The organism is Micromonospora sp. DT68 (genome assembly GCF_049847245.1).
Classification (GTDB): domain Bacteria; phylum Actinomycetota; class Actinomycetes; order Mycobacteriales; family Micromonosporaceae; genus Micromonospora; species Micromonospora profundi.
In genome coordinates, this window is record NZ_JBNCNZ010000002.1 from 188015 (window position 1) to 301714 (window position 113700).

113 protein-coding genes and 1 riboswitch (1 of these 114 running past the window's edge) are annotated in these 113700 nt (G+C 70.5%); of the genes, 86 read left to right on the forward strand and 27 right to left on the reverse strand.

Annotated elements, in window-relative coordinates; genetic code table 11:
- The first annotated feature begins 253 nt into the window (after positions 1–253).
- From rplK to truA, 47 genes are all read left to right on the forward strand, one after another.
- Positions 254–685, forward strand: a complete 432-nt coding sequence (gene rplK, locus ACPXB1_RS04080; RefSeq protein WP_053653970.1) for a 50S ribosomal protein L11 — start codon at positions 254–256, stop codon at positions 683–685.
- A gap of 78 nt (positions 686–763) precedes the next feature.
- On the forward strand, positions 764–1480 hold the full coding sequence (gene rplA / locus ACPXB1_RS04085) for a 50S ribosomal protein L1 (RefSeq protein WP_053653968.1): 717 nt from the start codon (positions 764–766) through the stop codon (positions 1478–1480).
- A gap of 79 nt (positions 1481–1559) precedes the next feature.
- Entirely contained in the window at positions 1560–2411 is an 852-nt protein-coding gene (locus ACPXB1_RS04090) for an ABC transporter ATP-binding protein (protein ID WP_425734826.1), read from the forward strand.
- A complete protein-coding gene (locus tag ACPXB1_RS04095; protein ID WP_355590449.1) occupies positions 2408–3097 on the forward strand; it encodes a hypothetical protein in 690 nt (229 codons plus the stop codon). Before ACPXB1_RS04090 ends, ACPXB1_RS04095 begins: the two co-directional genes overlap by 4 nt.
- A 339-nt stretch (positions 3098–3436) precedes the next feature.
- Entirely contained in the window at positions 3437–3985 is a 549-nt protein-coding gene (rplJ, locus tag ACPXB1_RS04100) for a 50S ribosomal protein L10 (protein WP_053653962.1), read from the forward strand.
- A gap of 52 nt (positions 3986–4037) precedes the next feature.
- Positions 4038–4421, forward strand: a complete 384-nt coding sequence (gene rplL / locus ACPXB1_RS04105; RefSeq protein ID WP_007465324.1) for a 50S ribosomal protein L7/L12 — start codon at positions 4038–4040, stop codon at positions 4419–4421.
- Positions 4422–4993: 572 nt separating this feature from the next.
- Positions 4994–8425, forward strand: coding sequence for a DNA-directed RNA polymerase subunit beta (locus ACPXB1_RS04110; protein WP_053653960.1), 3432 nt, complete (start codon positions 4994–4996; stop codon positions 8423–8425).
- 121 nt (positions 8426–8546) lie between these two features.
- A complete protein-coding gene (locus tag ACPXB1_RS04115) occupies positions 8547–12437 on the forward strand; it encodes a DNA-directed RNA polymerase subunit beta' (protein ID WP_425734827.1) in 3891 nt (1296 codons plus the stop codon).
- A gap of 92 nt (positions 12438–12529) precedes the next feature.
- Positions 12530–12898, forward strand: a complete 369-nt coding sequence (locus tag ACPXB1_RS04120; protein WP_355590456.1) for a hypothetical protein — start codon at positions 12530–12532, stop codon at positions 12896–12898.
- An 872-nt stretch (positions 12899–13770) separates the two neighbouring features.
- Positions 13771–14151, forward strand: coding sequence for a phage holin family protein (locus ACPXB1_RS04125; RefSeq protein WP_355591360.1), 381 nt, complete (start codon positions 13771–13773; stop codon positions 14149–14151).
- A gap of 531 nt (positions 14152–14682) precedes the next feature.
- Positions 14683–15057: a 30S ribosomal protein S12 gene (gene rpsL / locus ACPXB1_RS04130; protein WP_014440718.1), complete on the forward strand. Its 375-nt coding sequence runs from the start codon at positions 14683–14685 to the stop codon at positions 15055–15057.
- Position 15058: 1 nt separating this feature from the next.
- Positions 15059–15529 (forward strand): 30S ribosomal protein S7, encoded by a 471-nt coding sequence (gene rpsG, locus ACPXB1_RS04135; RefSeq protein ID WP_007465317.1) that lies wholly within the window; start codon positions 15059–15061, stop codon positions 15527–15529.
- Positions 15530–15604: 75 nt separating this feature from the next.
- Positions 15605–17701, forward strand: a complete 2097-nt coding sequence (gene fusA, locus ACPXB1_RS04140; protein WP_355590460.1) for an elongation factor G — start codon at positions 15605–15607, stop codon at positions 17699–17701.
- Between the two features lie 213 nt (positions 17702–17914).
- Positions 17915–19108 carry an elongation factor Tu gene (tuf, locus tag ACPXB1_RS04145; protein WP_203174878.1) on the forward strand — a complete coding sequence of 398 codons (1194 nt, stop codon included), beginning with the start codon at positions 17915–17917 and terminating at the stop codon, positions 19106–19108.
- Positions 19109–19458: 350 nt separating this feature from the next.
- Entirely contained in the window at positions 19459–19767 is a 309-nt protein-coding gene (rpsJ, locus tag ACPXB1_RS04150) for a 30S ribosomal protein S10 (RefSeq protein ID WP_007073037.1), read from the forward strand.
- Positions 19768–19778: 11 nt separating this feature from the next.
- Positions 19779–20444 carry a 50S ribosomal protein L3 gene (gene rplC, locus ACPXB1_RS04155; RefSeq protein ID WP_053653948.1) on the forward strand — a complete coding sequence of 222 codons (666 nt, stop codon included), beginning with the start codon at positions 19779–19781 and terminating at the stop codon, positions 20442–20444.
- Positions 20441–21091 (forward strand): 50S ribosomal protein L4, encoded by a 651-nt coding sequence (rplD, locus tag ACPXB1_RS04160; RefSeq protein WP_053653946.1) that lies wholly within the window; start codon positions 20441–20443, stop codon positions 21089–21091. Before rplC ends, rplD begins: the two co-directional genes overlap by 4 nt.
- Positions 21088–21390: a 50S ribosomal protein L23 gene (rplW, locus tag ACPXB1_RS04165; protein WP_007465304.1), complete on the forward strand. Its 303-nt coding sequence runs from the start codon at positions 21088–21090 to the stop codon at positions 21388–21390. Before rplD ends, rplW begins: the two co-directional genes overlap by 4 nt.
- Positions 21391–21402: 12 nt before the next feature.
- Positions 21403–22242 carry a 50S ribosomal protein L2 gene (gene rplB / locus ACPXB1_RS04170; RefSeq protein ID WP_355590466.1) on the forward strand — a complete coding sequence of 280 codons (840 nt, stop codon included), beginning with the start codon at positions 21403–21405 and terminating at the stop codon, positions 22240–22242.
- A gap of 12 nt (positions 22243–22254) precedes the next feature.
- A complete protein-coding gene (gene rpsS / locus ACPXB1_RS04175) occupies positions 22255–22536 on the forward strand; it encodes a 30S ribosomal protein S19 (protein ID WP_007465299.1) in 282 nt (93 codons plus the stop codon).
- A gap of 41 nt (positions 22537–22577) precedes the next feature.
- Positions 22578–23036, forward strand: coding sequence for a 50S ribosomal protein L22 (gene rplV, locus ACPXB1_RS04180; RefSeq protein WP_053653942.1), 459 nt, complete (start codon positions 22578–22580; stop codon positions 23034–23036).
- Positions 23036–23905: a 30S ribosomal protein S3 gene (rpsC, locus tag ACPXB1_RS04185; protein ID WP_007465294.1), complete on the forward strand. Its 870-nt coding sequence runs from the start codon at positions 23036–23038 to the stop codon at positions 23903–23905. Before rplV ends, rpsC begins: the two co-directional genes overlap by 1 nt.
- Positions 23906–23908: 3 nt before the next feature.
- Positions 23909–24334 carry a 50S ribosomal protein L16 gene (gene rplP, locus ACPXB1_RS04190; RefSeq protein WP_007465292.1) on the forward strand — a complete coding sequence of 142 codons (426 nt, stop codon included), beginning with the start codon at positions 23909–23911 and terminating at the stop codon, positions 24332–24334.
- Positions 24334–24570 (forward strand): 50S ribosomal protein L29, encoded by a 237-nt coding sequence (gene rpmC, locus ACPXB1_RS04195; RefSeq protein WP_007465283.1) that lies wholly within the window; start codon positions 24334–24336, stop codon positions 24568–24570. The genes rplP and rpmC overlap by 1 nt, the downstream gene beginning before the upstream one ends.
- The gene (rpsQ, locus tag ACPXB1_RS04200) at positions 24567–24845 is read left to right on the forward strand and encodes a 30S ribosomal protein S17 (RefSeq protein ID WP_053653938.1); all 279 of its coding nucleotides are present in this window, start codon (positions 24567–24569) and stop codon (positions 24843–24845) included. The genes rpmC and rpsQ overlap by 4 nt, the downstream gene beginning before the upstream one ends.
- Positions 24846–24942: 97 nt before the next feature.
- Positions 24943–25311: a 50S ribosomal protein L14 gene (rplN, locus tag ACPXB1_RS04205; RefSeq protein ID WP_015619002.1), complete on the forward strand. Its 369-nt coding sequence runs from the start codon at positions 24943–24945 to the stop codon at positions 25309–25311.
- On the forward strand, positions 25308–25628 hold the full coding sequence (gene rplX / locus ACPXB1_RS04210) for a 50S ribosomal protein L24 (protein WP_007465276.1): 321 nt from the start codon (positions 25308–25310) through the stop codon (positions 25626–25628). Before rplN ends, rplX begins: the two co-directional genes overlap by 4 nt.
- Complete coding sequence (gene rplE, locus ACPXB1_RS04215; protein WP_088987580.1) at positions 25628–26194, forward strand: 50S ribosomal protein L5; 567 nt, start codon at positions 25628–25630, stop codon at positions 26192–26194. The genes rplX and rplE overlap by 1 nt, the downstream gene beginning before the upstream one ends.
- 1 nt (position 26195) lies before the next feature.
- Positions 26196–26381 (forward strand): type Z 30S ribosomal protein S14, encoded by a 186-nt coding sequence (locus ACPXB1_RS04220; protein ID WP_007465272.1) that lies wholly within the window; start codon positions 26196–26198, stop codon positions 26379–26381.
- 116 nt (positions 26382–26497) lie between these two features.
- A complete protein-coding gene (gene rpsH / locus ACPXB1_RS04225) occupies positions 26498–26905 on the forward strand; it encodes a 30S ribosomal protein S8 (RefSeq protein ID WP_007465270.1) in 408 nt (135 codons plus the stop codon).
- Positions 26906–26921: 16 nt separating this feature from the next.
- Positions 26922–27464, forward strand: coding sequence for a 50S ribosomal protein L6 (gene rplF / locus ACPXB1_RS04230; protein ID WP_425734828.1), 543 nt, complete (start codon positions 26922–26924; stop codon positions 27462–27464).
- On the forward strand, positions 27461–27850 hold the full coding sequence (gene rplR / locus ACPXB1_RS04235; RefSeq protein ID WP_030329901.1) for a 50S ribosomal protein L18: 390 nt from the start codon (positions 27461–27463) through the stop codon (positions 27848–27850). The genes rplF and rplR overlap by 4 nt, the downstream gene beginning before the upstream one ends.
- Positions 27851–27883: 33 nt before the next feature.
- Positions 27884–28498 carry a 30S ribosomal protein S5 gene (rpsE, locus tag ACPXB1_RS04240; protein ID WP_053653932.1) on the forward strand — a complete coding sequence of 205 codons (615 nt, stop codon included), beginning with the start codon at positions 27884–27886 and terminating at the stop codon, positions 28496–28498.
- On the forward strand, positions 28498–28680 hold the full coding sequence (rpmD, locus tag ACPXB1_RS04245) for a 50S ribosomal protein L30 (protein WP_030329904.1): 183 nt from the start codon (positions 28498–28500) through the stop codon (positions 28678–28680). Before rpsE ends, rpmD begins: the two co-directional genes overlap by 1 nt.
- On the forward strand, positions 28680–29123 hold the full coding sequence (gene rplO / locus ACPXB1_RS04250; protein ID WP_053653930.1) for a 50S ribosomal protein L15: 444 nt from the start codon (positions 28680–28682) through the stop codon (positions 29121–29123). Before rpmD ends, rplO begins: the two co-directional genes overlap by 1 nt.
- 236 nt (positions 29124–29359) lie before the next feature.
- Positions 29360–30688, forward strand: a complete 1329-nt coding sequence (secY, locus tag ACPXB1_RS04255) for a preprotein translocase subunit SecY (RefSeq protein WP_053653928.1) — start codon at positions 29360–29362, stop codon at positions 30686–30688.
- Complete coding sequence (locus ACPXB1_RS04260) at positions 30689–31342, forward strand: adenylate kinase (protein ID WP_053653926.1); 654 nt, start codon at positions 30689–30691, stop codon at positions 31340–31342.
- A gap of 87 nt (positions 31343–31429) precedes the next feature.
- Positions 31430–32281 carry a type I methionyl aminopeptidase gene (gene map, locus ACPXB1_RS04265; RefSeq protein ID WP_355590476.1) on the forward strand — a complete coding sequence of 284 codons (852 nt, stop codon included), beginning with the start codon at positions 31430–31432 and terminating at the stop codon, positions 32279–32281.
- 83 nt (positions 32282–32364) lie between these two features.
- Positions 32365–32946, forward strand: coding sequence for a DUF1707 SHOCT-like domain-containing protein (locus ACPXB1_RS04270; RefSeq protein WP_425734893.1), 582 nt, complete (start codon positions 32365–32367; stop codon positions 32944–32946).
- A 264-nt stretch (positions 32947–33210) separates the two neighbouring features.
- Complete coding sequence (gene infA, locus ACPXB1_RS04275; RefSeq protein WP_007073013.1) at positions 33211–33432, forward strand: translation initiation factor IF-1; 222 nt, start codon at positions 33211–33213, stop codon at positions 33430–33432.
- Positions 33433–33523: 91 nt separating this feature from the next.
- Positions 33524–33637, forward strand: coding sequence for a 50S ribosomal protein L36 (gene rpmJ / locus ACPXB1_RS04280; protein ID WP_012184307.1), 114 nt, complete (start codon positions 33524–33526; stop codon positions 33635–33637).
- Positions 33638–33903: 266 nt separating this feature from the next.
- Positions 33904–34284: a 30S ribosomal protein S13 gene (gene rpsM, locus ACPXB1_RS04285; RefSeq protein WP_007465236.1), complete on the forward strand. Its 381-nt coding sequence runs from the start codon at positions 33904–33906 to the stop codon at positions 34282–34284.
- A gap of 119 nt (positions 34285–34403) precedes the next feature.
- The gene (gene rpsK / locus ACPXB1_RS04290) at positions 34404–34811 is read left to right on the forward strand and encodes a 30S ribosomal protein S11 (RefSeq protein WP_030329919.1); all 408 of its coding nucleotides are present in this window, start codon (positions 34404–34406) and stop codon (positions 34809–34811) included.
- A gap of 13 nt (positions 34812–34824) precedes the next feature.
- A complete protein-coding gene (gene rpsD, locus ACPXB1_RS04295; protein ID WP_007465229.1) occupies positions 34825–35451 on the forward strand; it encodes a 30S ribosomal protein S4 in 627 nt (208 codons plus the stop codon).
- A 98-nt stretch (positions 35452–35549) separates the two neighbouring features.
- Entirely contained in the window at positions 35550–36572 is a 1023-nt protein-coding gene (locus ACPXB1_RS04300; RefSeq protein WP_007465227.1) for a DNA-directed RNA polymerase subunit alpha, read from the forward strand.
- A gap of 34 nt (positions 36573–36606) precedes the next feature.
- On the forward strand, positions 36607–37164 hold the full coding sequence (rplQ, locus tag ACPXB1_RS04305) for a 50S ribosomal protein L17 (RefSeq protein ID WP_053653920.1): 558 nt from the start codon (positions 36607–36609) through the stop codon (positions 37162–37164).
- A 67-nt stretch (positions 37165–37231) separates the two neighbouring features.
- Entirely contained in the window at positions 37232–38080 is an 849-nt protein-coding gene (gene truA, locus ACPXB1_RS04310) for a tRNA pseudouridine(38-40) synthase TruA (protein ID WP_425734829.1), read from the forward strand.
- Positions 38081–38095: 15 nt separating this feature from the next.
- Here truA and ACPXB1_RS04315 read toward each other — a convergent pair whose 3' ends face one another.
- The gene (locus ACPXB1_RS04315; protein ID WP_355590482.1) at positions 38096–39154 is read right to left on the reverse strand and encodes a hypothetical protein; all 1059 of its coding nucleotides are present in this window, start codon (positions 39152–39154) and stop codon (positions 38096–38098) included.
- 101 nt (positions 39155–39255) lie between these two features.
- Here ACPXB1_RS04315 and ACPXB1_RS04320 point away from each other — a divergent pair, with 101 nt between their 5' ends.
- The 3 genes from ACPXB1_RS04320 (at position 39256) to ACPXB1_RS04330 (ending at position 42611) form a co-directional block, all read left to right on the forward strand.
- On the forward strand, positions 39256–39861 hold the full coding sequence (locus tag ACPXB1_RS04320) for a class I SAM-dependent methyltransferase (RefSeq protein ID WP_355590485.1): 606 nt from the start codon (positions 39256–39258) through the stop codon (positions 39859–39861).
- Positions 39862–39901: 40 nt separating this feature from the next.
- Entirely contained in the window at positions 39902–41581 is a 1680-nt protein-coding gene (locus tag ACPXB1_RS04325) for an ABC-F family ATP-binding cassette domain-containing protein (protein ID WP_355631824.1), read from the forward strand.
- Positions 41582–41648: 67 nt separating this feature from the next.
- A complete protein-coding gene (locus ACPXB1_RS04330; protein ID WP_355631821.1) occupies positions 41649–42611 on the forward strand; it encodes an aldo/keto reductase in 963 nt (320 codons plus the stop codon).
- An 83-nt stretch (positions 42612–42694) separates the two neighbouring features.
- Here the strand turns inward: ACPXB1_RS04330 and ACPXB1_RS04335 are convergent, their stop codons facing one another.
- Complete coding sequence (locus ACPXB1_RS04335; RefSeq protein WP_355590494.1) at positions 42695–43240, reverse strand: hypothetical protein; 546 nt, start codon at positions 43238–43240, stop codon at positions 42695–42697.
- A 69-nt stretch (positions 43241–43309) separates the two neighbouring features.
- On the reverse strand, positions 43310–49153 hold the full coding sequence (locus ACPXB1_RS04340; RefSeq protein ID WP_355631818.1) for a ThuA domain-containing protein: 5844 nt from the start codon (positions 49151–49153) through the stop codon (positions 43310–43312).
- Between the two features lie 293 nt (positions 49154–49446).
- Positions 49447–49555: riboswitch (TPP riboswitch) on the forward strand.
- Here ACPXB1_RS04340 and thiE point away from each other — a divergent pair.
- The 7 genes from thiE (at position 49550) to thiC (ending at position 55489) form a co-directional block, all read left to right on the forward strand.
- Positions 49550–50176 (forward strand): thiamine phosphate synthase, encoded by a 627-nt coding sequence (gene thiE, locus ACPXB1_RS04345; RefSeq protein WP_355590500.1) that lies wholly within the window; start codon positions 49550–49552, stop codon positions 50174–50176. It overlaps the preceding riboswitch by 6 nt.
- Positions 50170–51384 (forward strand): glycine oxidase ThiO, encoded by a 1215-nt coding sequence (gene thiO / locus ACPXB1_RS04350; protein ID WP_425734830.1) that lies wholly within the window; start codon positions 50170–50172, stop codon positions 51382–51384. The genes thiE and thiO overlap by 7 nt, the downstream gene beginning before the upstream one ends.
- Positions 51375–51575 (forward strand): sulfur carrier protein ThiS, encoded by a 201-nt coding sequence (gene thiS / locus ACPXB1_RS04355; RefSeq protein WP_355590505.1) that lies wholly within the window; start codon positions 51375–51377, stop codon positions 51573–51575. Before thiO ends, thiS begins: the two co-directional genes overlap by 10 nt.
- Positions 51572–52351: a thiazole synthase gene (locus ACPXB1_RS04360; protein ID WP_355590508.1), complete on the forward strand. Its 780-nt coding sequence runs from the start codon at positions 51572–51574 to the stop codon at positions 52349–52351. Before thiS ends, ACPXB1_RS04360 begins: the two co-directional genes overlap by 4 nt.
- A gap of 92 nt (positions 52352–52443) precedes the next feature.
- Positions 52444–53097: a thiamine phosphate synthase gene (locus ACPXB1_RS04365; protein ID WP_425734894.1), complete on the forward strand. Its 654-nt coding sequence runs from the start codon at positions 52444–52446 to the stop codon at positions 53095–53097.
- Positions 53094–53879, forward strand: coding sequence for a bifunctional hydroxymethylpyrimidine kinase/phosphomethylpyrimidine kinase (thiD, locus tag ACPXB1_RS04370; protein WP_355590511.1), 786 nt, complete (start codon positions 53094–53096; stop codon positions 53877–53879). The genes ACPXB1_RS04365 and thiD overlap by 4 nt, the downstream gene beginning before the upstream one ends.
- Positions 53880–53896: 17 nt before the next feature.
- The gene (gene thiC / locus ACPXB1_RS04375) at positions 53897–55489 is read left to right on the forward strand and encodes a phosphomethylpyrimidine synthase ThiC (RefSeq protein ID WP_355631810.1); all 1593 of its coding nucleotides are present in this window, start codon (positions 53897–53899) and stop codon (positions 55487–55489) included.
- A gap of 5 nt (positions 55490–55494) precedes the next feature.
- On the opposite strand, the gene ACPXB1_RS04380 is transcribed toward thiC, so the two are convergent.
- From ACPXB1_RS04380 to ACPXB1_RS04395, 4 genes are all read right to left on the reverse strand, one after another.
- Entirely contained in the window at positions 55495–58251 is a 2757-nt protein-coding gene (locus tag ACPXB1_RS04380) for a hypothetical protein (protein ID WP_355631809.1), read from the reverse strand.
- Between the two features lie 78 nt (positions 58252–58329).
- Positions 58330–58638, reverse strand: coding sequence for a cupin (locus tag ACPXB1_RS04385; protein WP_355590520.1), 309 nt, complete (start codon positions 58636–58638; stop codon positions 58330–58332).
- Complete coding sequence (locus ACPXB1_RS04390) at positions 58635–59585, reverse strand: LLM class F420-dependent oxidoreductase (protein WP_355591369.1); 951 nt, start codon at positions 59583–59585, stop codon at positions 58635–58637. Before ACPXB1_RS04390 ends, ACPXB1_RS04385 begins: the two co-directional genes overlap by 4 nt.
- Before the next feature lie 2 nt (positions 59586–59587).
- The gene (locus tag ACPXB1_RS04395) at positions 59588–60373 is read right to left on the reverse strand and encodes an ABC transporter ATP-binding protein (RefSeq protein WP_355590523.1); all 786 of its coding nucleotides are present in this window, start codon (positions 60371–60373) and stop codon (positions 59588–59590) included.
- 269 nt (positions 60374–60642) lie between these two features.
- Between ACPXB1_RS04395 and ACPXB1_RS04400 the strand changes: the two genes are divergently transcribed.
- Together ACPXB1_RS04400 and ACPXB1_RS04405 are read left to right on the forward strand one after the other, a co-directional pair.
- The gene (locus tag ACPXB1_RS04400) at positions 60643–61674 is read left to right on the forward strand and encodes an ABC transporter substrate-binding protein (RefSeq protein WP_355590526.1); all 1032 of its coding nucleotides are present in this window, start codon (positions 60643–60645) and stop codon (positions 61672–61674) included.
- A 163-nt stretch (positions 61675–61837) separates the two neighbouring features.
- Positions 61838–62635, forward strand: coding sequence for an ABC transporter permease (locus tag ACPXB1_RS04405; RefSeq protein ID WP_425734895.1), 798 nt, complete (start codon positions 61838–61840; stop codon positions 62633–62635).
- A gap of 141 nt (positions 62636–62776) precedes the next feature.
- Here the strand turns inward: ACPXB1_RS04405 and ACPXB1_RS04410 are convergent, their stop codons facing one another.
- Entirely contained in the window at positions 62777–63958 is a 1182-nt protein-coding gene (locus ACPXB1_RS04410) for an ABC transporter substrate-binding protein (RefSeq protein ID WP_355590532.1), read from the reverse strand.
- Positions 63959–64404: 446 nt separating this feature from the next.
- Between ACPXB1_RS04410 and ACPXB1_RS04415 the strand changes: the two genes are divergently transcribed.
- The 4 genes from ACPXB1_RS04415 to ACPXB1_RS04430 all read left to right on the forward strand — a co-directional run bounded on the left by ACPXB1_RS04415 (position 64405) and on the right by ACPXB1_RS04430 (position 69041).
- Positions 64405–67581 (forward strand): sensor histidine kinase, encoded by a 3177-nt coding sequence (locus tag ACPXB1_RS04415; protein ID WP_355590535.1) that lies wholly within the window; start codon positions 64405–64407, stop codon positions 67579–67581.
- Positions 67578–67985 carry a roadblock/LC7 domain-containing protein gene (locus tag ACPXB1_RS04420; RefSeq protein ID WP_007465177.1) on the forward strand — a complete coding sequence of 136 codons (408 nt, stop codon included), beginning with the start codon at positions 67578–67580 and terminating at the stop codon, positions 67983–67985. Before ACPXB1_RS04415 ends, ACPXB1_RS04420 begins: the two co-directional genes overlap by 4 nt.
- Positions 67986–68071: 86 nt before the next feature.
- A complete protein-coding gene (locus tag ACPXB1_RS04425; protein ID WP_007465174.1) occupies positions 68072–68437 on the forward strand; it encodes a DUF742 domain-containing protein in 366 nt (121 codons plus the stop codon).
- Positions 68418–69041, forward strand: a complete 624-nt coding sequence (locus tag ACPXB1_RS04430; protein ID WP_053653883.1) for a GTP-binding protein — start codon at positions 68418–68420, stop codon at positions 69039–69041. The genes ACPXB1_RS04425 and ACPXB1_RS04430 overlap by 20 nt, the downstream gene beginning before the upstream one ends.
- A 40-nt stretch (positions 69042–69081) precedes the next feature.
- Here the strand turns inward: ACPXB1_RS04430 and ACPXB1_RS04435 are convergent, their stop codons facing one another.
- Genes ACPXB1_RS04435 through ACPXB1_RS04455 form a run of 5 tightly spaced genes read right to left on the reverse strand, consistent with a single transcriptional unit; the run spans position 69082 to position 76658 of the window.
- Positions 69082–70170 carry a uroporphyrinogen-III synthase gene (locus ACPXB1_RS04435; protein WP_355590538.1) on the reverse strand — a complete coding sequence of 363 codons (1089 nt, stop codon included), beginning with the start codon at positions 70168–70170 and terminating at the stop codon, positions 69082–69084.
- Entirely contained in the window at positions 70170–70517 is a 348-nt protein-coding gene (gene nirD, locus ACPXB1_RS04440; protein WP_355590541.1) for a nitrite reductase small subunit NirD, read from the reverse strand. Before nirD ends, ACPXB1_RS04435 begins: the two co-directional genes overlap by 1 nt.
- Positions 70514–73018 (reverse strand): nitrite reductase large subunit NirB, encoded by a 2505-nt coding sequence (nirB, locus tag ACPXB1_RS04445; protein WP_355590544.1) that lies wholly within the window; start codon positions 73016–73018, stop codon positions 70514–70516. Before nirB ends, nirD begins: the two co-directional genes overlap by 4 nt.
- Positions 73015–74457 (reverse strand): FAD-dependent oxidoreductase, encoded by a 1443-nt coding sequence (locus ACPXB1_RS04450; RefSeq protein WP_355631481.1) that lies wholly within the window; start codon positions 74455–74457, stop codon positions 73015–73017. Before ACPXB1_RS04450 ends, nirB begins: the two co-directional genes overlap by 4 nt.
- Positions 74454–76658, reverse strand: a complete 2205-nt coding sequence (locus ACPXB1_RS04455) for a molybdopterin oxidoreductase family protein (protein WP_425734831.1) — start codon at positions 76656–76658, stop codon at positions 74454–74456. Before ACPXB1_RS04455 ends, ACPXB1_RS04450 begins: the two co-directional genes overlap by 4 nt.
- A gap of 237 nt (positions 76659–76895) precedes the next feature.
- On the opposite strand from ACPXB1_RS04455, the gene ACPXB1_RS04460 reads away from it, so the two are divergent.
- The 7 genes from ACPXB1_RS04460 (at position 76896) to glmM (ending at position 82342) form a co-directional block, all read left to right on the forward strand.
- A complete protein-coding gene (locus ACPXB1_RS04460) occupies positions 76896–77603 on the forward strand; it encodes a class I SAM-dependent methyltransferase (RefSeq protein WP_425734832.1) in 708 nt (235 codons plus the stop codon).
- Positions 77604–77683: 80 nt separating this feature from the next.
- Positions 77684–77941: a DUF6364 family protein gene (locus ACPXB1_RS04465; protein WP_355590556.1), complete on the forward strand. Its 258-nt coding sequence runs from the start codon at positions 77684–77686 to the stop codon at positions 77939–77941.
- A complete protein-coding gene (locus tag ACPXB1_RS04470; protein ID WP_053653868.1) occupies positions 77931–78224 on the forward strand; it encodes a hypothetical protein in 294 nt (97 codons plus the stop codon). Before ACPXB1_RS04465 ends, ACPXB1_RS04470 begins: the two co-directional genes overlap by 11 nt.
- A 126-nt stretch (positions 78225–78350) precedes the next feature.
- Positions 78351–79730 carry an MFS transporter gene (locus ACPXB1_RS04475; RefSeq protein WP_355631493.1) on the forward strand — a complete coding sequence of 460 codons (1380 nt, stop codon included), beginning with the start codon at positions 78351–78353 and terminating at the stop codon, positions 79728–79730.
- Positions 79731–79939: 209 nt separating this feature from the next.
- Complete coding sequence (rplM, locus tag ACPXB1_RS04480) at positions 79940–80383, forward strand: 50S ribosomal protein L13 (protein WP_053653864.1); 444 nt, start codon at positions 79940–79942, stop codon at positions 80381–80383.
- A 20-nt stretch (positions 80384–80403) separates the two neighbouring features.
- Positions 80404–80868, forward strand: a complete 465-nt coding sequence (rpsI, locus tag ACPXB1_RS04485; protein WP_139582597.1) for a 30S ribosomal protein S9 — start codon at positions 80404–80406, stop codon at positions 80866–80868.
- A 118-nt stretch (positions 80869–80986) separates the two neighbouring features.
- Positions 80987–82342, forward strand: a complete 1356-nt coding sequence (glmM, locus tag ACPXB1_RS04490) for a phosphoglucosamine mutase (protein WP_355590563.1) — start codon at positions 80987–80989, stop codon at positions 82340–82342.
- A gap of 162 nt (positions 82343–82504) precedes the next feature.
- Here the strand turns inward: glmM and ACPXB1_RS04495 are convergent, their stop codons facing one another.
- A complete protein-coding gene (locus ACPXB1_RS04495) occupies positions 82505–83698 on the reverse strand; it encodes a pyridoxal phosphate-dependent aminotransferase (protein ID WP_355590566.1) in 1194 nt (397 codons plus the stop codon).
- 953 nt (positions 83699–84651) lie between these two features.
- Here ACPXB1_RS04495 and glmS point away from each other — a divergent pair.
- Entirely contained in the window at positions 84652–86565 is a 1914-nt protein-coding gene (glmS, locus tag ACPXB1_RS04500; protein WP_355590569.1) for a glutamine--fructose-6-phosphate transaminase (isomerizing), read from the forward strand.
- A 3-nt stretch (positions 86566–86568) separates the two neighbouring features.
- Here the strand turns inward: glmS and ACPXB1_RS04505 are convergent, their stop codons facing one another.
- Positions 86569–88161, reverse strand: a complete 1593-nt coding sequence (locus tag ACPXB1_RS04505) for an alpha/beta hydrolase (protein WP_355631496.1) — start codon at positions 88159–88161, stop codon at positions 86569–86571.
- On the reverse strand, positions 88158–88454 hold the full coding sequence (locus ACPXB1_RS04510; protein ID WP_355590575.1) for a hypothetical protein: 297 nt from the start codon (positions 88452–88454) through the stop codon (positions 88158–88160). Before ACPXB1_RS04510 ends, ACPXB1_RS04505 begins: the two co-directional genes overlap by 4 nt.
- Positions 88455–88693: 239 nt before the next feature.
- On the opposite strand from ACPXB1_RS04510, the gene ACPXB1_RS04515 reads away from it, so the two are divergent.
- From ACPXB1_RS04515 to ung, 5 genes are all read left to right on the forward strand, one after another.
- Positions 88694–90166, forward strand: coding sequence for an NAD(P)H-hydrate dehydratase (locus ACPXB1_RS04515; RefSeq protein WP_425734833.1), 1473 nt, complete (start codon positions 88694–88696; stop codon positions 90164–90166).
- An 85-nt stretch (positions 90167–90251) separates the two neighbouring features.
- Entirely contained in the window at positions 90252–91373 is a 1122-nt protein-coding gene (gene alr, locus ACPXB1_RS04520) for an alanine racemase (protein ID WP_425734834.1), read from the forward strand.
- Between the two features lie 55 nt (positions 91374–91428).
- Positions 91429–92529 (forward strand): alpha/beta fold hydrolase, encoded by a 1101-nt coding sequence (locus ACPXB1_RS04525; RefSeq protein ID WP_355590584.1) that lies wholly within the window; start codon positions 91429–91431, stop codon positions 92527–92529.
- The gene (tsaE, locus tag ACPXB1_RS04530) at positions 92526–93008 is read left to right on the forward strand and encodes a tRNA (adenosine(37)-N6)-threonylcarbamoyltransferase complex ATPase subunit type 1 TsaE (RefSeq protein ID WP_355590587.1); all 483 of its coding nucleotides are present in this window, start codon (positions 92526–92528) and stop codon (positions 93006–93008) included. Before ACPXB1_RS04525 ends, tsaE begins: the two co-directional genes overlap by 4 nt.
- A gap of 69 nt (positions 93009–93077) precedes the next feature.
- Complete coding sequence (gene ung / locus ACPXB1_RS04535; protein WP_355590590.1) at positions 93078–93779, forward strand: uracil-DNA glycosylase; 702 nt, start codon at positions 93078–93080, stop codon at positions 93777–93779.
- A gap of 87 nt (positions 93780–93866) precedes the next feature.
- On the opposite strand, the gene ACPXB1_RS04540 is transcribed toward ung, so the two are convergent.
- A complete protein-coding gene (locus tag ACPXB1_RS04540; protein WP_355590593.1) occupies positions 93867–94571 on the reverse strand; it encodes a helix-turn-helix domain-containing protein in 705 nt (234 codons plus the stop codon).
- Positions 94572–95090: 519 nt separating this feature from the next.
- Between ACPXB1_RS04540 and tsaB the strand changes: the two genes are divergently transcribed.
- From tsaB to ACPXB1_RS04560, 4 genes are read left to right on the forward strand one after another with little or no spacing between them, the layout of a single operon-like run.
- Positions 95091–95768, forward strand: coding sequence for a tRNA (adenosine(37)-N6)-threonylcarbamoyltransferase complex dimerization subunit type 1 TsaB (gene tsaB / locus ACPXB1_RS04545; protein WP_355590596.1), 678 nt, complete (start codon positions 95091–95093; stop codon positions 95766–95768).
- Complete coding sequence (rimI, locus tag ACPXB1_RS04550) at positions 95765–96250, forward strand: ribosomal protein S18-alanine N-acetyltransferase (RefSeq protein WP_355590599.1); 486 nt, start codon at positions 95765–95767, stop codon at positions 96248–96250. Before tsaB ends, rimI begins: the two co-directional genes overlap by 4 nt.
- On the forward strand, positions 96243–97289 hold the full coding sequence (tsaD, locus tag ACPXB1_RS04555; protein ID WP_355631505.1) for a tRNA (adenosine(37)-N6)-threonylcarbamoyltransferase complex transferase subunit TsaD: 1047 nt from the start codon (positions 96243–96245) through the stop codon (positions 97287–97289). The genes rimI and tsaD overlap by 8 nt, the downstream gene beginning before the upstream one ends.
- A gap of 14 nt (positions 97290–97303) precedes the next feature.
- Positions 97304–97558 carry a hypothetical protein gene (locus tag ACPXB1_RS04560; protein ID WP_053660576.1) on the forward strand — a complete coding sequence of 85 codons (255 nt, stop codon included), beginning with the start codon at positions 97304–97306 and terminating at the stop codon, positions 97556–97558.
- Between the two features lie 30 nt (positions 97559–97588).
- Here ACPXB1_RS04560 and ACPXB1_RS04565 read toward each other — a convergent pair whose 3' ends face one another.
- The 8 genes from ACPXB1_RS04565 to ACPXB1_RS04600 form a co-directional block, all read right to left on the reverse strand.
- Positions 97589–98329 (reverse strand): DUF4142 domain-containing protein, encoded by a 741-nt coding sequence (locus ACPXB1_RS04565; protein ID WP_355590605.1) that lies wholly within the window; start codon positions 98327–98329, stop codon positions 97589–97591.
- Positions 98330–98453: 124 nt separating this feature from the next.
- Positions 98454–98762 carry a DUF1707 SHOCT-like domain-containing protein gene (locus ACPXB1_RS04570; protein ID WP_355590607.1) on the reverse strand — a complete coding sequence of 103 codons (309 nt, stop codon included), beginning with the start codon at positions 98760–98762 and terminating at the stop codon, positions 98454–98456.
- Between the two features lie 19 nt (positions 98763–98781).
- The gene (locus ACPXB1_RS04575) at positions 98782–99963 is read right to left on the reverse strand and encodes an ROK family protein (RefSeq protein ID WP_355590609.1); all 1182 of its coding nucleotides are present in this window, start codon (positions 99961–99963) and stop codon (positions 98782–98784) included.
- A 24-nt stretch (positions 99964–99987) separates the two neighbouring features.
- Complete coding sequence (locus tag ACPXB1_RS04580) at positions 99988–101250, reverse strand: sugar ABC transporter permease (RefSeq protein WP_355590611.1); 1263 nt, start codon at positions 101248–101250, stop codon at positions 99988–99990.
- Complete coding sequence (locus tag ACPXB1_RS04585) at positions 101247–102071, reverse strand: ATP-binding cassette domain-containing protein (RefSeq protein ID WP_355590613.1); 825 nt, start codon at positions 102069–102071, stop codon at positions 101247–101249. The genes ACPXB1_RS04580 and ACPXB1_RS04585 overlap by 4 nt, the downstream gene beginning before the upstream one ends.
- Before the next feature lie 109 nt (positions 102072–102180).
- A complete protein-coding gene (locus ACPXB1_RS04590; protein WP_355590615.1) occupies positions 102181–103275 on the reverse strand; it encodes a sugar ABC transporter substrate-binding protein in 1095 nt (364 codons plus the stop codon).
- A 178-nt stretch (positions 103276–103453) separates the two neighbouring features.
- Positions 103454–103933 (reverse strand): Cys-tRNA(Pro) deacylase, encoded by a 480-nt coding sequence (ybaK, locus tag ACPXB1_RS04595; protein ID WP_355629024.1) that lies wholly within the window; start codon positions 103931–103933, stop codon positions 103454–103456.
- A 10-nt stretch (positions 103934–103943) separates the two neighbouring features.
- Entirely contained in the window at positions 103944–105140 is a 1197-nt protein-coding gene (locus tag ACPXB1_RS04600) for a THUMP-like domain-containing protein (protein WP_355629021.1), read from the reverse strand.
- Between the two features lie 301 nt (positions 105141–105441).
- Here ACPXB1_RS04600 and groES point away from each other — a divergent pair, with 301 nt between their 5' ends.
- The 3 genes from groES (at position 105442) to ACPXB1_RS04615 (ending at position 109274) form a co-directional block, all read left to right on the forward strand.
- A complete protein-coding gene (groES, locus tag ACPXB1_RS04605) occupies positions 105442–105756 on the forward strand; it encodes a co-chaperone GroES (RefSeq protein WP_030330046.1) in 315 nt (104 codons plus the stop codon).
- A gap of 70 nt (positions 105757–105826) precedes the next feature.
- Complete coding sequence (groL, locus tag ACPXB1_RS04610; protein ID WP_355590620.1) at positions 105827–107467, forward strand: chaperonin GroEL; 1641 nt, start codon at positions 105827–105829, stop codon at positions 107465–107467.
- A gap of 124 nt (positions 107468–107591) precedes the next feature.
- On the forward strand, positions 107592–109274 hold the full coding sequence (locus ACPXB1_RS04615) for a molybdopterin-dependent oxidoreductase (protein WP_355629018.1): 1683 nt from the start codon (positions 107592–107594) through the stop codon (positions 109272–109274).
- Between the two features lie 136 nt (positions 109275–109410).
- Here the strand turns inward: ACPXB1_RS04615 and ACPXB1_RS04620 are convergent, their stop codons facing one another.
- Entirely contained in the window at positions 109411–109794 is a 384-nt protein-coding gene (locus ACPXB1_RS04620) for a WhiB family transcriptional regulator (RefSeq protein ID WP_355590626.1), read from the reverse strand.
- A 255-nt stretch (positions 109795–110049) separates the two neighbouring features.
- Here ACPXB1_RS04620 and ACPXB1_RS04625 point away from each other — a divergent pair, with 255 nt between their 5' ends.
- A complete protein-coding gene (locus ACPXB1_RS04625; protein WP_355590629.1) occupies positions 110050–110868 on the forward strand; it encodes a helix-turn-helix transcriptional regulator in 819 nt (272 codons plus the stop codon).
- A 170-nt stretch (positions 110869–111038) separates the two neighbouring features.
- On the opposite strand, the gene ACPXB1_RS04630 is transcribed toward ACPXB1_RS04625, so the two are convergent.
- Entirely contained in the window at positions 111039–111455 is a 417-nt protein-coding gene (locus tag ACPXB1_RS04630) for a DUF5319 domain-containing protein (RefSeq protein ID WP_355590632.1), read from the reverse strand.
- Positions 111456–111641: 186 nt separating this feature from the next.
- Between ACPXB1_RS04630 and guaB the strand changes: the two genes are divergently transcribed.
- On the forward strand, positions 111642–113204 hold the full coding sequence (gene guaB, locus ACPXB1_RS04635) for an IMP dehydrogenase (RefSeq protein ID WP_355590635.1): 1563 nt from the start codon (positions 111642–111644) through the stop codon (positions 113202–113204).
- A 30-nt stretch (positions 113205–113234) separates the two neighbouring features.
- On the forward strand, positions 113235–113700 hold the 5' end (the start) of the coding sequence (locus ACPXB1_RS04640) for a GuaB3 family IMP dehydrogenase-related protein (protein ID WP_355590638.1). 653 nt of this gene lie beyond the right edge of the window; the window shows 466 of its 1119 coding nt (coding positions 1–466); the start codon lies at positions 113235–113237; its stop codon lies beyond the right edge, outside the window.

Sequence of the window (113700 nt, forward strand, 5' to 3'; positions counted from 1 at the left end):
GGTGTCGAGCTTCGGTCGGGAACCCCGGGTGGCGCTAAACTTACACCCGGCCCCCAATCTCTGATCGGGTCGTCGGGGGCGGGTCGCCCCGCCGCCGACGTCGGCGTACGCCCTCCCGCTCGACCTCGGCGGACGAGCGGGCAGCGGCCTGCGCTACCCTTGAACGTCGCCGCTGTCGCGTCGCGCTGACCGTGCGCGCCCGCTCGCTGTGGCGTCAGCCGCATTTTCCCAGCTCCAAGCCCCAGGAAGTGACATGCCTCCGAAGAAGAAGCTCGTCAAGACGTTCACGCTTCAGCTGCCGGCGGGCCAGGCCACGCCGGCGCCGCCGGTCGGCCCCGCGCTCGGCCAGCACGGCGTGAACATCATGGAGTTCTGCAAGTCCTACAACGCGCAGACCGAGTCCCAGCGGGGCGACATCGTCCCCGCCGAGATCAGCGTGTACGAGGACCGGTCCTTCACCTTCGTGCTGAAGACCCCGCCCGCCGCCCGGCTGCTGATCAAGGCTGCCGGTGTGCAGAAGGGCTCGGGCGTTCCGCAGAGCGAGAAGGTCGGCTCGGTCAGCCGCGCCCAGCTGCGTGAGATCGCCGAGAAGAAGATGGCCGACCTCAACGCCAACGACCTGGACCAGGCCGAGAAGATCATCGCCGGCACCGCCCGGTCGATGGGCATCACCGTCAACGACTGACGTCGGCCCCCTTTCGAAGACCCGACCGTGGGAGGGCCGCTCCGAGCGGCCCGCCAGAGACCACAGGAGTAATAAGCAATGCAGCGCAGCAAGAGCTACCGCAAGGCCGCCGACGTCATCGACCGGTCGAAGCTGTACACCCCCGCCGAGGCCGTGAAGCTGGCCAAGGAGACCACCAACGTCAAGTTCGACGCCACGGTCGAGGTCGCCATGCGCCTCGGCGTCGACCCCCGCAAGGCGGACCAGATGGTCCGCGGCACGGTCAACCTGCCGCACGGCACCGGTAAGACCGCCCGCGTGATCGTCTTCGCCGGCGGCGCGAAGGCCGAAGAGGCCGTCGCGGCGGGTGCTGACGAGGTGGGCACCGACGAGCTGGTCGCCCGCATCCAGGGTGGTTGGCTCGACTTCGACGCGGCGATCGCCACGCCGGACCAGATGGCCAAGATCGGCCGGATCGCGCGGATCCTGGGCCCGCGCGGTCTCATGCCGAACCCGAAGACCGGCACGGTGACCATGGACGTCACCAAGGCGGTGCAGGACATCAAGGGCGGCAAGATCACCTTCCGGGTGGACAAGCACTCCAACCTGCACCTGATCATCGGCAAGGCCTCCTTCACGGAGACCCAGCTGGTGGACAACTACGCGGCGGTGCTCGACGAGGTGCTGCGGGCCAAGCCGTCCGCTGCCAAGGGCAAGTACCTCCGCAAGGTCATCCTCACCACCACGATGGGCCCGGGCGTTCCGGTCGACCCGAACCTGGTGAAGAACCTTACTGAGGACTCGGCCGAGGCCTGAGCCGACAGTTCGCTCCGCCGGGGCGCCGCCACCACCGTGGCGGCGCCCCGGCGCGTCTGTGCTGTGGCAGTCTCGGCCCATGCGGTTGGAGAACGTCTGGTTGCGCTACCACCGGCGTGGCCCGTGGGTGCTGCGGGGCGTCGACGCGCGGATCGGTCCGGGTGAGGTCGCGATCGTGCTGGGCCGCAACGGGGCGGGCAAGTCGACGCTCCTCCAGGTGGCCGCCGGCGTGCTCCGGCCGGGCCGGGGCCGCGTGGCCGACCGACCCTCCCGGGTGGGCTGGGTGCCGGAACGCTTCCCTGCCGACCAGCCCTTCACCGTGGCCCGCTACCTGACGGGCATGGCGCGGATGGCCGGCCTGGGCCGGGTGGCAGCCGACGAGGCGGTGGCGGCCTGGACGCAACGGCTCGGGCTGGGCGCGTTGCAGGCGGTGCGACTTCCGGAGCTGTCCAAGGGCACCGCGCAGAAGGTGGGCCTCGCCCAGGCGATGCTGCGAAGGCCGGGCCTGCTGGTCCTCGACGAACCGTGGGAGGGCCTGGACGCCGCGACCCGCGACCTGGTTCCCGAGCTGGTCGACGAGGTGCTTGCCGGCGGCGGCAGCGTCCTGGTCAGTGATCACCGGGGGGAGACGGTCCGGCTGCCGGGCGCGCGACGCTTGTCGGTGGCCGACGGCTCGCTTACCGAGGAGACGCCGCCGGCAGACGAGAGGATCGCTGTGGTCGAGGTCGCGGTGCCGGCCGCGCGGGTCGCCGACACCGTCGCCCGGTTGCGCGCCGACGGCCACCAGATCCTTCGGGTACGCGCCGACACCTCCATCGCCACAGCCCAGGTCCATCCCGCTGTGCCAGCGATCCGGCCGGCTGCGGGATCGGCGCCCGAGCAGGCCGGTGCCGCTGCGGTGGTCGAGCCGACGGCGGGGGAGGCGCAGTGAACGCACTGGTCCGGCTGCGGCTTGCCGGCTTCCTGCGTACCGGGCGGGCGTTGGCGCCGCTGCTCGCCGGCCTCGTCGTGCTCGGCACCCTGTACGGCGGCGGTCGGGCCCAGCCCGCTGAGGCGTACGGCGTCTCCGCAGCGCTGCTCTTTCCGGTGCTCGCCTGGCAGACCAAGATCCTGCTGGACATCGAGCCGGACGTGCAGCGCCGCCTCGCCCAGGTGACGGTCGGGGTGGCCCGGGAGCGGGCGGCCGGGCTGCTCGCGGCCGGTGTCGCGGCGCTGGTGGCGGTGGCCGTGGCGCTTGTCTTTCCGTGGCTGGTGGGCGGGGTCACCGGCCCGGCCGATCCGGGGGACCGGTCGCTGCTGGCCGGGCTCTCGCTGGGGCTGTGGGCGCACCTGCTGGTCGTACCGTCGGCGGTTGCCCTTGGCGCGCTGGCAAGCCGGGCGTCGGTGGGCGGCGCCGCGTACGGCGTCGCGGTGCTTGCCGTCGGTGCCGTCGGTGCTGTGGTGCTCGGGCTGAGCGGTTCGGTGGTCCCCTGGCTGGCGCCGCCGATCATGGCGGCGGCCCGGACGACCGCTGGCGACGCCGCCGCGCTCACACTTGTCGGGCTGACCGTGTGGGCGCTGGCCTGGAGTGCCGCGGCCGTCGGCGGTTACCTGTGGCGGCGGCGGGCGCGGGGCTGACCGCGCGGGAGCGCCGGTGACCTGACTCACCGGGGGCGATTTGGCGCTGGTGGGAGTGGGCGCGTACTCTTCAAACGTCATCCGTGTTGTCACGGATGAGGAACCACCCAGAGACCGCTGGTCACCGTGCTCCGGCACGGTCGAAGGTCCCGCGACACGGGCGACCCGCGTAGGGCGGCAAGCGTAACTCGGCAGTGAACATGGTCCGCCGACCGTGTCGATCCGCCGGCCCTCGCCCCGTGCGCCCTGCGCCGGGGCTTTTTCGTTGTCGCCGCCTCCGCCTGACGTCCGGCTTCGGCCGGTACGGGGATCAGCCTCGAGTAACGAGAGAGGAGGGACATGGCGGACAAGCCGATCCGGGCCGACAAGGCCACGGCCGTCGCTGAGCTGACCGAGAGCTTCCGCAGCGCGGGCGCTACCGTGCTGACCGAGTACCGGGGTCTGACGGTCTCCCAGCTCACCCAGCTGCGGCGCTCGCTCGGTGCCGAGACCAGCTACACGGTCGCGAAGAACACGCTGGCGAAGCGTGCTGCGACGGACGCAGGCATCACCGGCCTCGACGAGCTGTTCTCCGGTCCTACCGCGCTGACTTTCGTTTCGGGCGACGTCGTCGAGGCGGCGAAGGGGCTTCGCGACTTCGCGAAGGCCAACCCGAAGCTCGTCATCAAGGGCGGTGTCTTCGAGGGCAAGGCCATTTCCGCGGCCGAGGTCACGAAGCTTGCTGACCTGGAGTCCCGTGAGGTGCTGCTGGCCAAGCTGGCCGGCGCGATGAAGGGCAACCTGAGCAAGGCCGCGGCCCTGTTCCAGGCTCCGCTCTCCAAGGCCGCCCGCGCGGCGGCCGCCTTGGCGGACAAGAAGCGCGAGCAGGAGGGCGCCGAGGCGGCCTGAGGCCCCGCGGCGCACCCACGTTCTTAGACAACCTTTAGAAAGGACGCCAGATATGGCGAAGCTCAGCACCGACGAGCTGCTCGACGCGTTCAAGGAGATGACGCTGATCGAGCTCTCTGAGTTCGTGAAGCAGTTCGAGGACACCTTCGAGGTCACCGCTGCGGCTCCGGTCGCCGTGGCCGCCGCCGGTGGGGCTCCGGCCGCCGCCGAGGCCGAGCCGGAGAAGGACGAGTTCGACGTCGTCCTCGAGGCTGACGGTGGCAAGAAGATCCAGGTCATCAAGGTCGTGCGCGAGCTGACCGGCCTGGGCCTCAAGGAGGCCAAGGACGCGGTCGAGTCCGCGCCGAAGGCCATCCTGGAGAAGGTCAACAAGGAGACCGCCGAGAAGGCCAAGGCCAAGCTCGAGGGCGAGGGCGCCAAGGTCACCCTCAAGTGACCTGAGCTCCACAAGCGCTGCGTTCCGGTTCGTGAGCCGGGACACCATCGCGTCACGGCGGGCGGCGATCCCACAGGGATCGCCGCCCGCCGTGTTGGTGTACCTGTGTGACAGCTGCGCTGAGCTGGGCGCCGATCGTGGTCACCGACCACCCGGACGAGCGTCGACGGTCGCCCTCAGGTGGGAAAGAGAGGACGACCCGGATACCGGGCCTTGACGCGGCCCCGGCCTGCCAGGCACGCTGACACCAGCAAGACACCGCGCTTGCGACAGCCACGATGTGGGTATGTCAGCGGCGGCACCATCGCCGCAGCAACATCCCGAGCGGCCCGGCGGGAACGTTGCGTTCCGAGCGGCCCGGCAGCCCCGGTTTTTCGGGGGCCAGGGCGCGTTCCGCAACGACCTGCGGGTTGGGCTGGACAGCGGTTAGCCTCTCGGCTACACTGCTAGTTTGCGCTGCCTTCCGACTAGACCCCTGCTCGGAAATGTCCGGTTACGGATATTTCTGGTGGGGTCATTGGAGTGCACGCGTACCAGCCGTTCTGCAGCACCGGTCCTCGGAAGGACGCATCTTGGCAGCTTCCCGCCCTGCGAAGACCAGTCGTACGTCGAGCGCATTCGCTCCCCGCCGAGTTTCATTCGGCAGGATCACCGAACACCTCGAGGTCCCCAACCTCCTCGCCATTCAGAACGAGTCCTTCGACTGGCTCGTCGGCAACGAGGGTTGGCAGGGCCGGTCGGCGGACGACCCGCACGCACGCTCGGGTCTCGCGGAGATCCTTGAAGAGATCAGTCCCATTGAGGACTTCTCTGGCACCATGTCGCTGTCCTTCTCAGCGCCGCGCTTCGACGAGGTCAAGGCCTCGATCGAGGAGTGCAAGGAGAAGGACCTGACCTACTGCGCTCCGCTGTTCGTGACCGCGGAGTTCACAAACAACACCACTGGCGAGATCAAGAGCCAGACGGTGTTCATGGGTGACTTCCCGATGATGACGCCCAAGGGCACCTTCGTCATCAACGGCACCGAGCGCGTCGTGGTCAGCCAGCTCGTCCGTTCCCCGGGCGTGTACTTCGACAAGCAGCCGGACAAGACCTCCGACCGCGATCTGTCCAGCGTCAAGGTCATCCCGAGTCGGGGTGCCTGGCTGGAGTTCGACATCGACAAGCGCGACACGGTCGGCGTACGCATCGACCGCAAGCGCCGGCAGGCCGTCACCGTCCTGCTCAAGGCCATCGGATGGTCGGCCGAGCGGATCCGTGAGCGGTTCGGCTGGTCCGAGCTCATGATGACCACGCTCGAGAAGGACCACATCGCCGGCCAGGATGAGGCCCTGCTAGACATCTACCGCAAGCTGCGCCCTGGCGAGCCGCCGACGCGCGAGAACGCCCAGACCCTGCTCGACAACCTCTTCTTCAACCCGAAGAGGTACGACGTCGCCAAGGTCGGGCGCTACAAGTTCAACAAGAAGCTCGAAGTCGACGTGCCGATCACCACCGGCACGCTGACCGAGGACGACATCGTCGCCACCGTGGAGTACCTGTGCCGGCTGCACGCCGGTGAGGACGGCTACGAGGCCGACGACATCGACCACTTCGGCAACCGTCGTCTGCGGACCGTGGGCGAGCTGATCCAGAACCAGGTTCGGGTCGGCCTGTCCCGGATGGAGCGGGTCGTCCGCGAGCGGATGACCACGCAGGACGTCGAGGCGATCACCCCGCAGACGCTGATCAACATCCGCCCGGTGGTGGCGGCGATCAAGGAGTTCTTCGGGACGTCGCAGCTGTCCCAGTTCATGGACCAGACCAACCCGCTGGCGGGCCTGACCCACCGGCGCCGGCTGAGCGCGCTCGGCCCGGGTGGTCTGTCCCGGGAGCGGGCCGGCTTCGAGGTCCGCGACGTGCACCCGTCCCACTACGGCCGGATGTGCCCGATCGAGACGCCGGAAGGCCCGAACATCGGCCTGATCGGCGCGCTGTCCACCTTCGCCCGGGTCAACCCGTTCGGCTTCATCGAGACGCCGTACCGGAAGGTCGTCGACGGTCGGGTCACCGACCAGATCGACTACCTGACCGCGGACGAGGAGGACCGGTTCGTCAAGGCCCAGGCCAACGCGCCGCTGAAGGCCGACGGCACGTTCGCCGAGGACCGGGTCCTGTGTCGCCGTAAGGGCGGCGAGACCGAGGACGTCGTCCCCAGCGCCGTCGACTACATGGACGTCTCGCCTCGGCAGATGACCTCCGTGGCGACCGCCATGATCCCGTTCCTCGAGCACGACGACGCCAACCGGGCACTGATGGGCGCGAACATGCAGCGCCAGGCTGTGCCGCTGGTCAAGGCCGAGGCGCCGCTCGTGGGTACGGGCATGGAGTACCGGGCCGCTGTCGACGCTGGCGACGTGGTGGTCGCCGAGGTCGGCGGTGTGATCGAGGATCTCTGCGCCGACTACGTCACCATCCACCAGGATGACGGCCACCGCCGGACGTACCTGCTGCACAAGTTCCGCCGCTCCAACGCCGGCTCCTGCGTCAACCAGAAGCCTGTGGTCTTCGAGGGCGACCGCGTCGAGGCCGGTCAGGTCATCGCCGACGGGCCGTGCACCGACGAAGGCGAGATGGCGCTCGGGCGCAACCTGCTCGTTGCGTTCATGTGCTGGGAGGGCCACAACTACGAGGACGCGATCATCCTGTCGCAGCGCCTCGTGCAGCAGGACGTGCTCACCTCGATCCACATCGAGGAGCACGAGGTCGACGCCCGGGACACCAAGCTCGGCCCGGAGGAGATCACCCGCGACATCCCGAACGTCAGCGAGGAAATGCTCGCCGACCTCGACGAGCGCGGCATCATCCGGATCGGCGCCGAGGTAGTCCCCGGCGACATCCTGGTCGGCAAGGTCACGCCCAAGGGCGAGACCGAGCTGACCCCGGAGGAGCGGCTGCTCCGCGCGATCTTCGGTGAGAAGGCGCGTGAGGTTCGGGACACCTCGCTGAAGGTGCCGCACGGCGAGACCGGCACGGTCATCGGTGTGCGCACGTTCTCCCGCGAGGACGGCGACGAGTTGCCGCCGGGTGTCAACGAGCTGGTCCGGGTCTACGTCGCCCAGAAGCGCAAGATCCAGGACGGCGACAAGCTCGCCGGCCGTCACGGCAACAAGGGCGTCATCTCGAAGATCCTGCCGATCGAGGACATGCCGTTCCTGGAGGACGGCACCCCCGTCGACATCGTGCTCAACCCGCTGGGTGTGCCGAGCCGGATGAACATCGGCCAGGTGCTGGAGACGCACCTCGGCTGGGTGGCCAAGACCGGTTGGAAGGTCGAGGGCGACGACACGGAGTGGAAGCGGCAGCTGCGCTCGATCGACGCGCACGAGTCCGAGGGGGACACGAACGTGGCCACCCCGGTCTTCGACGGTGCCCGCGAGGCGGAGATCTCCGGCCTGCTGGCGTCGACGCTGCCCAACCGTGACGGCAACCAGCTGATCGGTTCCAGTGGCAAGGCGCAGCTGTACGACGGCCGCTCCGGTGAGCCGCTGCCGGACCCGATCGCGGTCGGCTACATCTACATCCTGAAGCTCAACCACCTGGTCGACGACAAGATCCACGCTCGGTCGACCGGTCCGTACTCGATGATCACGCAGCAGCCGCTGGGTGGTAAGGCGCAGTTCGGTGGTCAGCGTTTCGGTGAGATGGAGTGCTGGGCGATGCAGGCGTACGGCGCTGCCTACGCCCTGCAGGAGTTGCTCACGATCAAGTCCGACGACGTTCTCGGCCGGGTGAAGGTCTACGAGGCCATCGTCAAGGGCGAGAACATCCCGGAGCCGGGCATCCCGGAGTCGTTCAAGGTGCTGCTCAAGGAGCTGCAGTCGCTGTGCCTCAACGTTGAGGTGCTGTCCAGCGACGGTGTGGCACTGGAAATGCGCGAGACCGACGACGAGGTGTTCCGGGCCGCCGAGGAGCTGGGCATCGACCTGTCCCGGCGCGAGCCGAGCTCGGTCGAAGAGGTGTAAGTGGTGAGGGTTGGGGGCCGACCGACCCGCTCTGGGCGGTCAAGCTTGATCCCGACGCGGGTCGGACGGCCCCCAACCTCGCCCATGATCTAGCTGTAAAGACGACGACATAGGGGACATAGTGCTCGACGTCAACTTCTTCGACGAGCTGCGCATTGGTCTCGCCACCGCCGACGACATCCGTCAGTGGTCGCACGGCGAGGTCAAGAAGCCTGAGACCATCAACTACCGCACCCTGAAGCCGGAAAAGGACGGGCTCTTCTGCGAGAAGATCTTCGGTCCGCAGCGGGACTGGGAGTGCTACTGCGGTAAGTACAAGCGCGTCCGGTTCAAGGGCATCATCTGTGAGCGCTGCGGCGTCGAGGTGACCCGCTCCAAGGTGCGTCGTGAGCGGATGGGGCACATCGAGCTCGCCGCTCCGGTGACCCACATCTGGTACTTCAAGGGCGTGCCGAGCCGGCTGGGTTACCTGCTGGACCTCGCCCCCAAGGACCTCGAAAAGATCATCTACTTCGCCTCGTACGTCGTGACGAGCGTTGACGCCGAGTCGCGTCACCGTGACCTCTCGACGATCGAGAACGAGATCCTGGCCGAGAAGCGGCAGTCCGAGAACAGCCGCGACTCGGAGATCGAGAAGCGGGCCGCCAAGCTCGAGGCCGACCTGGCCGAGCTGGAGGCCGAGGGTGCCAAGGCGGACGTCCGGCGCAAGGTCAAGGAGGGCGGAGAGCGCGAGATGCGCCAGATCCGCGACCGGGCCCAGCGCGAGATCGACCGCCTGGACGAGGTGCTGGACACCTTCCGCAAGCTGGAGCCGAAGCAGCTCGTCACCGACGAGCTGCTCTACCGCGAGCTGCGCGACCGTTTCGGTGAGTACTTCACCGGCTCGATGGGCGCCGAGGCGATCAAGGCGCTGGTCCAGAACATGGACCTCGACGCCGAAGCCGAGAGCCTGCGGGAGACCATCCGGTCCGGCAAGGGTCAGCGGAAGATCCGGGCGCTCAAGCGGCTCAAGGTCGTGGCGGCGTTCCTGAACACCCGCAACTCGCCGCTCGGCATGGTGCTCGACTGCGTCCCGGTCATCCCGCCGGACCTGCGCCCGATGGTGCAGCTCGACGGTGGCCGCTTCGCGACCTCGGACCTGAACGACCTGTACCGCCGCGTGATCAACCGGAACAACCGTCTCAAGCGGCTGATCGACCTCGGCGCGCCCGAGATCATCGTCAACAACGAGAAGCGGATGCTCCAGGAGGCCGTCGACGCGTTGTTCGACAACGGCCGTCGCGGCCGGCCGGTCACCGGTCCGGGTAACCGCCCGCTCAAGTCGCTGTCCGACATGCTCAAGGGCAAGCAGGGCCGGTTCCGCCAGAACCTGCTGGGCAAGCGCGTCGACTACTCGGGCCGTTCGGTCATCGTGGTCGGCCCGAAGCTCAAGCTGCACCAGTGCGGTCTGCCCAAGCAGATGGCGTTGGAGCTGTTCAAGCCGTTCGTCATGAAGCGGCTGGTCGACCTCAACCACGCGCAGAACATCAAGTCCGCCAAGCGGATGGTCGAGCGTCAGCGCCCGGTCGTGTGGGACGTGCTGGAAGAGGTCATCGGCGAGCACCCCGTGCTGCTCAACCGGGCGCCGACCCTGCACCGTCTGGGCATCCAGGCCTTCGAGCCGCAGCTGGTCGAGGGCAAGGCCATCCAGATCCACCCGCTGGTCTGCACCGCTTTCAACGCGGACTTCGACGGTGACCAGATGGCGGTGCACGTGCCGCTGTCCGCCGAGGCCCAGGCCGAGGCGCGGATCCTGATGCTGTCGTCGAACAACATCCTCAAGCCGGCCGACGGCAAGCCGGTCACCATGCCCACCCAGGACATGGTCATCGGTCTCTACCACCTCACCCACCTCACCGCAGGTGAGACGGGCGAGGGCCGGACGTTCAGCTCGGACGCCGAGGCGCGGATGGCGTTCGACAACCGTGAGCTGCACCTGCAGGCTCCGGTGAAGATCCGCCTGCGCGGCGTGGTCGGTGTCGACAACGGCGCTGGTGCCGAGCAGTGGACCGCCCCGGAGGGCTGGGTCGAGGGTGACCCGCTGACCGTGGAGACCACGCTGGGCCGGGTGCTGTTCAACGAGACGCTGCCGCAGGGCTACCGCTTCGTGAACTACGAGATCCGCAAGGGTCAGCTCTCCGCGATCGTCAACGACCTCGCCGAGCGCTTCCCCAAGGTGGCCCTCGCGGCCACCCTGGACGGGCTCAAGGAGGCCGGTTTCCACTGGGCCACCTGGTCCGGCGTGACGATCGGCATGGAGGACGTCATCGCTCCGCCGCGTAAGGCGGAGATCCTGGCGAAGTACGAGAAGGAAGCCGACCGGATCGACAAGCAGTACCAGCGTGGTCTGATGACCGCCGAGGAGCGTCGCGGCGAACTCATCGAGATCTGGACCAAGGCGACCAACGAGGTCGCCAAGGAGATGGACACCGCGCTGCCGCAGGAGAACCCACTGTGGAAGATGATCAACTCGGGTGCCCGCGGTAACCTGCTCCAGCTCCGGCAGATCGCGGCGATCCGTGGTCTGGTGGCCAACCCCAAGGGCGAGATCATCCCGCGGCCGATCAAGGCCAGCTACCGGGAGGGTCTGTCCGTGCTGGAGTACTTCATCTCCACGCACGGTGCCCGTAAGGGTCTCGCCGACACCGCGCTGCGGACCGCCGACTCGGGTTACCTGACCCGTCGTCTGGTGGACGTCTCCCAGGACGTGATCATCCGCGAGGAGGACTGCGGCACCGACCGGGCGATCCCGATGCAGATCGGCGAGCGCCTGGAGGACGGCCGGCTGGTCGTGCACGAGCACGCCGAGACCAGCGTGCACGCCCGTACCCTGGCCGACGACATCAAGGGGCCGGACGGCACCGTCGTCGCCGAGCGGGGTCAGGACATCAACTCCATCGGTGTCGACAAGATCGTCTCCGCTGGTGTGGAGACGGTCCGGGTGCGCAGCGTGCTCACCTGCGAGTCGAAGCTGGGCGTCTGCGGTGCCTGCTACGGGCGGTCGCTGCCGACCGGCAAGACCGTGGACGTCGGCGAGGCGGTCGGCATCATCGCCGCCCAGTCGATCGGTGAGCCCGGTACGCAGCTGACGATGCGTACCTTCCACACCGGTGGCGTCGCGGGTGAGGACATCACCCAGGGTCTGCCGCGTGTCCAGGAAATCTTCGAGGCCCGGGTCCCGAAGGGTAAGGCGCCCATCGCCGACACCCCCGGCCGGATCCGCATCGAGGACGGCGAGCGTTCGCGGAAGATCATCGTGGTGCCGGACGACGGCAGCGACGAGATCGTCTACGACAAGATCTCCAAGCGGGTGCGTCTGCGTACCCACGACGGCGGTCACGTCGCGGTCGGCGAGAAGCTCACCGAGGGCACCATCGACCCGCACGAGCTTCTGCGGATCATGGGTCCGCGGGCGGTCCAGGTCCACCTGACGAGTGAGGTCCAGGAGGTCTACCGCTCGCAGGGCGTGCTCATCCACGACAAGCACATCGAGATCATCATTCGCCAGATGCTCAAGCGGGTGACGGTCATCGACTCCGGCTCGACGGAGTTCCTGCCGGGTGTGCTCGTCGACCGGGCGCTGTTCGAGTCGGAGAACCGCCGGCTCGTGTCGGAGGGTGGCGAGCCCGCCGCCGGCCGTCCGGTGTTGATGGGTATCACCAAGGCATCGCTGGCCACCGACTCCTGGCTCTCCGCGGCCTCCTTCCAGGAGACCACCCGGGTGCTGACCGACGCTGCGATCAACTCGCGCAGCGACTCGCTTGTCGGCCTCAAGGAGAACGTGATCATCGGTAAGCTCATCCCGGCCGGTACGGGCATCAGCAAGTACCGCAACGTCCGGGTGGAGCCGACCGAGGAGGCCAAGGCGAAGGTCTACTCGATGACCGGTTACCCGGAGACCGACTACGGGTTCGGGCCGGCCAGCGGGCAGGCTGTGCCGCTTGACGACTTCGACTTCGGGTCGTACCGCTAAGCACCAGTACCGACGAGGCCCCCGGCACCTGCCGGGGGCCTCGTCGTGTCCGGACCGCCCCGGCCACGGCCGGGGTTCGGCATGATGGAGGCATGACGACAGCACCCGGGCAGGTGCCCGTCGCGTCCCAGGGCGTGCGCCACCCGCTGGATCCCGATCCGGCCCGTGCCACGAAGGCGCGGGCGGTGTTCGCGCTGGGGCTGCTCGGCATGCTCACAGGCCTGTTCATCGGCGGGGTGGTGCCGGCGACGGTGGCACTTCAGTTGGCGCGGCAGGCTCGCCGGGAGGCGTACTCCTCGGGGGGTTTCCTTACCGGCGGCGCCTGGCTGCGACGCGGAGAGCGGATGGCGTGGATCGGCCTGGTGCTGGTCGCGGTCAGCGTGGTCGTCGCTGTGGTGATCGGCGTGGTCCGGTTGGCGGACATGCCGTTCGGCCATGACTACCCGGCGAACATGGACTGATCCGACCACGGTCGCGTCGGGCGCGGGTGGCGTCGCGCCCGGCCGGTAGCCTGGCCGGTGTCCGCCGTGCGGCGGTGGTGGCCTGTCGACAGGAGGACCTCGTGACGGAACCGGCGCGGCCCCCGGCGGACGAGCCGGCCGGGCATCCTGGCGCGCCGGCCTCCGGCCCGGCCCCGTCCGAGCCGAGTGGCTGGGCACGACCCGAGACGGCCGACGAGCCCGGCGCCTCCGCGGCCTCTTCCGATTCGGGTACGTCGCCGGCGCCCTCACCCGACCGTGCGCCCGCCGGGAGCGAAGCGCCCCCGACGGCGTCATCGCCTGGCTGGGGTGATCCGCCGCATTCGTCACCGCCGTCCGGGTGGGGAGAAGCGCCTCTCTCGTCCGGCTGGGGGGAACCGCCCCGTTCGGCGCCGGTGTCCGGTTGGGGCGCGCCCGCGTCTGGTTGGGGTGCCTCTCCCGCCGGCTGGGCCACGGCCCCCGGATCCGGCCAACCCGACCCGGGTTCCGGTGCCTCGACACCGCCTGGTTGGGGTCCACCGCAGTCCGGGCCCGGCGCGCCACAGGGCTGGGCGCAGCCGCCGGCATCCGGCGCGCCGCAGGGTTGGGCGCAGCCGCCGTCCGGGCCTGGTGGGCCGCAGGGTTGGGCGCAGCCGCATTCCGGGCCTGGTTGGGCGCAGCCGCCGGCATCCGGTGCGCCGCAAGGCTGGGCGTCTCCGTCCGGGCCTGGTGCGCCGCAGGGGTGGGCGCAAGCGCCGGGCTCTGGTGGGCTGCAGGGCTGGGGGCAGCCGCAGTCAGATGGGCCGGGGTGGGGGACGGCGCCCGCTCGGCCGGTGCCGCCGGCCAGTGATGATCAGCGCCGGCCGCCGAAGCGGGTGGAGGCGGTGTCGGGCACACCGTTCGGTGTGGTGCACCTGGACGTGCCGCCGGTCACCTCCGGGCTGGCCATCGGTTCGCTTGTCGCGGGGATCGCGTCGATCCTGGTCTCGCTGCTTGTGCTCTGCTTCGGGGTGGCGTTCGTCAACGACGGCGGGGCCTGGGCGTCCGGTGCGTTCGCAGTGGTCGGCGTGCTAGCGGGGGTGGCGGCGATCGTCGCCGGCCTGCTCGGCCAGCGGCAGATCCGGCGGCCGACCGAGCCACCGGCGGTGCGGTTCACAGGCCGAGGGCTGGCGGTGGCCGGGATCAGCTGCGGGGCGGTGGGAGCGCTGCTCAGCCTCCTCGGACTGGGCCTGGCGCTGCTGCTCACCTTCGCGTGAGGGTGGCGACCGGGGCACGTGAGGACGGTCACCGACGCGAGCATTCGTCGCAGCTCTCGGACCACGTCTGCGGTGCCTGGTTCGGGGGCGACGGGTGGTGCGGCGGGCAAGCCGGTACACTTGTATTCGTAGGTGCCCTTCGCGGGCGACGAGGCAGGACGAGATCCGGCCGGCGAGCGTGAGACGTTCGCCGGGCCATTCCGTTTTGACCTGGGCGGCTGTGGTAGGTACTCTTTCCCCTTGTGCCCGGGCGTGCCCGGGCAACTCGTGCGTGCGCTGGATCTGATAGTCCGGGCGGCGGCACGACAAGCCAGAGATCCGGGGCGGGGCGACCCGCGTGCCGGTGACAAACCCCGGTACGCCGCGAAAGCGTCCGCACCGGGACCGTGAGTGGGGCGACACGCCCGACCGCGGGTGCCGGGGCCTCCGCAAGGTGGCCCTGGTCGGAATGTAGGAGAGCCGGTCATCAGGCCGGCTAACGAGCAGACGGCGCGGCCGCGACAGCGCGGCCGAAGGGAGCGGAGAAACCCGGTGCCCACGATCCAGCAGCTGGTCCGAAAGGGCCGCCAGGCTAAGACGAGCAAGACCAAGACCCCGGCGCTGAAGGGTTCCCCTCAGCGGCGCGGCGTGTGCACCCGCGTGTACACCACCACCCCCAAGAAGCCGAACTCGGCGCTGCGCAAGGTCGCTCGTGTGAAGCTCAGCAGCCAGATCGAGGTGACCGCCTACATCCCGGGCGTCGGTCACAACCTGCAGGAGCACTCGATCGTGCTCGTTCGCGGCGGCCGGGTGAAGGACCTCCCCGGCGTGCGTTACAAGATCGTCCGCGGCTCGCTGGACACCCAGGGTGTCCGCAACCGCAAGCAGGCGCGCAGCCGTTACGGCGCGAAGAAGGAGAAGAGCTGACATGCCGCGTAAAGGACCCGCTCCGCGGCGGCCGCTGGTCGCTGACCCGGTGTACAACTCGCCGCTGGTCACCCAGCTGGTAAACAAGATCCTGCTGCGCGGCAAGCGCCAGCTCGCCGAATCCATCGTGTACGCGGCCCTCGAAGGCTGCCGCGAGAAGTCCGGCACCGACCCGGTCGTCACCCTCAAGCGGGCGATGGACAACGTCAAGCCGACCCTTGAGGTGCGCAGCCGTCGTGTCGGTGGCGCCACCTACCAGGTTCCGGTCGAGGTCCGTCCGACCCGGGCGACCACCCTGGGCCTGCGCTGGCTGGTCACGTACTCCCGCGCCCGGCGCGAGAAGACCATGGTCGAGCGGCTGATGAACGAGCTGCTGGACGCGAGCAACGGCCTCGGTGCCGCCGTCAAGCGGCGCGAGGACACGCACAAGATGGCCGAGTCCAACAAGGCCTTCGCGCACTACCGCTGGTAACACCCTGGTTCCGGCGTCCCACGGGCGCCGGAACCGCCACCAGTTGAGTCGAGACGACGATAAGTAGGGATTGAAGTGGCCGCCGCAGACGCGCTCGCCAACGTACGCAATATCGGCATCATGGCGCACATCGATGCCGGTAAGACCACTACCACCGAGCGAATCCTGTTCTACACCGGCATCACCTACAAGATCGGTGAAGTCCACGAGGGCGCTGCCGTCATGGACTGGATGGAGCAGGAGCAGGAGCGCGGTATCACGATCACTTCCGCCGCCACGAAGTGCGAGTGGAAGGGCCACACGATCCAGATCATCGACACGCCCGGCCACGTCGACTTCACGGTCGAGGTGGAGCGGTCGCTGCGGGTGCTGGACGGTGCGGTCGCGGTGTACGACGGCGTGGCCGGTGTCGAGCCGCAGACGGAGAACGTCTGGCGGCAGGCGGACAAGTACGACGTCCCCCGGATGTGCTTCGTCAACAAGCTCGACCGGACCGGTGCCGACTTCTTCCGCTGCGTGCAGATGATGATCGACCGGCTGAACGCCACCCCGCTGGTGCTGCAGATCCCGATCGGCGCCGAGGCCGACTTCATCGGTGTCGTCGACCTGGTCGAGATGCGCGCGCTGACCTGGCGCGGCGAGACCCAGAAGGGTGAGGACTACGCGGTCGAGGAGATCCCGGCCGACCTCGCCGACTCGGCCGCTGAGTGGCGCGAGAAGCTGATGGAGACCCTCGCCGACGTCGACGACGCGGTGATGGAGAAGTACCTCGAAGGCGAGGAGATCTCCACCGACGAGATCCGGGCCGCCATCCGCCGCGCGACCATCGGTGGCAAGGCCAACCCGGTCCTCACGGGCACCGCCTTCAAGAACAAGGGCATCCAGCCGATGCTGGACGCCGTCGTGGCGTACCTGCCGTCGCCGCTGGACATCCCTGCGATCGAGGGCACGGCGACCGACGGTGAGACGCCGTTGCAGCGGCAGCCGTCCACCAAGGAGCCGTTCTCCGGCCTGGCCTTCAAGATCCAGACCGACAAGCACCTTGGCAAGCTCACCTACGTCCGGATCTACTCGGGCGTGGTCGAGACCGGCACCCAGGTGGTCAACTCCACCAAGGACCGCAAGGAGCGCATCGGCAAGATCTACCAGATGCACGCCAACAAGCGGGAAGAGCGCGGCTCGGCCCAGGCTGGCGACATCATCGCGGTGCAGGGTCTCAAGCAGACCACCACCGGTGACACGCTGTGCGACCCGGCGAACCCGGTCATCCTGGAGTCGATGACGTTCCCGGAGCCGGTCATCGAGGTCGCCATCGAGCCGAAGACCAAGGCCGACCAGGAGAAGCTCAGCACCGCCATCCAGCGGCTCGCTGAGGAGGACCCGACCTTCCGCGTCAAGCTGGACGAGGAGACCGGTCAGACGGTCATCGCCGGCATGGGCGAGCTGCACCTGGACATCCTGGTCGACCGGATGCGCCGCGAGTTCAACGTCGAGGCGAACATCGGTAAGCCGCAGGTGGCGTACCGCGAGACGATCCGCCGCAAGGTGGACAAGATCGAGTACACCCACAAGAAGCAGACCGGTGGCTCCGGCCAGTACGCTCGCGTGATCGTGAGCGTCGAGCCGCTGCCGCTTGACAACGACTCGCCGACCTACGAGTTCGCAAACGCCGTCACCGGTGGTCGCATCCCGCGGGAGTTCATCCCGTCGGTCGACGCCGGTGCCCAGGACGCCATGCAGTACGGCATCCTGGCGGGCTTCCCGCTCGTCGGTGTGAAGCTGACGTTGCTGGACGGCCAGTACCACGAGGTCGACTCCTCGGAAATGGCATTCAAGATCGCCGGCTCGATGGTGATGAAGGAGGCGGCCCGCAAGGCCGACCCCGCACTCCTTGAGCCGATGATGGCCGTTGAGGTCACCACTCCTGAGGAGAACATGGGTGACGTCATCGGCGACCTCAACTCCCGCCGCGGCATCATCCAGGCGATGGAGGAGCGCAGCGGCGCCCGCATCGTGAAGGCTCTGGTGCCGTTGTCGGAGATGTTCGGCTACGTCGGCGACCTGCGGTCGAAGACCCAGGGCCGGGCTAGCTACAGCATGCAGTTCGACTCCTACGCCGAGGTTCCGCAGAGCGTCGCGAAGGAGATCATCGCCAAGGCAACGGGCGAGTAACTTCCCCGAGCAGGTGATTCGTGGTCGGTCGCGGGTGGTTTCACCCGCCCGCGGCCACCACGATCGGATCGCGTGAGACCGGGCCTGTAGGCTTCATCGCCGCAGAACCCACAAAAGCTCTCCGGCCGCCAGGCCGGAAAGGCTGTCGACAGAGTCCTAAGCGCCGACCGGCGCGCCGGGCGTACGAACCAAGAAGTCCACAGGAGGACACCAGTGGCGAAGGCGAAGTTCGAGCGGACTAAGCCGCACGTCAACATCGGCACCATTGGTCACATCGACCACGGTAAGACGACGCTGACGGCGGCCATCACGAAGGTCCTGCACGACCAGTACCCCGACCTGAACCCCTACACGCCGTTCGACGAGATCGACAAGGCGCCGGAGGAGAAGGCCCGCGGTATCACGATCTCGATCGCGCACGTCGAGTACCAGACCGAGGCGCGGCACTACGCGCACGTCGACTGCCCCGGCCACGCGGACTACATCAAGAACATGATCACCGGTGCCGCGCAGATGGACGGCGCGATCCTGGTGGTCGCGGCGACCGACGGCCCGATGCCGCAGACCCGCGAGCACGTGCTGCTGGCCCGTCAGGTTGGTGTGCCGTACATCGTCGTGGCGCTCAACAAGAGCGACATGGTCGATGACGAGGAGCTCCTGGAGCTCGTCGAGCTCGAGGTGCGCGAGCTGCTCTCCTCGCAGGAGTACCCGGGTGACGACCTGCCGGTCGTTCGGGTTTCGGCGCTGAAGGCCCTCGAGGGTGACCCCGAGTGGACCGGCAAGCTGCTGGACCTGATGACCGCTGTCGACACCGCGATCCCGCAGCCGGAGCGCGAGACCGAGAAGCCGTTCCTCATGCCGATCGAGGACGTCTTCACGATCACCGGTCGTGGCACCGTTGTCACGGGTCGCGCCGAGCGCGGCATCCTCAAGCCGAACGAGGAGGTGGAGATCGTCGGTATCCGCGAGAAGTCGCAGAAGACGGTCTGCACCGGCATCGAGATGTTCCGCAAGCTGCTCGACGAGGCCCGCGCGGGCGAGAACGTCGGTCTGCTGCTGCGTGGCATCAAGCGCGAGGACGTCGAGCGCGGCATGGTGGTCGTCAAGCCGGGCACCACGACCCCGCACACGGAGTTCGAGGCGACGGTCTACATCCTCTCCAAGGAGGAGGGCGGCCGGCACACCCCGTTCTTCCAGAACTACCGTCCGCAGTTCTACTTCCGGACCACGGACGTCACCGGTGTCGTCACCCTCCCCGAGGGCACCGAGATGGTCATGCCGGGTGACAACACCACCATGTCGGTGAAGCTGATCCAGCCCATCGCCATGGAGGAGAACCTCAAGTTCGCGATTCGCGAGGGTGGCCGCACCGTCGGCGCCGGGTTCGTCACCAAGATCATGAAGTGAACTAGGTAACCCCGATTAGACCCGCCGCCGGTCGTGCGGCATACTAGTCAGGTTGCGTAACGACAGTTCGTCGCCTGTGTTCGGCTTTCGCTGAACCTCCGGGTGGCGAGACAGTCGAGCGTGGGGTGGTTGGCGGCCCAGTCGCCAACCACCCTCGCACGGCGTTCAGGTCGCGGTAATGCGATCGGCGCCTTGACCCACCGCGCGGTCAGCACCACTCCGGAACCACGGGGCGGAGCCCGGCCCGAGGGCGCGACACGCCCGACCGCGGGGGTCGGCGAAGTGGGCCTGTGCCAGCCGGTACAGGCGCCCGCAACACAGCGGCATCGAGAGAAGGAACAGAAGCCACCATGGCGGGACAGAAGATCCGCATCCGGCTCAAGGCCTATGACCACGAGGTCGTCGACTCCTCGGCTCGGAAGATCGTCGAGACGGTGACGCGCACCGGGGCGCAGGTCGCGGGCCCGGTGCCGCTGCCCACGGAGATCAACCGTTTCTGCGTTATCCGCTCGCCGCACAAGTACAAGGACTCGCGCGAGCACTTCGAGATGCGCACGCACAAGCGGCTGATCGACATCATCGACCCGACCCCGAAGACGGTCGACTCGCTCATGCGCCTCGACCTGCCGGCTGGCGTCGACATCGAGATCAAGCTGTAGGGACCGGACAAATGGACAGGCAAGTCAAGGGGATCCTGGGCGCCAAGCTCGGCATGACCCAGGTCTGGGACAACAACAAGGTTGTTCCCGTGACCGTGGTCGAGGCCGGCCCGTGCGTCATCAGCCAGGTTCGTAGCGCCGAGAAGGACGGTTACTCAGCGGTCCAGCTGGCGTACGGCACGATCGACCCGCGCAAGGTCAAGAAGCCGATCAGCGGGCACTACGCCAAGGCGGACGTGGCACCGCGCCGGCACATCGTCGAGCTGCGCACCACGGACGCTGGGGAATACTCGCTCGGCCAGGAAGTCACTGTCGAGGAGTTCCCGGCCGGCGTCACGATCGACGTCACCGGAAAGACCAAGGGCAAGGGCTACGCCGGCCCGATGAAGCGGCACGGCTTCCACGGTCTGCGCGCCAGCCACGGTGTCGAGCGCAAGCACCGCTCGCCCGGTTCCATCGGCGCCTGCGCCACCCCGGGTCGTGTCTTCAAGGGCACCCGGATGGCCGGCCGCATGGGTGGCGTGCGCTACACCGTGCAGAACCTCACCGTCCAGGCGGTCGACACCGAGAACAACCTGCTGCTCGTCCGTGGTGCCATTCCTGGCCCCAAGGGCGCGCTGGTTCTGGTCCGTACCGCGGCCAAGAGCAAGGTCAAGAAGGGCGGTGCGGCCAAGTGACCACCGTTGACGTGCGCACCGTCGAAGGCAGCACCAGCGGCTCCGTCGAGCTGCCGGCTGACATCTTCGACGTGCAGGCCAACGTCGCGCTGATGCACCAGGTCGTGGTGGCCCAGCTCGCGGCGGCCCGACAGGGCACGCACAAGACCAAGACCCGCGGCGAGGTCGCCGGCGGCGGCAAGAAGCCGTACAAGCAGAAGGGCACCGGTCGCGCCCGGCAGGGCTCGATCCGCGCACCGCAGTTCGCCGGCGGTGGCGTGGTACACGGTCCCGTTCCGCGTGACTACAGCCAGCGGACCCCGAAGAAGATGAAGGCCGCCGCGCTGCGCGGTGCCCTCTCCGACCGGGCCCGCGCCGGGCAGGTGCACGTTGTCGAGGCGTTCGTCTCGGGCGAGAAGCCGTCGACCAAGGCGGCCCTTGCCACGCTGACCAAGCTCACCGAGGCCCGTCGGGTTCTCGTCGTGCTGAGCAGCACCGACGAGCTGAACTGGGTGTCGCTGCGCAACGAGCCGCGGGTGCACCTGATCGAGTCCGGCCAGCTGAACACGTACGACGTGCTGGTGGCCGACGACGTGGTCTTCACCAAGGACGCCCTGGACGAGTTCCTGGGCGTGCCCGCCGAGACCACCGAGGAGGGTGGCAAGTGAGCACGATCGCCGACCCGCGCGACATCATCGTGGCGCCGGTCGTCTCGGAGAAGAGCTACAGCGAGCTGAACCGGAACTGGTACACCTTCCTGGTGCACCCGGACGCGAACAAGACCGAGATCAAGATCGCTATCCAGCAGATCTTCAACGTCCGCGTCCTGACGGTCAACACGCTCAACCGCCAAGGGAAGCGTAAGCGCACCAAGACCGGCTTCGGTCAGCGCAAGGCGACCAAGCGGGCGATCGTGAAGCTGGCTGACGGTGACCGTATCGAGGCCTTCGGCGGCCCGGTCAGCTGAGGGGTGTAGACAATGGCTATCCGTAAGTACAAGCCGACGACGCCGGGCCGACGTGGCTCCAGCGTTGCCGACTTCGCCGAGATCACCCGGTCCACGCCGGAGAAGTCGCTGCTGGCTCCGTTGCCGAAGAAGGGCGGGCGTAACGCCCACGGCCGGATCACCACGCGGCACCACGGTGGCGGTCACAAGCGCCAGTACCGTCTGATCGACTTCAAGCGGGTCGACAAGGACGGCGTGCCGGCGAAGGTCGCTCACATCGAGTACGACCCCAACCGCACGGCGCGTATCGCGCTGCTGCACTACGCCGACGGCGAGAAGCGGTACATCCTCGCGCCGAAGGACATCAAGCAGGGCGACCGCGTCGAGTCCGGTCCGGGCGCCGACATCAAGCCGGGTAACAACCTGCCGCTGCGCAACATCCCGGTCGGTACCACGATCCACAACGTGGAGCTGCGTCCGGGTGGCGGGGCCAAGCTCGCCCGCTCCGCCGGCGTCGGCATCCAGCTGCTCGGCCGTGAGGGCGCGTACGCGACCCTGCGTATGCCGTCCGGCGAGATCCGGCGTGTGGACGTCCGCTGCCGCGCAAGCGTCGGCGAGATCGGCAACGCCGACCAGTCGAACATCAACTGGGGTAAGGCCGGCCGTATGCGGTGGAAGGGCAAGCGCCCGACCGTCCGTGGTGTCGCCATGAACCCGGTCGACCACCCGCACGGTGGTGGTGAGGGTAAGACCTCTGGTGGTCGCCACCCGGTCAACCCGCAGGGTAAGCCCGAGGGCCGCACCCGCCGTAAGGGCCAGCCGAGTGACCGGCTGATCGTCCGCCGTCGCTACGCCACGCGTAAGCGCGGCTGAGGGAGATAAGACATGCCTCGCAGCCTGAAGAAGGGCCCGTTCGTAGACGACCACCTGCTCAAGAAGGTGGAAGTCCAGAACGACAAGGGCTCGAAGAACGTGATCAAGACCTGGTCGCGGCGCTCGACGATCATCCCCGAGATGCTGGGGCACACGATCGCCGTGCACGACGGACGCAAGCACGTCCCGGTGTTCGTGACCGAGGCGATGGTCGGGCACAAGCTCGGCGAGTTCGCGCTGACCCGCACGTTCAAGGGTCACGAGAAGGACGACCGGAAGAGCCGTCGGCGCTGACGCCGCGGGCATACGGATAGAGGGAACAAGGGGTTACAGCGATGCCAGGAAAGGGCGACGCTCCGGTGCTTCCGGGCGCGCGGGCGGTTGCGCGGCACGTGCGCATCTCGCCGATGAAGGCGCGCCGGGTGGTCAACCTCGTCCGCGGCCTGCCCGCGAAGGAGGCTCTCACGGTGCTGCAGTTCGCGCCGCAGGCTGCGAGCGAGCAGGTGTACAAGGTGCTCGCTAGCGCGATCGCCAACGCGGAGAACAACGAGCGGCTGGACCCCGGCGCGCTGCTCGTCAGCGAGGCGTTCGTGGACGAGGGCCCGACGATGAAGCGGTTCCAGCCGCGGGCGCAGGGCCGGGCGTACCGGATCCGCAAGCGCACCTGCCACATCACCGTGGTGGTCGAAGCGGTCGCGCCGGCAGCGCCGAGGAAGGCCGCGGCGAAGAAGGCCGCCCCGGCCACGGAGGCCGCACCGGCCGAAGCGCAGAGCAAGACGGAGGACGCCGAGTAATGGGTCAGAAGGTTCACCCCACTGGGTTCCGGCTCGGCATCTCGACCGACTGGAAGTCCCGCTGGTTCGCGGACAAGCTCTACAAGGACTACATCGGCGAGGATGTCAAGATCCGCCGGATGATGTCCAAGGGCCTCGAGCGTGCCGGCATCTCCAAGGTCGACATCGAGCGCACCCGCGACCGCGTCCGGGTCGACATCCACACCGCCCGGCCGGGCATTGTCATCGGCCGTAAGGGTGCGGAGGCCGACCGGATCCGCGGCGAGCTGGAGAAGCTCACCGGCAAGCAGGTGCAGCTGAACATCATCGAGGTGAAGAACCCCGAGTCGGACGCTCAGCTCGTCGCGCAGGGCGTGGCCGAGCAGCTGTCCAGCCGGGTCAGCTTCCGTCGGGCGATGCGCAAGGCCATGCAGTCGGCCATGAAGAACCCGGTCTGCAAGGGCATCCGTGTCCAGGTCTCGGGTCGCCTCGGCGGCGCCGAGATGAGCCGGACCGAGTTCTACCGCGAGGGTCGGGTTCCGCTGCACACGCTGCGGGCCAACATCGAGTACGGCTTCTTCGAGGCCCGTACCACCTTCGGCCGGATCGGCGTGAAGGTCTGGATCTACAAGGGTGACGCGGTTCCGGGCCGGGAGGCTCCGGCCGAGGCCGGTCCGTCGCGCCCGCGTCGTGGTGAGCGTGGCGACCGTCCCGAGCGTCCGCGCCGTGGCCGGTCGGGTTCGTCCGGCACCACGGCTGGTGGCACCGAGGCCGGTCGGGCTGCTGCGACCACCATTGCGCAGCAGGCCGAGACGCCGAGCGGCGAGCCGGTCGACAGCGCTGCTGTCGCGGCTGCTGCTGCTCCGGCAGAAACGCAGCAGGAGGGCTGACAGATGCTGATGCCGCGCAAGCCCCCGAAGGGCTTCCGCAAGCCGCACCACCCGGACCGCAGTGGCGCGTCCAAGGGTGGTAACCGGGTGGTGTTCGGCGAGTTCGGGATCCAGGCTCTCGAGCCGGCGTACGTGACCAACCGCCAGATCGAGTCGGCGCGTATCGCGATGACCCGTCACATCAAGCGTGGTGGCAAGGTCTGGATCACGATCTTCCCGGACCAGGCCCTCACCAAGAAGCCTGCCGAGACCCGGATGGGTTCCGGTAAGGGTTCGCCGGAGTGGTGGGTCGCGAACGTCAAGCCGGGGCGGGTTCTCTTCGAGATGTCCTTCCCGAACGAGCAGATCGCGCGAGAGGCGATGCGTCGCGCGATCCACAAGCTCCCGATGAAGTGCCGCATTGTTACGCGCGAAGTGGGTGAATCCTGATGGCAGCGGGCGTTAAGGCGACCGAGCTGCGTGAGCTCTCCGAGGAGGAGCTGGTCACGAAGCTGCGGGAGGCCAAGGCGGAGCTGTTCAACCTCCGCGTGCAGGCCGCAACCGGGCAGCTGGACAACAACCGGCGGCTGCAGGTCATCCGTCGGGAGATCGCCCGGATCTACACGATCATGCGCGAGCGCGAGCTGGGGCTCTCGGCCGCGCCGACTGAGGTGACTGCATCATGACCGAGAACACCACGACTGACGCCACGCGCGCGCGCCGTAAGGTTCGCGAGGGCCTGGTGGTCAGCGACAAGATGGACAAGACCGTCGTTGTCGAGGTCGAGGACCGGGTTCGGCACGCCCTGTACGGCAAGATCATGCGCCGTACGAGCAAGCTGAAGGTGCACGACGAGCAGAACGCCGCTGGCACCGGCGACCGGGTCCTGATCATGGAGACCCGGCCGCTGAGCGCCACCAAGCGTTGGCGGATCGTGGAGATCCTGGAAAAGGCCAAGTAGCGAAGGCTCGAGCTCGCCCGGCGTTGCGTCGGGCGTTGGTTCCGCCAGGCTCCGGCCGCCACGGCGGCCGGAGAACCGGCAGACATAGGAGATAGACGTGATTCAGCAGGAGTCGCGACTGCGCGTCGCCGACAACACGGGTGCTCGGGAGATCCTGTGCATCCGGGTTCTCGGTGGCTCCGGTCGGCGCTACGCGAGCATCGGCGACGTCATCGTGGCCACCGTCAAGGACGCGATCCCAGGTGCCGGTGTCAAGAAGGGCGACGTCGTCAAGGCGGTCATCGTCCGCACCGCCAAGGAGAAGCGGCGTCCGGACGGCTCGTACATCCGCTTCGACGAGAACGCCGCCGTCATCATCAAGGACGGTGGGGACCCGCGCGGTACCCGCATCTTCGGCCCGGTGGGCCGGGAGCTGCGGGACAAGCGGTTCATGAAGATTATTTCCCTCGCGCCGGAGGTGTTGTGACCGTGAAGGTCAAGAAGGGCGACACGGTCGTCGTCATCGCCGGCAAGGACAAGGGTGCCAAGGGCAAGGTCATCGCGGCCTACCCGCGGCAGGACAAGGTCCTGGTCGAGGGCGTGAACCGGGTCAAGAAGCACACCCGCATCAGCACCACCCAGCGTGGCGCCAAGACCGGCGGCATCGTCACCCAGGAGGCCCCGATCCACGTCTCGAACGTGCAGGTCCTGGACTCCGACGGCAAGCCGACGCGCGTCGGTTACCGGATCGACGACAACGGCCAGAAGGTCCGCATCGCGCGTAGCACCGGTAAGGACCTGTGATGACCACGGCTACCGAAAAGACCATGCCGCGCCTCAAGGAGCGGTACCGCAACGAGATCGTGGCCCAGCTGCGTGAGCAGCACAGCTACGGCAACCCCATGCAGGTGCCGCGGCTGGTCAAGATCGTCGTCAACATGGGTGTCGGCGAGGCTGCTCGCGACGCCAAGCTGATCGACGGCGCGGTCCGCGACCTCGCCACGATCACCGGCCAGAAGCCGCAGGTGCGGCGGGCGACCAAGTCCATCGCGCAGTTCAAGCTCCGCGAGGGCATGCCGATCGGCGCGAAGGTCACCCTTCGCGGTGACCGGATGTGGGAGTTCCTGGACCGGCTGCTGTCCATCGCGCTGCCGCGTATCCGCGACTTCCGCGGTCTGGACGGGCGCAAGCTCGACGGGCACGGCAACTACACGTTCGGTCTGACCGAGCAGTCGGTGTTCCACGAGATCGACCAGGACAAGATCGATCGCCAGCGGGGCATGGACATCACGGTGGTCACCACCGCCACGACCGACGACGAGGGCCGGGCGCTGCTCAAGCTCCTGGGCTTCCCGTTCAAGGAGAACTGAGATGGCCAAGAAGGCGCTGATCATCAAGGCGGCCGCGAAGCCGAAGTTCTCGGTTCGCGCGTACACCCGCTGCCAGCGGTGCGGGCGTCCGAAGGCGGTCTACCGCAAGTTCGGGCTGTGCCGGGTCTGCATCCGGGAGATGGCCCACCGCGGTGAGCTGCCGGGTGTGTCCAAGGCTTCCTGGTAAGGGTGACCGCGTCCCGGCTGCCGGCCGGGAACTCCTGCACCGATTAGGTATTGCTCTTCGCCGTAGGCCCGGGGCTGGTGCCCCGGGAACCCCGGCGAGAAAGGCTGACGAAATCCATGACGATGACCGACCCGATCGCAGACATGCTCACGCGTCTGCGTAACGCCAACCAGGCGTACCACGATCAGGTGAAGATGCCCTACTCCAAGATCAAGGCGAACATCGCCGAGGTCTTGAAGGCCGAGGGTTACATCGCCACCTGGTCGGTCGAGGAGCCCGAAGAGGGTGCCGTCGGCAAGCGACTGGTCGTCGAGCTGAAGTACGGCCAGAACCGGGAGCGGAGCCTGGCCGGCATCAAGCGCGTGTCCAAGCCCGGTCTCCGGGTTTACGCCAAGTCGGACGGGCTCCCGCGGGTGCTCGGCGGGCTGGGCGTGGCGATCATTTCGACGTCCCAGGGGCTGCTTACCGACCGGCAGGCCCGCAAGCGGAGCGTTGGCGGGGAAGTCCTCGCCTTCGTCTGGTAACGGGAGACAGGTAGAAATGTCGCGAATTGGACGTAAGTCGATCCCGGTACCGTCCGGCGTCGATATCACGATCGACGGGCAGACCGTCAAGGTCAAGGGCCCGAAGGGCGAGCTCCAGCACACCATCGCCGAGCCGATCACGATCGAGCGTGGCGATGACGGGCAGCTGAGCGTCAACCGCCCGAACGACGAGCGCAAGGCCAAGGAGCTGCACGGCCTGAGCCGTACGCTGGTGGCCAACATGATCGTCGGCGTGACCGAGGGCTACCGCAAGAGCCTGGAGATCGCAGGCACCGGTTACCGGGTAACCGCCAAGGGTTCGGACCTCGAGTTCGCGCTCGGGTTCTCGCACCCGGTGCTCGTCTCCGCGCCGGCGGGTATCACCTTCACTGTGGAGCGGCCGACCCTGTTCCACGTGGCCGGCATCGACAAGCAGCAGGTCGGTGAGGTCGCCGCCAACATCCGGAAGATCCGCCCGCCGGAGCCCTACAAGGGCAAGGGCGTGAAGTACCAGGGCGAGGTCATCCGCCGCAAGGCCGGAAAGGCAGGTAAGAAGTGAGCGCCACGCTGCTCAAGCGCCGCCGCGGCGTCGCCGCCAAGCGCGCCGTTGGGCGTGCGCGTCGGCACTTCCGCGTCCGCAAGAACGTCAGCGGTACGGCCGAGCGTCCGCGCCTGGTCGTCACCCGTTCGCTGCGCCACATGGTCGCCCAGATCGTCGACGACACCAAGGGTCACACCCTGGCGTCGGCGTCGACCCTGGACGCCTCGCTGCGCGGTGCGGAGGGCGACAAGAGCGCCCTCGCCGGCAAGGTGGGCGCCCTGCTCGCCGAGCGGGCCAAGGCCGCCGGCGTTTCCAAGGTCGTCTTCGACCGCGGTGGCAACCGGTACGCGGGGCGTGTCGCCGCGCTTGCCGATGCCGCCCGCGAAGCCGGGCTCGAGTTCTAACAACCCCGTCACGAGAGATAAGGAAGGCTGCTGATGCCAGGTCAACAGCGCCGTGGCGGCGGGTCCGGTGGCAACGAGGGTGGTCGCCGCGACAACCGCCGTGAGGGCGGCCGCGGAAACGCGCCCGTCGAGAAGACCCCGCACCTTGAGCGGGTCGTCGCGATCAACCGCGTCGCCAAGGTCGTGAAGGGTGGTCGTCGCTTCAGCTTCACCGCCCTTGTGATCGTGGGCGACGGCGACGGCACGGTCGGCGTGGGCTACGGAAAGGCCAAGGAGGTGCCCGCGGCCATCGCCAAGGGCGTCGAGGAGGCCAAGAAGCACTTCTTCAAGGTTCCGCGTATCGGCCAGTCGATTCCGCACCCGGTGACGGGTGAGGACGCCGCTGGTGTGGTGCTGCTCAAGCCGGCCTCGGCCGGTACGGGTGTCATCGCCGGTGGTCCGGTGCGTGCCGTGCTGGAGTGCGCCGGGATCCACGACGTGCTCTCCAAGAGCCTCGGCTCGTCGAACCCGATCAACATCGTGCACGCCACCGTGGCGGCTCTGCGGGGGCTCGAGTCCCCCGAGCAGGTCGCTGCGCGTCGTGGTCTGCCGGTCGAGGACGTCGCGCCGGCCGCCATGCTGGCGTCGCGTGCGGGGGTGGCTCGCTGATGGCACGTCTGAAGGTCACCCAGCTCCGGTCCGGCATCGGGACCAAGCAGAACCAGCGTGACTCGCTGCGTTCGCTCGGTCTCAAGCGGATCAACGACGTGGTGGTCAAGGAAGACCGGCCCGAGATCCGCGGCATGATCTTCACGGTCAACCACCTCGTGAAGGTCGAGGAGGTCGAGTAATGACGATCAAGGTGCACCACCTGCGCCCGGCGCCTGGTTCCAAGACCGCGAAGACCCGTGTGGGTCGCGGTGAGGGTTCCAAGGGCAAGACCGCTGGTCGCGGTACCAAGGGTTCCAAGGCTCGCAAGAACATCTCGGCGGCGTTCGAGGGTGGGCAGATGCCCATCCACATGCGCCTGCCGAAGATGAAGGGCTTCAAGAACAAGTTCAAGGTGGTCTTCCAGGTGGTCAACCTGGACCGGCTCGCCGAGCTGTTCCCGAACGGCGGCCAGGTTGGCCCGCTGGAGCTGGTCGAGGCTGGGGCGGTCCGCAAGGGTCACCCGGTCAAGGTCCTCGGCACCGGGGATCTCGGCGGGGTGGCGCTCCAGGTGTCGGCGCACGCGTTCAGCGCGTCGGCCAAGGAGAAGATCGCCGCTGCCGGTGGCTCCGCCACCGAGCTGTAAGGACGTAAGAGACATGGCGCCCGTCCGGTTGTGAGCAACTGGACGGGCGCCATGGTCTGCCTGGGCGCGTGTGCGCCCGGTAATATCGGAATCGGTTTATGTAGCCGGGCGCATCTGCCCGGAGGGGGATAGGGCTGTTAGAGTCCCATCCCAGCCATGGAATCCGGGCACTCGCCCGGGATCCACCCCGACCCGCCAGGGATCACCGGCGGCCCGCCTCGCGCAGGAGGAAGAAGTTGCTGTCCGCCTTTCTCAGTGCGTTCCGTACGCCTGACCTGCGCAAGAAGCTGCTGTTCACAGTAGGCATCATCGCGGTCTACCGACTGGGCGCCACGCTGCCCAGCCCGGGCGTCTCGTACGGCAACGTGCAGAAGTGCCTCGACACCCTCCAGGGTGAGTCGACGGGTGTGCTGAACCTGCTCAACCTCTTCTCCGGTGGAGCGCTGCTACAGCTCTCGGTCTTCGCGCTGGGCATCATGCCCTACATCACAGCGTCGATCATCCTGCAGCTGCTGACCGTCGTGATCCCGCGCCTGGAGCAGCTCCGCAAGGAGGGCCAGGCCGGCCAGGCGAAGATCACCCAGTACACCCGCTACCTGACTCTCGGTCTGGGTGTGCTTCAGGCGTCGGCGTTCGTGGCCCTGGCCCGTTCCGGCCAGCTCTTCCAGAACCGCTGCGACCAGTTCCCGATCATCCCCACCGGCACCGGCATCCCGGACTGGCTGACCCTCACCATCCTGGTGATGACGATGACCGCCGGCACCGGCATGGTCATGTGGCTCGGCGAGCTGATCACCGACCGCGGCGTCGGCAACGGCATGTCCGTCCTGATCTTCACCTCGATCGCGGCCCGGCTGCCCAGCGAGGGTTGGCAGATCAAGACCAGCAAGGGCTGGGACATGTTCGCCCTGGTCATCGCGCTGGTCCTGGTGGTCATCACCGCGGTTACCTTCATCGAGCAGGCGCAGCGCCGGATCCCGGTGCAGTACGCCAAGCGGATGATCGGCCGGCGGATGTACGGCGGCACCTCGACCTACATCCCGCTGAAGGTCAACCAGGCCGGTGTCATCCCGGTCATCTTCGGCTCGTCGCTGCTCTACCTGCCGCAGCTGGCCCTGCAGTTCTTCGACCAGACCGACCCGGGCAAGACCCAGGCGTGGATCCAGAACAACCTGGTCAACCCGAGTAGCCCGATCTACATCGCGGTCTACTTCCTGATGATCATCTTCTTCACGTACTTCTACGTCTCGATCACGTTCAACCCGACCGAGGTCGCGGACAACATGAAGAAGTACGGCGGCTTCGTTCCGGGCATCCGCCCCGGCAAGCCGACCGCCGACTACCTGGACTTCATCCTCAGTCGGATCACCCTGCCGGGCGCGCTGTACCTGGGTGTCATCTCCATCCTGCCGAACTTCTTCTTCATCTGGCTGGACAACCAGCAGTACCAGAACTTCCCGTTCGGCGGCACCGCTGTGCTCATCATGGTCGGCGTCGGTCTGGAGACCGTGAAGCAGATCGAGAGCCAACTCATGCAGCGGAACTACGAAGGGTTCCTGCGGTAGATGAGACTCGTTCTGGTTGGCCCGCCGGGAGCGGGCAAAGGCACGCAGGCCGAGTTCATCGCCGCCCACCTCTCGGTGCCGAAGATCTCGACCGGTGACATCTTCCGATCGAACGTGACCCAGGGCACGCCGCTCGGGGTCGAGGCGAAGCGTTACATGGACGCCGGTGAGCTGGTCCCGGACGAGGTGACCATCAACATGGTCCGGGACCGGCTGGCCGAGCCCGACGCCAGCGAGGGCTTCCTGCTCGACGGCTTTCCGCGGACCACTCCGCAGGCCGCCGCTCTGGACAAGCTCCTCGCCGACCTCGGCACCGCGTTGGATCTGGTCCTGGAGCTCGTGGTCGACGACGACGAGGTGATCCGGCGGCTGTCCGGCCGGCGCACCTGCCGGGGCTGCGGCAAGATCTGGCACGTCGAGTTCGACGCCACCACCCGGCCGGACGTCTGTGACCGTTGTGGCGCCGAGCTGTTCCAGCGGGACGACGACAAGCCGGAGACGATCGCCACCCGCCTGCGGGAGTACGGCGAGAAGACCGCGCCGCTCGTCGACTACTACGGCGCCCAGGGCAAGCTGGTCGGAATCGACGCCACCGGTCCGGTGGAGGACGTCACCACCCGGGCCATCGACGCCCTGCGGTCGTACGGCGGCTGAGGTCCGGCCGAATCACGGCGGATAGAGTGCGAACAGCGGGGTACGCATGACGTGCCCCGCTGAACGGCCACGAAAGGTAAACGCTCCATGCGTCGTCCCCAGCTGGATATCCAGCTGAAGACCCCTGACCAGATCGAGAAGATGCGGGCCGCCGGCCTGGTGGTCGCCGAGGCCCTGCGCCGCATGCGCGAGGCGGTCGCCCCCGGGGTGACCACCGCCGATCTCGACGCCATCGCCGAGTCGACGATCCGTGAGGCGGGCGGCGTCCCGTCGTTCAAGGGCTACCACGGCTTCCCGGCGTCGATCTGCTCCTCCGTGAACGAGCAGATCGTGCACGCCATCCCGTCTGGAGAGCAGGTGCTCGCCGACGGTGACCTGATCTCGATCGACTGCGGTGCGGTGCTTGACGGTTGGCACGGCGACGCCGCGATCACGGTGGGCGTCGGCGACGTCGACCCGGCGCTGCTGCGGATGGCCGAGGTGGCGGAGGACGCCATGTGGGCCGGTATCGCTGCCGCCGCGCGGGGAGCGGCAAGCGGGAAGGGCCGCCTCACCGACATCTCGCACGCGGTGGAGAGCGCGGTCCGCAAGGGCGGCAGGTACGGCATCGTCGACGGGTACGGCGGGCACGGCATCGGCACCGAGATGCACCAGGACCCGCACGTGCTCAACCACGGCCGACCGGGCAAGGGTCCACGCCTGGTTCCCGGTATGGCGCTCGCCATCGAGCCGATGATCACCATGGCGTCGCCGCGTACCGTCGAACTGGCCGACGGCTGGACGGTCGTCACCCGGGACGGGTCGGTCGCGGCGCACGTCGAGCATTCGATGGCGCTGTTGCCGGACGGCGTCTGGGTGCTCACGGCCTTCGACGGCGGCCGGACCCGTCTGGGCGACCTGGTGACGGCCCGCCAACCGGCAGTCTCGGCAGCCTCCTAGACCCCGCACCGCTCTGGCGCACCGGGCGTCAGGGGGTCGGACGGGTGAGACGGTTTTTGTTTCCGGGTGGCATGCTTGCCGGCATGGACGGGCGCGACGGGATGCGAGCGGCGGACGCGGATCGCGAGGCGGTGGCCGAGCGCTTGCGGGCCGCCCTCGGCGAGGGTCGGCTGGACCTGCACGAGTACGACGAGCGGGTGCAGAACGCGTACGCGGCGCGCACGTACGCCGATTTGGACGCCCTGCTTGTCGACCTGCCCCCGGTGGCGCCCGCCGAGCGCTCCGCTGTGGTGCCGGCCAGCCTGCCCGCCGAGCCGCCGAGCGTGGTTGGGGGCCACCATCCGGTCGCAGGTGGCGTCACCGCGCGCTGGCTGGCCGAGGTGTGGCTGCCCTACCTCCAGGTGATCGGCATCGTGGTGGCCGTCTGGGGCGTCACGTCGATGCTCAGCGGCGAGCTGCTCTACTTCTGGCCGGCCTGGGTGGCCGGGCCGTGGGGTGCGGTGCTTGCGGTTCGCACTGTCACCGGGTTGGCCGGGGGAGAGCCGCGACGCCGGGCGATCGAGCGGGAGCGCCGACGGGAGCGCAAGCGCCTGAAGCGTGAGCGGCGGCGCGAACTGCGCGCCGGTGAACCGGACGAACGAGATGATCCTTCGCCAGCGAGCTGAGCGCCAGCAGCCCAGCTCGAAGATCATCGGACGTCCGGGAGGCGGGCCCGTACCCGACACGGTGCTCGGGTGCCGGCCGGTTTGGCGACGGCGTGCAGGTCGGCGTACACTTTCTGTTCGGCGCACAGCGTCCACTCCGGCATGCCCACCCTGCGCTTCGGTGGGAGCTGGAGCCGCGGCTGGCGCGGGCATCTGATCTTGGTCAGTTCCCGTGTAAGACGTTGTGGGCCGCCCGGTGCAATCGACGTCAGGACAGCGGAGGACATGCCGAAAAAAGACGGAGCCATCGAGATCGAGGGTCGGGTCATCGAGCCCCTGCCGAACGCAATGTTCCGGGTGGAGCTCGCGAACGGCCACAAGGTGCTGGCTCACATCAGCGGCAAGATGCGGCAGCACTACATCCGCATCCTGCCGGAGGACCGGGTCGTCGTCGAACTTTCGCCGTACGACCTGACCCGCGGGCGCATCGTCTACCGCTACAAGTAGTCCTGACGACGGCCGGGAAGTCCCGTGTCCGTCTTCGACGTCCGGTCTCGCGCTTCGCGCGTTCCCGGGCCAGATGGGAAGTAAGGCAACCGTGAAGGTCAAGCCGAGCGTCAAGAGGATCTGCAACAAGTGCCGGGTAATCCGCCGGCACGGCCGGGTCATGGTCATCTGCACCGACCCGCGCCACAAGCAGCGCCAGGGCTGATCTCAGCCCGTCCGGCCGGACACGGCCGGGTGGCGTTGGCCCAGGCAGATCCTCAGCGACACACAACACACATGCTCGTCCCAGCCGCGAGCGGTACGTGAAGACGTACTCCTTTCGTGGCTGACCCCCGGTCGGAGGCCGGGGCCCGCTCGGGCAGCGACCGATCCCGGTCGCCGGCGCTTACCGCGTCGGAAAGACGGGACGGCCGGTAGCGGGGTGGGACGGGTCCACACCTCCGCCACACATCACGAGGAGTACGCCCGCACATGGCACGTCTAGTCGGCGTGGATCTCCCCCGCGAGAAGCGGATGGAGATCGCGCTCACCTACATCTTCGGGGTCGGTCGCACCCGCGCCCTGGAGACACTCGCCGCTACCGGCATCTCGCCGGACAAGCGCGCTCGGGACCTCACGGACGAGGAGCTCGTGCAGCTCCGCGACCACATCGAGGGCAACTACAAGGTTGAAGGCGACCTGCGCCGCGAGGTCGCCGCCGACATCCGCCGCAAGGTCGAGATCGGCTGCTACGCCGGCATCCGGCACCGCCGGGGCCTGCCCGTGCGTGGCCAGCGGACCAAGACCAATGCACGGACCCGCAAGGGCCCGAAGCGGACCGTCGCCGGCAAGAAGAAGCCCGGCAAGAAGTAATTCTTTAACCGGAATTCTGGTCGTTCTCCGCCGAGGTAGGCCGGGCTCCAACCGGAACCGGTGCCTACGTCATCAACGGGGCGACAAGCCACAGAACCCATTCAGGAGCGCACAGACTTATGCCACCGAAGGCTCGTGCCGGAGCCGCTGTAAAGAAGGTCCGGCGCAAGGAACGCAAGAACGTCGCCCACGGGCAGGCGCACATCAAGAGCACGTTCAACAACACCATCGTGTCCATCACGGACCCGACCGGTGCGGTCATCTCCTGGGCCTCCGCTGGCCAGGTGGGCTTCAAGGGCTCCCGCAAGTCAACTCCGTTCGCCGCGCAGCTGGCCGCCGAGGCCGCCGCGCGTCGCGCCATGGAGCACGGCATGCGCAAGGTCGACGTGTTTGTCAAGGGCCCCGGCTCCGGCCGGGAGACCGCCATCCGTTCGTTGCAGGCCGTGGGCCTCGAGGTCGGCCAGATCGCCGACGTCACCCCGCAGCCGCACAACGGGTGCCGTCCGCCTAAGCGTCGTCGGGTCTGAGAGGTAGAGAGAGATGGCTCGTTACACCGGTGCAGACTGCCGCCGTTGCCGGCGGGAGAAGATGAAGCTGTTCCTCAAGGGCAGCAAGTGCGATGGTCCGAAGTGCCCGTTCGAGTCCCGGCCGTTCCCGCCCGGGCAGCACGGCCGCGGCCGTACCAAGGAGACGGAGTACCTGCTCCAGCTCCGTGAGAAGCAGAAGGCCCGTCGTGTCTACGGCGTGCTGGAGAAGCAGTTCCGCGGTTACTACGAGGAAGCCGTTGGCAAGCAGGCCAAGACCGGTGAGGTCCTCCTGCAGATCCTCGAGTCGCGGCTGGACAACGTCGTTTACCGGGCCGGCTACGCCCACTCGCGGGACATGGCCCGCCAGCTGGTCAAGCACGGTCACTTCACGGTGAACGGCAAGAAGGTCGACATCCCGTCGTACCGCGTCAAGGAGCACGACATCATCGAGGTTCGGGGCAAGAGCAAGGAGCTCACCCCGTTCGTCGTCGCGCAGGCTCAGGCCGGCTCGAAGACGGTTCCGGCGTGGCTTGAGGCCATCCCGAGCCAGATGAAGGTGCTCGTGCACTCCCTCCCGGCCCGGCAGGTCATCGACACGCAGGTCCAGGAGCAGCTGATCGTCGAGCTCTACTCCAAGTAGTCCGAGCTCGTGCGGTGGCCCGCCCTTCGGGGCGGGCCACCGGAACGGTTTGTGTCGTGGACGTCAAATAGCGGGCGTCCCGGAAGAGAAGAGAAAAGATGCTCATCAGCCAGCGACCCTCCCTCTCCGAGGAGTCGATCAACGAGACCCGGTCGCGGTTCGCCATCGAGCCGCTGGAGCCGGGCTTCGGCTACACCCTGGGCAACTCGCTGCGGCGCACGCTGCTGTCGTCGATCCCGGGTGCGGCGGTCACCTCGATCAAGATCGACGGCGTGCTGCACGAGTTCACCACGATCCCCGGTGTCAAGGAGGACGTGGTCGAGCTCGTCATGAACATCAAGGAGCTGTGCGTCAGCTCCGAGCACGACGAGCCGGTCAGCATGTACCTGCGCAAGCAGGGCCCGGGCGACGTGACCGCGGGCGACATCCAGCCCCCGGCCGGCGTCTCGGTGCACAACCCGGACCTGAAGCTCGCCACCCTCAACGGCAAGGGCCGGCTCGACATGGAGCTGACCGTCGAGCGGGGCCGGGGCTACGTGACGGCCGCGCAGAACAAGCAGTCCGGCGCCGAGATCGGCCGGATCCCGGTCGACTCGATCTACTCGCCGGTGCTGAAGGTGACCTACCGCGTCGAGGCGACCCGTGTCGAGCAGCGCACCGACTTCGACCGGCTGATCATCGACGTCGAGACCAAGCCGTCGATGGGTCCGCGTACGGCGCTGGCGTCGGCCGGTTCGACGCTTGTGGAGCTGTTCGGTCTGGCTCGGGAGCTTGACGAGACCGCCGAGGGCATCGACATCGGGCCGTCCCCGCAGGACGCTCAGCTGGCGGCGGATCTCGCCCTGCCGATCGAGGAGCTGGACCTCACCGTCCGCTCCTACAACTGCCTCAAGCGCGAGGGCATCAACTCCGTTGGTGAGCTCATCGGGCGTACCGAGGCCGACCTCCTCGACATCCGCAACTTCGGTCAGAAGTCGATCGACGAGGTCAAGATGAAGCTCGCCGGGATGGGTCTGGGGCTGAAGGACTCGGCTCCGAACTTCGACCCGGCGCACGTCGTGGACACCTTCGGCGAGGCCGACTACGACACCGACGACTACCGCGAGACCGAGCAGCTCTAGTCCGCGCTGCCGCCACATTTGAGGAGCACCAAAAATGCCCACGCCCACCAAGGGCCCCCGCCTCGGCGGCAGCCCCTCGCACGAGCGGCTGATGCTGGCGAACCTGGCCACCGCGCTGTTCCAGCACGGCAAGATCCAGACCACCGAGACGAAGGCCCGGCGGCTGCGTCCGCTGGCCGAGCAGCTCATCACCAAGGCCAAGCGCGGTGACCTCGCCTCGCGGCGGCGGGTGCTGGGTGTCGTCAAGGACAAGGACGTGGTCTACGCCCTGTTCGACCAGATCGCGCCCCGGTACTCCAACCGCCCCGGCGGTTACACCCGGATCGTGAAGACCGGTCCCCGCAAGGGCGACAACGCGCCGATGGCGATCATCGAGCTGGTCGAGGAGCTTCAGGTCGCCGAGCCCAAGGTGAACAAGAAGACCGCGGCCCGCAAGGCTGCGCAGCAGGACAAGGTCGAGGCGCTCGCTCCGGCCGACGAGGCCCCGAAGTCGGCTCCGGCCGACCAGGACTCCGAGGCGCCGGTGTCGGCGTCCGGTGACACCGACGCCGCCCGCGAGGACAGCGACGAGGCCACCGAGAACAAGGCCTGATCAAGGGCAACGTCGGGCCCGGCACCCCATCGGGGTGCCGGGCCCGACCCATGACAGGAGGTACGAGGTGGACGAGCGGATCCGGCTGCGACTGGACGTCTCCTACGACGGTGCGGACTTCTCCGGCTGGGCCGCCCAGCCGACCCGGCGCACCGTCGCCGGCGTGCTCGTCGAGACCCTGGACCTGGTCCTCGGCGCCGGCACGGCCACCGGGTTGACGGTGGCCGGGCGGACCGACGCGGGGGTGCACGCCACCGGTCAGGTCTGCCACCTCGACCTTCCCGTCGACGTGTGGCGGCAGCACGAGGGGCGGCTGCTGCGTCGGCTGGCCCGGCTGCTTCCCACCGACGTACGGGTGACGGCGATGACCGAGGTGCCGGCCGACTTCGACGCCCGCTTCTCGGCGACCTTCCGGCGCTACGAGTACCGGGTGACCGACGCCGTGTTCGGTGCCGAGCCGCTGCGCCGGCACGAGGTGCTGGCCTGGCCGAGGCCGCTGGACCTGGGCGCGCTGAACGCTGCGGCGGCGGGCCTGGTGGGGGAGCACGACTTCGCCGCGTACTGCCGGCGCAAGGAGAACGCGACGACGCTGCGCGAGGTGACCCGGCTGGACTGGCGTCGGGAGCCGGACGGCATCCTGGTCGCCACCGTGCAGGCGGACGCGTTCTGCCAGGCGATGGTGCGCAGCCTGGTGGGGGCGATGCTGGTGGCCGGCGACGGTCGCCGCCCGGTCGAGTGGCCGGGCAGCCTGCTGACCCGTCAGGAACGCTCCAGCGAGGTGACAGTGGCGCCCGCGCACGGGTTGACACTTGTGGCGGTCGGTTACCCGGCCGACCCGACCGAGTACGCGCGCCGCGCCGACCTCACCCGCCGCCTACGCGTCCCGGTGGGGGACGCGGCACCGGTCGAGGGCTGACGGTCCGGCAGCCTGTCAGTCGCCCGGCAGCTCGTCCTCACTGCCGCTCTGGCTGCCGCTGCCCTCTGTGGCCGCCGGCGTGGGCTGTACGGCCATCGCGGTGTCGGCCCGGCGTTGCAGGACGCCTCGGCTGAGGTGCACCTCGATCATGTCGAACAGCACCTCCCGGATCTTGGCGTCGCCGGACTTGACGGCGGCCCCGTCGGCGCGGACCACCAGGGCGTACGCCAGGTAGTGCCCGCGGACCTGCCAGCCGACCCGCGCCGGTGCGCTTGTCAGCGCGTCGGTGCCGTCGTCGTCGCCGGTGGTCAGACCCCGGAAGCGGCCCTGCCGTTCGTCGAGCAGCTGCCGGAGCCGGTCGCGGGTCCGTTCCGCACTGACCTTGTCGGTGAGGTTGAACAGGCCGGTGGTGACCAGGTGGTCGCCGCTCGGTGACCGCAGGGTGGCCCGTACGACCTGGTTGCAGCCGAGGCGGACCAGCAGGTCGGCCACCTCCCCGGTGGCGGCGACGGCGCAACTGCCGCTGGACTGCGTCTTGAGCACCTTGTAGGCGGGCTGGCCGTCGGCGAGCTTCAGCTCCTTGCCGGGGAAGAGTTCCTTGGCGGTGAGCGGGGCCTGGTCGGTGTCCCGGGAGTCGAGGTCCTGTCGCTGGGCGGGGGCGGGCGCGGCGGCGTTCGGCTGGAGCGTCGGGGTGGTCTGCGGCTCCTGGTTGCGGTCCGCCAGCAGTGCGGCGGCGCCCAGGCCGCAGAGGGCGAGCAGGACCAGGACGGCGGCACCGCCGACGACCGCCTGCCAGAGTCGCCCGGCACTGCGCCGGGTGGACGGATCCACCGGCTGGGCGGAGGTGTAGACCTGACCGAGAGGGGTGCTGGTCCCAGTGGCGGCACGGGTGGCCGGTGGTGGTTGCGTCGAGGGCAGCATCAACTGGTTCGGCCGGGGCAGCGACGGGGCCGGAAAGCGCGACGGGGAAGGCCCGGCCGCCGGAGGCGGCCCGGCGCCGAGCGCGGGCAGGTCGGACCCGGGCTCCGGGTACTCCTCGAATGCGTCCTCATCGGACTCGTACCGATACACCATGTTGCCCAGAGTAGGAGCCATTGTCCCTTTAGGGGCAATAATGGGAAATGTGCGTGCGGGCCGTGTCGTGAGCATGCCGAGCCGGTGCGAGAATTGACGACGTGACCGGCGACCACTACTTCAGCGCTCAACCCGCAAGCGAAGCCCCGGCGCGCGAGGTCGAGTTCACCGTCGCCGACCGCGACTACCGGCTCGGCTCGGCCGGCGGGGTCTTCTCCGCCAGCCGCCTCGACCCCGGCACCGCCGTGCTCCTGCGCAAGGCCGAGCTTCCCACCGCCGACACCACAGGTGACCTGCTCGACCTCGGCTGCGGGTTCGGCCCGATCGCCTGCGTGCTTGCCGACCTGGCACCGGCCAGCACCGTCTGGGCGGTCGACGTCAACGCCCGTGCCCGCGAACTCACCGAAGCCAACGCGGCCCGGGTGAACGCCGCCGACCGGGTCCTGGTCCGCGCGCCGGACGACGTGCCGGCAGAGGTTCGATTCGCCCAGCTCTGGTCCAACCCACCCATCAGGATCGGCAAGGACGACCTGCACGAGTTGTTGCGGCGCTGGCTTCCCCGGCTCGCCCCGGACGGCGTCGGCTGGCTTGTCGTCGCCCGCCACCTCGGCGGCGATTCGCTGCACCGCTGGCTCACCGACGAAGGCTGGCAGGTCGAGCGGCACGCCAGCCAGAAGGGTTTCCGGGTGCTGCGGGTCACCCGGTAATTGGATGTCCCAGCGGCCCGCGCTGGGGCAGGATCCCGGCGTGGGATACGTGGACGTGGCAGCGGTCGGGCACATCCTGCCCGACGGTCGGGAACTCTTCGCCGACGTGTCGTTCCGGGTCGGCGAGGGCAGCAAGGTCGCCCTTGTCGGGCCGAACGGCGCGGGAAAGACGACGCTGCTGAGGATGGTCGCCGGTGATCTGCCGGTGCGTACCGGCACCGTCGCGCGGGCCGGCGGACTGGGCGTGATGCGCCAGTTCATCGGCATGATCGGCGACGAGACGACACTCGCCGACCTGGCCCTGTCGCTCGCCCCGCCACCGCTGCGCGACGCCGGCCGCCGGCTCGCCGACACCGAGGCGGCAATGCGGGCGGCCGAGGTCCGCGGCAAGTTCAGCAGCGCCGCAGGCAAGGCACAGTTGGCGTACGCCGACGCGCTGGGCGCCTGGGGCGAGACCGGCGGGTACGACGCCGAGGTGCTCTTCGACACCGTCGCCACAATCGTGCTCGACAAGCCCTGGGACGCCGTCCGGGACCGGCCGGTGCGCACCCTCTCCGGCGGGCAGCAGAAGCGCTTCGCGTTGGAGTTGCTGCTGCGCGGCCCGGACGAGGTGTTGCTGCTCGACGAGCCGGACAACTTCCTCGACGTACCGGGCAAACGCTGGCTGGAGGCGCGGCTGCGCGAGTCCACCAAGTCGGTGCTCTACGTCTCGCACGACCGGGAGCTGCTGGCACAGACCGCCGACCGGGTGGTCGCCGTGGAGGGTGGCAGCGCCTGGGTGCACCCGGGCGGCTTCACCAGCTGGCACGAGGCGCGGGTCGCTCGGCACGCACGCCTCGACGAGCTGCGCCGACGCTGGGATGAGGAGCACCAGAAGCTGCGCGAGCTGATGCTGATGTACAAGCAGAAGGCGGCGTACAACGACGGGTTGGCCTCGCGCTACCAGGCCGCGCAGACCAGGTTGCGCAAGTTCGAGGAGGCCGGGCCGCCGCCCGTACCCCCGAAGGACCAGGACATCCGGATGCGGCTGACCGGCGGGCGGACCGGCAAGCGCGCGGTCATCTGCGACCAGCTGGAGCTCGACGGCCTGACATTCCCCTTCGACCTGGAGATCTGGTACGGCGACCGGGTGGCGGTGCTCGGTGCCAACGGCACCGGCAAGTCGCACTTCCTGCGGCTGCTGGCCCGGGGCGGCACCGACCCCGACCCGGCGAACGGGCCGGTCGACGGTGCGGGCGCGCTCGCGCCGGTGGCGCACGAGGGCACTGCCCGGCTGGGTGCCCGGGTCCGCCCGGGGCACTTCTCCCAGACCCACGACCGGCCGGAGCTGATGGACAGGACGCTCGTCGAGATCCTGTGGCGGGGCGACGAGCACCGTACCGGGATGGACCGGCACGCGGCGATGGGTGTGCTCAGCCGCTACGAGCTGGCAGCGCAGGGCGACCAGCGGTTCGGGACCCTCTCCGGCGGGCAGCAGGCCCGCTTCCTGGTGCTGCTGCTGGAGCTGTCCGGCGCGACCCTGCTGTTGCTCGACGAGCCCACCGACAACCTCGACCTGGCCAGCGCGGAGGCCCTTGAGGCGGGCCTGAACGCGTTCGAGGGGACAGTGGTGGCTGTCACCCACGACCGCTGGTTCACCCGCTCCTTCGACAGGTTCGTGCTGTTCCGGGGCGACAGCGAGGTGGTGGAGACCCCCGAGCCGGTGTGGGACGTCGGCTGAGAGCGAAGGAGGGGCCCCTTACTAACGCCTGGCGTTAGTAAGGGGCCCTTCCTTCGCTGGGCATAGGGTGGATCTCGTGACTGAGATGACCTATCGCCGGCTGGGTGACTCCGGGCTCGTGGTGTCCGTCGTCGGCATCGGCTGCAACAACTTCGGCCGCAAGCTCGACCTCGACGGCACCCGCGCGGTGGTGGACGCGGCCCTGGACGCCGGGATCACCCTCTTCGACACCGCCGACATCTACGGCGAGCCGCAGGGAGGGTCCGAGGAACTGCTCGGGCAGGCGCTCAAGGGCCGCCGCGACGACGTGGTGGTGGCCACCAAGTTCGGGATGGACATGCACGGTCTCAACGGGCCGGACTTCGGCGCCCGGGGCGCGCGGCGCTACATCGCCCGCGCGGTGGAGGCGTCGCTGCGCCGACTCGGCACCGACCACATCGACCTGTACCAGATGCACGAGCCCGACCCGGGCACCCCGATCGACGAGACCCTCGCGGCCCTCGACGACCTGGTCCGCGACGGCAAGGTGCGCTACCTGGGCAACTCCAACTTCTCCGGGTGGCAGATCGCCGACGCCGACTGGGTGGCTTCCTCCAACGGTCGGTCCCGCTTCATCAGCGCGCAGAACCACTACAACCTGCTGGAGCGCTCCGTCGAGGCCGAGGTGATCCCCGCCTGCGAGCGGTTCGGCCTCGGCATGCTGCCGTTCTTCCCGCTCGCCAACGGCCTGCTCACCGGTAAGTACAAGCGCAGTGAGAAGCCACCGGCGGGCAGTCGGCTCGCCGGCGGCGGCCGGTACGCCGAGCGCCTCGCCGCGGCCAACTGGGACACCATCGAGGCGCTCGAGGCGTACGCCGCCGAGCGGGGTCTGACAATGCTCCAGGTGGCGATCGGCGGGCTGGCCGCCCAGCCGGCGGTGACCTCGGTGATCGCCGGTGCCACCACGCCCGAGCAGGTGCACGCCAACGCCGCGGCCGGCACCTGGGAGCCCAGCGACGAGGACCTGGCGGCGCTGCGCGCCATCGGCTGATCTCGGACGTTCGAACGCGACAGGCCCGCGTTCCCTGAAGTCGGGGTGACCCGGGCCCGGAACACCCCGACTTCAGGGGCCGATCAGTCGTTCTGCGTGCCGGTGCGGCGGCGACCGAACAGCATCGCCACCCCCATCGCGGCGGCGGTGAGCACCAGGCCGGCAGCCGCGATCGGCCACCAACCGCCGCCCGCGCCACTGCCGGCGGCACGGTTCGTGTCCGCCGTCACGGCCACCGGCGCGGGAGCCGGCGCGGTCTGTGCGACCTTCGCCTGGATGTCGGCGGTCGCCTTACCGGGATTCGGGGCCGGAGCGGTCACTGTCACCCGCCACTTACCCGGGGAGAGCAGAGGGCCGCTGCTGTAGAAGCCCTGCCCCTCGGGTGCCGGCTCCAGTTGCACCGGGCCGATCCGCTGCCCGTCCGGACCAGTGCCGGTGAGGACCAACCGCACCGGCTTGTCCAGCCGGTGCCCGTCGCTGTAGGTGGCCTGGATGGTCACCCCTTCGGCACCGTCACCGGCGACCTCGAGCTTCAGCTTGCCGGTGTGCGCCGCCGCAGGGGCGGCGGAGAGCAGCGCCAGGACCAACCCGACGACCACGGCGGTGAACACCGCGCGGATACGAGTCACGATGTCTCCTCACTGAGCTGAGGAGGCCCCTTCCCGACACCGAGGTGTCGGGAAGGGGCCCCGGATGGATCAGAGCTGGCGACCCGGAGCGAGCCGCGTGACGTCGTCACCCAGTCGCCCGGCACCCTTTACGGGCTTGCCCTTGTTCGCCTTGACCCCGGCGTTGCTGGCCGGCGTTCCGCCCAGCCGCACCGTCATGGCATCGGCGTCGCGGACCAGCACGTCCCGGATCTCCGCCTCGGTCACCAACTTGGTGTCCGCGGCGAGCTTCCGGAAGGCGTCAAGCTCCTTGAGCGCCTTGTTGTCGTTGCCGGCCGCCTCAGCCTTGCGGACGGCGTCGAGCTTCTTCGTCAGATCCTTGTGGGCCTTGGCCGAGAGCCGCCCCGTCGCCTTGAACCGGTCCAGCAGGTTCTGCATGTCCCGGAACGAGGTGGTGACGAAGAACCGGACCGCCGAGGTGGTCTTGTTGCCCGCCTTGTCGGTAGCGGTGACGGTCAGCTCGTGCAGGCCGAGCGGCAGCTCGTACATGGCCTGCAAGGTGCCGCTGGCGTACGCCTTGCCGTCCAGCGTGCCGACCACGGACGCGATGCCCGAGGTCGGGTCGACGGCCTGCCAGGACACCCGTACGTCCTGGCTGTCGCCGTAGAGCTGGCCGTCGGCGATGCCGGACACCAGCAGCGTCGGCTTGGTGCCGTCGATGCGCAGCACCGCCGACTTCAGCGTCTCGGCGTTGCCCGCCTTGTCGGTCGAGCGGAACAGCAGCTCGTGCTGCCCGTCACCGGTCACCTCGACCGGCTCCGAGTACGGCGTCCACGCGCCGCCGTCGAGCGACCACTCCACCGACTTCACACCGGAACCGGCGTCGGTAGTGGCCAGCACCACCGGGATGGCCCCGTTGTGCCAGCCCTCGTCGTTCGCCGGAGCGAACGTCGCCGAGGTCACCGGCGCCGTGGTGTCGATCTTGACCGAAACGGTCTTCGTCGACTCCACGTTGCCCGCCTGGTCCGTCGAGCGGAACCGCAGCTCGTGCTCGCCGTCACCGCTTACCGTCACCGGCTCGGTGTAGGGCGTCCACGCGGTGGCACCGTCCAGCTGGTACGACGTACCGGCCAGGCCGCTACCACCGGCCTCGTCGGCGGCGGTAAGCGTGACCGTCACCGGCCCGGTGTACCACCCCTCGGTCGGGGTACCGGACACCGCCGCCGTCGTCACCGGCGCGGTCTCGTCGGCCGACCCGGTGCTGAGCCGGAAGTAGTCGAACGAGGCCGTCTTCGACGCCGTCTGGTTGCCACCGAGGGTGAACAGACCGACCTTGGGGGTGGCCCCGACCGCGCTGTTGGTCAACGACTCCAACGCGGTCCAGGTCGTCCCGTCGGCCGAGTACGACGCGGTGAACGTGTCGCCGCTGCGCGCCAGCCGCAGGTGCCACACCGCCGAGGTCAGGCCCGTCGCCCCCGGCTGCGGGTCCTGGACCGTCCCGCCGATCTCGTTGCGGAACTCGATCCGCCACGACACCGCCTGGCCAGGCTGGTTGTCCGCGACGAAGTCGAACTTCAGGTAGTTGTCGTCGTCCGCCAGCACGATCAGTCCGGCCTGCTGGTACTGCTCGTTCAGCAGGCTGCCGTCGACCTTCGTCTCCAGGGTCCAGTCGCCCGAGGGCGCGGTCTGGAGGATGAAGTTCTTCGGCCCGGTGTTGTCGGCGCCGTAGATGTCACCGTTGGGCACGTCGATCCGCAGCGCGCCACCGGTCACCCGGTAACCCGCCGGGTCCTCCCGCAGGATCGCGTCCCAGCGGCACTTGTCAAGCGTGCTGCCGGTGAACTCGTCCGACGGGTCGACCGGCCCGGCCGGAGCGTCCGGCGTGACCTGGAACGAATCGAAGGCCGCGTCGACCACCGGTGCCTCGGTGCCACCGTTGAGCGCGAAGACCCCGATCCGCGGGTTGGTGATGCCGGCGAGATCGGCCGACCGGCCGACAGTGCTGAACGTCTGCCCGTCGCCCGAAACGGCGGCGGTCAGGTTCGTCCCGTCGCTGGTGATCCGCAGGTACACGGTGTCACCCGCCGGTGCGGCGACGCTGTCGGCGGACTCGTTGCGAGGCGTGCCAGCCGTCTCCCGGATGAACTCCACCCGACGGCTGCCGTTGTACAGCAGGTCCACCTTGGCGTAGTTGTCGTCGTCGCCGTAGACCAGCAGGCCAGCCTGCTGGTAGTTGGCAGTCACCGGCAGGGTGACCTTGGTGGTGATCTCCCAGGCGCCGGTCGGGGCCGGCTGGAGCACCAGGTTGGTGGCGTCGTTGCGAGCGCCGTAGAGGTCACCGACACCGGTCGGCAGCCGCAGCGAGCCGCCGCTGACCGAGTAGAGCTGGTTCTCCCGGACCACTGTCCAACGGTCCTTGTCGAGGCTGGTGCCGTTGAAGTCGTCCGAACGCGCCCCGAAGCAGGACGTGTCCGGAGCGTTCACCCGCACCGGCACCGTGGCGTAGGACTTGGCGCCCTTGCTGTCGGTCACCGTGAGGGTGGCCGTGAACGTGCCAGGGCTGGTGTAGGTGTGGCTGGCGTCCAGAGTGGACGCCGAACCGCCGTCACCGAAGTCCCAGGCGTACGTCAGCGGAGTGTCGCCCTCGGCGTCGGTGGCCGTGCCGTCGAAGGCCACGGTGACCGGCGCGGTGCCCGTCGTCGGGGTGGCGGTGGCGGTGACCACCGGCGGCGCGTTCTCGGTGACGCCGCGCCCGACGAAGTCCATCCAGTTGACGTTGAACAGCGAGCCCGTCCCGCCGTTCGGGTCGCGGGCAACGAAGTACAGCGAGCCGCTCGCGGCACCGGTGACCGGCGCGCTCACGTCCGTGTACGTCTGCCACGCCCCGGTCGCCGGCACTGTGGCAGTTGCGACCACCGGTCCGTCGACAGCACCCGCACGGACCTCGATCCGACCGCCGGCGGCGGCCGAGGCGGCCCGGAACCGGATCTCGGAGATGTTGAGCAGATCCGCCGGGGCCACCGACCACCAGTCGCCGTCCTCGATGAACCCGATGTTCTGGCCGCCGCCCGCGCTGTCGGCGCCGGTCTCCCGCTGCACGCCGGGGTCTCCACCGCCGGTGCTCACCGGCGCGCGGCCGGTGGCGGTGAAGTACTCGGCCTGCTTCTGCTTCGGCTGGAGGATCTCGATCGCCCGGCCGGTGAGCGCGCCGGAGCCGCCGTTGCCGCCCTTGTCGGTGTAGGTGGCCTCGAAGACCGCGAACACGTTCGCCTCGGCGCCGTGCCCGGAGGCGAGCGACGTCTGGACGGTGCCGGTGCAGCCGGTGTGCTGCTCCAACGGGTGGGCGTGCTCGTCGTGGCCGAGCAGCACCTGCAACTGCACCTCGTCGCAGTCGATCTGGCCGTCCTCCGGGTCCGTCACCTTGATCGTGTAGCGGACCTGGTCACCCCAGTTGAAGAAGCCGCCGTCCGGTGGGAACTCGATGGTCACCGTCGGCGCGGTGTTGCCCACTGTGACCGGCACGTTGGCCACCGCGGTACGGCCCTTCGGGTTGGTCACCGTGAGCTGGGCGGTGTAGTTGCCCGCTGAGGCGTACGTGTGCGTCGGGTTCGCCTCGGTGGAGGTCTGCCCGTCGCCGAAGGCCCAGGCGTAGGTGAGCGTGCCGCCGTCCGGGTCGCGGGAACCGGCGCTGGAGAACGTGACAGTCAGCGGTGCCGGACCCGAGGTCGGGGTGGCCGACGCCGCTGCGATGGGCGCGCGGTCCCCGGCGGTGTAGTCGATCCGGTAGACGCCGGAGTTGTCGTTGTTGCCACCGAAGCCGCTGCCCCACTCGATCAGGTACAGCGCGCCGTCCGGGCCGAACTCGAAGTCCATCGGCCGGATCATGCTCATGCCGGTGAGCAACTGGTTGATGTCCACCAACGACTTGCCGTCGGCGCTCATCTGCATCGTGTACATCTTCGACTGGTTCCACTCGCCGAGCAGCGCCTTGCCGTCGTAGTACGCCGGCCACTTCCGCGTCGAGTTGAGGTCCGCGTCGTACCGGTAGACCGGGCCGCCCATCGGGGCGCCGCCGCCGCCGATCTCCGGGTACCGCGCGTCACCGGCGTAGCCGTAGTCGACGGTGGCCGGAACGACAGGCGGGAGGTTGGTCAGGCCGGTGTTGTTAGGCGAGTCGTTAACCGGCGCCGCGCAGTCGAACTTCGCGCCGCTCGGGCCGGACGGGAACGTGTAGTCGTTGTACGCCTCGTTCGTGCCCGTGCAGTACGGCCAGCCGTAGTTGCCGGGGGTGACGACGTTCCACTCGACCAGACCCCGGGGGCCACGGTTCGGGTTGTCCGAGTTGGCGTCCGGCCCGTAGTCCGCCACGTACAGCGTGTTGGTCTTGGGGTCGGTGCCGATCCGGAACGGGTTGCGGAAGCCCATCGCGTAGATCTCCGGACGGGTCTTCTCGGTGCCCGGTGCGAAGAGGTTGCCCGCCGGGACGGTGTACGTCCCGTCGTCCTCCGGGTGGATCCGGATCACCTTGCCGCGCAGGTCGTTGGTGTTGCCGGAGGTGCGCTGCGCGTCGTAGTCCTGGCGGCCCGGCCGCTCGTCGATAGGCGTGTACGCGCTCGACTCGAACGGGTTGGTGTTGTCACCGGTGGCCAGGTACAGGTTGCCGTCGCTGTCGAAGGTCATGCTGCCGCCCGCGTGGCAGCAGGTGTTGCGCTGGGTGTCGACCCGCAGCACCTGCTTCTCGCTTGCCGCGTCGATGGTGTCGCCGGTCACCGTGAACCGGGACAGCAGGTTGCGGGCGACGTTGTCGTTCGGGGCGTAGTAGAGATACACCCACTTGTTCGTGGCGAAGTCCGGGTCGAGCCGGATGCCGATCAGGCCGTCCTCGTTGCCGGTGAAGACGTCCAGGTCGATGGCGGTGACGGTGTTGCCGGTGTCCGGCTTGATGATCTGGACCCGACCGTCGCGCTCGATGTAGAAGACCCGCCCGTCCGGGGCGATGTCCAGCTCCATCGGGTTGCTGGTGTTGCTGTCGAGGGTGACCTTCTCGAAGTTTGAGGTCTTCGAGGCGCCGCAGTCGGCGTCGACAACGCCGGCAGCCGTCTGGATGCCACCGAGCAGATGGCTGAGGAACTCCGGCTCGGCGAACGACTCACGCGTGTGCCCGCCCCCGGTGTACCAGGAACGGCCGCCGTCGAAGTCCTGACACCAGGCCGTCGGGTGATCGGCGCCCATCGCGCCGGCGCCCGGGCTGTAGCTCTTCTCGTCCAGGCTGGCCAGCACGTGCACGTCCGGCCGCGGGTTGGTCTGGAAGTTGTACCACTCGTCGAAGCGGGACCAGCGGTCGGGCAGCTCCGCAGTGGACGGGTGGGCGTGGTCCTCCACCTTGACGGTGGCCTGCTGGTTGGCCGGGTGGTTGGCGAAGTACGCGCCGACCAGATCGCCGTACCAGGCCCAGCTGTACTCGGTGTCCGAGGCGGCGTGGATGCCGACGTAACCGCCGCCGGCCTGCACGTACCGCTCGAACGCCGCCTGCTGTTCGGCGTTGAGGACGTCGCCGGTGGTGGAGAGCCAGATCACCGCCTTGTACTTGGCGAGGTTGGCGTCGTTGAACGCCGCGCCGTCCTCAGTGGCGTCCACTGTGAACCCGTTCGTCGCCCCGAGCTGCTGGATGGCGGCGACGCCGGTGGGGATGGAGTCGTGCCGGAATCCGGCGGTCTTGGAGAAGACCAGGACCGAGAAGGGATCAGCGGCGGCGGCCTTCGGTGCCTTCGGCACCACCTGACTGACGGAGGTGACGGCCTGCGCGTCCCGCGGGGGGACCTGGGCGGGGGCCGGGGCTGCCTGTGCGGGCAGGCCGAACAGGGTGGTCGAGACGAGGGCCAGGGAGAGCAGGGTAGCGGTTAGTGGTACGCGGGCACGACGAGATCGTGACACGCCGCCTCCTATGTCGCGGTGGACAGGAAATGCGGGGGGCGGCTCGCCGAAGACCGTCCCAGATGGAGCCGGGTGAGGCACCGTGCCAGGGTGCCCGCGCCGGCATTTTTGTCGAATCGCTGAACAAATTAATTCCGTTGGATCTATGTCGGGCAAGATGCCGGCGGGTAACGGTTCTGCAACGGCGGGCGACATTCCTGGCAGGACCGGGATGAAGTGCCCGACGGATCCCGCCATCTGAGCCGGGGCATCCCGCCCTTGGCACGTCAACAGAACTGTCGTACGGTGATGTGCAAGTAACCCACGGGAGCCCGGTGCACCGGGCTGAGAGGGGGGCTGAAGCCCCCGACCGTCGAACCTGATCCGGGTAATGCCGGCGCAGGGAGGAGAGTTGCCGTGCCGTCCCTCGGTCGACTGCATCTGATCACCGACACCCGCCCCGGGCAGGACCCCCTCACAGTGGTCCGGGCCGCCCTCACCGCGGCCCGCGCCGACCTGGTCGTCCAGGTGCGGGTCGAGGACTCCGCCACCGACCGTGAGGCGTACGACCTGGCCCGCCGGGTCCTCGCGCTCTGCACGCCGTACGGGGCGACGTGCCTGGTCAACGACCGCCTGCACGTGGCGCTCGCGGTGGGAGCCGCCGGTGGCCACGTCGGCGCCGACGACCTGCCGGTCGCCGCCGGACGCCGGGTGCTCGGCCCCACAGGCGTGCTGGGCGCCACCGCCCGGGCGCCGGAAACAGCGATCGCTGCCATCGCGGCGGGCGCCGACTACCTGGGCGTCGGCCCGTGCCACGCCACCACCACCAAGACCGGGCTGCCGGACCCGATCGGCCCCTCAGGGGTACGCGCCGTCGTCGACGCCGTCGACGTACCCGTCATCGCGATCGGCGGGGTGACCGCCGCCCGGGTGCCGGCACTGCGCGACGCCGGGGCGTACGGGGTGGCTGTCGTCGGCGCGGTCTCCGCAGCCGCCGACCCCGCTCAGGCCGCTGCCGAGCTGCTGCGGGCGCTGACGTGTTAACAGGGGGCCCTTCCTCTACAGCAGCCGTTAACAAGGGGCCCTTCCTTGCGGACGTGGCGGTGGTGGGGGCGGGGCCGATCGGGTTGGCGATCGCCTGGCGGTGCGCCGTACGCGGCCTGCGGGTGGCGCTGCACGACGCGGCACCCGGGTCGGGCGCATCCGCAGTGGCCGCCGGGATGCTCGCCCCGGTCTCCGAGGCGTACTTCGGCGAGCGGCAGCTCACCGACCTGCTGGTGGCCTCCGCCGCCCGCTGGCCGGCGTTCGCCGCAGAGCTGACCGAGACGACAGGCGCCGACCTCGGCTATCGGACCGACGGCACACTGCTCGTCGGGTTGACCGGCGACGACCTGGCCGAGGCGCGCCGGCTGTGGGCGTACCAACAGGGTCTGGGATTGCCGGTGACCCCGCTGCGTCCCAGCGAGCTGCGCCACCACGAGCCGGCGCTCGCGCCACGGGTGCGCGGTGGCGCGCTCGCACCCACCGACCACCAGGTCGACCCACGGCTGCTGGTGCCGGCGCTGCGCACTGCCGCGCAGCGGGCCGGCGTGGTCTTCGTGCCGAGCGCCGTCGACCGTTTGTCCGATGTGGACGCCGACCTCATCGTGGTCGCCGCCGGCTGCGGCGCCGCGGCACTCACCGGTCTGCCCGTGCGGCCGGTGAAGGGCCAGATCCTCCGGCTACGCGCGCCCGGCGGCGTCGCGCCGGGCTTCCGGCACGTGATCCGGGGGTACGCCGACGGGGAGCCCGTCTACCTGGTGCCCCGCGCGGACGGTGAGGTGGTGCTCGGCGCGACAGTCGAGGAGCGCTCCGACACAGGCGTCACCGCCGGTGCCGTGCAGCGGCTGCTGGGCGCCGGTGTCGACCTGCTGCCCGAGCTGGCCGAGTACGACATCGTCGAGGCCGTCGCGGGCCTGCGCCCCGGCACCCCTGACAACGCGCCGATCCTCGGGCCGCTGCCCGGACGGCCCGACGTGCTCGCCGCCACCGGCCACCACCGGCACGGCATCGTGCTCACCCCGATCACCGCCGACCTGATCGCCGACCTGGTGGTCACCGGTGTGGCCGACCCGCTGCTCGCGCCCTTCGGGGCGGACCGGTTCGGCACCTCGGATCGCGAGGGACGCGTTGCCGGCGGGGTGCGCGTTCCCGCCGGAGCGGTCGGTGTGGGCGGACCTGAACGGACGATGGAGGAGAACCGGTGGAGTTGACGGTGAACGGGACCGGCCGCAGCGTGGCCGGTGGGACGTCGGTGGCCGACCTCGTCGGCGACATCGCCGGGCAGCACCGCGGGGTGGCGGTGGCGGTGAACGGCGAGGTGGTGCCCCGGGCCGGCTGGCCGGCGACCGTGCTGCGCGACGGCGACCGCGTCGAGGTGCTCACCGCCGCGCAGGGTGGGTGAGCTGCGTGCCGTTCGAACTGGGCGGGGTCACGTTCACCTCGCGGTTGATCCTCGGTACCGGCGGGGCCGCGAACCTGCATGTGCTGGAGCAGGCGATCCGTGCCTCCGGCACCGAGCTGGTCACAGTGGCGCTGCGCCGCGTGGACACCGCACCGGGAACCGCCGGTGGGCTGCTGGACCTGCTGGAGCGGTGCGACGTACGCCTGCTGCCGAACACCGCTGGCTGCTACACGGCTACCGAGGCGGTGAAGGTGGCCCGGCTGGCCCGGGAGGCGTTCGACACCGACTGGATCAAGCTTGAGGTGATCGGCGACGAGCGGACCCTGTTGCCCGACGGCGTGGAGTTGCTCCGCGCCGCCGAGGAACTCGTCGCCGACGGCTTCACAGTGCTGCCGTACACGAGCGACGACCCGGTGCTCGCCCGTCGACTCGCCGACGTGGGCTGCGCCGCAGTGATGCCGGCCGGCTCGCCGATCGGCTCCGGGCTCGGCATCGGCAACCCGCACCACATCCGGCTGATCCGGCAGAGCGTTGACGTGCCCGTCATCCTCGACGCCGGCATCGGCACCGCGTCCGACGCGGCCCTGGCCATGGAGTTGGGCTGCGACGCCGTCCTGCTTGCCAGCGCTGTCACCCGGGCCGCCGACCCGGTGGGGATGGCGACGGCGATGCGGTACGCGGTCGAGGCGGGCCGCCTGGCCGCTCGCGCGGGCCGGATCGAGCGGCGCTTCCACGCCCTCGGATCCACCCCGGACGAGGGAAGACCCGACCTGTGACCCCCCACCCGCTCGCCGCTGATCACCCACGTGCAGATCTTGGAAGCGAACTGCCCCGCACGGGGCCGAATCCTTCCAAGATCTCGGCGGGGATCGTGCCGTCAGGTGTCGTGCTGCTCACCGATCGGCTTGTCGCGTCGGGACCACTCGACCTGGTTGTCGCTCGGGCGGTGGCCGGGGGAGTGCGGTGGGTCGTCCTGCGGGAGAAGGACCTGCCCCGCGTCGAGCGCCTCGCCCTCGCCGGCGACCTGCGCGCGATCCTCGCCGACGTGGGCGGAACCCTCATCGTGGCTGGCCCGGATCCGCTCGACGGTGACGCCGTCCACCTGCCCGCCGCTGGCCCGTACCCGCCGTCGACCCACACAGTCGTCGGCCGCTCCTGCCACGACCGGGCCGAGCTGGCCCGGCTGACCACCGAGCACTACGCCACCATCTCCCCGGTCTATCCCACAAGGACGAAACCCGGGTACGGCCCCCCGCTGCGACCCGACGGACTCCGCAACCTGATCCAGGTCAGCGGCGTGCCAGTCCTCGCCCTCGGCGGCGTGGAAACACCGGAGCAGGTCAATGCATGCGTGCGCGCGGGAGCCGCCGGAGTGGCCGTGCTGGGCGCGCTCATGCGAGCAGAAGACCCCACCGAAACAGCCACCACGCTGACCAGAGCGTTCAAGGAGGCGGTCGCCCCAAGCTCGCGCAGAGGCAGCCAGGTCCCAACGCCCCAAAGCGCAACCAAAGAGGGAACATGACCCCGCGCACAGTCCTCACCATCGCCGGCTCCGACTCCGGCGGTGGCGCCGGCATCCAGGCCGACCTCAAGGTCTTCGCGGCGCTCGGCGCGTACGGCACAAGCGTCCTCACGGCGATCACCGCGCAGAACACCCAGGGTGTCGACGCCGTACTGCCGCTGCCCCCGCGCACGATCACCGAGCAGATGGACAGCGTGCTCGCCGACTTCACAGTGAGCGCTGTCAAGACGGGAATGCTCGGCACACCCGCCGTCGCCGACGCTGTGGCACAGGCCGCCCGCGACGGCCGGCTGCCACAGCTCGTCGTCGATCCGGTGCTCGTCGCCACGAGTGGCCACCGGCTCGGCGTGGTGGCGTCGGTGGAGCGGCTGCTGCCGTACGCGAGGGTGGCGACGCCGAACTGCGCGGAGGCCGCGGCGATCACCGGACGCCCTGTGGACGACGTGGCCGCGATGGTCGTGGCGGCCGAAGCACTCGGTGCCGGCGGCCCGGAACACGTCGTCGTCACCGGCGGCGACCTGGACGGCGACGAGGCGGTCGACGTGCTGTGCGGCGGTGGCGTCACCACGGTGCTGCGCGGGCCACGGGTGGACACCCGGCACACCCACGGCACCGGGTGCTCGTTCTCGGCGGCGATCGCCGTGCGGCTCGCGCTCGGCGATCCGGTGCCGGCGGCGGTCGCTTCCGCAAAGGAGTACGTGCTCCGCGCGCTTACCGGTGGGCGGGGTTGGGAGCTGGGTGCGGGCCGCGGGCCGCTTGATCACTTCGGCTGGTCCGCTTGATCACCAGGGAGGCTGTCATGCAGGCACGAGGCAAGGTGTACGTCGAAGGGTCGCGCCCCGATGTCCGGGTGCCGTTCGCCGAGGTGACGCTCACCGGTGATCACCCGCCGGTGCGCCTCTACGACACGTCCGGGCCCGGTTCCGACCCGGAGGTGGGGCTTCCGCCGCTGCGCGGGCCGTGGATCGCCGAGCGCGGTGACGTGGCGCCGGTGCGGGGCGCGGGCACGCCGCTCGCCGGGGCGGACGGTCGCCGACCCACCCAACTCGCGTACGCGCGGGCCGGTGTGGTGACGCCGGAGATGGAGTTCGTGGCGATCCGGGAGAACGTCGACGCGGAACTGGTCCGGGCCGAGATCGCCGCCGGCCGGGCGGTGCTACCGCTGAACGTCAACCACCCGGAGTGCGAACCGGCGATCATCGGCAAGGCGTTCCTGGTGAAGGTGAACGCCAACATCGGCACCTCGGCCGTCAGCTCGTCGGTCGCCGAGGAGGTGGAGAAGCTCACCTGGGCCACCCGCTGGGGCGCGGACACCGTGATGGACCTGTCCACCGGCAAGCGGATCCACGAGACCCGCGAGGCGATCGTGCGGAACTCGCCGGTCCCGATCGGCACGGTGCCGATCTACCAGGCCCTCGAGAAGGTCGGCGGCGACCCGGTGAAGCTGAGCTGGGAGGTCTTCCGCGAGACGGTGATCGAGCAGGCCGAGCAGGGCGTCGACTACATGACGGTGCACGCTGGCGTGCTGCTGCCGTACGTGCCGCTGGCAGTGGACCGGGTCACCGGGATCGTCTCGCGGGGCGGCTCGATCATGGCGGCGTGGTGCCTGGCCCACCACGAGGAGAACTTCCTCTACACGAACTTCGCCGAGCTGTGCCAGATCCTGGCGCGCTACGACGTGACGTTCTCCCTCGGTGACGGGCTGCGCCCCGGCTCGATCGCCGACGCCAACGACGAGGCGCAGTTCGCCGAACTGCGTACCCTCGGCGAGCTGACGACAGTCGCCTGGGAACACGACGTACAGGTGATGATCGAGGGGCCGGGGCACGTGCCCATGCACAAGATCAAGGAGAACGTGGATCTCCAGCAGGAGTGGTGCCACGAGGCGCCGTTCTACACGCTCGGCCCGCTGACCACTGACATCGCGCCAGCGTACGACCACATCACCTCGGCGATCGGCGCCGCGATGATCGGCATGTTCGGCACCGCGATGCTCTGCTACGTCACCCCGAAGGAGCACCTCGGCCTGCCCGACCGCGACGACGTCAAGGCGGGCGTGATCGCGTACAAGATCGCGGCCCACGCGGCGGACCTGGCCAAGGGACACCCGGGTGCGCAGGCGTGGGACGACGCGCTGTCGAAGGCGCGGTTCGAGTTCCGCTGGGAGGACCAGTTCAACCTCTCACTGGACCCGGAGACGGCGCGCTCCTACCACGACGCGACGCTGCCCGCCGAGCCGGCGAAGACGGCGCACTTCTGCTCGATGTGCGGCCCCAAGTTCTGCTCCATGAAGATCACCCAGGAACTCAAGGAGTACGCGGCACGCGGCATGAAGGACAAGTCGGAGGAGTTCGTCTCCGGTGGTGGACGGGTCTACCTCCCGCTGGCCTGATCAGCTCAGTCGCGGTGGTGGCGGCCGGTGGAGCGCAGGGAGCGCCGGCCGTCCTCCTGCTCCGGTTCGTTGTCCGCGACAGGCTTGCCGAGGCCGGCGACCCAGTCTACGAACTCTTCGTCCTGCGTGGGCAGCGGCTCCGACGCAGCCGTCCCGGGTCGATTCTCCGCCTCGGTCCGGGACCGGCCGCGCCGGAACAGGCTGCCGAGCCGTTCGCGCCGGCTGGGCTGCTCCGCGTCGCCGCTGGTCGGCCCGTCGGTGGTGCCGGGCTGTCCCGGTACCACAGTGGACGCGCCTGGTCCGGCCGGGGCTGCCGTCTCGGAGGCAGCACCTTGCTCGGAGTCGTCGATGGCACTGGTGGCCTGGCCGGGAGTCCGTGGGACTGCCGTCGGACCGGGCTGCGAAGCCGTCGGGTCGGTGCGGCGGGCCGTGTTGAAGGCGTCCCAGCTGCTGACCCGGCTCAGGTCCGGCAGCGGTGCCCGGTGCCGGGGCCGGGGTGTCCACCCGGACGACTCCTCGGAGGTGCCCGACGTGCCCGGAGCAGGCGCTGCGGTGTCATCGACCTGCGGTGACGTCGTCCACGTCGGGGCCACGGGCCAGGCCGGCGGAGCCGGCGTCCAGCGGTCGGTCCCCGGATCTGCGGCGGCCGGCGTGCCGAACAGCGAGCCGCCGGCAGCAGCTTCGGTCGCGGGCTGGGCGGCGCGGGCCGCATTGGACGCGTCGGCGATCGCGGGCTCGCTCGTCGGCCCGGCTGTGGCGTCCGGCTGCGCTGCCGGCCCTGCGTCGGAGGTGCCTGCGGTAGCAGTGGTTGTGGAACCGGTCATGGCCCGCTGACCCTTTCGGCCGGTCGTGGTGGCCCGGCCCGCCTTTTCGCGGGTCGGCGTGGCCTGGCTCTCGCCGGCCGGCTGAGCGTCGCCCTCTTCGCCGGGGCGAGTGCCGCCCTCCTCTGCCGGGGCGTCGGCGCTGATGTCGGCGCTTACCCTGCCGGACCGGGCGGACTTGCGGGCGCGGCCGGCAGCCGGTGCCGCCGCGACAGCGGGTCCGTCCTGCGCGGCGCTTTCGGTGACGGTGCCGGGCGCGGGCACGGCCTCGGTGCCGGATGCGGCGGCCTCGGTGGTGCTTGTCGCTGCGGCCTTCGTCTTGTGGGTCCGACGCGGCTTGGGGGCCGGCCCGTCGCCCGCACTCCCGGTGGCCGCGCTCGCACCTGTCGCATCGGTGCCGGCTGTGCTCGCGCCCGGCGTGCTCGTGCTCGTCGGGACCGTGCCCGCGTCCGCCGTACCTGTGCCTGTCTCGACGCCCGTCCTGCCCGTGGTCGGGTGGTCTGTCAGCACGCTGTCGCTTGTCGGCTGGGCCGCGCCACTCGTGGCCGTCGCCGCGCTGGCGGCGAGGCCGCCATCGGCCGTGCCGTCCACTGGGCCTGCGTCTCCGGTGCGACCAGTGTCTCCGATGTGCCCTGCGGCTGCGGCGCGGCCTGTGTCGCCGATACGGCCGGCCGGGACGCTTGACGTCGAGGTGGTGCCGGCCGAGCCGATGATCTCGGTGCTGGCCGTTCCGGACGGCCCGGAGAGGCCGTCGCCTGTCGTACCGGTCGGTGGGGAAGCATCTGTCGACGCGCCCGCTCGCGCCGGGCTGGTGGTGGCTGGCCCGTACTGACCGCTGGCCGTGGTCGTCGGCCAGTCCCAGTGGGCGGGGACGGTGCGTACGGCGGCGATGTCGTCGGTGGCGCGCGGGCCTGGACGGGCCCCGGCCAGCTCGGCGCCGACGGTGGTCGGGTCGGTGGCCGCTGTGGTGTCGCCGTCGCCCGCCGGATCCGCCGATGTCGCAGGCGCGGTGCCCGGTAGCGCCGGGCCGGCGGCGAGCGGACGCAGGATGTCGGTGGGCTCGATCGCCTGTCGACCGGAGGTGCTGCCGGCACCGATGGGCCAGCGCAACAGGGCGGCCGCGGCGGCTCCGAGCGCACCGGCGAGAACCGCGATCAACGCGCCGTAGTAGGGGGTTGCCTGGTAGCGGTCCACAGCATCGCCGGGGCCGGCGGTCAGGTAGGCGAACGCCACAAGGACCGGACCGGCCACCCCTGTCGCGCCGCTGACCAGCGGAACCTGGCCGCGCGAGCGGGCCAGCGCGGCTGTCGCCGCTCCCGCGAGCAGCGCCACGATGGGCAGCAGGACGAGCGCCAGCCGTTGCGCTGCGGCGTCGTCCAGCCAGCTCGGTTCGAGTACGCCGAGTCGGACCGTGGGCAGCGGGCCGACTGTGCCGAGGGACGGCAGGACGGAGATCAGCGCCAGGAGCCAGACCGCGCCGGCCACGGCCGCCATGTTCCAGCCCAGTTCGGGTCGGAGCAGGACGGCGATCGCCGCACCGGCCCCGATCACCGCGCCGAGCACGGCGCAGATGCCGACCGCCCAGACCGGGTCGACGGAGATAAGCTCGGCGGCCCGTGCGGGCTGCATGCAGAGCGGGGCGACCACCGTGGCGCCGAGCGCGGCGGCACCGCCGACGGCCAGTTGCCGGCCGGTGCTGGCCGTCGGGGCGTCCCGGCGGGCCAGGCGACCGGTAAGGACGGCGCCGGCCACTGCCGCGTTCGCGGCGAACCAGCCGACCCACACGAGCTGGGCCGGCCACTGGTTGACGGTCGTGCCGGTGAACGCGCCGGTGAGTCGGACGATGCCGAAGCCGTACGCGACGCCGAGCTGGCCCGCTCCGGCCAGCACGCTCACCCCAAGCGCCGTGAGCAGGAGCTTGCCCCAGGTCCGATAGGCCATGTCGGGCACGTTACGCACCCGGTACACCCGATCGCCACCGGCGCGCCGCGCGGCGCGCCGAGGCGCGCTACGGCGGGTCTACTTGAGTTCGACCAGGCGGGCCAGGTATGTCGTGTCCCCGACATTGGTGAGCATATGCACCGCTCCGGGGTCGCGGTAGACGACACCGCCGGTGGGTTCGTCGGCGTCGATCCGCGTGCCGTCGATGGTCTGCACGATGTTCTTGGCGCCCTGAACCGCGATCACCAGGTAGGGGTGGTCGTGCCGGTGCAGGGGCTGCCGCTCGCCCGGTTCGAGCCGGATGTGCCACACCCGGACCCGGTCGTTCTCGTACACGATCTCCTGGCCCACCGGCCCGAGTTCGGTTTCGTCGATCGTTTCGCTCATCGTGCACCGTCCAGTTGCGGGAGCACCTCGGCGGCGATCAGCTCGAGGTGGTCGAGGTCTGAGAGGTCGGTCATGCGCAGGTGCACCCGGGTGGTGCCGATCTCGGCGAACTCACCGATCCGCTGCACGAGCTGTGCGGGCGAGCCGACCACCGGGTCCTCCGGCGGCAGCGCGCTCTTCTCGTGCAGTGGTGCGGCCCGCCGCTGCGCCTCCGCGTCGGTACGCCCGATGGCCACCACGATCCCGGCGGACAGCACCAGCGGCGGGCGCCCCGATTCGGCACGGGCGGTACGGGCGCACGCCTCGCGTACGCGGTCGTACGCGCCGGAGGTCTCCGCCACGGACTTGAAGGGCATGTTGAACTCGGTCGCATAGCGGGCGGCCAGGTCGGGGGTGCGCTTGGGGCCGCGTCCGCCCACGATGATCGGCGGGCCGGGCACCTGCACGGGCTTGGGCAGGGCGGGCGCGTCGACCAGCTGGTAGTGGTCGCCGGTGAAGCTGTACGTCTCGCCCGGCGGGGTGGTCCACAGGCCGGTGAGCACCTCAAGCTGCTCGGCAAGCCGGTCGAAGCGCTCGCCGACGGCCGGGAACGGGATGCCGTACGAGGTGTGTTCGCGGGCGTACCAGCCGGCGCCGATGCCCAGCTCGATCCGGCCCCCGCTCATCTGGTCGACCTGCGCGACCATCACCGCCAGCGGGCCGGGCAGGCGGAACGTCGCCGACGTCACAAGGGTGCCGAGGCGGATCCGTTCGGTCTCGCGGGCAAGCGCGGCGAGGGTCAGCCAGGCGTCAGTGGGGCCGGGCAGACCCGGGTCGTCACCCATCGCCTGGTAGTGGTCGGCGCGGAGGAAACCCTCGTAGCCGGCGGCCTCCACGAGGCGGGCGAACCGCAGTTGGTCGTCGTAGCTTGCGCCCCGGTGCGGCTCGGTGAACACCGACACCCGCATGGTCATCGTCCTTCCGCGCCGGCCGCGGCCGGCTGGTCGCGTTCCATCAACAGCTCGTGCAGGTCGGCGCTGACCTGGGCCACGTCGGCGAGGTGGGCGTTGCGGCCCAGGGTGCGGGGTCGGGGGATGTTCACCTCGACGACCTTGCGGATCCGCCCGGGGCGAGGGCTCAGCACGACCACCCGGTCGGCGAGCAGGACCGCCTCGTCGATCGAGTGGGTGACGAAGACGATCGTGGGCTTGTTCTCCATGTGCACGCGCTGGAGCTCGCCGGAGAGTTCCTCGCGGGTGAGCGCGTCCAGCGCCGAGAACGGCTCGTCCATCAGCATCACCCGGGGGTCGCCGATCAGCGACCGGCACAGCGACACCCGCTGCTGCATGCCGCCGGAAAGCTCGTGCGGCAGCCGCTTCTCGAACCCGGCAAGCCCTGCCACGTCGAGCAGTTGCTGGGCCCGCTCGCGGTGCTTGGCGCGGCTCCAGCCGAAGATCTCCACCGGCAGCAGGACGTTGTCGAGCACTGTGCGCCAGGGCAGCAGGGCCGGCTTCTGGAACAGCATGGCGATGTCCCGGCGGGGACGGGTGATCGGCGTACCGGCCACTGTGATCTCGCCGGCGGTCAGCGGGATCAGCCCGGCGATCAGCCGCAGCAGCGTGGACTTACCGCAGCCGGAGCGCCCGAGCACGGCGACGAACTCGCCCTCGGCGACGTCGAGGTCGATGCCGCGCAGCGCCTCCACACGGCCGGACCGGCCCTCGAAGGTACGCGACACCCCGGACAGTCGGATCATCTCCGGCGGACCTCCGCTGAGTGGACGGTCAGGAATCCGACAAAGGCTAGCGGTCGCGTCTCGGTATCGCACCGTCCGGGGTGGTCGTCATGTTGTTTCCGTTCCGCAACCCGATATGCCTGGCGTCGCAACTGTGGGTTTCTCGTACGCTGTGCCCGCGAAGAGTCCCCTCACGACGGCGGTGCCCGGCTTCTACCCCTCCTGCCGGTTCCGTCGCGACAACCCCTCCGTGGCCTGCGGCCCCGGTCGGAAAGGACATGGTGCTACTGATGAGAAGGCTGACCCGTACGGTCGCTACGGCCGCGTTGGCCACTGCCCTCGCCCTCGTCTCCGCCTGCAGCAGCGGGTCGGACTCGTCGGACGACGCCAAGGGCGGCAACGGCGGGACGTTGGAGAAGGTGACCTACCTCACCTCCTTCGGCAACTTCGGCCGCGACTCCTACGCCTGGGTGGCGAAGGAGAAGGGCTTCTTCAAGGACGCCGGGTTCGACGTAGAGATCAAGGCTGGTCAGGGCACCGGCGGCGTGATCCAGACCGTCGTCGGCGGCCAGGCCGACTTCGGGCCGATCGACCTCACCGGCGGTCTGCTCCAGCTCGGCAACGGGCAGGCGAAGGACTTCGTGGCGGTGGCCGCGATCCAGCAGCGCACGATGGCCGCCATCGCCACCGTCGAGGGCAAGAACATCAACTCTCCGAAGGACCTCGAGGGCAAGAAGCTTGCCGACACGCCGGGGTCCGTGGTCCGCAACCTGTTCCCGACGTACGCCCGGCTCGCCGGTGTGGATGTCAGCAAGGTGACCTGGGTCAACGGTGAGGCGCAGGCGCTGATCGGCACGCTTGCCAACGGTTCGGTGGACGGCATCGGCCAGTTCGTCGTCGGCCAGCCGACCATCGAGGCGGTGTCCAAGAAGAAGGCAGTCATGCTGCCGTACAGCAACGTGATGCAGGACCTCTACGGCAACGTGCTGATCACCTCCTCGAAGATCGCCAAGGAGAAGCCCGACATGGTGAAGCGCTTCACCGCGGCGCTGCTCAAGGGCCTGGAGTACAGCCTGGCGAACTCCAAGGAGGCCGGCGAGATCCTGAAGAAGAACGTCGACGCCGCCAACCCGGCCGCCGCCGCCGCGGAGCTGGACCTGATGGCCGCCTACGTCCGCTCGGGTAACTCGGGCACCGCGATCGGCACGCTGGACAGCGGCCGCGTCGCGAAGAGCATCGCGATCCTGCAGGGCGCTGGCGCGCTCAAGCAGAACATCGCCCCGGAGCAGATCATCGACTTCAGCCTCGCGCCGAAGGCCTGATCGTCCGGTCGTCACAAGGGGGGTACGTCGCGCCGGTTCCGGCGTGACGTACCCCCGTCGCTCGTCGGCCCCAAGGGCCTTCGGATATCGAGGAGGAAAGATGGCCGACGTCCGGTCAGCGGAGCCGGCGGTGACGGCGGCCCCATCCCCGGGCACCGGGCCGGTGGCGGGGTCGACGGGTCGGGGCTCCGGCCTGCGTGCCGGGACCGGAGCGGCGTTGCTGCCCGTGGCCGGCCTCCTGATCGCCTTGGCGGTGTGGTGGCTGGTCGCCCGGCTGGAGCTGGTGCACCCGGCTGCGCTGCCGCCGCCGGGGGACGTGCTCACCGCGTTCGTTGACAAGCCCGTCCAGATGCTGGAGCACACTTGGGTCACGCTGCTGGAGATCCTGATCGGCTTCGCCCTCTCGGCGGTCGCCGGTGTCCTGATCGGACTCTCCCTGGCCAGCTCCCGCACCGTGGAGCAGATGTTCACGCCGCTGCTTGTCGCGATCAACGCCGTACCCAAGATCACGTTGGGTCCGCTGCTGGTGGTGGCGCTCGGGTGGGGTCAGAAGCCGATCCTGACCATGGTGTTCCTGCTCTGCTTCTTTCCGATCGTGCTCTCCACGGCGACCGGGCTGACCACCACGCCGGCCGATCTGGCCGAGCTGGTCCGCTCCTGGAACGCCTCCCGCTGGCAGGCGTTCCGCAAGGTACGGTTCCCGGCCGCGCTGCCGCAGATCTTCGTCGGGCTCAAGGTGGCGATGCCGCTGGCCGCGATCGGCGCGGTGATCGGTGAGTTCCAGGCCGGCGAGGACGGCCTGGGCTACGTGATCCTCCAGTACGCGGGTGTCGGCGACACAGCGACCGCCTGGGCGGCGATCATGCTGGTGGCGCTGGTGAGCATCCTGCTGTATGCGGCGCTGCTGCTCATCGAGCGGCTCGCCCTGCCCTGGGTCCGAGAAACCACAAGCAGCCACTGAGAAACCAAAGATCAACCCACAAAACGCAAAGGGCCGGCCCCAACCAGGGGCCGGCCCTTTGCGTTCGACGCTGCCCCACCCCACCACCCGGCACACGACGAGAGCCAAGCCGGACGACAAGAACCAAGGAGGCCCGGCGCGTTACCCAGCCAACCGCCACCGGCCGTTGCGGGCGACAAGCGTGGTGAGTGCCTGCGGCATCAGTCCGGAGTGGTTGTCGGGCGTCATCCGGATGGGGCCGGACAGGCCGTCCATCTGGGACGTCTCCAGCACGTCACGGATGCCGTCGCGGTCGACCTGACCGATCGGGCCGCCGGCACGCAGCTCGGCGTCGGCGATGAGCTGGATCGCGTCGGCGGCGAAGGACGAGGACCCGTTGTACCCGCCGAAGCGTGCCGTGTACTCCTGGAACCACTGGCGTCGGGCAGCCTTCGCCGGTGTGGTGGCAATCACGTCGTCGATCACCATCGTTTGAGTGAAGATCAACGTAGCTCGTTCGGTGGCCCGGGCCGCCGCGCCGAGGAAGAGGTCGCCGGCCGCTGCGGCGTCGAAGAAGAGCGCCCCCCGGAAGCCAGCCTGCTGGGCGCTGGTGGCCGTGAGGGCTGCCTGCTCCGGCGGGGTCCAGACCACCAGGGCGTCGGGCTTGAGCCGGTTGAGCTTGCCGACCTGCTGACCGACCTCCGTGTCGGTGTTCTTCACCGACTCCTCACCGGCGGCCTTGATGTTGGCCTTGGTCAGTTCGCGGCGTAGCGCTACCACGCCCTCCCGGCCGTAATCGTCGTCGCTGTAGAGCAGGCCGACCTTGCGGATGTTCTTGCGGCGCAGTTCGGCGGTGAGTGCGGCGGCGCTGTCGACGGCGTTCGGACCGAGCTTGAACACGTAACGCCGCTGGGCGACCGGGCTGGCGATCGCCCCGGAAGCGGCTAGCGCAATGGTGGGAATCCGCTTCTCGTTGATGACGCCAACCGCGCCGACAGCGCATTCGTTGCAGCCGCCCATGATGATGGCGCTGACCCGGGAATCGCTGCTGAAGTCGGCGATGTTGCGCAGTGACTCGGCGGCGTCGGAACGGTTGTCCTTCACCTTCAGCTCGATCTTCCGGTCATTCAGTGCTCCGGAGGAGTTCAACTGGTCTCTCTTGAGTTCCAGCGCGCGCTGGTATGCCCGGCCGACGGGTGCGGCGGCGCCGGACAGTTCGAGGTCGGCGGCGATCACGATCGGACTCGTGTCCCGCTCCGCTCCGCCGAACTGGCAGCCGGTGAGCGTGGTGGCCACTACGGCCGATGCGAGCGCCGCGATGGTCGCGGAGCGGATGGGGCTCAACTCAGTCCTCCAGGTGCGGGCGCGGGCGCTGCCCGGTCACCGCCGCTAATCCGTCCTCAGTGGAGGACGGGATCTCCTCTGCCGTACGGTGTGTGCGCGAAGCGTGCAAAACCTTGCCAATGGCTGGCGCTGTGGTCAAGCGCGGACCCCGGTCGCATTTTCGGGACGGCCATCCCACATGCTGGGGTAGCGCAATGTTTGCAAAAGCTCACTTTGCATACACGCGTGACCACTCTGGAGTTACATGCCCTGTTCAGGGGCTTGCGGAAATGAAGGTATCAGTTGACCGGATCACGGGTTCCGCGCCGTCCGACCGTTTCCTACCGCCCTGCGGCTTCCCAAACAGGATCTTCTCTGATGAAATCGCGGCCGTGCCGCGCGTGGTCCCCTCCGCTTACGGCATGGTTCGGCGGGTCAAGCGGGGAAGAAACGACGGAGGCGATGTCGTGAGCACCGGACCGACGACCCTGCCCGCGCCCGGCGACGCCGCTGGGCGTACGCGCCGGAGGCTGCCGAGACTGCGGGACGCCCGGATCCGGTCCAAACTGGCGCTGATCCTGGTCGTTCCGGTGGCCGCGGTGATCGCGCTGGCCACCGTCCGGCTCATCTCGGTGGGCGAGGGCGCCTTCGACGCCACCCGGGCGCGGTCGCTCACCGCGCTCTCCATCGACGTCAGTGCGCTGACCCAGGATCTCCACGCCGAGCGGATGGCCGCAGCCGCCTATCTGGCTGCCCCGCAGCAGCCGGCCGACGCCTACAACCTGCGGGTGCGGCAGACGCAGCAGCGGACGGACGAGTACCGCGCCGAGCGCGCCCGGATCGGCGAGGTGCCGGCGGCGCTGCGAGGCCGGCTCAAGGCCATCGACGACCACCTGGCCACACTGGACGGCACCCGCCAGGAGGTGCTGGACCGCCGGCAGATGGCCGTCGCCGAGGCGGTGCTGCGCTACGGCGTCATCCTCACCGACCTGGTCGCCTACGGCGACGGGCTGGCTCAGCTGCCCGGCGACGAAGGCCTCTCGGACAGCCGCCGGGCGGTCGCCGCGTTCGCCCATGCCAAGGCGGCCGTCGCCGAGGAGGAGGCGGTCGCCTTCTCGGCGCTGACCGCCGGCCAGCTCGACCCGGAACAGTTCTCGTCCTTCGTGGCAACGTTGACCAGCCAGCAGGAGGCCCTTGTCGCCTTCTCACTCGCCGCCGACCCCACGCAGCGGTCGCTGGTCAACAGCACGGTGGCCGGTGACGCGGTCGGCCTGGCCGACCGGGTGGCGAGCGACATCACCCGCTCCGTCGGGCAGCGTCCGCTGGTAAGCGCCCAGGACGCCACCGCCGCCATCGGCGCGGTGAACGACCTGATGCGCTGGGCCGAGATCCAACTTCAGGACCGGCTGCTCGCGCAGGCCGACGAGGCGCGTGCGGCAGTCATCCGGCAGGCAGTGGTCGAGTCCATCCTGGTGCTGCTCACCCTCATCATCGCCATCTCGCTGGCCGTGGTGCTGGCTCGTTCGCTCAACCACTCGCTGCGCCGCCTCCGTGAGGGTGCGCTCTCGGTGGCCAACCACGACCTGCCCGACGCCGTGCAACGCCTACAGAACATGGGCAGCGTCGGTGACGGCGGGGTGGAGGAGATCGTCCGGCAGGTCCGGGACCCCATCCAGCTCAACAACCGCGACGAGGTCGGCCAGGTGGCATTGGCCTTCAACGTCGTCCACCGCGAGGCGGTACGGGTCGCGGCCGAGCAGGCAGCTCTGCGTACCAGCGTCTCGGCGATGTTCCTCAACCTGGCCCGCCGCAGTCAGACCCTGGTCGACCGGATGATCGGCGAGCTGGACGCGATCGAGCGCGGCGAGGAGGACCCGAAGCGGCTGGCGCAGCTCTTCGAGCTGGACCACCTGGCCACCCGAATGCGCCGCAACGACGAGAACCTGCTGGTCCTGGCCGGCGCAGACTCCGCAGTGCCGCGCCGCGACGACGCGCTTGTCGTGGACGTCCTGCGCGCCGCCCAGTCCGAGGTGGAGCTGTACAACCGCATCGAGTTCGGCACCGTCGACACCGACATCTCGGTGGCCGCGCACGCCGTCAACGACGTGGTACGGCTCGTCGCCGAACTGCTCGACAACGCCACAAGGTTCTCGCCGCCGAACACCACTGTCGTCGCCGACGGTCGCCGCATCCGCGACTACGTGCTGATCCAGATCGAGGACCGCGGCCTCGGCCTCAGTGACGAGCAGCTCGAATCGCTCAACCGGCGACTGGCCGCGCCACCGAGCGTGGACGTCGCCGCGTTCCGCCTGATGGGTCTCGCCGTGGTGAGCAAGCTCGCCGCCCGCTACAGCATCCGGGTGGAGCTGCGCCGCAACGTCGAGGGCGGCACCGTCGCCCAGGTGACACTGCCCGCCGCCACAGTGGTGCTGCCCACCAACCGGGGGCGCGAGCAGACGCTCACCCGGCAGCGCCAGCCGATGGCAGTCGAGCAGACGCCGCTCACCCCCGTCGGCCACGCCGAGTCGTACGCCGGAGCCACCACCTCGGCCCCGACGTTGCCGGACCAGTGGCGGACCAGCGCGCCGGCACCGGCGCCGGCACAGTGGCAGTCCCCGCTCGACACGCGGGACACCACTCCCGCCGTGCAGGCCGGCGGCTTCGCCGGAGCACGCCCGACGGCACCGCCCGCCGCGGCACCCGCCGCCCCGCTTCCACCGGCCCGGCCCGCGTACAGCAACGGCGCGGGCACCTCGATGGGCAGCCCGACAGTGGCGTACCCGACCATCGCCCCGCTGCCCCGGCGCAGCGCGACGGCCGACCCCGCCGACGGTCGGAACGCACCGGTGCTGCCGGTCGGACCGGTCGCCGGCCCCGGTGCCGTCGCGCCGCCCGCCGCCCCGCCAGCCCGGCCGGTCGCGCCGCCCACGCCGCCCGCCCCGGTGACCAACCGGCCGGACTTCCCGGCAGAGGCACCGATATTCCGGGAGATGGAGGCGGTCTGGTTCCGGTCACACGGGGACGACGCCACAGCGATCTTCACCCGGCCGCAGTTCGACACGCCGCCTGCACCCGCCGACGCAGGCCTGGCGAATGCCGGGATGCGCGCGAGCACCGCAGGCCAGACGGCCGCCGCGTCCGCGCCGACAGTGACACCGGCCCGGCCGCCGCTGCCGACGCGTACCCCGGGTAGCTCCGGCGACGGCACCGGAACGGCAGGCGGGGGGAGCATGGACGGGTTCAGCAGCGGAAGCAACGGCGGCCGCGACGCCGCGCCGTCGACGCCACCACCGTCGTACACGCCGCCGCCGGCCGCCCGGCCGGTGCCGGCAGCGGCCACCCCTCCGCCCGCGCCCCCCGCCCCCGACGCGGACGCCTGGCGGACCGCGGCGGACGAGGGCTGGTCCCGCGCCAGCCGGGCCGCCGAGCCGGCGCCGGCGGGCACCACCCGCTCGGGTCTGCCCAAGCGGGTGCCGCAGGCGCAGCTCGTGCCGGGCGGCATCGAACCCAAGGGTGGCCGGGACCGCAGCCGGCGGACCCCCGATGAAGTACGCGGCCTGCTGTCGGCCTACCACCGCGGCGTGCAGCGCGGCCGGTCGGCCGGCACGGACCTGAACAGCACCTCGACCAAGGAGAGCCGATGAACAGGCCAGCTGCCATGCAGGACATGGGTTGGCTGCTCACCAACTTCGCCGACAGCGTGGCGGGGATCGCCCACGTGGTGGCGGTGTCCGCCGACGGGCTGCTGCTCGCCTCCTCCCGGGACCTGCCGGGGGACCGGGCGGACCAGCTCGCCGCCATCACCTCCGGCGTGGTGAGCCTGACCGAGGGCGCGGCACGGATGTTCAGTGCGGGCGGGGTGTTGCAGACCGTCATCGAGATGGACAGCGGCTACCTGTTCCTCATGTCGATCAGCGACGGCTCGTCGATGGCAGTGCTCGCGGCGCGCAGTTGCGACGTGGGCCAGGTCGGCTACGAGATGGCGCTGCTTGTGGAGCGGGTGGGTGCCGCGCTGGTGCCGCTGCCGCGAGACGCGGTGCGCTCGTAGCGCCGAAACCGGATGCGGACCGCGTGCCGGAACAGGGATGGGAGGCGGTGTGCGCCGACTCCACCACGACGAGGAGGTGATCGGGGATGGACCAACGACGCGCTGACCCGCGCGGCGCTCTGGTACGTCCGTACGCGGTCACCCGCGGTCGTACCGAGCCCCGGCAGGACATCGCCCTCGAGGCGGTCCTCACGGCCTCCCCCACCCAGGTTGCCGAGTCCCGCTTCGCGGGGCACGACAAGCACCGCATCGCCACGGTCTGCGAGGGCCGGGCGCAGTCGCTGGCGGAGATCGCCGCGTACACCCGGATGCCGCTTGGCGTCGCCCGGGTGCTGGTCGCCGACATGGTGGCCGAGAGCCTGCTGACGTTACACACTGCTGCTCCCGCCGAGGGGTTCGAGGAGCGGATGGAACTGCTTGGAAGGGTGCTAAGTGGACTTCGCAGGCTATGACCCCGCTGGGGGGCGGCCGGGCCGGGGAATCGTCTCCGCGAAGATCGTTGTCGCGGGCGGGTTCGGCGTCGGTAAGACGACCCTTGTCGGTTCGATCTCCGAGATCCAACCGCTGACGACAGAGGCGGTGATGACCGCGGCCGGTGTCGGCATCGACGACCCGTCCAAGGTGCCGGGCAAGGAGACCACAACGGTCGCCATGGACTTCGGCCGCATCACGATGGCCCAGGACCTGATCCTGTACCTCTTCGGTACACCGGGTCAGACCCGCTTCTGGTTCATGTGGGACGAGATCATCCGGGGCGCGGTGGGTGCCGCAGTGCTTGTGGACACCCGACGGATCACCGACGCGTTCGCCCCGCTCGACTACTTCGAGAACCGCAACCTGCCGTACGTGGTGGCGCTCAACCACTTCGACGGCGCTCCGCAGTACGAGCTGGACGAGGTCCGCGAGGCGTTGGCCATCTCGCCGCAGGTGCCGCTGGTGATGACCGATGCCCGGCACCGGGACTCGGTAAAGCAGGTGCTGGTGACTGTCGTCGAGCACGCCATGCTCCGGTTGCAGGCCGAGCACGGTCGCGGGTTCCCCACGCCGGTCGGCTGACCGTCCCGGCCGGCCGGCGTACACCGGCCGGCCGGGCAGCTCAGTCGACCCGGAGCCGGTAGCCGCGTTTGACCACGGTCTGCACCACACGTGGCGCGCGCAGGCCGGCCCGCAGCCGGGCCACCGCCATCTCCACGGCGTGCTCGTCCGCGCCCCGGGGCAGGGTCCGCAGCAGTGCCGTACGCGACAGCACCCGACCGGGGGACTGGGCCAGCGCCCGCAGCACCGCCATCGGCGCGGGTGCCAGGGGTCGCAGCTCGCCGTCGATCACCGCTGCGTGCCCGCGCAGGGTGAGCAGGTGCCCGCCGGCCTTGAACGTCACGGTCCGGCGAGGTAGCTCGTCGGCGATGGTCCGCACCAGCGCGCCCAGCCGTGCCCGCCCCGGCGCGCTCACCGGAACCCCGTGCCGCAGCAGGGGTTCGGCCGTCACCGCGCCGACGCAGCTGGCGAGCACGTCGCTGCGGAACGCCGACACCACCGCGTCGGTGCGGTCGCCGGCCGCCCGCAGCAGCGCCTCGGCCGCCGGCGCCGAGGTGAACGTCACCGCGTCCACCAGCCGGCCGGCGATCAGGTCGATGAGCCGGTGCAGCGGCGCCAGGTCGGTAGGCGGCGCCCAGCGGTAGACCGGAACCTCGATCACAGTGGCGCCGGCGGCCTCCAGCGCGAGCGTGCACTCCGGCTGCCGCTCCCCGTGCAACTGCATGGCGATCACCTGCCCGGCCACACCGCGCCGACGCAGGTGGTCGACCACCTCGTCGCAGCTCTCCGAATCCGGTGACCACTGGTCGTGCAGCCCTGCCGCCCGGATCGCGCCACGTGCCTTCGGGCCTCGGGCCACCACGTAGGACTGGGCCAGCACCGAGCGCAGCGGCTCCGCCAGCCCCCAACCTTCGGCCGCCTCCAACCACCCGCGCATACCGATGCCGGTGTTGGCCATCAGGATGTCCGGCGGCTGGTCAAGGCAGGCGCGCGTCGCCTCGCGCAGCTCGGTGTCGTCGGAGAGCGGAACGATCCGCAGCGCAGGGGCGAGCACCACACGTGCGCCCCGGCGTTCGAGCAGCGCTGCCAACTCGTCGCGCCGCCGGTCGGCGGTCACCCCGATCGTGAAGCCGGCCAGTTCCTCCCGCATCAGCCCTCCCGTCTCAGCCGCACCTCGACAAGCCCGTCACGGCAGCGAGCGTCATGCCGGGCCACTGCCACCTCGGGCAGATCGAGGCAGGCGCCGCTGCGCAGGTCGTACACCTGCTTGTGCAGCGGCGAGGCGACAGTCGGCACTCCGGCGCGGCTGCCCACGATGCCCCGGGACAGCACGTACACGCCGGAGACCGGATCGCGGTTGTCGATCGCGAACAGCCCTTCTGCGGTGCGGAAGAGGGCGACCTGAACCCCGTCGACAAGGGCGGCGACGCCCCGGTCGGGGTCCAGCCGGTCGATGGGGCAGACAGCTGTCCAGTCCAGTGTGCTGTGGTGGCTCATCGCCGTACCTCCGGGAGGCCGAGCGTCACCGGCTGCCGGCGGTGGCCGTTCGCCGGCACCGGTTGGCCGCGTTCCTGCGTGAAGGTGATCGACGGGTCGGGCACGTCGGGGGCGTTGACGAAGGAGGTGTAGCGGCGCAGCCGGTCCGGGTCGTTCAGCACGTCGCGCCACTCGTCGGAGTACGTGGTCACGTGCCGGGCCATCGCCGCGTCAAGGTCTGCGCACAGGCCCAGGGAGTCGTCGACGATCACCGAGCGCAGGTGGTCCAGGCCGCCGTCCATCGACTCGATCCAGCCGGCGGTGCGTTGCAGCCGGTCGGCGGTGCGGATGTAATACATCAAGAATCTATCGATTAGTCGAATCAGCGTTTCTGTCGACACATCGGTGGCGAACAGGTCGGCGTGCCGGGGCCGGAAACCGCCGTTGCCGCCGACGTAGAGGTTCCAGCCGGTCTCGGTGGCGATGATGCCGAAGTCCTTGCTGCGGGCCTCGGCGCACTCGCGGGCGCAGCCGGACACCGCCGACTTGAGCTTGTGCGGGGCGCGCAGCCCGCGGTAGCGCAACTCCAGCGCCACGGCCAGCCCCACCGAGTCCTGCACCCCGTACCGGCACCAGGTTTCACCGACGCAGGACTTCACAGTGCGCAGCGCCTTGCCGTACGCGTGACCGGACTCGAAGCCGGCGTCCACCAGCCGCCGCCAGATCAGCGGCAACTGTTCCACCCGTGCGCCGAACAGGTCGATCCGCTGCCCGCCGGTGATCTTCGTGTAGAGCTGGAAGTCCCGGGCGACCTCACCGATCACGATCAGCTTCTCCGGGGTGATCTCGCCGCCGGGGATCCGGGGCACCACCGAGTAGCTGCCGTCGCGTTGCAGGTTGGCAAGGAAGTGGTCGTTTGTGTCCTGCAACGACGCCTGCTCCCCGTCGAGCACGTGCCCGTTGCCCAGCGAGGCGAGGATCGACGCCACCACCGGCTTGCAGATGTCGCAGCCGCGCCCCCGGCCGTGCTCGGCGACCAACCGGGAGAACGTTCGGATGCCGCGTACCCGGACGATCTCGAACAGGTCCCGCCGGCCCACGTCGAAGTGCTCGCACAGCGCGGCGGACTGCGCCACCCCGGCCGCGTCAAGCAGTTGCTTGAGCATCGGCACGCAGGACCCGCAGCTGGTGCCCGCTCTGGTGCACGCCTTCAACGCCGGCACGTCCACGCAGCCGTCGGCGATTGCGGCGTCCACGTCGCCGCGGGTCACCGCGTTGCAGGAGCAGACCTGCGCGCTTGCGGGCAGCGCGCCGGCGTCCGCGCCGCCGCCGTCCGGCGCGAGCAACGCAAGCGGCGCGGCCGGCAGCGGGCCGCCCACACTGGCCCGCAACGTCGGGTACGCGCTGGCGTCGCCCACCAGCACCCCGCCCAGCAGGGTGTGCGCGTCGTCGGACAGGACCAGCTTCGCGTAGACCCGGGTGGCCGGATCGGTGAACGTGACGTCCAGGCAGCCCTCGGTGGTGCCGTGCGCGTCACCGAACGAGGCCACGTCCACGCCGAGCAGCTTCAGCTTGGTGGCGGTGTCCGCGCCCGGGAAGGTCGCCGCGCCGCCGACCAGCCGGTCGGCCACCACCTCGGCCGTCGCGTACCCGGGAGCGACCAGACCGTGGCAGGTGCCGTCGACCGCAGCGCACTCACCGACCGCCCAGATCCGCTCGTCGGCGCTGCGGCAGGTCGCGTCGACAAGCACCCCGCCGCGCGGGCCGAGCGGCAGGTCGGCGGCCCGCGCCAGCTCGTCGCGCGGTCGGATGCCGGCGGCCACCACCACCAGGTCCGCGTCGACGGTACGGCCGTCGGAGAGTTCCAGGGCCTCGACAGCGCCGTCCGCCCCGGCCCGGATCGCCGTGGTGCCCACCCCGAGGTGGGTACGCACACCCAACTCCTCGACGTACCGACGGAGCATCGCCGCGCCGGCCTGATCGACCTGCACCGGCATGAGGCGGGGCGCGAACTCGACAACGTCGGTGCTCAGGCCCAGCAGTCGCAGGGCGTTTGCCGCCTCCAACCCGAGCAGCCCACCGCCGATCACCGCGCCGACCCGCCGGCCCTGCGCGTACGCCCGGATCGCAGCCAGGTCGTCAAGGGTGCGGTAGACGAAGACTCCGGGCAGGTCGGCGCCGGGCACCGGAGGCACGAACGGGTACGAGCCGGTGGCCAGCACCAGCGCGTCATACGGGTACTCGCCGTCGACGGTGGTCACCACCCGCCGGTCACGGTCGATGGCGGTGGCCGGCTCGCCGAGGCGCAGCCGCACCCCGTCGTGCGGGGTGTGCACGTTGAGTTCGTCCTCGCCCACCCCGTCGAAGAACGCCGAGAGCCGCACCCTGTCGTACGCCGGACGCCGCTCCTCGGCCAACACGGTGACCCGCCAGTGTTGCTGTGGATCGCGGGCGCGCAGCGCGTCGACGAAACGCTGCCCCACCATGCCGTTGCCGATGACGACCAGGTCACCGCCGCTCATCGCGTCACCTCCACCGATTCCGCTTGGGACAGCCAGTCGACGATGCCGGCGACGGCGTCCCGGCACCCCCCGCATCCGGTGCCGGCGCGGGTGGACGCCACCACCGCGTCGACAGTTCGCGCTCCGGCCCGCCAGCACCGCACAAGCGTTCCCTTGGTGACGGCGTTGCACTGGCAGACGACTGCGGCGTCCGGCATGAGCGCAGGTGTTGCGGCCGGAGTCGTGGCGGCACCGCCGCCGAGCGCTCGGCCCAGCAGCAGCGCCCGCCGGTCGGCCGGCACCGGGTGACCACGGTCGAAGAGCTGGATCACCGTGCCGACTGCCGGGTTGTCGCCCAGCAGGATCGCGCCGGTAAGCCGCTCGTCGTGGATCCGCAGCCGCGCGTACGTCCCCCGGGTCGGGTCGGCGAAGGTCAGCACCTCGCCCGGCTCGCCGCCCACCGGGTCGCCCATGGCCGCCAGGTCGATCCCGGCCGCCTTGAGCCGGGTCACCACTGGCCGGGGCCGGTAGCGGGCCAGCGGGTCCGTCCCGGTCAGCACGTCGGCGAGCACCCGGGCCTGCGCCCAGGCGGGTGCGACGAGCCCGGTGAGTACGCCGTCGTGCTCGGCGCAGTCGCCGATCGCCGAGACGCGCCGGTCGTTTGTGCGCAGCCTGTCGTCCACCACCACGCCGCGTCGCACGGCCAGCCCGGCGGCCGTCGCGAGGGCGGTGTCGGGGCGTACCCCGCAGCAGAGCACAAGCAGGTCGGCGGTGAGCGTCCGGCCGTCGGCCAGGTCGAGGCGGACCCGGTCGGCGTCCGCTTCGATCCCGGCCGCCGGCACCGCGAGCTCGACCGTGACGCCGAGCCCGGCGAGCGTGCCGGCGAGCACCGCGCTTGCCGCCGGGTCGAGTTGCCGTTCCATCAGGTGCTCCCTCGGGTGCACCACTGTTGTGACAAGCCCTCGGGTGGCGAGCCCTCGGGCGGCCTCCAGGCCGAGCAGCCCGCCGCCGAGCACGATCGCGGTGCCGGCGCCGTCAGCCACGGCGAGGATCCGGCGGCAGTCGTCGAGGGTCCGGAACGGGACCACCCGGTCCGGTAGGTGGGCCGGGTCGAGGCCGGGCAGCGCCGGCAGCACCGGCCGGCTGCCGGTGGCCAGCACCAGATGGTCGTAGCCGATGCGTTCGCCGTCGGCGGTCTGGACCTCGCGGCCCGACCGGTCCACGGCGGTCACCTGCACGCCGGTACGCCTGTCGATGCCGTGCCCGGCGGCCTCGGTCAGCTCCACGTCCGGCTCGCCGATCCGGCCCGCCAGCAGGGTGGAGAGCATGATCCGGTTGTACGCGCGGTGCTGCTCCGCCCCGAGCACTGTGACCTTCCGGTCGCCCTCGCGGGTGTGCAGTTCGCTCGCGAGACGGGCACCGGCCATCCCGTTGCCGACGATCACGACGCGGCCGCTCATGCCTTCTCCACCCGGACCGCGCAGATCTTGAACTCGGGCATCCCGGAGATCGGGTCCACCGCGTCGTTCGTCACCGAGTTGGCACGGGCCGCACCGGGCCAGTGGAACGGCGCGAAGACAGTGTCCGGCCGGATCCCCGGGCTGAGTCGGGCCGGGGCGTGCAGCTCCCCTCGGCGCGAGGTCACCCGCACCCTGTCACCGTCGTCGACGCCCAACCGGGCGGCCAGGTCGGGGTGCAGCTCGACGAAAGCCTCACCCGCGGCCCGGCGCAACGCGTCAACCCTGCGGGTCTGGGTGCCGGACTGATACTGCGCCAGCACCCGGCCGGTGGTGAAGTGCAGCGGGTACGCGTCGCAGACCTCCTCGGCGGCCGGCCGGTGGTCCACGGGATGGAAGCGGGCACGACCGTCCGGGGTGCCGAACCGGTCGGCGAAGAGCCGTGGCGTGTCCGGCCCGTCCTCGGTCGGGCAGGGCCAGAAGACGCCGTCGGCGGCGTCGATCCGATCCCAACTGATGCCTGCGTAATCGGCTACCCCGCCGGCGGAGGCGCGGCGCAACTCGGCGAACACGACGGCCGGGTCACTCGGAAACCGCGTCGCCGCGGCACTCCGCGCGCGGGCGCTGGCGGCTTCGGCGGTGCCCCGTGCAGGGCTCGGCGTCGCGGCGACGGTCGGGCCGGTGCCGGTTTCCTCCGCGGCTGCCAGCCGGGCCGCGAGGTCGGCGATGATGGCCAGGTCGGTGCGGACGTCCGGCGGGGGTGGGCGCAGCGCGCGTCGGCGCAGCACCCGGCCCTCCAGGTTGGTCATGGTGCCGTCCTCCTCGGCCCACTGCGCGGTGGGCAGCACCACGTCGGCCAGCGCCGCGGTCTCGGAGAGCAGCAGGTCGGCGACGACAAGCAGGTCGAGGTCGCGCAGCCTGCCCTCGATCCTGCTCGCGCGGGGAGCGGAGACCACCGGGTTCGAGCCGAACACCAGCAGCGCCCGGGGGCCGCCGGGAGTGCCGAGCGAGTCGAGCAGTTGCAGGGCCGGCACGCCGGGACCGGGCAGGTCGTCGGCCGGTACGCCCCAGACCCCCGCCACGTGCTCCCGGGCCGCCGGGTCGTCGATCCGCCGGTAGCCGGGGAGCTGGTCGGCCTTCTGCCCGTGCTCACGCCCGCCCTGGCCGTTGCCCTGGCCGGTGAGGCAGCCGTACCCGGAGCCCTCCCGGCCGGGCAGACCGAGGGCGAGGGCCAGATTGACGTACGCGGTGACAGTGTCGACGCCCTTGGCATGCTGTTCGGCGCCGCGAGCGGTCAGGATGATCACCCGCCCGCCGGTGCCCAACGCGCGGGCGGTCGCCTCCAGGTCGGCCACCGGAACGCCGGAGAGTTGTTCGGCGCGGGCCGGCCACCAGGCGGCGACGCTGCGGCGGACCGCCTCGAAGCCGGTCGTGCGGTCGGCGACGTACGCCTTGTCGACCCAGCCCTCCGTGAGCGCGATGTGCAGCAGCGCGTTGGCAACCGCGAGGTCGGTGCCGGGCAGCGGTTGCAGGTGCAGGTCGGCCTGACGGGCGGTGGCGGTGAGCCGGGGGTCGACGACGATCAGCCGGCCGCCGCCGCGTCGCTGCTCGGTCAGCCAGCGCATCAGCGGCGGCATGGTCTCCGCCGGGTTCGCGCCGACCAGCAGCAGGGTGTCGGCGCGGCCGAGGTCGGCCAGCGGGAAGGGCAGGCCCCTGTCGACACCGAAGGCGCGCATCCCGGCCGCCGCCGCCGAGGACATGCAGAACCGTCCGTTGTAGTCGATGTGCCTGGTGCGCAGCGCGACGCGGGCGAACTTTCCCAGCGCGTACGCCTTCTCGTTGGTGAGCCCACCGCCACCGAAGACGGCGACGGCGTCCCGGCCGGCGCTGCCCTGGACGGCGTGGATGCCGGTGACGATCCGGCCCAGCGCTTCGTCCCAGCTCGCGGGGCGCAGGTCACCGGTGACCGGGTCGCGCAGCAGCGGGCTGGTCAGCCGCTCCGGATGGTCGAGCAGGTCGGCGGAGGTCCAGCCCTTCTGGCAGAGGCCGCCCCGGTTGGTGGGGAACTGGCGGGGGAGCACCGTCACCCGGCCGTCGTCCTCCCGCAGTGTCATCCCACACTGGAGTGCGCAGTACGGGCAGTGTGTGGCTGCCTCCCGGGGCGTCCGCCCCGGTCGAGTTGCCGACCATGCACCGTCTGTCATGTCGGGAAAGCGTGCCGCCGGGCGGTTTCGCGTCGGCGTCCCTTCTGTTTCGGTCCTGTCAAGTACGGCTCACACCGCACGAAGGCATCGGAAGTGACGGCTGGGTCCTGATCGCCGACCTGCCGGCCGCCTCGCGGGAGGCGTCCGGCAGGTGTCTCACGCTGCGGTCAGGGGTGCACCGACCGGCCGCTGAGGGTCTATTATCTGGGAAAGTCGTCTCAATTCTTGGGAGTCACGATGAGTGTGGCGGAAGCGTTCGACGCGGTGGCCGGCACCTACGACGAGGCACGCCGCAGGCTGGTGCCCTGCTTCGATTCCTTCTACGGCACCGCCGTCCAGGTGGCCGCGCCACCGTTGCGCGCCGCGCTGGCCGCCGGCCGTACCCCAGAGGTGTTGGACCTGGGCGCCGGCACCGGCCTGCTCTCGCTCCTGCTCGCCGCCGCGGTGCCGGGAGTGCGGCTGACCCTGGTGGACGCCGCGCCGGCAATGCTGTCCCGCGCCGCCGACCAGTTGCGCGCCCGCGCCGTGCCGCACCGGACCGTCCGGGCCGACCTGGCCGACGACCTGCCGACCGGCCGGTACGACGCAGTGGTCAGCGCGCTGGCGATCCACCACCTGGACGACGCCGGCAAGCGGGCGCTCTACCGGCGGGCCGCCGGCACGCTGGCACCCGGCGGCGTCTTCGTCAACGCCGAGCAGGTGGCCGGGCCGACCCCTGCCCTGGACCGGCGCTACGACGAGGCGTGGACGGCGCGGATCACCGAGCTGGGCTCGCCTCCCGACGAGATCGCCGCCGCACGGGAGCGGATGCGGCACGACCGGCCCGCTACCGTCGCCGACCAGTGCCGGTGGCTCGACGAGGCGGGGCTGGTCGACGTCGACTGTTTCTTCAAGGAGTGGCGCTTCGCGGTGTTCGGCGGCCGGGCAGGCGAGCAGGCCCGGTGAATTGCGCCTTTCGCCCGCCAGTGGCAAGCGGGTAAGCGTGCGGATGACTGATAGTCATACCGCTGGGTAATCTCATCGGCATGACTGCCAAGGTGACGTTGTCGTTCACAGACGAGACAATCGAGGACGCCCGACGCTTCGCCAAGCGTGAAGGGCTCTCGCTCTCGGCCTGGATGGACCAGGCCGCCCGGGAAAAGGCGCTGCGCGAGGTCTTCACCGCGCACGCCGCCGCCGTGGGCCGCGCCAGCCTCGACCTGGAGTCCGCAGCCCTCGCCGACGCCCGCGAGGCAGGCATGGTCAACGACCTCCTCGCCGACGGACGGCCGCGTGCTGCGTAGGGGTGAGGTCTGGCGCATCGAGGGCGCCCGGGAACGCCTCGGCCTGGTGATCAGCTCAGACGTCTACAACTCCACCGACGTGCCCATCGTGATCGTCGTCGAGGTTGTCGAGGAGTCGCTGCTGCGGGATTCCCCGCTCGCCGTGTCCATGGGCCGCTACGTGGTGATGCCCGACCGGATCTCGTCACCCATGAAGAAGTGGTTCACCAGTTGCGTGGACGTCGCCGACACCGACACCATGCTCCGGGTCGGCCGCGCGCTGCGCATCCTCCAGCAACTCTGACCGCGCTCACCATCGTCGTCGGCCCGTGGTGCGGTCCCCGTATCCCGGCCGACCCGCGACGGGCACTGCCGGGTAATCCGGTGTTCCTAGCGTTCCTCCCTGTCACATCGACGAGGAGGAGCCGCCGTGAGCACGCTCACCAGCACCGCAGTCAGCGCCGGCCCACCGGCCACCACCGCGACCCGACACCGGCTCGACGACTGGCGACCCGAGGACCCCGAATTCTGGCGGACCACCGGCGCGCCGATTGCCCGACGGAACCTCTGGGTGTCGATCTTCGCCGAGCACGTCGGTTTCTCCGTGTGGAGCCTCTGGTCGGTGACAGTGCTCTTCCTCGGCCCCGAGTACGGCATCGACCCGGCCGGCAAGTTCCTGCTCACCGCCGTGCCCGCCGCGCTGGGCGCGGTGCTGCGGCTGCCGTACACGCTGGCCGTGGCCCGCTTCGGCGGCCGGCGCTGGACGATCATCAGCGCCCTGCTGCTGCTCGTACCGACAGTGCCGATGGCGGTGCTACTGGAACCCGGGGTGTCCTACGGCACGCTCATGGTGCTCGCCTGCCTCACCGGGGTCGGCGGCGGCAACTTCGCCTCCTCGATGGCGAACATCAACCTGTTCTACCCGTCCCGGCTCAAGGGGCGGGCCCTCGGGCTCAACGCGGGCGGCGGCAACCTGGGCGTACCCGCTGTGCAGTTGGTCGGGCTCGCGGTCCTCGCGACCGCCGGTGCCGCGTACCCCCGGCTGGTGCCGGCGGTCTACCTGCCGCTGATCGTGCTTGCCGCGCTGGCGGCGGCCCGCTGGTTGGACACCGTGCCCGGCGCGCGCAACGAGCCCGGAGCGCTGCGCGAGGCCGCCCGCGATCCGCACACCTGGATCATGTCCCTGCTGTACGTCGGCACGTTCGGCTCGTTCATCGGGTTCGGCTTCGCCTTCGGCCAGGTGCTGCAACTCGAGTTCGCGGAGCGGTTCCCCACCCCCGTCGACGCGGCCTGGCTGACCTTCCTCGGCCCGCTCGTCGGTTCGCTGATCCGGCCGCTGGGCGGGCACCTTGCCGACCGCCTGGGCGGCGCCCGGGTGACCTTCTGGAACTTCGTGGCGATGGCAGCCGGCGCCAGCACCGTGCTGTACGCGGCCCGGGAACGCTCCTTCGGGCTCTACCTGACCGGGTTCATCGCCCTCTTCGTGTTCTCCGGCATCGGCAACGGCTCCACCTACAAGATGATCCCGGCCATCTTCCGGGCCCGGGCGGCGGACGCGGTGGTAGCCGGGCGTGACCCGGAGGACGCCGCCCGCTGGGCACGGCGGATGACCGGTTCGTTGATCGGCATCGCCGGTGCCGTCGGCGCCTCCGGCGGGGTGCTCGTCAACATCTCCTTCCGCCAGTCGTTCCTCGGCTCCGGCAACGCCGACGCCGCCTACCTCGTCTTCATCGGCTGGTACGCGCTCTGTTTCGCCGTCACCTGGGTGGTCTACCGTCGTCCGCGTGCCGGGCAGCTCGCCGGAGTGTGAGCTGAACCACGGCCGGCGCGTCGGCGCGCGGGACCGCACCCCCGTTTTGACCTGCGGACGGGGCGCCGGGTATCGTTGCCTGCTGTTGTACGACATCCAGAGGCGTGCCCTATCAGGTACGCTTGGTCGTTCGTGCGCGCTGGTCCGGCCTGCAAGATCTGGTCACCTCGGCGCGCGACCCCAGACCGACGACGAGACAAGGTAGACCTGTGCGTACGTACAGCCCGAAGCCGGGTGAGATCGAGCGTCAGTGGCACGTCATCGACGCCTCTGATGTCGTGCTGGGCCGCCTGGCCACCCACGCCGCCACGTTGCTGCGTGGTAAGCACAAGCCGACTTTCGCGCCGCACGTCGACACGGGCGACTTCGTCGTCATCGTGAACGCGGGCAAGGTTGCGCTGACCGGCAACAAGCGCCAGACCAAGGTCGCTTACCGCCACTCCGGTTACCCGGGTGGCCTGAAGCAGATCGGCTACGACGAGCTGCTGACCAAGCGCCCGGAGCGGGCCATCGAGCTCGCTGTGAAGGGAATGCTCCCGCACAACAAGCTCGGCCGTCAGCTGATCAAGAAGCTGAAGGTCTACGCCGGTGCCGAGCACCCGCACCTCGCGCAGCAGCCGGTGCCGTTCGAGATCAAGCAGATCGCGCAGTGAGCGCGGGCGAAGGAAGCAGCATGACCGACATCACCGAGACCGAGGTTGCCCCCGAGGCCACCGAGGCGCCGGCGCCCGTCGCCCGCGCGCCGCGTGGTGACCGCCCGATCCAGACCGTGGGTCGGCGCAAGGAGGCCATCGTCCGGGTTCGTATCGTCCCGGGCACCGGCAAGATCACGTGCAACGGCCGTGACCTCGAGGCGTACTTCCCGAGCAAGGTGCACCAGCAGCTCATCAAGGACCCGCTGGTCACCGCCGAGAAGCCCGAGGCGTTCGACGTCATCGCCAACCTGCGCGGCGGCGGCACCACCGGCCAGGCCGGTGCGCTGCGGCTGGCCATCGCCCGTGCGCTGATCGTCAGCGAGCCGGACGACCGCCCGGCCCTCAAGAAGGCCGGCTTCCTCACCCGTGACGCCCGGGTCAAGGAGAGCAAGAAGTACGGCCTCAAGAAGGCCCGTAAGGCTCCCCAGTACTCGAAGCGCTGATCTTTCCCAGCGCGTTGTACTTCTGACGGACGGCCGGTCCGCCTCCCCTCGAACGGGGGAGGTGGACCGGCCGTTCCGCTTTCTCCTCATAGGCAGTGCTCATCGGAGGTTGGCGGGTATGGGTCGGTTGTTCGGCACGGACGGCGTACGCGGGCGGGCGAATGCGGATCTCACACCGGAGTTGGCGCTCGCGCTCGCCGTGGCCGCCGCGCACACGCTCTCCGAGACGGATCGCAGCCATCCGCCGCTCGCCGTCGTCGGCCGCGACACCCGGGCCAGCGGCGAGATGCTGGAAGCCGCAGTCGTGGCGGGGCTCACCAGTGCCGGCGCGAACGTGGTGCGGGTGGGCGTGCTGCCCACCCCGGCCGTGGCGTTCCTCACCGCCGAGGCCAAGGCCGACCTCGGGGTGATGCTGTCCGCGTCACACAACCCGATGCCGGACAACGGCATCAAGCTCTTCGCCGCCGGCGGCCACAAGCTGCCCGACGAGATCGAGATGCGGATCGAGGCGGCAGTCGAGACGAACGCCACCACCGCCTGGGACCGGCCGACCGGCGCCGGCGTCGGCCGGGTGCACGACCTGCTCGACGGGGCGGACCACTACGTCCAGCACCTGGTCGGCACCCTGCCGCACCGGCTCGACGGGATCAAGGTCGTGGTCGACTGCGCCAACGGCGCCGCCGCCGAGGTCGCTCCGGTCGCCTACCGGGAGGCCGGCGCCGAGGTCATCGCCATCCACGCCGAGCCCGACGGGCTCAACATCAACGACGACTGCGGCTCCAACCACATCGAGACGCTGCGCGAAGCCGTTGTCGAGCACGGCGCCCACCTCGGCATCGCCCACGACGGCGACGCCGACCGCTGCCTGGCGGTCACCGCCGACGGTGACGAGGTCGACGGCGACCAGGTGATGGCGATCCTCGCGCTGGCCATGCGGGAGGCCGGAACGCTCACCCAGGACACCCTGGTGGCCACCGTGATGAGCAACCTCGGCCTGCGACTCGCGATGTCCGCGCAGGGCATCCGGCTGATCGAGACCAAGGTCGGCGACCGGTACGTCCTGGAGGAGCTACGTGCCTCCGGCCTGGCGCTCGGCGGCGAGCAGAGCGGGCACATCGTCATGCCCGCACATGCCACCACCGGCGACGGCGTCCTCACCGGCCTGCACCTGATGGCCCGCATGGCAGCCACCGGCCAGTCCCTCGCCGAACTGGCGTCCGTGATCACCAAGCTGCCTCAGGTGCTCATCAACGTGCCCGTCGGCGACCGGACCGTCGGCGCCAACGCGCCGGCCGTCCGTGCCGAGGTCGAACGGGCCGAGGCGGAGTTGGGCGAGACCGGCCGGGTGCTGCTGCGTCCCTCGGGCACCGAACCGCTGGTCCGCGTCATGGTCGAGGCGGCAACCGAGGCGACGGCGCGGTCCGTGGCCGAACGCATCGCGGATCTCGTCCGCACCGCCAGCCCCGCTAGCTAGGAGCAGCACCTCCGCGCCCGTGCCCAGGCCGGCCTGCTCGGGCCGGCCTGGCTCGGGCTGGCCTGGGCTGACTCGGCCTGGCCTGGGCTGACTCGGTTCGGGCTGGCCTGGCTCGGTCTGGGCTGGCCCAGGGTCGGCCGGCTGGCTCGGGTGATCCGTCGGTCAGCGGTCCGGGGTCAGCGCGCGTAGTCGGGTGACCGCCTCGCTCAGCACCTCCGGGCGCTTGCAGAAGGCGAACCGCACCAACCGCCGGCCCGCCTCGACGTCGTCGTAGAAGACCTGCGTCGGCACCGCCACCACGCCGCAGCGCTCCGGCAGCGACCGGCAGAACTCCACCCCGTCCGAACCGCCGAGTGGCGTGATGTCGGCGGTGACGAAGTACGTCCCCTCCGGCACCAGCACCTCGAACCCGGCGTCGGTCAGGCCGCCCACGAGTTGGTCACGTTGCTGTTGGAGCCCATCGCGGAAGCCTGTGAAGTAGTCATCCGGCAGTGCCAGCGCCACGGCGACGGCCGGTTGCAGCGGGGAGGCGTTCACGAAGGTGAGGAACTGCTTCACCCGCAGCACGGCCGACACCAGAGCGGCGGGACCACTGGCCCAGCCGACCTTCCAGCCCGTACAGGAGAAGGTCTTGCCGGCCGACGAGATCCGCAACGTACGCTCGCGCATCCCCGGCAGCGTGGCCAGCGGCACGTGTGCGCTCGACGCGTCGCTGAACACCAGGTGCTCGTACACCTCGTCGGTGACCGCGTACGCGTCGAACTCCTGGCACAGCTCGGCGACAAGCGCCAGCTCGGCCGGCGTGAACACCTTGCCGGTCGGGTTGTGCGGCGAGTTGAGCAGCACCAGGCGGGTGCGAGGGCCGAACGCCGCGCGCAGCGCCGCCGGGTCGAAGGCGTACCGGCCGCCGTCGACGGGACGCAACGTGACCGGCCGCCGGACCGCACCGGCCAGAGCGATCGATGCGGCGTACGAGTCGTAGTACGGCTCGAAGCACACCACCTCGTCGCCCGGCTCGCAGAGAGCGAGGATGCTCGCCGCCACCGCCTCCGTCGCACCCGCCGTGATCACGATCTCGCCGTCGGGGTCGTACTCCAGCTCGTGGAACCGCCGCTGATGGGCCGCGACCGCCGCACGGAGGGCGGGGATCCCCGGACCGGGCGGGTACTGGTTCTGCCCACTGCGGAGCGCCTCAGCCGCAGCGGCCAGCATCTCCGGAGGGCCGTCGGTGTCCGGGAAACCCTGGCCCAGGTTGACCGCCCCGGTGCGTACGGCGAGAGCGGACATCTCAGCGAAGATCGTCGTGCCGAACGGCCGCATCCGGGCCACCAGCGGGTCGACATCGGTGCTCGTCACCTGCGCCAGCCTACGGCCACCCCAGCGTCCCGGATACAAGAGAGATTCAGGCGCAGCCTTCCCAACAAACCCCGCCCAGCCCTCGCCCCGCCCAGCCCCAGTCCTCACCAGCCCTGGCCCCGGCTCAGCCCTGGCCCCGGCCCCGGCCCCGGCGCAGCCGCAGCCGCAGCCGCAGCCGCAGCCGCAGCCGCAGCTCAGCCCCAGCCCTGGCCCGACCAGCCCTTGTTCCCGGGCCCGCTCAGCTCTCATCGGGCGCGGCTGGCCCTTGTCCCGGGCCCGACCAGCCCTCGTCCCCGGCCGCCCAGCTCGGCCCTGTCCGCCTAGCTCTGCACCCGACCCTGTCCCGGGCCGCCTAGCTCCGCACCGCCCCGGTTCCTGTCCGCCTAGCTCCGCTCCGATCCCGCCCCGTCGATCATGGAGTTGTGGTGGTAGACGAAAGCGACATCGCAGCACTCTCCGGGCACCACAACTCCATGATCGACGGTGTGGGCTCGTGGGGCGGCGGTTCTCGGCCTTCTTCCTGCGGATCTTGCACTTGCTGCCGTGGCATAGCGGTCGTTCCACGCGTAACGGCGACACGAACTGCATGATCGCTGGGGCTGGGGCTGGGGCTGGGGCTGGGGCTGGGGCTGGGGCTGGGGCTGGGGCTGGGGCTGGGGCTGGGGCTGGACCGGGGCGGCATGGGCTGGACTGGGGCGGCATGGCTGGATCGGGCTGGGATGGCATGGCTGGTTGGGTCGGGCTGGACCGGGGCTGGTCGATTCGGGTCGGGGTGGACCGGGTGGGTGAGGTGAGTGGGAACGGGTATGGCTTGCGGGCTGGCTGGCTCTTGTATTCGAGTGGCTCGGGTTGTCCTGGTCTGGACGCTCTACCCGCCGATCGCTCAGATTCCGTGATTGATAGGCCGACTTTCGAGCACCCAAGGTGAGCGAAACTGGGTTAGGCTGCGGGCCATGTGTGGAATCGTGGGATACGCGGGCGCGCGCCCCGCACTGGGCATCGTGCTCGATGGGCTGCGGCGGTTGGAATACCGCGGCTACGACTCGGCGGGCGTCGCGATCGTTTGTGACGGTCAACTGCTGGCCGAGAAGAAGGCCGGCAAGCTCGCCAACCTGGAGAAGGTGCTCTCCGAGCGGGCCGCCGACGACCCGACCTCCTGCGCGGCCAGCCCGTTGGGCATTGGTGACGGCACCACAGGCATCGGGCACACCCGCTGGGCCACCCACGGCGGTCCCACGGACCGCAACGCCCACCCGCACACCGCCCCCGACGGCCGGGTCGCGGTCATCCACAACGGCATCATCGAGAACTTCGCCAAGCTCCGCGCGGAGTTGGAGGACGACGGCGTCCAGTTCACCAGCGACACCGACACCGAGTGCGCCGCGCATCTGCTCTCTGCGGCGCTGGCCGACCTGCGGGCCGCCGGTCAGCCGGACAGCCCGCAACTGCTCGCCGCCGGCATGCGGGTGGTCTGCCAGCGGCTGGAGGGCGCGTTCACACTGCTGGCGGTCGACGCCGCGGTGCCCGGCGCGGTCGTCGGCGCCCGGCGCAACTCGCCGCTGGTGGTCGGCCGGGGCGACGGAGAAAACTACCTGGCCAGCGACGTGGCCGCGTTCATCGAGCACACGCGGGACGCCGTGGAGCTGGGCCAGGACCAGATCGTCCTGATCACCGGCGACAGCATCGAGATCACCGACTTCGACGGCCAGCCCGCAAGCGGTAAGGACTTCCACATCGACTGGGACTCGTCGGCGGCCGAGAAGGGCGGCTACGACTGGTTCATGCTCAAGGAGATCGAGGAGCAGCCGCAGGCCATCGCCGACACCCTGCTCGGCCGGCTCACCGAGACCGGTGAGATCGCCCTGGACGAGGTCCGCCTCAGCGACCAGGATCTGCGGGACGTCGACAAGATCTTCATCGTGGCCTGCGGCACGGCGTACCACTCCGGCATGGTCGCCAAGTACGCCATCGAGCACTGGACAAGGATCCCGTGCGAGGTGGAGCTTGCCAGCGAGTTCCGCTACCGCGACCCGGTGCTCGACCGGTCCACGCTGATCGTGGTGATCTCGCAGTCCGGCGAGACGATGGACACCCTGATGGCGCTGCGGCACGCAAAGGAGCAGAAGGCCCGGGTGCTGGCCATCTGCAACACCAACGGCTCGACGATCCCGCGCGAGTCCGACGCCGTCCTCTACACCCACGGCGGGCCGGAGATCGCCGTCGCCTCCACAAAGGCGTTCCTCACCCAGCTCGTCGCCTGCTATCTGATCGGGCTGCACCTGGCCCAGGTACGCGGCATCAAGTTCGCCGACGAGGTAGGCGCGGTCGTCGCCCAGTTGCAGGAGATGCCGAGCAAGCTGCGTGAGCTGCTGGACCGGATCGAGCCCGTCCGCGAGCTGGCCCGAGAGCTGAAGGCCGAGCCCACCATCCTGTTCATCGGCCGGCACGTCGGCTACCCGGTCGCCCTGGAGGGCGCACTCAAGCTCAAGGAACTTGCGTACATGCACGCCGAGGGCTTCGCGGCCGGCGAGCTGAAGCACGGCCCGATCGCCCTTATCGACAAGGGCACCCCGGTGATCTGCGTGGTGCCGTCGCCGGTCGGCCGGGGAATGCTGCACGACAAGGTCGTCTCCAACATCCAGGAGGTACGGGCGCGCGGCGCACGCACCATCGTGATCGCCGAGGAGGGCGACGAGGCTGTCGTCCGGTACGCCGACCATCTGATCTACGTGCCGCGTACGCCGACCCTGCTGGCACCTCTGGTCACCACGGTCCCGTTGCAGGTGCTCGCCGCCGAGATCGCCGCCGCCCGGGGGCACGACGTGGACCAGCCCCGCAACCTGGCCAAGTCGGTCACCGTCGAGTAGCCCTCAGCGGCCCAGCACGACCCGGGCCATCCCGTCCAGTGCGGGGTTGCCCGGGTCCCAGTAACCGGAGTGCCCGCCTCGCCCGCTGCGGAAGACCCGACCGCCGAACCCTGGATCGGCAGGGTCGTGACCGAACCACAGCTCGTGGCCGGTGCGGTCGGGCCAGCCCAGCACGGCGGCGAGTGGTGCCGCGCCGAGCAGGGCCCGCCGGCCGAACTCGTCCACCGGCTGGGCCAGGCGGATCACGTCGTCGGGGGCCTGGCTGGCCCAGACCTGACCCGGCGGTACGCCCAACTCGCCGGCGTGTGCCGCACCGACCCCGGGTGAGCCGACGAACATCAGCGCGTCGGCGGCCAACCCGTGCTCCCGGGCGGCCACACCCACCACGAGCGACCCGTAGCTGTGCCCGAGCACGGTCTGCCGGGCTGGCGGTCCCTCGTGGCTGGCGCGCAGCCCCTCCTGGAAGCGGTGCAGCGCCGGGCCCGCATCTCGGGCCTGACCGGCCGACGCCGCCTCGTGGAGGAAATCCGGCGCGTCGTAGTCCAGCCAGAGCACCGCCGCGCTGCGCTCACCCGGGGCGAGCGCGGCGCACCGGTCGAGCACCCGCGCCGCCCGACCCAGCTCGCCGGGGGCGTCGTCCAGACCGGAGCCCGTCCCCGGCACGTACGTAAACACCCGGTCGGCTTGGTCCGGGTCGCCGAGCGCCACCACCACCCGGCCCTCGCCTGCGGGATCCAGCCCCAGCAGGTACGCCCGCGGCTCCCCGGACGCCGTCAGGCGCTCGACAAGCGCGTCCAGGCCGGCCAGGCGGGCCGCCACCGCCCGCAGCCGCACCGACGCGACAGGCCCCGGGGGCACCCGCGCCAACAGCCGCCGACGCTCGGCGAGCAACTCCGCACGTCGGGACCCGAGCAGCAGCCGGTTGGCCTGGTCCCGGGCGGCCACCGGCACCCCGTCCAGGCGGCCGACCAGGGCCGGCTCGCGCACCACCAGCCACCGTCGCTGGGCCGGGGTCAACCCGGACCACCAGGCGCGCACCAGGGCCGGCGAGGCCCCGGGAGCGGGCCGGCCGGGCGGCGGTGGGGACACCCAACCGGAACCGGCGGCCCGGGCCAGCTCGTCCAGTCGGTCGGCGGCCAGCCGGTCCGCCGCGCCGGCCCGGTCGAGGGCGTCCCGCAGCGCTGCCGTGGCCCCGGCCGCCGCGACGCCGGCCCGCTCGGTCGGCGCCACCCGGGACGGATCGGCCCGCACCGCGCCCGTCCGATCCACCACCAGACCCGCTGCGTCGGCCAGTCTGACCGCCTCGGCCAGCCGGGCCTTCGCCACCGTCAGCCGCCCGGCCAGCTCGGCCAGCACCTGATCGGCCTCGATCAGCGCGGGGGCGACCGATGCCAACTCCTCGCGGAGACCGCCGAGGCGGGCACCGGCAGCGGTGGCCGCCGCACCCGACCACCCGCTGCGCAACCGCCCGGCGGTCGCTCCCAGGCCGTCGACGCGCTGCTGCACCGGCACTGTCAACCCGGCCCAGGCCGCCCCGGCGGCCCGCCACCTGCCCGGGTCGGCGGCCCAGAGCTGCCGGTAGCCGACGCCGGTCACCGGGGCAGGCCGGTGAACCGGCCGGCGGCCCGGTCGTCCACAGTCTCGTACGCCTCAGCTGACGCCCGCACCCCACCCGAGGCCGCCGCCACCTGGGCGCCCAGCCGGCAGAACCAGGAGTGCCCGGCCGCCTCCAGCCCGGCCAACGCCGTGGCGGCCCGCCAACCGTCCGCCGGCACCAGCAGGCCGGGCACCCGGGCCAGACCCAACGCCAGCCGGTACGCCTCGTCGTCGAGCGCACCGGCCACGACGCGCAACTCCTGCGGCTGGACGGCGAACGGCTCCTCGGTCATGACCCCACCCCCGTGGACGATCGGCATCGACGCGCTGACGCTAGGCCCGGTCGGAGGGAGGCGGGGTGCCCTGTGGACAGCGGGCTGTCGGCGTACCCCCTGGGTGTCCACAGGCGTTGCCCACCGCGTGCCCGACGGCTAATCTGCGGCCCCCGCCGCCGGTAGGGTGAAGTGGTGATCGTCGGCATCGGCCCTGTGGGCCGCGCCGGCCCATTCGTGAACGGATGGAGCACGGTGACATGAGACCGGTGTGGCGGGTGGCCGACGTGCGGGCGGCCGAGGCGGGGCTGATGGGCACGCTGCCGAGCGGCACGCTTATGCAGCGCGCCGCCGCCGGGCTTGCCCGCCGGGCCGCGCTGCTGCTCGCCGAGCGGGGCGGGGTGTACGGCGGTTGGGTGCTGCTGCTTGTCGGCTCCGGCGACAACGGTGGTGACGCGCTCTACGCCGGGGAGCGGCTGGCCCGCCGGGGCGTCGAGGTGTCCGCCCTGCTGATCGCCCCCGGACGGGCGCACGCCGCGGGCCTGGCCGCGCTGCGGGCCGCCGGCGGTCGGCTGGTCCAGGGCCCGAGCGGCCCTGTCGACCTTGTCCTCGACGGCATCGTCGGCATCGGTGGTACGGGCGGGTTGCGGGCGAACGCCGCCGGGATGGTCAAGCGCCTCGACGAGCTGCGCGGCCGTGACGGAGGGCGGGCCACAGTGCTGGCCGTGGACGTGCCGAGCGGGGTGGCCGTGGACACCGGGCACGTCCCGCCGGCCGTGTCCGATCGGCCTACAGCGGTACGCGCCGACGTGACTGTGACGTTCGGTGCGCTGAAGCCCGCCCTGGTGGTCGGGCCGGCAGCCGCGCTGGCCGGGCAGGTGGAACTTGTCGACATCGGGCTGCGGCCATGGCTGCGGGGCACCCCCGCGCTGCAGGTCACCGAGTGGTCCGACGTCGTGCGGTGGTGGCCGGAGCTGGGCGCGGCGTCGGAGAAGTACACCCGGGGTGTGGTCGGGGTGGCGACCGGCTCGGCGACGTACCCGGGTGCGGCGGTGCTCTCCGTCGGCGGCGCCCTCGCGGGACCGACCGGCCTGGTCCGCTACGCCGGGGGCGCCCGGGGCGAGGTGCTGCACCAGCACCCCTCGGTGATCGCCACCGGCCGGGTCGCCGACGCCGGCCGGGTGCAGGCCTGGGTGTGCGGCTCCGGACTGGGCACCGGCGAGGACGCGGCAGCCGAGCTGCGGGCAGTCCTGGCCGCCCCGGTGCCTGTGGTGCTCGACGCCGACGCGCTTACCCTGCTTGTGGACGGCTCCCTCGCCGACCGGCTGCGCGGCCGGGACGCGCCGATCGTGGTCACCCCGCACGACCGGGAGTTCACCCGGCTCTGTGGGGAGGAGCCCGGCGCCGACCGGGTCGGTGCCGCACTGCGGCTGGCCGCCTGGATGAACGCGGTGGTCCTGCTCAAGGGGGACCGTACGGTGATCGGCACGCCGGACGGCCGGGCGTACGTCAACCCGACCGGCAGCCCGGCGTTGGCCACCGGTGGCACTGGTGATGTGCTGGCCGGACTGCTCGGCTCGTTCCTGGCGGCCGGAGTGCCGGCGGACCGGTCCGCTGCCGCAGCCGCGTACCTGCACGGGCTGGCCGGTCGGGAGGCGGCCCGGAGTGGCCCGGTGACCGCGCCCGACGTGGTGACCGGGCTGCGCCCGGTCATCGCCCAGTTGGGCAGGTAGTGACCGTTTCGGGTTGACTGTCGGGTTGACGGTCGGGCCGTGCGTCGCCGCCCGCGGTGATCAGCGCGGAAAGTAGGCTGGGTGCATGTGGCAGGCCGAGGTACGTGTCGACCTTGACGCGATCCGTGAGAACGTGAGCCGGCTCCGCTCCGGCACGACCGCCGAGGTGATGGCGGTCGTCAAGGGCGACGGGTACGGCCACGGCATGCTCCCGGCCGCCCGCGCCGCCCTGGACGCTGGCGCCGACTGGCTCGGCGTGTGCACCCTCGACGAGGCGCTCACGCTGCGCCGGGCCGGGATCACCGCACCGGTGCTGGCCTGGTTGCTCGCACCCGGGTTGCCCCTGCACGAGGGGGTAAGCGCAGGGGTGGACCTGAGCGCGGCCAGCCTGCCGCAACTGGACGAGATGATCGAGGCGAGCCGCCGCGCCGAGCGTCCGGCCAGGCTGCACCTGAAGATCGACACTGGGCTCTCCCGAGGTGGCGCCACAGTCGCCGACTGGCCGGAGATGCTGGACGCCGCCGCGAAGGCGCAGACCGACGGCCTGGTCGAGGTGGTCGGTGTGTGGAGCCACTTCGTGTACGCGGACATGCCCGGCCACCCCACCACCGACCGCCAGTTGGCCGTCTTCCACGAGGGCCTGGCCATGGTCGAGCAGGCCGGCCTGCGACCGCGCTGGCGGCACCTGGCCAACTCGGCGGCCACTCTGACCCGTCCCGACACCCACTTCGACCTGGTCCGCCCCGGGCTGGCCGTCTACGGTCTGTCTCCGGTGGCCGGCGAGACGTACGGGCTGCGGCCGGCGATGACCGCCCGCGCCCGGGTGATGCTCACCAAGCGGGTGCCCGCCGGCACCGGCGTCTCCTACGGGCACACGTACACCACGGAGGCGGACGCGAATCTGGCCCTGGTGCCTCTCGGGTACGCCGACGGGGTGCCCCGGCACGCGTCCAACACCGGGCCGGTGCAGCTTGCCGGGGCACGCCGGACCATCGCCGGGCGGGTCTGCATGGACCAGTTCGTGATCGACTGTGGTGACGACCCGGTGGTCGACGGCGACGTCGCGACGTTGTTCGGCGACGGCAGGGACGGCGCACCGACCGCCGACGACTGGGCCGAGGCGGCCGGCACGATCAACTACGAGATCGTCACGCGGTTCGGCAGCACGCGGGTGCCGCGTGTCTACGACGGCGAGCGGGCGCCGTGAGCGCGAGGAGTGAGCCGGGTTTGCGGGCCCGGCGGTCGCGGGCAACGGTGACGCCGTGAGCTATCGCATTCCTCGTCCGCGGACGGCGGCCGGTCGGGTCGCCGGCCTGCTGGGCGCGGTGGGTGTCGCCGCGGCCGGTCTGGCCGTCGGCGTCGCTACCGAACGCACCCTGGTGCGCCGGCTCAAAGCCGACCCCACTGACCGGTACGCGCACGAGACGTTCGACGAGTTGCCGTGCGACGAGGCGTTCCGACTGGAGCTACCGGACGGCACCGACATCCACGTCGAGGTGGTCGAGCCGACCCGCCCGGCGCCCGGGCATCCCACTGTGGTGCTTGTGCACGGCTTCTGCCTGGACATGGGCACATTCCACTTCCAACGCCAGATGCTCGCCGCCCGTGGCGACTACCGGATCGTCGCGTACGACCAGCCGGGTCACGGCCGGTCCGGCCGGTTGGAGACCGGGGAGTACGACCTGGCGGTGCTGGGCCGGACGCTGCGCCAGGTGATCGACCGGACCGCCCCGGACGGGCCGCTGGTGCTTGTCGGCCACTCGATGGGCGGCATGACCATCATGGCGTTCGCCGAGTTGTTCCCCGAGATGTTCGGTGACCGGGTGGTGGGCACCGTGCTGATGGCCACCTCGGGCGGTCTGATCGCGGAGACCAAGCTGGTCGCGCCGGCGCTGCTCGGCAGGGTCGGCGGCCCGGTGCTGTACATGGCAAGCAACGCCACCCGGTACGGCGGCCAGGTGATCGACAAGGCCCGCAAGTCCACGTCGAACGTGGCCTGGCTGCTCACCCGCAAGTACGGCTTCGGCACGCGTAAGCCCAGCCCTGCGCTGGTGTCCTACGTGGAGATGATGAACTCCCGGACGTCGGCCGACACGGTGACCCGCTACCTGCGCACCATCGCCACGCACTCGCGGTTCCCGGCGCTTGCCGCATTGGCGAACGTCCCGGTGCTTGTGGTCGTCGGCGACAAGGACATGATCACTCCGGTGACCCACTCGGAGGAGATCGTCCGGCGTTTGCCGCATGCCGAGTTCGTCAAGATCAAAGACAGCGGGCACGTGGTGATGCTGGAGCACGCCGACGAGGTAAACGCCGCTCTGGAGCGGTTTCTCGAGTCACTGGAGAGCGTGGAGGACCGGTGAGTCACGTCGTCAAACTGCCTACCGTCGAGGACACCCGCGAGTTCGGCCGCAGGCTGGCCGGCCTGCTGCGCGCCGGTGACCTGGTGCTGTTGACCGGGCCGCTGGGCGCCGGAAAGACGGCACTCACCCAGGGCATCGGCGCCGGGCTCGGCGTGCTGGGCGACATCACCTCGCCGACGTTCGTTATCGCCCGGGTGCACCGGCCCGACCAGGCACGGGGTGGCCAGGTGTCGTTGGTGCACGCCGACGCGTACCGCCTGGGCGACGCCAGCGACCCCCGCGCCGAGATCGACGACCTGGACCTGGACGCCTCGGTGGACGAGTCGGTCACCGTTGTGGAGTGGGGCGAGGGCCTTGTGGAACAGTTGGTCGACGCGCACCTGCGGGTCCGCATCGACCGCCGCGACGACGACACCCGGATCATCGAGCTGGACCCGGTGGGCGGCGACTGGGCACGGAGGATCGCCGACCTGGGTTAGGCCGACGGGCCGCTGTCGTACGCGGTGCCTAGAGTGCGGAGGACCGACCCGCGCTGGAAGAGGTTCCTGATGCCCGACGACGCTCCCGCCCTGGATCTGTTGGCCCTGTTGCCGGAGCCGTGGCTTTCCGTGCTCACCCCCCACCTGGATCCGGCCCGCACCACCGCGCTGGCCGAGTTCGTCACCCGGGAGTACGCGACGCACACGGTCTTCCCACCTCTGGAGGACCTGTTCTCGGCATACCGGCTCTGCCCGCCGCAGAGCACCCGCGTGCTGATCCTCGGGCAGGACCCTTACCACCGGGCCGGGCAGGCGCACGGGCTGAGCTTCAGCGTCCGGGACGGGGTTGCGGTGCCGCCGTCACTGCGCAACGTCTTCAAGGAGTTGGCCGAGGACGTCGGCGTGCCCAAGCCGAGTGGCGGCAACCTCGCCGGCTGGGCCTCGCAGGGCGTGCTGCTGCTCAACGCGGTGCTTACCGTGCGCCAGGCCACGCCGGGCTCGCACGCCAACGCCGGCTGGGAAGAGTTCACCGACGCCACCATCCGCGCACTTGACGCCTCGACGGACCGGGTGGTCTTCCTGCTCTGGGGCGGCTACGCCCGCAAAAAGGCGGCACTGGTCACCAACCCGCAGCACGTCGTGCTGGAGGCCGGTCACCCCAGCCCGATGAACCCCCGTGGCTTCCTGGGCAGCCGCCCGTTCAGCGCTGCCAACAAGGCCCTCGCCGACGCTGGCCTACCCACCATCGACTGGGAGCGCACCGCCGGTTGACCGGGCCTGCCGTCTGCTGACCGGGCCTGCCGTCTGCTGACCGCGCCTGGCGTCTGCTTACCGCGCCGCAGCTGCTGGCCGGTGGGGTCAACCCCCGCTGGCCAGCTGTCGGGCCCGATAGCGGCGCAGCAGCTCGGCGGCCCTCGGTTCGGTCAACTCCAGCTCGACCAGCGGCACCACCTGGTAACCCCGCCCGTCGTGGCGTACCTCGATCGTTGCCGGCAGCTCGTCGCACATCGTGGCCCGGATCTCGCCGTAGCGGGTCGACCAACGGTGCTCGCCCGGTTCTTCAGGATCCAGCCACACCCCGCCGAACTCACCCCAGCGGGCGTTCCACCGCTGGCCGTAGTTCGCCTCCAACCAGCCTGTGAACTGTTTCGAGTCCTGCCAGCGCAGGGCGATCTCCAGCGCGTCGACCGGCACCGGCGCGCCCTGCAACAGTGCTGCAGTGCTTCCGGTGATCACCTGCGGGAGATCGGGGAGCCGGTCGAGCAACCGACCCAGACCCAGTTCATCGATCCGCTCGGCGATCGGTCGGGCGGCCAGGTCGTCGATCCGGGCGTCGAGGTGCGCGTCGAGGGGTTCGACCCCGACGGTCAGCTGGAGGCCCATGGCCGCGAGCAGCCGCTCCAGCACGGGGATGCTCGGCGTGCGCTCGCCGCGTTCGATATGCGCCACCGCCCCCTGGGTGACCCCGGCCAGCGCTGCCAACTGTCGCTGGCTCAACTCGCGCAGGTTTCGTTGTTGCCGCACTGCGGCGCCGAGGAGGGAGACAAGGCGAGTGGGTGACATCCCGGCATGGTGGAACAAGCCGGGCGGCTTGTTCCACCGGTGCGGCGTATTCACGACTCGGCGTTGCGCCGGCCGAGGTCAGCGCCGGATCGATGACCTGCTGGTGGGCGGTGCCCTGTCCAATGAACGTGATGTCTGTGAGTCATTTTGATGACTCACAGACATCACGCTCATCGAGGGACGCCGCCCGTCGCCGTCAGGTGGGCGGGCCGCAGGTGGTGGCCGCGGCGAGTGGGGCCGATGCGGCTGCAAGGTGACGCCAGCCCGGTAGAACCGGAGCGACGGCAATGCGGCGGGGTGCCGAGGTTGCGGGCGTGGCGGGCGTGGTGGGCGTGGCGGGGCGGCGGGCCTGGCGAGGTTGCGGGCGTGGCGAGGTGGGGCGTCGTGAGGTGAGGGCGCGACGAGGTTGCGGGCGTGGCTGGGCGGGGGCGTCGCGGGATGGCGGGGGGTGGCGGGCGTGGGCAGGAGCTGACCGGGGCGGCGGTCGTGGTGGCGGTGGGGCGGCTAGGCTGGCTAACCGTGCTCGTACTCGTGGTGGACAGCTCAACCCCCGCGGTGACCGCAGCGCTGGTGGAGGTCTCGGCTGCCGGCGTGACGTCCCGTGCGCACCGGTGCACGGTCGACGCCCGCGCGCACGGTGAACTGCTCGCGCCCCAGATCGACGCGGTCCTCGCCGACGTCGACGCGCGTCCGGGTGACCTGACCGCCATCGTCGCCGGGCTCGGTCCGGGGCCGTTCACGGGGCTGCGGGTCGGGCTGGTCACCGCCGCGACGATGGGTCAGGTGCTCGGCATCCCCACGTACGGCGTCTGCTCCCTCGACGGGATCGGCCACCCGGCAGCCGTCGGCGAGCCGGTGCTGGCGGCCAGCGACGCCCGCCGGCGGGAACTGTACTGGGCCGTCTACGACGGCGCGGGCCAGCGAATCGTCGGTCCGGAGGTGTCCACGCCGGCAGTGGCCGCCGCCCGCGCCCGGGAACTGGGAGCGACTGTCGCGGTGGGCGACGGAGCACACCGGTACGCCGAGGTCCTGGAGATGCCGGTACGGGTCGAGCCCCGTTACCCGGATGCCACAGTGCTGGCGCTGCTTGCCGGCGAGCGGATCCGGGCCGGCGCGCCCGGTGAACGGCTCACCCCGCTCTACCTGCGCCGCCCGGACGCGGTGGCGGCGACCGGCCGCAAACCGGTCCTCCCGTGAGCACGACCGTCCGGCTGGACCCGTTCCGTTGGTGGCACATCGACGAGGTGCTGCCGATCGAGGCGGACCTCTTCGGCGCTGAGCAGTGGTCGCCGGCGATGTTCTGGAACGAACTGGCCAACGGGCATTACTACCGTGTCGCGGTCGACGCCGACGGCACCGTTCTCGGCTACGCAGGGCTCGCCGGAGCCCCGCCGGACGAGGTGTGGGTGCAGAACATCGCAGTCCGCCGGGACGCCCAGCGACGCGGCGTGGGACGTGCCCTGCTGGAGGACCTGCTCGCCGAGGCGGCCCGGCGCGGCGCACGCAACACCCTGCTGGAGGTCGCCGCGGACAACGTCGCCGCGCAGCGGCTCTACGCGATGTACGGCTTCGAGCCGATCGGGGTGCGGCGCGGCTACTACCAACCGAGCAACACCGACGCGCTGGTCATGCAACGCGTCGCCGAGCCGACCGGGAACGGACCACACGACAATGGCTGACGAACCGCTGATCCTGGGCATCGAGACCTCCTGCGACGAGACCGGCATCGGCATCGTGCGGGGGCACACCCTGCTTGCCGACGCGCTCGCGTCAAGCGTCGAGGAGCACGCCCGCTTCGGTGGCGTGGTGCCCGAGGTGGCCAGCCGGGCCCACCTGGAGGCCATCGTGCCGACAATGCAGCGGGCGCTTACCGAAGCCGGTGTCACCCTGGCCGACATCGACGCCATCGCGGTCACCTCCGGGCCTGGTCTCGCCGGTGCCCTGCTCGTCGGCGTCGCCGCTGCCAAGGGGTACGCGCTGGCCGCCGAGAAGCCGGTGTACGGCGTGAACCACCTCGCCGCGCACGTCGCGGTCGACACGTTGGAACACGGGCCGCTGCCGGAACCCGCCATCGCGTTGCTCGTCTCCGGCGGGCACTCGTCCCTGCTGCTCGTCGACGACCTGGCCCGTGGCGTCACCCCGCTCGGCGCCACAATCGACGACGCGGCCGGCGAGGCGTTCGACAAGGTCGCCCGGCTGCTCGGGTTGCCGTTCCCGGGCGGTCCGCCCATCGACCGGGAGGCGCGGGCCGGTGACGCCGCCTCGATCGCCTTCCCGCGGGGCCTGACCGCCGCCAAGGACCTCGCCGCCCACCGGTACGACTTCTCGTTCTCCGGGCTGAAGACCGCAGTGGCCCGTTGGGTCGAGGCTCGGCAGCGCGCCGGTGAGCCGGTGCCGGTGGCCGACGTGGCCGCGTCCTTCCAGGAGGCGGTGTGCGACGTGCTGACCAGCAAGGCGCTCGCCGCCTGCCGCGCGAACGGCATCGACACGCTGGTGATCGGCGGGGGAGTGGCGGCGAACTCCCGGCTGCGGGCGATGGCCGAGCAGCGGGCCGAGAAGTACGGCATCCGGGTCCGGGTGCCCCGGCCGAAACTGTGCACCGACAACGGGGCGATGGTGGCGGCGCTCGGTTCGCACCTGGTCGCCGCCGGGGTCGCGCCGAGCCGGCTGGACCTGCCTGCCGACTCGGCGCTGCCGCTGACAACGGTAAGCGTGTGACGGGGGCACCGGAGATGATCGTGCGGATGTGGGAGGCGCGGGCCGAGGCGTACGGTGTCGCGGACCTGATCACGTGGGTGTGCGACACGGCCTTGCCCGAGTTGGAGCACGACCCGCTGCACGTGTCCAGCGAGGTTTTCTCCTCCACCGACCACCGGGTGGTGGTGATCTCCAAGTGGCGCAGCAACCCGCGCCCACTGCCCGACCCGCCTGCCCTGCTGGTGGCCCGCGCCCCGCACTCCTGGGACTTCACCCAGGTCGACCGCTGAACGGGGCCACCAACGACGGACTGTGGACTGTCAGTTGCGGCGCAACATGCGGTAGGTGGCGATTCCGCCGGTGCCCAGCGCGGCGAGGAAGACCAGCCAGACGACAGTGCTGCTGACCCCGACCTGTGGGCCGGTGTTGGCTGCGGCGGCGGCCAGCAGCCCGTCTGAGCCCGGAGCAGGCAGGGCGGCCGGCGGCAGTTCCGGCCAGCGGACCAGGCCGGTGCTCTCCAGCATCTGCATGTGGTGCATGACAAAGCCGTTGGCGTCGTCGCAGAGCTTGCGGACCGTCGCGTCACGGGTGCTGGCCCGCACCGCGCCGATCACCGGGAAGATCTTGCCGTGGGCCACCCGGAGCCGGGTGACGAAGATCTGGTCGAACCGGGCGCCGGATGCCTTCTGCATCTCGGCCAGCCAGCCCTTCTGCTCGGCGGTCGGCTCGCTGGGGATGGTCGCGCCGAGTTTGTTCGCGGCATCCACGACGAGCTGGTCGAGCTGCTGGTGCTCGTTTGCGATGCCCGCACCGATCTCCCGGACCTTTGCCGACTGCCCCTTCTCGGCGGCCATCTGGCCGGCGGGCATCTCCCACAGCCCGGCCAGCCGCACCCCGTTGAGCAGCGTCATGTCTGCGGCGTTGAGCTGCTGCCCACCAGCGGGAGCGGCGACGGCCACCCCGGGCAGCACACCGATCCCCGCGACGATCGCGATGAGTAGCATCGCCGCCCGGTGGGTCCGGTTGCCCGGCTGGCGACGGGCGGATCTGATCGGTGCCATGTCTGGGGTGCCTCCTCGGTCCGGACCGAAACGCGTCTGGACCGGGCAGCCGTTGCCTGCCGGCTGCCCGTCCGTCCACTGGTACGGACTTTCCGCCCGATCAGTTCATCGGCGCGGGCGCGGATCAGCGGGTGATGGCGAGGAAACCACCGAGCAGCAGCAGGGTGACAGCGGCGACAGCGAAGAGCACCAGCAGCTCCCGGCGGCCGTGCCCCAGATGTTCGGTGCCGGCCGGGGTGCTGGCGCCGGCGCCAGGCAGAGCTGGCAGGTCACGGGTCAGCACGGCGAGGTCACCGAGGGTACGCGCCGTCCACACCGCACCGACCCGCTCGGAGAACTCGTCGAGCGTCAACCGGCCCGCTGTGGTGTGCCGGTGCAGCTCGGCGACCACCCGGTGGCGGTCGTCGTCGGAGGCGCGCAGCTCGACATCCACGCCGGACAGGGTACGCGCGTCAGCCCACGTCGAGGGGGTCTGCGAGGAGCCGTTCGAAGGCCAACTCGGCGGCGCCGATCAGGGGTGCGTCCTCGCCCAGCTGGGGGGTGCGCAGCCGGACGTGCTCCAGGCATGCGCCGAGCGCGTTGGAGTTGAGGCGGCTGCGGATCTGGGCTGCCGCGGCGAGGTAGAGGTCGCGCATGGTGCCGCCGAAGATGAGCATCTCGGGGTTGAAGACGTTCACCAGGTTGGCCACTCCGAAGCCGAGCCAGTCGCCGGCCTGACGTACCGCCGTCTGGGCTCGTGCGTCACCGCGGTCGGCGGCGTCGAAGACGGCCAGCAGCGCGTCGCGGCCCCGGGCGTCGGAGCGGCCGGCGGCGCGCAGCAGACCGTGCTCGCCGATCTCGGTCTCCCAGCAGCCCCGGGCGCCGCACTCGCAGGGCAGGCCGTCGCGGACCACCTTCATGTGGCCGACCTCGCCGCCGTATCCGCCGTGCCCAGTGAGCCTGCGTCCACCGGCGATGATGCCGGCGCCGACGCCGACGTCGCCGTACAGGTAGATGACGTTGTCGCAGCCGGCCGCGACGCCCCTGGTGTGTTCGGCGAACGCCGCCACGTCGGCCACGTTGCCCACCGTGATCGGTACGTCGATGCCGAGTTCGGCACCGAGCGCCGCACCGATCGGCTCGTCCACCCAGCCGGTGGTGGGACCGAGCCGGACCAGGCCGTCGTCCCGGCGGACCATGCCGCAGACGGCCACGCCGGCGCCGACGCAGATCGCGTCGGCGGGCACCGTCTGCTGCATCTCCTTGACCGCGCCGGCAAGCAGCGGCGCGGCCTCGGCGGCCAGCAGGCCGCGTGGTCGGTCCAGGTCGCGGCGCTCCAGCACCGCTCCGCCGAGCCCGACGCGGGCGGCGCGCAGCCGGTCAACCTCGACGGAGTACGCGTACGCGTACACCCGGTTGGATTCGGGCCGGACGACCAGTGACGGACGTCCGGCCCGGCCGGTCTCCTTCGGTGTGCCCTCGCTGACCAGCCCCACTGAGGTCAGGTCGGCGGTGAGTGCCCCGATGGTGCTGCGGTTCAGCCTCAGGGTGGTGGTCAGTTCAGCCCGTGTGGTCGCCCCGTGGACGTGTACGTGGCGCAGCAGAGCCCCCAGGTTCTGCCGCCGGACCTCGTCCTGGCTTGGTGCCGGGCGCATGTGGTGTCACCTCCCCCCGCGTGATCAGCGGGTGCCGGTGGCGGCTGCCCGGCGGCGGGAGAAGGCGTCGACGCTGGCGGCGAGCATGAGCACGACGCCGGTGACCACGTACTTGACTCCCGCGCTGTAACCCATGAGGCCCATTCCGTTGTCGATGACCGCGACCACCGCTCCACCGAGGACGGCGTCGAAGACCCGGCCCTTGCCACCGAAGAGGCTTGTGCCGCCGATCACCGCCGCCCCGACGGCGTAGAGCAGTACGTTACTGCCCCCGGTGTTGGGGTCGACTGAGTTGGCTCGGCTGGCAGCCACGATGCCGCCGACGGCAGCCATCGAGGAGCAGATGACGAATACCGAGATCCGGATGCGGTCCACCTCGATGCCGGCGCGTCGGGCGGCTTCCCGGTTGCCGCCCACAGCGTAGATGTGGCGGCCGTAGCTGGTGCGCTGGAGCACGAAGGTCCAGATGATGAGCAGTACCGCGATGACCGGTACGACGATCGGCACGCCCTTGAGGGAGACGACCAGCACGTTGCGGCTGCGCTCCAGGTTGAGGATGAAGACCGCCGTGCCGAGCAGGACGGCGAGCCCGACGATCCGGGCGGCCACGACGGCCAGCGGATCGGTGATCAGGCCCCGGGCGATCCGGTTGCGGTGCCTCAGCAGTTGCACGGCCGCGTAACCGGCGACCGCGACGATGGTGAGCACCCAGCCCAGGACGGGGCCGAGGTTGCGGTTGGCGATGGCGACAAGCACGTCGTCGCGTACGGAGATGTTCGTGCCTTCCTTCATGAGCATCAGCACGATGCCCTGGAAGGCGAGGAAGCCGGCGAGGGTGACCACGAAGGACGGAATGCCGATCTTCGCGACGAGCAGGCCGAGGGCGGTGCCGATGACGACGCCGGTGGCGACAGCGGCGAGCACGGCGACCCACCAGGGGTAGCCGAGCACTGTGACCACATTGGCGAGTACGGCCGCGCAGACGCCGCTGGCGAAGCCGGCGGAGAGGTCGATCTCGCCGAGCAGCAGCACGAAGACCAGGCCCATCGCGATGAGCGTGACCGCCGCGCCCTGGGTGAAGAGGTTGGCGAAGTTACCGGCCGACAGGAACGACGACGGCCGCATGACCGCGAAGACGGTGCAGAGCACGATCAGGCCCAGCACCGCGGGCAGCGCGCCGACGTCGCCGCCGCGTACCCGACTCAGGTAGGTGCGGGCGTGGCTCCCGACGGTCGGCGGCGGTGTGACGGCCGCTGGGCCGTCCTTCCGCACGGCGGTGGTGGTCATCGGTCGCCTCCTGAGGTCGAGTCGGCCAGCTGGTTGCCGTTGCCGTTGCCGCCCGTACCCGGGTCGGTGGCGAGGCCGAGCCCGCCCGAGCGCCCTGCGGTGATCAGCTCGACCACCTGGGAATGAGTGATGTCGGTGGTCTTCACCTGGGCGACCATCTGGCCGAGGTACAGCGCGGCGATGCGGTCGGAGACGGCGAAGACGTCGTTCATGTTGTGCGAGATGAGCACCACGGCGAGGCCGTTGTCGGCGAGCCGGCGGACCAGTTCGAGCACCTGGGCGGTCTGCGCGACGCCGAGCGCCGCGGTCGGCTCGTCCAGGATGACAAGCTTGCTGTTCCACAGCACCGCCTTGGCGATGGCCACGGTCTGTCGCTGGCCGCCGGAGAGGCTGGAGACGTGCTGGCGCAGCGAGGTGACGGTGCGCACGGAGAGCCCGGCGAGTGTCTCAGCGGCGAGCTGTTCCATCGTCGGCTCGTCCAGGACGATGCCGCGGCGCTTCTCCCGGCCGAGGAACATGTTCTGCACGATGTCGAGGTTGTCGCAGAGCGCGAGGTCCTGGTAGACGACCTCGATGCCGAGGGCCGCAGCGTCGCGCGGGTTGCTGATGTTCACCTGTTCGCCGTTGAACAGGACCTCGCCGGCGTCGATGGGGTGAATGCCGCTGATGCACTTGACCAGTGTCGACTTGCCGGCGCCGTTGTCACCGACCAGCGCGGTCACTTCGCCTGGGTGGACGGTGAAGGCGACATCGCGGAGCACCTGTACGGGACCGAAGCTCTTGTCGATCCCGCGTAGTTCCAGCAGGGGGGTCGCGGACACGGGGGTCTCCTTAGGAGGGTCGGGGCCTGGCCGGCGGGCGCCGCCCGGCACGGGAGGGTGCTCCCGTGCCGGGCGGCGGGTGTCGTCCCGGCGGGTACTGCGTCGTCGGTCAGCTGATGCCGGCGTCGGCGCAGAGCTTGGCGTACGTCCCGGCGCAGACCTCTTCCTTGGTCACGTACCCGTCGGCGATGACGTCCTTGACGTTCTCCTTGTAGATGGCCTTCGGGGTGAGCAGCACCGAGGGGACGTCGCGGCCGCCTTCGGGGTCCTTCACCGTCTGGCCGGTGTCCTTCTTCTCGCCCTTGGCCAGTGCGATGGCCAGGTCGGAGGCGGCCTTGGCCTCTTCCCGGACGGCCTTGTAGACGGTCATGCACTGGTCGCCGGTGAGGATGTTCTGCAGGCCCTCGGTGCTGGCGTCCTGCCCGGTCACCGGCACCTTGCCGTTGAGCTTGTTCTTCTTCAGCACGGAGATGGCGGCGTTGCCGAGGCCGTCGTTGGCGGCCAGCACGCCGTCGATCTTGCCGTTGGCCTTGGTGAGCTGCTGCTCGAAGATCGTCGTCGCCTGCGCGTTGTCCCAGGCCGGTACGGCGTCCTCGGGGCCCTTGACGTATTCCTTGGAGTCGAACTTCGGCTTGAGCACCGAGTCGTAGCCGTTCTTGAACAGGGTGGCGTTGTTGTCGGTGGGGGAGCCGTTCAGGTACGACACGACCGGGTTCTTGACGCCCTGGGTGGTCAGGCACTTGGCCAGGCCCTCGCCCTGGAGCTTGCCGACGGTCTCGTTGTCGAAGCTGACGTAGTACTGGGCCGAGCCGCCCAGGGTGAGCCGGTCGTAGTCGATGGTGGCGACGCCCTGCGACTTGGCCTTGTCGAGCACGGCCTTACCGGTGCCGGAGTCCAGGTTGACGATCATCAGGACGGTGACGCCACTGGTGATCATCTGGTCGGCGATGGTCTGGAAGGCGGACTTGTCGTTCTGCGCGTTCTGGATGTCGTACTGGACGCCGGCGGCCTCGAACGCTTCCTTGAGGAACTTGCGGTCCGCGGTCTCCCAGCGGACGGAGGACTTGCTGTCCGGGAGGATCACGCCGATCTTGGGAGTCTTGGCGGAGCTGGCCTGGCCGCCGGAGTCGTCGTCGCCACAGGCGGTCAAGCCGCCGGTCGCGAGCAGGCCCACGGCGGCGATGGTGAGGATCCCCTTACGCATGTGCAGGGTCCTTTCGGAAGGTGGGGGAGGTGTAGTTTGTTGTGCCCGGCAACGTATTGCGCGGCGCGCCGAGTCCACAAGACCGCGTAGGTGCAGAGTTTGTTGATAGCGATAACAATTCAGCAACGCGACTGTTACTCATCGCTCATCCACCGGACGTCGACCGTCATGAAAGCCCTCAGTGGGCTTGCAACGCCGCGGTGCGGGCCTCGGTCAGAGCCACCAGGTCAGCCGCCGCCAGCTCCAGTTGCAGACCGCGCCTACCAGCGGAGACGTAGATCGTCGGCAGGTCCAGTGCGGACTCGTCAAGCACTGTGGGCAGGCGCCGACGCTGCCCGAGCGGGCTGATGCCACCCCGTACGTAGCCGGTGGCCCGCTCAGCGACCGCCCGGTCGGCGAGCGTCGCCCGCTTGCCGCCGGCCGCCGCCGCGAGGGCCTTGAGGTCCAGTTCTCCGGTGACCGGAACGACTGCCACCGTGAGCGCGCCGTCGACCTCGGTCACCAACGACTTGAACACCCGCTCCGGTGCCACACCGAGCGCCGCCGCCACCAGCGCGCCGTAGTTCGGCGCGTCCGGAGACACCCGGTACGGATGGATGCGATGCGCGACGCCATGCTTTACCAGCAGTGCCGTCGCCGGAGTGCCCTGTCCCGCCACGCCTGAGAACCTAGTCGACAGGCCGGCAGACGAGCACTGTCGGCGACCCGGCGACCCGGGTCAGCACCAGGCTCGCCGCCTGGTCGCCGGCCAGCCGCAGGTCCTTGCGGAGCTGCTCCGGGGTGAGCGCCGAGCCCCGCTTGAGGATCTCCACCCGCCCCACCCCGCGGTCGCGCAGCAGTGCCCGCAGGCGCTTGAGCGAGAACGGCAGCACGTCGGTGACCTCCAGGCAGCGCGCGTACGGGGTGCGGGTCGGCTGGTCGGCGTAGAGGTAGGCGATGCTCGGATCGCCGAGGGTGGCGTCCAGCTCACCGGCCAGCTCGGCGACGAGGTGCGCGCGTACCACCGCCGCGTCCGGGTCGTACAGGTAGCGGCGTGGCGGCCCGACCGGGGCCTCGACGGCACCCGAGCCGGTGAGTTCGTGGCGGCGGTACCCGGCGCCCTCCTGCCGGTGGACTGTGGCGCGGCGGGGCTCCCGGGCCAGTTCGCCGCACCAGAGCGCGGCCTCGACGAGGTCACCGTCCACGCTCACCCACTCCGCCTCGGCTCCGGGCGGGATGAGCGCGTGGTCCAACCCCGGTGCCACCTTCACCACAGTGCGGGGCACCCGTTCGGCAAGCCCTGTCACGAAGTCCCACGGTGGTGAGTAGGCGCGCGGGTCGAAGATCCGCCGGCCGGTGCCGGCCCGACGTCGGGCCGGGTCGCAGAAGACGCCGTCGACCCGGGAGACGTCGAATGCTGTGGCGTCGCCGCACTCGACCGTGAAGCGCTCGGCCAGCCCTGCCGCTGCGGCGTTGGCGGCTGCCATCTCGGCGGTCACCGGGTCGGCTTCCACCCCGTACACCCGGATGCCGGCGCGGGCGGCGGCGAGCGCGTCGGCGCCGAGGCCGCAGCCCAGGTCGGCAAGCGCGCGGACGCCGGCCGCGTGCAGCCGTTCGGCGCGGCGGTCCGCGACGACCCGGCGGGTGGCCTGCTCCAGCCCGGCGCGGGTGAGGAACATCCCGGCGGCGGCCGGGCCGAACTTGCCGACCGCCCGGTGGCGCAGCTCCGCCTGGGTGAGCGCCGCCGCGGCGAGCGCGGGTGGCACCCCTGCCGATCGTAGGGCCGACGCCGCCGCCAGCGGGTCGCCGCCGGCCAGCCCGGCCGCCGCCGCGAGCGCGGCCGACCCCTCGGGGGTACGCAGCGCGGCCAGCTGATCGAGATCCACCCGAGCATTGTCCCGACCAGCGGCAGGGGCGGCCGGTCCGGGTTGATTACCGACGTCGGCTCGCCGAGATTGTGGCGACACGACAGGCCGCGCGTTGGCACTCTCCTTGACGGAGTGCCAGCCACGGAATAACCTGCGATTAGCACTCTCACCCCGAGGGTGCCAGCTTCCGGGTCTCGCGACCCGGGTGCGCAACGCCAGGCGGACCGGCACCCGCGACGACGGCCCCGCCCGGTGGCATGTGGCAAATGACGCTGGTCGGCCCCGCCGACCGGTAACGAATCCAGTACCCCAGGAGGGTATGCCCGTGACTACCGCGACCAAGGTTGCGATCAAGCCGCTCGAGGACCGCATCGTGGTCCAGGCGAACGAGGCTGAGACCACCACGGCGTCGGGCATCGTGATCCCCGACACCGCCAAGGAGAAGCCGCAGGAGGGCACCGTCCTCGCTGTGGGCCCGGGGCGCGTCGACGACAACGGCAACCGGGTTCCGGTTGACGTGCAGGTCGGCGACACCGTCCTCTACTCGAAGTACGGCGGCACCGAGGTCAAGTACGCCGGCGAAGAGTACCTGGTGCTCTCCGCCCGCGACGTCCTCGCGGTCATCGAGAAGTAAGCAACCGATCAGTGTCGTTGCCCCGGTCCGGCTCGCCGGGCCGGGGCAACGTCGCTTCGAAGGGACATTCATGGCGAAGATCCTGAGCTTCTCGGACGACGCCCGACACCTGCTGGAGCACGGTGTCAACGCCCTCGCTGACGCGGTCAAGGTCACCCTCGGCCCGCGCGGGCGCAACGTCGTCCTGGACAAGAAATTTGGTGCGCCGACGATCACCAACGATGGTGTGACCATCGCCAAGGAGATCGAGCTCACCAACCCCTACGAGAACCTCGGCGCGCAGCTGGTCAAGGAGGTGGCGACCAAGACCAACGACGTCGCCGGCGACGGGACCACCACCGCGACCGTGCTGGCGCAGGCGATGGTCCGTGAGGGCCTGCGCAACGTGACCGCCGGCACCAACCCGGCCGGCCTCAAGCGGGGCGTCGACGCGGCGGCCACCAAGATCTCCGAGGCGCTGCTCGGCCGTGCCGTCGAGGTCGCCGACCAGAAGGCGATCGCGAACGTCGCCACGATCTCCGCGCAGGACTCCACGATCGGCGAGCTCATCGCCGAGGCGATGGAGCGGGTCGGCCGCGACGGCGTCATCACCGTCGAAGAGGGCTCGATGCTCACCACCGAGCTGGAGGTGACCGAGGGTCTCCAGTTCGACAAGGGCTTCATCTCGCCCAACTTCGTCACCGACCTGGAGGGCCAGGAGTCCGTCCTCGAGGACGCCTACATCCTGGTCACCACGCAGAAGATCTCCGCGATCGAGGAGCTGCTGCCGCTGCTGGAGAAGGTCCTCCAGAACAGCAAGCCGCTGCTGATCATCGCCGAGGACGTGGAGGGCCAGGCGCTCTCCACCCTCGTGGTCAACTCGCTGCGCAAGACCCTCAAGGTCTGCGCTGTGAAGGCCCCGGGCTTCGGTGACCGGCGCAAGGCGCTGCTCCAGGACATCGCCATCTCCACCGGCGCCGAACTGGTCGCCCCGGAGCTGGGCTACAAGATCGACCAGGTTGGCCTTGAGGTGCTGGGCACCGCTCGGCGCGTGGTGGTCGACAAGGAGAACACCACGATCGTCGACGGCGGCGGCCAGAAGGCCGACGTCGAGGACCGGGTGTCCCAGATCCGCAAGGAGATCGAGGCCTCCGACTCCGACTGGGACCGGGAGAAGCTGGCCGAGCGGCTCGCGAAGCTCTCCGGCGGCGTGGCCGTGATCAAGGTGGGCGCGGCGACCGAGGTCGAGATGAAGGAGCGCAAGCACCGCATCGAGGACGCCATCGCGGCGACCAAGGCTGCGGTCGAGGAGGGCACCGTGCCCGGCGGCGGCGCCGCCCTGGTGCAGATCCTCCCGGTGCTCGACGACGACCTGGGCTTCACCGGTGACGAGAAGGTCGGCGTCTCGATCGTGCGCAAGGCGCTCGTCGAGCCGCTGCGCTGGATCGCTCAGAACGCCGGCCACGACGGCTACGTCGTGACCCAGAAGGTCGCCGAGATGAAGTGGGGCCACGGCCTCGACGCCGCCACCGGCGAGTACGGCGACCTGGTCAAGGCCGGCATCATCGACCCGGTGAAGGTGACCCGCAACGCGGTCACCAACGCCGCCTCGATCGCCGGCCTGCTGCTCACCACGGAGAGCCTCGTGGTGGACAAGCCGGAGCAGGCCGAGCCGGCCGCCGCCGGTGGGCACGGCCACGGCCACGGTCACCAGCACGGCCCGGGCTTCTGACCCGATAGCGTCACCCTTTCCGGGGCACACCGTCCACGACGGTGTGCCCCGGCTTGTTCCCGAGATATCCATCGAGGGCCGCCACGGTTGGCAGCCCGGCGAGTCGACCGCGCACACTGGGTCGATGAGCACGACGTCACGGCGGTACGCCGCGCTGGCCGGAGTCACCGCCGCCGCCGTCGCCATCGGAGTCGCCGAACCGGTGGCCGTCCTGACCGGCCCTCGGTCGGCGCCGCTGGTAGCGGTCGGCGGGGTGGTCGTCGACGCCGTTCCCGAGCCGCTGAAGCAATTCGCCATCGACGTCTTCGGCACCGCCGACAAGATCGCCCTGCTGGTCGGCACGGCAGTGCTGCTGGGCGGGTTCGCCGCGCTGATCGGGGTGCTCGCGGCACGCCGACTGGCCGTCGGTCTGGCCGGCATCGGCGCGCTGGGCGCCGTGGGGGTTGCCGCCGCTCTGACCCGTCCCGGCGCGGACCTCGCCGACGCCCTGCCATCGCTCGTCGGCGGTGGGCTCGGAGCGCTGGTGCTCTGGCTGTTCATCGCCGGCCCGTTCGAGATGGACCCCTGGCCCTGGACGCCACCCACGCCACCCGAGCCGACCACGAGCGGTCCGGCACCAGGGCTGCCGACCGCCTCGTCGGCCAACGAAGACCTGCACGCACCGGCAGCTCCGACCGCCTCGCCGCCTTCGGGTGGGTCTCCGAACCCGGTGGGGTCGGAACGGCAGGAGGGGGTCGACCCGGAGTCGCGGCGGCGGTTCCTCACCGGCACCGGGGTTCTGCTCGGCACGGCCGCGGTGGCCGGTCTGGGCGGGCGCTGGCTGGCCGGGCGGCGTGGGGTGTCGGCCGCCCGGGACGCGATCCGCCTGCCCGCGCCTGCCGTACCCGCGGCGGCGGTGCCGGCGGGGGCGGACCTCTCGCTGGCGCAGCTCGCGCCGTACGTGACCCCGAACTTCGGCTTCTACCGCATCGACACCGCGCTCGTGGTGCCGCAGGTGGACCCGGACACGTGGCGGCTGCGCATCCACGGGCGGGTCGGCAACGAGCGCACCTACACCTACGCCGACCTGCTGGCCCGGCCGCTGGTCGAGCGCTACGTGACGCTTGCCTGCGTCTCCAACGAGGTGGGTGGCGACCTGATCGGCAACGCCCGCTGGCTTGGCGTACCCCTGCGGGAGTTGCTCGACGAGGTCGAGCCGGACGACGACGCCGACCAGGTCGTCGGTCGGTCGGTCGACGGCTGGACCTGCGGCACCCCCACGGCGGCTCTGCGCGACGGGCGCGACGCGCTGCTGGCCATCGGCATGAACGGGGAGCCCTTGCCTGTCGATCACGGCTTCCCGGCCCGAATGGTGGTGCCGGGCCTGTACGGCTACGTGTCGGCGTGCAAGTGGGTCACCGAGTTGGAGCTGACCCGGTTCGCGGACTTCGACGCGTACTGGGTGCCGCGCGGCTGGTCCGTCGAGGGGCCGATCAAGACCCAGTCGCGGATCGACGCGCCCCGCAGGCGCAACCGGCTGACCGCAGGGCCGGTCACCGTCGCAGGGGTGGCCTGGGCGCAGCACCGGGGCATCCGCAGGGTCGAGGTGCGCGTCGACGACGGCGAGTGGCAGGAGGCGGAGTTGGCGCCGACGGTGTCGGTGGACACCTGGGTGCAGTGGTCCTGGCGCTGGGACGCCACGCCGGGCGAGCATCGGCTCCAGGTCCGGGCCACCGACGCGACAGGCGAGACCCAGACCGAGCGTACGCAGGGTGTCGTCCCGGACGGTGCCACCGGCTGGCACACGGTCCCCGTCCTGGTCCGCTGAGCACCCAACCACGCAGATCTTGGACAGTTACCGTTCCGCGCGAACGGTAACTGTCCAAGATCTGCGGGCCACAACGCGCGAACCGCGCCCCCGTTGTGGGGGCGCGGTTCGCATGTTGGTCTGGGGAGTGTGGGTGTCAGGCGACGTTGCGCTGGGACGGAAGAGTCGACCTGTGCGTGCTGCCGAGTCGGGCCTCCAGCCGTGAGACGTCGACCCGGGCGTGCCGGCGGTCCGCGACGTCCTCCCAGCCGAGGGCGAGCAGCCGCAGCCGCTCCGACTCGCTGAAGCCGCCCCACACGCCGTACGGCTCACGGACCGACAGCGCGTGCGCCGCGCATTCGGCGCGGACGGGGCATGCGCGGCAGACCGCCTTGGCGGACGACTCCCGACGCAGCCGGGATGAGCCCCGCTCGCCGTCGGGGTGGAAGAACTGGGCGCTGTCGCGGCCTCGGCAGGCACCGAGCCGCTGCCAGTCCCAGAGGTCGACGATGGGTCCGGGCAGTCTACGTACGTTCGACATCAGCACCCCTCCTCCCGCGCGGCACCGCGAGATCCTTGTGGCCGGCTTCCGGGCGGCGGGCCGCGCAGGCGCACCGTTCCCGGCCTGGCCCCTCCGGTACCCCAGTCGTTGCCGACTCACACACCTGTGATCGAAAACGCTTGGCAACTTAGGGCTTTTGCCCTAGTTGTCGGAAAAGTTCAGATGATTGCCCGGAACCTCCTCCGGGGCCGACCTCGTCATGGTCTGCTCGTGTGCGGAGAGGAGACCACCACAGTGCGTACTGTTCTTGTGTGCGTTCGGACACCGCTCGCGGCCCAGCACCTGACATCCGCTGCCGCGCGGCTGGGGTTGTCCGCGATCGTCCGTACCGCCGTCTCCGATCCCGAGGTGATGCTCCGGCTCGCCGAACGGCCGGTCGACGTGGTGCTCGCCGACACGGCCCTCACCCGGCCGGACAGCGCGGGCTTCGTCCGCCGGGTGCTCGCCCGCGCGCCGCAGGCCGCCGTCCTGCTGCTCGGCACCGAGGAACCCGAGGCCGCGGCGGCCACCATCAGCGCCGGCGCGCGGGGCCTGATCCAGAACGTCGACCATGACCTGACCAGCGCGGTGGCCAAGGCCCTGCTGCTGCTCACCGTGCCCGGCCGGGCCTCCCGGCAGCGGGTCACCGACCCGGCCCGGGACACCGCGTCGGTCGGCGGATCGGGCCGCTCGGTGCCATCCCTGCGGGGCTCCGCCGAGCCGGGCTGGACCGCCGTGGCGGGTGAGGGCTCTGCCGGCATGCCGTCAGTGCCCGTGCAGCGGGGCGAGGACGAGGTCGACCCGGCCACCGACGAGCAGGCGACCGGCCAGAACGACGCCGCCCGACCGGCCACGAACACCCGACCCACCCGGGCGTCCATCGGTCTCACCGAGCGGGAGTTGCAGGTCCTGCTCGGCATGGCCGAGGGCAAGAGCAACGCGGAGATCGGCCGGGAGCTGTTCGTGTCCGAGGACACTGTCAAGACCCACGCCCGGCGGCTGTTCCGCAAGCTCGGTGCCCGGGACCGGGCACACGCGGTGGCCGCCGGCTTCCGCGCCGGCCTAGTCGCCTGACGGCGCGAGCAGGCCGGGCAGTCCCGTGACGGCGTGAACGGGCTAAGCACTCACCCGGCGGCGGGAACAGACCAGCCTCGTCGCCCGACGGCGCGAGCGGGCCGGGCCGTCTCGCCTGAGGCCGTGAGTAGGCCGGGCAGTCGCGTGACGGTGGGAACAGGCTGCGGCAGTCAGGCGGTCGTCGGGGTGCCCGGCTCGTCCTCGGTGCCCTCGGTCAGGGTGTCGTGCACCCCGTCGGCGTACCCACGGGCGTAATCCCAGGTCACGTAGTGGTCCGGGTCGGGGTCGTAGGCCGGCTCGTGCACGCGCGGACGCCCCGAGTTGAGCAGGTGCCGCAGGTTGCCCCGCAGCAGGTCCCAGTCGAAGTAGTGCGGCTCCCGGCAGTCCTCGCACTCGATCACCAGCCCGCGCACCCCGATCGGTGCCAGCAGAGCCTGGTAGATCTCCAGGTCGGCGAGGTCTTCGAGCACGTCCTGCCGCTCGACGTCGGTAAGCGGATCCGGCGTCGCGTCGTCGCCCGGATCGTCAAGCCCCGCAGTCGGGTCGGCCGGGTCGCCGTTGAACGGGTCGATGGGCTCGTCGTGCACCCCCTCACCGTAGACCCAACGCGGCGTGAACGTCCGCCCCCCGGCACCGCGCCGGGAGTGCCGCCACCGCCGGAGGTCGCCCAGCTCACTGGGTACGATGGGACGACCGGCCGGCACCGCGGCGTGTCCCTGTGTCCGCCCGCGCCACCTCGCTGAAGCCCATCCGAGCAGCTCAGGGGAGCAATCGTGGAAATTTCGCCCAGCACCGATCTTCCGGCCGGCGTCGAACACGCCGACCTGGGCGGCCACCTGCCCGAGTTGCCGGCAGGGTCGGCGCGGGTAGTTCCGCTCGGGCTCACCTTCGACGACGTGTTGTTGCAGCCGGGCGAGTCGGATGTCGTGCCCAGCCGGGTCAACACCCGTACGAAGCTCACCCGCAACATCGAGTTGACCATTCCGCTGCTGTCGAGTGCCATGGACACCGTCACCGAGGCGCGGATGGCGATCGCCATGGCCCGTCAGGGCGGCATCGGCGTGCTGCACCGCAATCTGTCCGTTGACGACCAGGCGCTCCAGGTCGACCTGGTCAAGCGCTCCGAGTCCGGCATGATCACCAACCCGGTGACGGCAAGCCCGGACGACACACTGCGCGAGGTCGACGAGCTGTGCGGCCGGTACCGGATCTCCGGTGTGCCGGTGGTCGACGGCGACGGGCAGTTGGTAGGCATCGTCACCAACCGCGACATGCGCTTCGTGTCCGAGCCGAGCACCCCGGTCCACGAGATCATGACCCGTACCCCGCTGATCACCGCCCGGGTCGGCGTGAGCAAGGACGACGCGTTGGCGCTGCTGCGTCAGCACAAGGTCGAGAAGCTGCCGATCGTCGACGAGTCGGGCCGGCTGCGCGGGCTGATCACCGTGAAGGACTTCACCAAGAGCGAGCAGTACCCGGAGAGCACGAAGGACGCTGCCGGACGGCTCCGGGTGGCCGCCGCGATCGGTGTCGGCGAGGACTCCTACAAGCGGGCACGCACGCTTGTCGACGCGGGCGTGGACGTGCTGATCGTGGACACCGCGCACGGGCACCAGCGGGCTGTGCTGGACATGGTCCGCCGGCTCAAGAAGGACGTGAGCGTCGACGTCGTGGGCGGCAACGTGGCGACGTACGCCGGCGCGAAGGCGCTCGTCGATGCCGGCGCCGACGGGGTCAAGGTGGGTGTCGGCCCGGGTGCGATCTGCACCACCCGGATCGTCGCCGGGGTCGGCGTTCCGCAGATCACCGCGATCATGGAGGCGGCCCGCGCCGCCCGTCCGGCCGGTGTGCCGGTGATCGGCGACGGCGGCATCCAGTATTCGGGTGACATCGCCAAGGCCCTTGTGGCCGGCGCCGACACGGTGATGCTCGGCAGCCTGCTGGCCGGCTGCGAGGAGAGCCCCGGCGAGCTGATCTTCGTCAACGGCAAGCAGTTCAAGACGTACCGGGGGATGGGCTCGCTCGGCGCGATGCAGTCCCGTGGCCAGGCCAAGTCGTACTCGAAGGACCGCTACTTCCAGCAGGACGTGCTCAGCGACGACAAGCTGGTACCCGAGGGCGTCGAGGGCCAGGTGCCCTACCGGGGGCCGCTGTCGCGGGTGGCCCACCAGCTCGTCGGTGGGCTGCGACTGGCGATGGGATACGCCGGCGCGGAGAACATCCCCGACCTGCACCACCGTGGCCAGCTCATCCGGATCACCGCGGCCGGTCTCAAGGAGAGCCACCCGCACGACATCCAGATGACCGTCGAGGCGCCCAACTACCACACCCGCTGACCCACCACCCCCAACCACCTGGAGTCCCCCATGCGTGACGTGGTCGAGATCGGGCTGGGCAAGACCGCGCAGCGCGGCTACCACCTGGACGACATCGCCATCGTGCCGAGCCGCCGGACCAGGGACGTCGACGACGTCTCCACGGCCTGGCAGCTCGACGCGTACCCGTTCGGTATTCCCTGCGTCGGGCACCCGTCCGACGCCACGATGAGCCCGGCGTCGGCGGTGCGGCTGGGTCAGCTCGGCGGCCTCGGCGTGCTCAACGTCGAGGGGCTGTGGACCCGCTACGAGAACCCGACGAAGGTGCTTGATGAGTTGGCAGGCCTCGACGAGGACGCCCGCGCCACCAAGCGGCTCCAGGAGGTGTACGCCGAGCCGATCCGCCCGGACCTGATCGCCGAGCGGGTCCGTGAGCTGCGGGCCGGCGGCGGCACCGTGGCGGTGCGGGTGTCCCCGCAGCACACCCTGGCGCTGGCGCCGGTGATCCTGGACGCCG

Excerpts from the sequence above, each read along its gene's own strand:
- rplK (WP_053653970.1), top strand. The coding sequence starts at position 254 with ATGCCTCCGAAGAAGAAGCTCGTCAAGACGTTCACGCTTCAGCTGCCG.
- rplA (WP_053653968.1), top strand. The coding sequence starts at position 764 with ATGCAGCGCAGCAAGAGCTACCGCAAGGCCGCCGACGTCATCGACCGG.
- ACPXB1_RS04090 (WP_425734826.1), top strand. The coding sequence starts at position 1,560 with ATGCGGTTGGAGAACGTCTGGTTGCGCTACCACCGGCGTGGCCCGTGG.
- rplJ (WP_053653962.1), top strand. The coding sequence starts at position 3,437 with ATGGCGGACAAGCCGATCCGGGCCGACAAGGCCACGGCCGTCGCTGAG.
- rplL (WP_007465324.1), top strand. The coding sequence starts at position 4,038 with ATGGCGAAGCTCAGCACCGACGAGCTGCTCGACGCGTTCAAGGAGATG.
- ACPXB1_RS04120 (WP_355590456.1), top strand. The coding sequence starts at position 12,530 with ATGACGACAGCACCCGGGCAGGTGCCCGTCGCGTCCCAGGGCGTGCGC.
- rpsG (WP_007465317.1), top strand. The coding sequence starts at position 15,059 with ATGCCGCGTAAAGGACCCGCTCCGCGGCGGCCGCTGGTCGCTGACCCG.
- rpsJ (WP_007073037.1), top strand. The coding sequence starts at position 19,459 with ATGGCGGGACAGAAGATCCGCATCCGGCTCAAGGCCTATGACCACGAG.
- rplC (WP_053653948.1), top strand. The coding sequence starts at position 19,779 with ATGGACAGGCAAGTCAAGGGGATCCTGGGCGCCAAGCTCGGCATGACC.
- rplB (WP_355590466.1), top strand. The coding sequence starts at position 21,403 with ATGGCTATCCGTAAGTACAAGCCGACGACGCCGGGCCGACGTGGCTCC.
- rpsS (WP_007465299.1), top strand. The coding sequence starts at position 22,255 with ATGCCTCGCAGCCTGAAGAAGGGCCCGTTCGTAGACGACCACCTGCTC.
- rplV (WP_053653942.1), top strand. The coding sequence starts at position 22,578 with ATGCCAGGAAAGGGCGACGCTCCGGTGCTTCCGGGCGCGCGGGCGGTT.
- rpsC (WP_007465294.1), top strand. The coding sequence starts at position 23,036 with ATGGGTCAGAAGGTTCACCCCACTGGGTTCCGGCTCGGCATCTCGACC.
- rplP (WP_007465292.1), top strand. The coding sequence starts at position 23,909 with ATGCTGATGCCGCGCAAGCCCCCGAAGGGCTTCCGCAAGCCGCACCAC.
- rpmC (WP_007465283.1), top strand. The coding sequence starts at position 24,334 with ATGGCAGCGGGCGTTAAGGCGACCGAGCTGCGTGAGCTCTCCGAGGAG.
- rpsQ (WP_053653938.1), top strand. The coding sequence starts at position 24,567 with ATGACCGAGAACACCACGACTGACGCCACGCGCGCGCGCCGTAAGGTT.
- rplE (WP_088987580.1), top strand. The coding sequence starts at position 25,628 with ATGACCACGGCTACCGAAAAGACCATGCCGCGCCTCAAGGAGCGGTAC.
- ACPXB1_RS04220 (WP_007465272.1), top strand. The coding sequence starts at position 26,196 with ATGGCCAAGAAGGCGCTGATCATCAAGGCGGCCGCGAAGCCGAAGTTC.
- rpsH (WP_007465270.1), top strand. The coding sequence starts at position 26,498 with ATGACGATGACCGACCCGATCGCAGACATGCTCACGCGTCTGCGTAAC.
- rplF (WP_425734828.1), top strand. The coding sequence starts at position 26,922 with ATGTCGCGAATTGGACGTAAGTCGATCCCGGTACCGTCCGGCGTCGAT.
- rpsE (WP_053653932.1), top strand. The coding sequence starts at position 27,884 with ATGCCAGGTCAACAGCGCCGTGGCGGCGGGTCCGGTGGCAACGAGGGT.
- rpmD (WP_030329904.1), top strand. The coding sequence starts at position 28,498 with ATGGCACGTCTGAAGGTCACCCAGCTCCGGTCCGGCATCGGGACCAAG.
- rplO (WP_053653930.1), top strand. The coding sequence starts at position 28,680 with ATGACGATCAAGGTGCACCACCTGCGCCCGGCGCCTGGTTCCAAGACC.
- ACPXB1_RS04260 (WP_053653926.1), top strand. The coding sequence starts at position 30,689 with ATGAGACTCGTTCTGGTTGGCCCGCCGGGAGCGGGCAAAGGCACGCAG.
- map (WP_355590476.1), top strand. The coding sequence starts at position 31,430 with ATGCGTCGTCCCCAGCTGGATATCCAGCTGAAGACCCCTGACCAGATC.
- ACPXB1_RS04270 (WP_425734893.1), top strand. The coding sequence starts at position 32,365 with ATGGACGGGCGCGACGGGATGCGAGCGGCGGACGCGGATCGCGAGGCG.
- infA (WP_007073013.1), top strand. The coding sequence starts at position 33,211 with ATGCCGAAAAAAGACGGAGCCATCGAGATCGAGGGTCGGGTCATCGAG.
- rpsM (WP_007465236.1), top strand. The coding sequence starts at position 33,904 with ATGGCACGTCTAGTCGGCGTGGATCTCCCCCGCGAGAAGCGGATGGAG.
- rpsK (WP_030329919.1), top strand. The coding sequence starts at position 34,404 with ATGCCACCGAAGGCTCGTGCCGGAGCCGCTGTAAAGAAGGTCCGGCGC.
- rpsD (WP_007465229.1), top strand. The coding sequence starts at position 34,825 with ATGGCTCGTTACACCGGTGCAGACTGCCGCCGTTGCCGGCGGGAGAAG.
- ACPXB1_RS04300 (WP_007465227.1), top strand. The coding sequence starts at position 35,550 with ATGCTCATCAGCCAGCGACCCTCCCTCTCCGAGGAGTCGATCAACGAG.
- rplQ (WP_053653920.1), top strand. The coding sequence starts at position 36,607 with ATGCCCACGCCCACCAAGGGCCCCCGCCTCGGCGGCAGCCCCTCGCAC.
- ACPXB1_RS04315 (WP_355590482.1), bottom strand. The coding sequence starts at position 39,154 with ATGGTGTATCGGTACGAGTCCGATGAGGACGCATTCGAGGAGTACCCG.
- thiD (WP_355590511.1), top strand. The coding sequence starts at position 53,094 with ATGACCCCGCGCACAGTCCTCACCATCGCCGGCTCCGACTCCGGCGGT.
- thiC (WP_355631810.1), top strand. The coding sequence starts at position 53,897 with ATGCAGGCACGAGGCAAGGTGTACGTCGAAGGGTCGCGCCCCGATGTC.
- ACPXB1_RS04380 (WP_355631809.1), bottom strand. The coding sequence starts at position 58,251 with ATGGCCTATCGGACCTGGGGCAAGCTCCTGCTCACGGCGCTTGGGGTG.
- ACPXB1_RS04385 (WP_355590520.1), bottom strand. The coding sequence starts at position 58,638 with ATGAGCGAAACGATCGACGAAACCGAACTCGGGCCGGTGGGCCAGGAG.
- ACPXB1_RS04390 (WP_355591369.1), bottom strand. The coding sequence starts at position 59,585 with ATGCGGGTGTCGGTGTTCACCGAGCCGCACCGGGGCGCAAGCTACGAC.
- ACPXB1_RS04395 (WP_355590523.1), bottom strand. The coding sequence starts at position 60,373 with ATGATCCGACTGTCCGGGGTGTCGCGTACCTTCGAGGGCCGGTCCGGC.
- ACPXB1_RS04400 (WP_355590526.1), top strand. The coding sequence starts at position 60,643 with ATGAGAAGGCTGACCCGTACGGTCGCTACGGCCGCGTTGGCCACTGCC.
- ACPXB1_RS04420 (WP_007465177.1), top strand. The coding sequence starts at position 67,578 with ATGAACAGGCCAGCTGCCATGCAGGACATGGGTTGGCTGCTCACCAAC.
- ACPXB1_RS04425 (WP_007465174.1), top strand. The coding sequence starts at position 68,072 with ATGGACCAACGACGCGCTGACCCGCGCGGCGCTCTGGTACGTCCGTAC.
- ACPXB1_RS04435 (WP_355590538.1), bottom strand. The coding sequence starts at position 70,170 with ATGCGGGAGGAACTGGCCGGCTTCACGATCGGGGTGACCGCCGACCGG.
- nirD (WP_355590541.1), bottom strand. The coding sequence starts at position 70,517 with ATGAGCCACCACAGCACACTGGACTGGACAGCTGTCTGCCCCATCGAC.
- nirB (WP_355590544.1), bottom strand. The coding sequence starts at position 73,018 with ATGAGCGGCGGTGACCTGGTCGTCATCGGCAACGGCATGGTGGGGCAG.
- ACPXB1_RS04450 (WP_355631481.1), bottom strand. The coding sequence starts at position 74,457 with ATGAGCGGCCGCGTCGTGATCGTCGGCAACGGGATGGCCGGTGCCCGT.
- ACPXB1_RS04455 (WP_425734831.1), bottom strand. The coding sequence starts at position 76,658 with ATGACAGACGGTGCATGGTCGGCAACTCGACCGGGGCGGACGCCCCGG.
- ACPXB1_RS04460 (WP_425734832.1), top strand. The coding sequence starts at position 76,896 with ATGAGTGTGGCGGAAGCGTTCGACGCGGTGGCCGGCACCTACGACGAG.
- ACPXB1_RS04465 (WP_355590556.1), top strand. The coding sequence starts at position 77,684 with ATGACTGCCAAGGTGACGTTGTCGTTCACAGACGAGACAATCGAGGAC.
- rpsI (WP_139582597.1), top strand. The coding sequence starts at position 80,404 with ATGACCGACATCACCGAGACCGAGGTTGCCCCCGAGGCCACCGAGGCG.
- glmM (WP_355590563.1), top strand. The coding sequence starts at position 80,987 with ATGGGTCGGTTGTTCGGCACGGACGGCGTACGCGGGCGGGCGAATGCG.
- glmS (WP_355590569.1), top strand. The coding sequence starts at position 84,652 with ATGTGTGGAATCGTGGGATACGCGGGCGCGCGCCCCGCACTGGGCATC.
- ACPXB1_RS04510 (WP_355590575.1), bottom strand. The coding sequence starts at position 88,454 with ATGACCGAGGAGCCGTTCGCCGTCCAGCCGCAGGAGTTGCGCGTCGTG.
- ACPXB1_RS04515 (WP_425734833.1), top strand. The coding sequence starts at position 88,694 with ATGAGACCGGTGTGGCGGGTGGCCGACGTGCGGGCGGCCGAGGCGGGG.
- alr (WP_425734834.1), top strand. The coding sequence starts at position 90,252 with ATGTGGCAGGCCGAGGTACGTGTCGACCTTGACGCGATCCGTGAGAAC.
- ung (WP_355590590.1), top strand. The coding sequence starts at position 93,078 with ATGCCCGACGACGCTCCCGCCCTGGATCTGTTGGCCCTGTTGCCGGAG.
- ACPXB1_RS04540 (WP_355590593.1), bottom strand. The coding sequence starts at position 94,571 with ATGTCACCCACTCGCCTTGTCTCCCTCCTCGGCGCCGCAGTGCGGCAA.
- tsaD (WP_355631505.1), top strand. The coding sequence starts at position 96,243 with ATGGCTGACGAACCGCTGATCCTGGGCATCGAGACCTCCTGCGACGAG.
- ACPXB1_RS04560 (WP_053660576.1), top strand. The coding sequence starts at position 97,304 with ATGATCGTGCGGATGTGGGAGGCGCGGGCCGAGGCGTACGGTGTCGCG.
- ACPXB1_RS04565 (WP_355590605.1), bottom strand. The coding sequence starts at position 98,329 with ATGGCACCGATCAGATCCGCCCGTCGCCAGCCGGGCAACCGGACCCAC.
- ACPXB1_RS04575 (WP_355590609.1), bottom strand. The coding sequence starts at position 99,963 with ATGCGCCCGGCACCAAGCCAGGACGAGGTCCGGCGGCAGAACCTGGGG.
- ACPXB1_RS04580 (WP_355590611.1), bottom strand. The coding sequence starts at position 101,250 with ATGACCACCACCGCCGTGCGGAAGGACGGCCCAGCGGCCGTCACACCG.
- ACPXB1_RS04590 (WP_355590615.1), bottom strand. The coding sequence starts at position 103,275 with ATGCGTAAGGGGATCCTCACCATCGCCGCCGTGGGCCTGCTCGCGACC.
- groES (WP_030330046.1), top strand. The coding sequence starts at position 105,442 with ATGCCCGTGACTACCGCGACCAAGGTTGCGATCAAGCCGCTCGAGGAC.
- groL (WP_355590620.1), top strand. The coding sequence starts at position 105,827 with ATGGCGAAGATCCTGAGCTTCTCGGACGACGCCCGACACCTGCTGGAG.
- ACPXB1_RS04615 (WP_355629018.1), top strand. The coding sequence starts at position 107,592 with ATGAGCACGACGTCACGGCGGTACGCCGCGCTGGCCGGAGTCACCGCC.
- ACPXB1_RS04620 (WP_355590626.1), bottom strand. The coding sequence starts at position 109,794 with ATGTCGAACGTACGTAGACTGCCCGGACCCATCGTCGACCTCTGGGAC.